The organism is Streptomyces sp. NPDC033270, assembly GCF_055576575.1.
This window is the reverse complement of record NZ_JBVIRA010000001.1, coordinates 565,889-678,705: the sequence shown is the minus strand read 5'-3', so window position 1 is coordinate 678,705 and position 112,817 is coordinate 565,889. Positions and strand designations below refer to the sequence as shown.

100 protein-coding genes, 1 pseudogene and 1 riboswitch (1 of these 102 cut by a window edge) are annotated in these 112,817 nt (G+C 70.5%); of the genes and pseudogenes, 60 read left to right on the top strand and 41 right to left on the bottom strand.

The features are described from left to right. Positions 1-307: 307 nt before the first annotated feature. Both ACZ5XZ_RS03140 and ACZ5XZ_RS03135 read left to right on the top strand, forming a co-directional pair. Positions 308-700, top strand: coding sequence for a CBS domain-containing protein (locus tag ACZ5XZ_RS03140; protein ID WP_468974023.1), 393 nt, complete (start codon positions 308-310; stop codon positions 698-700). 60 nt (positions 701-760) lie between these two features. Next, the gene (locus ACZ5XZ_RS03135) at positions 761-1,132 is read left to right on the top strand and encodes an SCO5918 family protein (RefSeq protein ID WP_468974021.1); all 372 of its coding nucleotides are present in this window, start codon (positions 761-763) and stop codon (positions 1,130-1,132) included. A gap of 55 nt (positions 1,133-1,187) precedes the next feature. Here ACZ5XZ_RS03135 and ACZ5XZ_RS03130 read toward each other — a convergent pair whose 3' ends face one another. Beyond that, positions 1,188-1,340: a hypothetical protein gene (locus ACZ5XZ_RS03130; RefSeq protein WP_468974019.1), complete on the bottom strand. Its 153-nt coding sequence runs from the start codon at positions 1,338-1,340 to the stop codon at positions 1,188-1,190. After that, positions 1,334-1,774, bottom strand: a complete 441-nt coding sequence (locus tag ACZ5XZ_RS03125) for a hypothetical protein (RefSeq protein WP_468974017.1) — start codon at positions 1,772-1,774, stop codon at positions 1,334-1,336. The genes ACZ5XZ_RS03130 and ACZ5XZ_RS03125 overlap by 7 nt, the downstream gene beginning before the upstream one ends. Positions 1,775-1,880: 106 nt before the next feature. On the opposite strand from ACZ5XZ_RS03125, the gene ACZ5XZ_RS03120 reads away from it, so the two are divergent. Continuing rightward, positions 1,881-2,381: a ribonuclease FAU-1 family protein gene (locus tag ACZ5XZ_RS03120; protein WP_468974015.1), complete on the top strand. Its 501-nt coding sequence runs from the start codon at positions 1,881-1,883 to the stop codon at positions 2,379-2,381. A gap of 55 nt (positions 2,382-2,436) precedes the next feature. On the opposite strand, the gene ACZ5XZ_RS03115 is transcribed toward ACZ5XZ_RS03120, so the two are convergent. Next, on the bottom strand, positions 2,437-2,850 hold the full coding sequence (locus ACZ5XZ_RS03115; protein WP_468974013.1) for an ATP-binding protein: 414 nt from the start codon (positions 2,848-2,850) through the stop codon (positions 2,437-2,439). 169 nt (positions 2,851-3,019) lie between these two features. Here ACZ5XZ_RS03115 and ACZ5XZ_RS03110 point away from each other — a divergent pair, with 169 nt between their 5' ends. The 15 genes from ACZ5XZ_RS03110 (at position 3,020) to ACZ5XZ_RS03040 (ending at position 25,066) form a co-directional block, all read left to right on the top strand. Next, entirely contained in the window at positions 3,020-3,787 is a 768-nt protein-coding gene (locus tag ACZ5XZ_RS03110) for an IclR family transcriptional regulator (RefSeq protein WP_468974011.1), read from the top strand. 39 nt (positions 3,788-3,826) lie between these two features. Then, complete coding sequence (gene glpK, locus ACZ5XZ_RS03105) at positions 3,827-5,341, top strand: glycerol kinase GlpK (protein WP_468974009.1); 1,515 nt, start codon at positions 3,827-3,829, stop codon at positions 5,339-5,341. Between the two features lie 350 nt (positions 5,342-5,691). Next, a complete protein-coding gene (locus ACZ5XZ_RS03100; RefSeq protein ID WP_468974007.1) occupies positions 5,692-11,781 on the top strand; it encodes an SDR family NAD(P)-dependent oxidoreductase in 6,090 nt (2,029 codons plus the stop codon). A gap of 40 nt (positions 11,782-11,821) precedes the next feature. Beyond that, entirely contained in the window at positions 11,822-14,158 is a 2,337-nt protein-coding gene (locus tag ACZ5XZ_RS03095) for a hotdog family protein (protein ID WP_468974005.1), read from the top strand. Next, on the top strand, positions 14,155-15,777 hold the full coding sequence (locus ACZ5XZ_RS03090) for a PfaD family polyunsaturated fatty acid/polyketide biosynthesis protein (RefSeq protein WP_468974003.1): 1,623 nt from the start codon (positions 14,155-14,157) through the stop codon (positions 15,775-15,777). The genes ACZ5XZ_RS03095 and ACZ5XZ_RS03090 overlap by 4 nt, the downstream gene beginning before the upstream one ends. Further along, a complete protein-coding gene (locus tag ACZ5XZ_RS03085) occupies positions 15,777-16,682 on the top strand; it encodes a hypothetical protein (RefSeq protein WP_468974001.1) in 906 nt (301 codons plus the stop codon). The genes ACZ5XZ_RS03090 and ACZ5XZ_RS03085 overlap by 1 nt, the downstream gene beginning before the upstream one ends. A 71-nt stretch (positions 16,683-16,753) precedes the next feature. Then, positions 16,754-18,076 carry an aldehyde dehydrogenase family protein gene (locus ACZ5XZ_RS03080; protein WP_468973999.1) on the top strand — a complete coding sequence of 441 codons (1,323 nt, stop codon included), beginning with the start codon at positions 16,754-16,756 and terminating at the stop codon, positions 18,074-18,076. 48 nt (positions 18,077-18,124) lie between these two features. Then, positions 18,125-18,769 (top strand): DUF6230 family protein, encoded by a 645-nt coding sequence (locus ACZ5XZ_RS03075; RefSeq protein WP_468973996.1) that lies wholly within the window; start codon positions 18,125-18,127, stop codon positions 18,767-18,769. After that, positions 18,760-19,119, top strand: coding sequence for a DUF6114 domain-containing protein (locus ACZ5XZ_RS03070; RefSeq protein WP_468973994.1), 360 nt, complete (start codon positions 18,760-18,762; stop codon positions 19,117-19,119). Before ACZ5XZ_RS03075 ends, ACZ5XZ_RS03070 begins: the two co-directional genes overlap by 10 nt. A 29-nt stretch (positions 19,120-19,148) precedes the next feature. Beyond that, positions 19,149-19,730, top strand: a complete 582-nt coding sequence (locus tag ACZ5XZ_RS03065) for a hypothetical protein (RefSeq protein ID WP_468973992.1) — start codon at positions 19,149-19,151, stop codon at positions 19,728-19,730. Positions 19,731-19,999: 269 nt separating this feature from the next. Further along, entirely contained in the window at positions 20,000-20,638 is a 639-nt protein-coding gene (locus tag ACZ5XZ_RS03060; RefSeq protein WP_468973990.1) for a metal ABC transporter ATP-binding protein, read from the top strand. After that, on the top strand, positions 20,635-21,501 hold the full coding sequence (locus ACZ5XZ_RS03055) for a metal ABC transporter permease (RefSeq protein ID WP_468973987.1): 867 nt from the start codon (positions 20,635-20,637) through the stop codon (positions 21,499-21,501). The genes ACZ5XZ_RS03060 and ACZ5XZ_RS03055 overlap by 4 nt, the downstream gene beginning before the upstream one ends. Next, positions 21,459-22,262, top strand: coding sequence for a metal ABC transporter solute-binding protein, Zn/Mn family (locus tag ACZ5XZ_RS03050; protein ID WP_468973985.1), 804 nt, complete (start codon positions 21,459-21,461; stop codon positions 22,260-22,262). Before ACZ5XZ_RS03055 ends, ACZ5XZ_RS03050 begins: the two co-directional genes overlap by 43 nt. Before the next feature lie 597 nt (positions 22,263-22,859). Beyond that, positions 22,860-23,387 carry a hypothetical protein gene (locus ACZ5XZ_RS03045; protein WP_468973983.1) on the top strand — a complete coding sequence of 176 codons (528 nt, stop codon included), beginning with the start codon at positions 22,860-22,862 and terminating at the stop codon, positions 23,385-23,387. 176 nt (positions 23,388-23,563) lie between these two features. Next, the gene (locus ACZ5XZ_RS03040; RefSeq protein ID WP_468973981.1) at positions 23,564-25,066 is read left to right on the top strand and encodes a PepSY-associated TM helix domain-containing protein; all 1,503 of its coding nucleotides are present in this window, start codon (positions 23,564-23,566) and stop codon (positions 25,064-25,066) included. A gap of 88 nt (positions 25,067-25,154) precedes the next feature. Here the strand turns inward: ACZ5XZ_RS03040 and ACZ5XZ_RS03035 are convergent, their stop codons facing one another. Next, the gene (locus ACZ5XZ_RS03035) at positions 25,155-26,873 is read right to left on the bottom strand and encodes a class I adenylate-forming enzyme family protein (RefSeq protein WP_468973979.1); all 1,719 of its coding nucleotides are present in this window, start codon (positions 26,871-26,873) and stop codon (positions 25,155-25,157) included. After that, positions 26,870-28,654, bottom strand: a complete 1,785-nt coding sequence (locus ACZ5XZ_RS03030) for a CoA transferase (protein WP_468973977.1) — start codon at positions 28,652-28,654, stop codon at positions 26,870-26,872. Before ACZ5XZ_RS03030 ends, ACZ5XZ_RS03035 begins: the two co-directional genes overlap by 4 nt. Positions 28,655-28,897: 243 nt before the next feature. Here ACZ5XZ_RS03030 and ACZ5XZ_RS03025 point away from each other — a divergent pair, with 243 nt between their 5' ends. Beyond that, entirely contained in the window at positions 28,898-29,989 is a 1,092-nt protein-coding gene (locus tag ACZ5XZ_RS03025; protein WP_468974173.1) for an acyl-CoA dehydrogenase family protein, read from the top strand. A gap of 53 nt (positions 29,990-30,042) precedes the next feature. Here ACZ5XZ_RS03025 and ACZ5XZ_RS03020 read toward each other — a convergent pair whose 3' ends face one another. The 3 genes from ACZ5XZ_RS03020 to ACZ5XZ_RS03010 all read right to left on the bottom strand — a co-directional run bounded on the left by ACZ5XZ_RS03020 (position 30,043) and on the right by ACZ5XZ_RS03010 (position 33,107). After that, the gene (locus ACZ5XZ_RS03020; protein ID WP_468973975.1) at positions 30,043-31,122 is read right to left on the bottom strand and encodes a sugar ABC transporter permease; all 1,080 of its coding nucleotides are present in this window, start codon (positions 31,120-31,122) and stop codon (positions 30,043-30,045) included. Beyond that, on the bottom strand, positions 31,119-32,249 hold the full coding sequence (locus tag ACZ5XZ_RS03015) for an MFS transporter (protein WP_468973973.1): 1,131 nt from the start codon (positions 32,247-32,249) through the stop codon (positions 31,119-31,121). Before ACZ5XZ_RS03015 ends, ACZ5XZ_RS03020 begins: the two co-directional genes overlap by 4 nt. A gap of 633 nt (positions 32,250-32,882) precedes the next feature. Further along, a complete protein-coding gene (locus ACZ5XZ_RS03010) occupies positions 32,883-33,107 on the bottom strand; it encodes a winged helix-turn-helix transcriptional regulator (protein WP_468973971.1) in 225 nt (74 codons plus the stop codon). Between the two features lie 19 nt (positions 33,108-33,126). Here ACZ5XZ_RS03010 and ACZ5XZ_RS03005 point away from each other — a divergent pair, with 19 nt between their 5' ends. Continuing rightward, the gene (locus ACZ5XZ_RS03005) at positions 33,127-33,714 is read left to right on the top strand and encodes an SRPBCC domain-containing protein (protein WP_468973969.1); all 588 of its coding nucleotides are present in this window, start codon (positions 33,127-33,129) and stop codon (positions 33,712-33,714) included. A gap of 190 nt (positions 33,715-33,904) precedes the next feature. After that, a complete protein-coding gene (locus ACZ5XZ_RS03000) occupies positions 33,905-34,693 on the top strand; it encodes an ATP nucleotide 3'-pyrophosphokinase (RefSeq protein ID WP_468973967.1) in 789 nt (262 codons plus the stop codon). Between the two features lie 103 nt (positions 34,694-34,796). Here ACZ5XZ_RS03000 and ACZ5XZ_RS02995 read toward each other — a convergent pair whose 3' ends face one another. Further along, on the bottom strand, positions 34,797-35,369 hold the full coding sequence (locus ACZ5XZ_RS02995; RefSeq protein ID WP_468973965.1) for a TetR/AcrR family transcriptional regulator: 573 nt from the start codon (positions 35,367-35,369) through the stop codon (positions 34,797-34,799). A gap of 99 nt (positions 35,370-35,468) precedes the next feature. Between ACZ5XZ_RS02995 and ACZ5XZ_RS02990 the strand changes: the two genes are divergently transcribed. Both ACZ5XZ_RS02990 and ACZ5XZ_RS02985 read left to right on the top strand, forming a co-directional pair. Then, a complete protein-coding gene (locus ACZ5XZ_RS02990) occupies positions 35,469-35,756 on the top strand; it encodes an antibiotic biosynthesis monooxygenase family protein (protein ID WP_468973963.1) in 288 nt (95 codons plus the stop codon). A gap of 143 nt (positions 35,757-35,899) precedes the next feature. After that, complete coding sequence (locus ACZ5XZ_RS02985; protein WP_468973961.1) at positions 35,900-36,295, top strand: TOBE domain-containing protein; 396 nt, start codon at positions 35,900-35,902, stop codon at positions 36,293-36,295. Between the two features lie 13 nt (positions 36,296-36,308). Here ACZ5XZ_RS02985 and ACZ5XZ_RS02980 read toward each other — a convergent pair whose 3' ends face one another. After that, a complete protein-coding gene (locus tag ACZ5XZ_RS02980; protein ID WP_468973959.1) occupies positions 36,309-37,829 on the bottom strand; it encodes a PucR family transcriptional regulator in 1,521 nt (506 codons plus the stop codon). A gap of 228 nt (positions 37,830-38,057) precedes the next feature. Between ACZ5XZ_RS02980 and ACZ5XZ_RS02975 the strand changes: the two genes are divergently transcribed. The 4 genes from ACZ5XZ_RS02975 (at position 38,058) to ACZ5XZ_RS02960 (ending at position 43,564) form a co-directional block, all read left to right on the top strand. Then, positions 38,058-38,891: an FAD binding domain-containing protein gene (locus ACZ5XZ_RS02975; protein ID WP_468973957.1), complete on the top strand. Its 834-nt coding sequence runs from the start codon at positions 38,058-38,060 to the stop codon at positions 38,889-38,891. Continuing rightward, complete coding sequence (locus tag ACZ5XZ_RS02970) at positions 38,888-41,692, top strand: molybdopterin-dependent oxidoreductase (protein ID WP_468973955.1); 2,805 nt, start codon at positions 38,888-38,890, stop codon at positions 41,690-41,692. Before ACZ5XZ_RS02975 ends, ACZ5XZ_RS02970 begins: the two co-directional genes overlap by 4 nt. A gap of 367 nt (positions 41,693-42,059) precedes the next feature. Next, positions 42,060-42,836: a class I SAM-dependent methyltransferase gene (locus ACZ5XZ_RS02965; RefSeq protein ID WP_468973953.1), complete on the top strand. Its 777-nt coding sequence runs from the start codon at positions 42,060-42,062 to the stop codon at positions 42,834-42,836. A gap of 20 nt (positions 42,837-42,856) precedes the next feature. After that, positions 42,857-43,564, top strand: a complete 708-nt coding sequence (locus tag ACZ5XZ_RS02960) for a M24 family metallopeptidase (RefSeq protein ID WP_468973951.1) — start codon at positions 42,857-42,859, stop codon at positions 43,562-43,564. Positions 43,565-43,703: 139 nt separating this feature from the next. Here the strand turns inward: ACZ5XZ_RS02960 and ACZ5XZ_RS02955 are convergent, their stop codons facing one another. The 7 genes from ACZ5XZ_RS02955 to ACZ5XZ_RS02925 all read right to left on the bottom strand — a co-directional run bounded on the left by ACZ5XZ_RS02955 (position 43,704) and on the right by ACZ5XZ_RS02925 (position 52,415). Next, positions 43,704-44,123, bottom strand: a complete 420-nt coding sequence (locus tag ACZ5XZ_RS02955) for a TOBE domain-containing protein (protein ID WP_468974172.1) — start codon at positions 44,121-44,123, stop codon at positions 43,704-43,706. A 323-nt stretch (positions 44,124-44,446) separates the two neighbouring features. Then, positions 44,447-45,265 carry a tyrosinase MelC2 gene (melC2, locus tag ACZ5XZ_RS02950; protein WP_468973949.1) on the bottom strand — a complete coding sequence of 273 codons (819 nt, stop codon included), beginning with the start codon at positions 45,263-45,265 and terminating at the stop codon, positions 44,447-44,449. Positions 45,266-45,305: 40 nt separating this feature from the next. Beyond that, entirely contained in the window at positions 45,306-45,782 is a 477-nt protein-coding gene (melC1, locus tag ACZ5XZ_RS02945) for an apotyrosinase chaperone MelC1 (protein WP_468973947.1), read from the bottom strand. Positions 45,783-46,217: 435 nt separating this feature from the next. Next, on the bottom strand, positions 46,218-48,116 hold the full coding sequence (locus ACZ5XZ_RS02940) for an ArnT family glycosyltransferase (RefSeq protein WP_468973945.1): 1,899 nt from the start codon (positions 48,114-48,116) through the stop codon (positions 46,218-46,220). Between the two features lie 111 nt (positions 48,117-48,227). Next, positions 48,228-48,710, bottom strand: coding sequence for a poly-gamma-glutamate biosynthesis protein PgsC/CapC (locus ACZ5XZ_RS02935; protein WP_042158699.1), 483 nt, complete (start codon positions 48,708-48,710; stop codon positions 48,228-48,230). Continuing rightward, positions 48,707-50,041: a poly-gamma-glutamate synthase PgsB gene (pgsB, locus tag ACZ5XZ_RS02930; protein ID WP_468973943.1), complete on the bottom strand. Its 1,335-nt coding sequence runs from the start codon at positions 50,039-50,041 to the stop codon at positions 48,707-48,709. Before pgsB ends, ACZ5XZ_RS02935 begins: the two co-directional genes overlap by 4 nt. A 13-nt stretch (positions 50,042-50,054) precedes the next feature. Next, a complete protein-coding gene (locus ACZ5XZ_RS02925) occupies positions 50,055-52,415 on the bottom strand; it encodes a cache domain-containing protein (protein ID WP_468973941.1) in 2,361 nt (786 codons plus the stop codon). Positions 52,416-53,406: 991 nt separating this feature from the next. Here ACZ5XZ_RS02925 and ACZ5XZ_RS02920 point away from each other — a divergent pair. Beyond that, positions 53,407-54,714 (top strand): alpha/beta hydrolase family protein, encoded by a 1,308-nt coding sequence (locus ACZ5XZ_RS02920; RefSeq protein ID WP_468973939.1) that lies wholly within the window; start codon positions 53,407-53,409, stop codon positions 54,712-54,714. Positions 54,715-55,907: 1,193 nt separating this feature from the next. Here ACZ5XZ_RS02920 and ACZ5XZ_RS02915 read toward each other — a convergent pair. Further along, positions 55,908-56,360 carry a hypothetical protein gene (locus tag ACZ5XZ_RS02915; RefSeq protein WP_468973938.1) on the bottom strand — a complete coding sequence of 151 codons (453 nt, stop codon included), beginning with the start codon at positions 56,358-56,360 and terminating at the stop codon, positions 55,908-55,910. 89 nt (positions 56,361-56,449) lie between these two features. Between ACZ5XZ_RS02915 and ACZ5XZ_RS02910 the strand changes: the two genes are divergently transcribed. The 5 genes from ACZ5XZ_RS02910 to ACZ5XZ_RS02890 all read left to right on the top strand — a co-directional run bounded on the left by ACZ5XZ_RS02910 (position 56,450) and on the right by ACZ5XZ_RS02890 (position 59,973). Beyond that, on the top strand, positions 56,450-56,920 hold the full coding sequence (locus ACZ5XZ_RS02910) for a nucleoside deaminase (protein ID WP_468973936.1): 471 nt from the start codon (positions 56,450-56,452) through the stop codon (positions 56,918-56,920). 160 nt (positions 56,921-57,080) lie between these two features. Beyond that, positions 57,081-57,377, top strand: coding sequence for a hypothetical protein (locus ACZ5XZ_RS02905; RefSeq protein ID WP_468973934.1), 297 nt, complete (start codon positions 57,081-57,083; stop codon positions 57,375-57,377). Beyond that, positions 57,374-58,501, top strand: a complete 1,128-nt coding sequence (locus tag ACZ5XZ_RS02900) for a PP2C family protein-serine/threonine phosphatase (protein WP_468973932.1) — start codon at positions 57,374-57,376, stop codon at positions 58,499-58,501. The genes ACZ5XZ_RS02905 and ACZ5XZ_RS02900 overlap by 4 nt, the downstream gene beginning before the upstream one ends. Before the next feature lie 167 nt (positions 58,502-58,668). Beyond that, positions 58,669-59,166, top strand: a complete 498-nt coding sequence (locus ACZ5XZ_RS02895) for an EF-hand domain-containing protein (protein ID WP_468973930.1) — start codon at positions 58,669-58,671, stop codon at positions 59,164-59,166. 264 nt (positions 59,167-59,430) lie between these two features. Then, positions 59,431-59,973 carry a DM13 domain-containing protein gene (locus ACZ5XZ_RS02890; protein ID WP_468973928.1) on the top strand — a complete coding sequence of 181 codons (543 nt, stop codon included), beginning with the start codon at positions 59,431-59,433 and terminating at the stop codon, positions 59,971-59,973. A 92-nt stretch (positions 59,974-60,065) separates the two neighbouring features. On the opposite strand, the gene ACZ5XZ_RS02885 is transcribed toward ACZ5XZ_RS02890, so the two are convergent. After that, positions 60,066-60,479, bottom strand: a complete 414-nt coding sequence (locus ACZ5XZ_RS02885) for a VOC family protein (protein WP_468973926.1) — start codon at positions 60,477-60,479, stop codon at positions 60,066-60,068. Between the two features lie 335 nt (positions 60,480-60,814). Further along, positions 60,815-62,290 (bottom strand): MFS transporter, encoded by a 1,476-nt coding sequence (locus ACZ5XZ_RS02880; RefSeq protein WP_468973924.1) that lies wholly within the window; start codon positions 62,288-62,290, stop codon positions 60,815-60,817. An 85-nt stretch (positions 62,291-62,375) separates the two neighbouring features. Between ACZ5XZ_RS02880 and ACZ5XZ_RS02875 the strand changes: the two genes are divergently transcribed. After that, positions 62,376-62,762 (top strand): MarR family winged helix-turn-helix transcriptional regulator, encoded by a 387-nt coding sequence (locus ACZ5XZ_RS02875; protein ID WP_468973922.1) that lies wholly within the window; start codon positions 62,376-62,378, stop codon positions 62,760-62,762. A 93-nt stretch (positions 62,763-62,855) separates the two neighbouring features. On the opposite strand, the gene ACZ5XZ_RS02870 is transcribed toward ACZ5XZ_RS02875, so the two are convergent. Beyond that, a complete protein-coding gene (locus tag ACZ5XZ_RS02870; RefSeq protein WP_468973920.1) occupies positions 62,856-64,148 on the bottom strand; it encodes a SufS family cysteine desulfurase in 1,293 nt (430 codons plus the stop codon). Positions 64,149-64,955: 807 nt separating this feature from the next. Here ACZ5XZ_RS02870 and ACZ5XZ_RS02865 point away from each other — a divergent pair. The 19 genes from ACZ5XZ_RS02865 (at position 64,956) to ACZ5XZ_RS02775 (ending at position 84,392) form a co-directional block, all read left to right on the top strand. Further along, positions 64,956-65,786, top strand: coding sequence for an ROK family protein (locus ACZ5XZ_RS02865; protein WP_468973918.1), 831 nt, complete (start codon positions 64,956-64,958; stop codon positions 65,784-65,786). Between the two features lie 34 nt (positions 65,787-65,820). Further along, on the top strand, positions 65,821-66,414 hold the full coding sequence (locus tag ACZ5XZ_RS02860; RefSeq protein ID WP_468973916.1) for an HAD family hydrolase: 594 nt from the start codon (positions 65,821-65,823) through the stop codon (positions 66,412-66,414). Positions 66,415-66,475: 61 nt separating this feature from the next. Next, positions 66,476-67,537 (top strand): Gfo/Idh/MocA family protein, encoded by a 1,062-nt coding sequence (locus ACZ5XZ_RS02855; RefSeq protein ID WP_468973913.1) that lies wholly within the window; start codon positions 66,476-66,478, stop codon positions 67,535-67,537. Continuing rightward, entirely contained in the window at positions 67,534-68,736 is a 1,203-nt protein-coding gene (locus tag ACZ5XZ_RS02850; protein ID WP_468973911.1) for a DegT/DnrJ/EryC1/StrS family aminotransferase, read from the top strand. The genes ACZ5XZ_RS02855 and ACZ5XZ_RS02850 overlap by 4 nt, the downstream gene beginning before the upstream one ends. Positions 68,737-68,755: 19 nt before the next feature. Continuing rightward, positions 68,756-70,456 carry a carbamoyltransferase C-terminal domain-containing protein gene (locus tag ACZ5XZ_RS02845; protein WP_468973908.1) on the top strand — a complete coding sequence of 567 codons (1,701 nt, stop codon included), beginning with the start codon at positions 68,756-68,758 and terminating at the stop codon, positions 70,454-70,456. Further along, positions 70,453-71,475, top strand: coding sequence for a TIGR03560 family F420-dependent LLM class oxidoreductase (locus ACZ5XZ_RS02840; RefSeq protein WP_468973906.1), 1,023 nt, complete (start codon positions 70,453-70,455; stop codon positions 71,473-71,475). Before ACZ5XZ_RS02845 ends, ACZ5XZ_RS02840 begins: the two co-directional genes overlap by 4 nt. A 14-nt stretch (positions 71,476-71,489) precedes the next feature. Continuing rightward, positions 71,490-71,882, top strand: a complete 393-nt coding sequence (locus ACZ5XZ_RS02835; protein ID WP_468973904.1) for a cupin domain-containing protein — start codon at positions 71,490-71,492, stop codon at positions 71,880-71,882. 25 nt (positions 71,883-71,907) lie between these two features. Further along, positions 71,908-72,801, top strand: a complete 894-nt coding sequence (locus tag ACZ5XZ_RS02830; RefSeq protein ID WP_468973901.1) for a TauD/TfdA dioxygenase family protein — start codon at positions 71,908-71,910, stop codon at positions 72,799-72,801. Continuing rightward, positions 72,798-73,826, top strand: coding sequence for a 3-dehydroquinate synthase (locus ACZ5XZ_RS02825; protein WP_468973899.1), 1,029 nt, complete (start codon positions 72,798-72,800; stop codon positions 73,824-73,826). The genes ACZ5XZ_RS02830 and ACZ5XZ_RS02825 overlap by 4 nt, the downstream gene beginning before the upstream one ends. Positions 73,827-73,838: 12 nt before the next feature. Continuing rightward, entirely contained in the window at positions 73,839-74,975 is a 1,137-nt protein-coding gene (locus tag ACZ5XZ_RS02820; RefSeq protein WP_468973898.1) for a peptidogalycan biosysnthesis protein, read from the top strand. Further along, a complete protein-coding gene (locus ACZ5XZ_RS02815; RefSeq protein WP_468973896.1) occupies positions 74,968-75,723 on the top strand; it encodes an SDR family NAD(P)-dependent oxidoreductase in 756 nt (251 codons plus the stop codon). The genes ACZ5XZ_RS02820 and ACZ5XZ_RS02815 overlap by 8 nt, the downstream gene beginning before the upstream one ends. Next, on the top strand, positions 75,723-76,733 hold the full coding sequence (locus ACZ5XZ_RS02810) for a phosphotransferase enzyme family protein (RefSeq protein ID WP_468973894.1): 1,011 nt from the start codon (positions 75,723-75,725) through the stop codon (positions 76,731-76,733). Before ACZ5XZ_RS02815 ends, ACZ5XZ_RS02810 begins: the two co-directional genes overlap by 1 nt. 34 nt (positions 76,734-76,767) lie before the next feature. Further along, positions 76,768-78,039 (top strand): ATP-grasp domain-containing protein, encoded by a 1,272-nt coding sequence (locus tag ACZ5XZ_RS02805; RefSeq protein ID WP_468973892.1) that lies wholly within the window; start codon positions 76,768-76,770, stop codon positions 78,037-78,039. Continuing rightward, on the top strand, positions 78,036-79,283 hold the full coding sequence (locus ACZ5XZ_RS02800) for an MFS transporter (RefSeq protein WP_468973890.1): 1,248 nt from the start codon (positions 78,036-78,038) through the stop codon (positions 79,281-79,283). Before ACZ5XZ_RS02805 ends, ACZ5XZ_RS02800 begins: the two co-directional genes overlap by 4 nt. A 212-nt stretch (positions 79,284-79,495) precedes the next feature. Next, positions 79,496-80,206, top strand: a complete 711-nt coding sequence (locus tag ACZ5XZ_RS02795) for a hypothetical protein (RefSeq protein WP_468973888.1) — start codon at positions 79,496-79,498, stop codon at positions 80,204-80,206. Between the two features lie 375 nt (positions 80,207-80,581). Beyond that, positions 80,582-81,202, top strand: coding sequence for a sigma-70 family RNA polymerase sigma factor (locus ACZ5XZ_RS02790; protein WP_468973886.1), 621 nt, complete (start codon positions 80,582-80,584; stop codon positions 81,200-81,202). 137 nt (positions 81,203-81,339) lie between these two features. Continuing rightward, positions 81,340-82,596: an SLC13 family permease gene (locus ACZ5XZ_RS02785; RefSeq protein WP_468974170.1), complete on the top strand. Its 1,257-nt coding sequence runs from the start codon at positions 81,340-81,342 to the stop codon at positions 82,594-82,596. A 5-nt stretch (positions 82,597-82,601) separates the two neighbouring features. Then, entirely contained in the window at positions 82,602-83,102 is a 501-nt protein-coding gene (locus tag ACZ5XZ_RS02780; RefSeq protein WP_468973884.1) for a universal stress protein, read from the top strand. Between the two features lie 87 nt (positions 83,103-83,189). Beyond that, positions 83,190-84,392 (top strand): PP2C family protein-serine/threonine phosphatase, encoded by a 1,203-nt coding sequence (locus ACZ5XZ_RS02775; protein ID WP_468973882.1) that lies wholly within the window; start codon positions 83,190-83,192, stop codon positions 84,390-84,392. A 77-nt stretch (positions 84,393-84,469) separates the two neighbouring features. Here the strand turns inward: ACZ5XZ_RS02775 and ACZ5XZ_RS02770 are convergent, their stop codons facing one another. Then, positions 84,470-84,994 carry a MarR family winged helix-turn-helix transcriptional regulator gene (locus tag ACZ5XZ_RS02770; RefSeq protein ID WP_468973880.1) on the bottom strand — a complete coding sequence of 175 codons (525 nt, stop codon included), beginning with the start codon at positions 84,992-84,994 and terminating at the stop codon, positions 84,470-84,472. 105 nt (positions 84,995-85,099) lie between these two features. Between ACZ5XZ_RS02770 and ACZ5XZ_RS02765 the strand changes: the two genes are divergently transcribed. From ACZ5XZ_RS02765 to ACZ5XZ_RS02750, 4 genes and pseudogenes are all read left to right on the top strand, one after another. Continuing rightward, positions 85,100-85,942 (top strand): NAD(P)H-binding protein, encoded by an 843-nt coding sequence (locus ACZ5XZ_RS02765; protein WP_468973879.1) that lies wholly within the window; start codon positions 85,100-85,102, stop codon positions 85,940-85,942. A gap of 49 nt (positions 85,943-85,991) precedes the next feature. Further along, positions 85,992-87,395 (top strand): MFS transporter, encoded by a 1,404-nt coding sequence (locus tag ACZ5XZ_RS02760; RefSeq protein WP_468973877.1) that lies wholly within the window; start codon positions 85,992-85,994, stop codon positions 87,393-87,395. Between the two features lie 18 nt (positions 87,396-87,413). Then, entirely contained in the window at positions 87,414-87,824 is a 411-nt protein-coding gene (locus tag ACZ5XZ_RS02755; protein WP_468973875.1) for a MarR family winged helix-turn-helix transcriptional regulator, read from the top strand. Between the two features lie 139 nt (positions 87,825-87,963). Further along, positions 87,964-88,185: pseudogene (locus ACZ5XZ_RS02750) on the top strand (FAD-dependent oxidoreductase); the annotation flags it as partial. 86 nt (positions 88,186-88,271) lie between these two features. Here ACZ5XZ_RS02750 and ACZ5XZ_RS02745 read toward each other — a convergent pair. The 12 genes from ACZ5XZ_RS02745 to ACZ5XZ_RS02690 all read right to left on the bottom strand — a co-directional run bounded on the left by ACZ5XZ_RS02745 (position 88,272) and on the right by ACZ5XZ_RS02690 (position 100,904). Beyond that, complete coding sequence (locus tag ACZ5XZ_RS02745; RefSeq protein ID WP_468974169.1) at positions 88,272-89,171, bottom strand: TauD/TfdA dioxygenase family protein; 900 nt, start codon at positions 89,169-89,171, stop codon at positions 88,272-88,274. Positions 89,172-89,413: 242 nt separating this feature from the next. Next, positions 89,414-90,376: an ABC transporter permease gene (locus tag ACZ5XZ_RS02740; protein WP_468973873.1), complete on the bottom strand. Its 963-nt coding sequence runs from the start codon at positions 90,374-90,376 to the stop codon at positions 89,414-89,416. Beyond that, entirely contained in the window at positions 90,373-91,224 is an 852-nt protein-coding gene (locus ACZ5XZ_RS02735; protein WP_468973871.1) for an ABC transporter ATP-binding protein, read from the bottom strand. Before ACZ5XZ_RS02735 ends, ACZ5XZ_RS02740 begins: the two co-directional genes overlap by 4 nt. Before the next feature lie 3 nt (positions 91,225-91,227). Continuing rightward, positions 91,228-92,325, bottom strand: a complete 1,098-nt coding sequence (locus tag ACZ5XZ_RS02730) for an ABC transporter substrate-binding protein (protein WP_468973869.1) — start codon at positions 92,323-92,325, stop codon at positions 91,228-91,230. Between the two features lie 361 nt (positions 92,326-92,686). Continuing rightward, positions 92,687-92,764, bottom strand: a complete 78-nt coding sequence (locus tag ACZ5XZ_RS02725) for a putative leader peptide (protein ID WP_468974167.1) — start codon at positions 92,762-92,764, stop codon at positions 92,687-92,689. Between the two features lie 246 nt (positions 92,765-93,010). Further along, positions 93,011-94,135 (bottom strand): LLM class flavin-dependent oxidoreductase, encoded by a 1,125-nt coding sequence (locus ACZ5XZ_RS02720; protein WP_468973867.1) that lies wholly within the window; start codon positions 94,133-94,135, stop codon positions 93,011-93,013. Further along, positions 94,132-95,532, bottom strand: coding sequence for an NtaA/DmoA family FMN-dependent monooxygenase (locus tag ACZ5XZ_RS02715; protein WP_468973865.1), 1,401 nt, complete (start codon positions 95,530-95,532; stop codon positions 94,132-94,134). Before ACZ5XZ_RS02715 ends, ACZ5XZ_RS02720 begins: the two co-directional genes overlap by 4 nt. Before the next feature lie 18 nt (positions 95,533-95,550). Continuing rightward, positions 95,551-96,798, bottom strand: coding sequence for an LLM class flavin-dependent oxidoreductase (locus ACZ5XZ_RS02710; RefSeq protein ID WP_468973863.1), 1,248 nt, complete (start codon positions 96,796-96,798; stop codon positions 95,551-95,553). A gap of 63 nt (positions 96,799-96,861) precedes the next feature. Next, positions 96,862-97,632 carry a GNAT family N-acetyltransferase gene (locus tag ACZ5XZ_RS02705; RefSeq protein ID WP_468973861.1) on the bottom strand — a complete coding sequence of 257 codons (771 nt, stop codon included), beginning with the start codon at positions 97,630-97,632 and terminating at the stop codon, positions 96,862-96,864. A 154-nt stretch (positions 97,633-97,786) separates the two neighbouring features. Continuing rightward, positions 97,787-98,812 carry a transporter substrate-binding domain-containing protein gene (locus ACZ5XZ_RS02700; RefSeq protein WP_468973859.1) on the bottom strand — a complete coding sequence of 342 codons (1,026 nt, stop codon included), beginning with the start codon at positions 98,810-98,812 and terminating at the stop codon, positions 97,787-97,789. Between the two features lie 101 nt (positions 98,813-98,913). After that, a complete protein-coding gene (locus tag ACZ5XZ_RS02695) occupies positions 98,914-99,765 on the bottom strand; it encodes an amino acid ABC transporter ATP-binding protein (protein WP_468973857.1) in 852 nt (283 codons plus the stop codon). Then, on the bottom strand, positions 99,762-100,904 hold the full coding sequence (locus ACZ5XZ_RS02690; protein WP_468973855.1) for an amino acid ABC transporter permease: 1,143 nt from the start codon (positions 100,902-100,904) through the stop codon (positions 99,762-99,764). Before ACZ5XZ_RS02690 ends, ACZ5XZ_RS02695 begins: the two co-directional genes overlap by 4 nt. A gap of 351 nt (positions 100,905-101,255) precedes the next feature. Beyond that, positions 101,256-101,364, bottom strand: a riboswitch (SAM riboswitch). Between the two features lie 318 nt (positions 101,365-101,682). Between ACZ5XZ_RS02690 and ACZ5XZ_RS02685 the strand changes: the two genes are divergently transcribed. After that, entirely contained in the window at positions 101,683-103,530 is a 1,848-nt protein-coding gene (locus tag ACZ5XZ_RS02685) for a PIG-L family deacetylase (RefSeq protein ID WP_468973853.1), read from the top strand. 272 nt (positions 103,531-103,802) lie between these two features. On the opposite strand, the gene ACZ5XZ_RS02680 is transcribed toward ACZ5XZ_RS02685, so the two are convergent. Continuing rightward, complete coding sequence (locus tag ACZ5XZ_RS02680; protein WP_468973851.1) at positions 103,803-104,162, bottom strand: hypothetical protein; 360 nt, start codon at positions 104,160-104,162, stop codon at positions 103,803-103,805. A gap of 516 nt (positions 104,163-104,678) precedes the next feature. Between ACZ5XZ_RS02680 and ACZ5XZ_RS02675 the strand changes: the two genes are divergently transcribed. Continuing rightward, positions 104,679-106,235 (top strand): alpha/beta hydrolase, encoded by a 1,557-nt coding sequence (locus ACZ5XZ_RS02675; protein ID WP_468973849.1) that lies wholly within the window; start codon positions 104,679-104,681, stop codon positions 106,233-106,235. 71 nt (positions 106,236-106,306) lie between these two features. On the opposite strand, the gene ACZ5XZ_RS02670 is transcribed toward ACZ5XZ_RS02675, so the two are convergent. The 3 genes from ACZ5XZ_RS02670 to ACZ5XZ_RS02660 form a co-directional block, all read right to left on the bottom strand. After that, entirely contained in the window at positions 106,307-108,973 is a 2,667-nt protein-coding gene (locus tag ACZ5XZ_RS02670; RefSeq protein WP_468973847.1) for an NACHT domain-containing protein, read from the bottom strand. Between the two features lie 114 nt (positions 108,974-109,087). Further along, positions 109,088-109,480, bottom strand: a complete 393-nt coding sequence (locus ACZ5XZ_RS02665) for a PP2C family protein-serine/threonine phosphatase (protein ID WP_468973845.1) — start codon at positions 109,478-109,480, stop codon at positions 109,088-109,090. Positions 109,481-109,878: 398 nt separating this feature from the next. Then, complete coding sequence (locus ACZ5XZ_RS02660) at positions 109,879-110,778, bottom strand: NmrA family NAD(P)-binding protein (RefSeq protein WP_468973843.1); 900 nt, start codon at positions 110,776-110,778, stop codon at positions 109,879-109,881. A gap of 48 nt (positions 110,779-110,826) precedes the next feature. On the opposite strand from ACZ5XZ_RS02660, the gene ACZ5XZ_RS02655 reads away from it, so the two are divergent. Beyond that, a complete protein-coding gene (locus ACZ5XZ_RS02655) occupies positions 110,827-111,198 on the top strand; it encodes a MerR family transcriptional regulator (RefSeq protein ID WP_468973841.1) in 372 nt (123 codons plus the stop codon). Positions 111,199-111,349: 151 nt separating this feature from the next. Here ACZ5XZ_RS02655 and ACZ5XZ_RS02650 read toward each other — a convergent pair whose 3' ends face one another. The 3 genes from ACZ5XZ_RS02650 to ACZ5XZ_RS02640 form a co-directional block, all read right to left on the bottom strand. Next, complete coding sequence (locus ACZ5XZ_RS02650) at positions 111,350-111,961, bottom strand: Fic family protein (protein ID WP_468973839.1); 612 nt, start codon at positions 111,959-111,961, stop codon at positions 111,350-111,352. After that, positions 111,948-112,646: a hypothetical protein gene (locus ACZ5XZ_RS02645; RefSeq protein WP_468973837.1), complete on the bottom strand. Its 699-nt coding sequence runs from the start codon at positions 112,644-112,646 to the stop codon at positions 111,948-111,950. The genes ACZ5XZ_RS02650 and ACZ5XZ_RS02645 overlap by 14 nt, the downstream gene beginning before the upstream one ends. Positions 112,647-112,811: 165 nt before the next feature. Then, on the bottom strand, positions 112,812-112,817 hold the final stretch of the coding sequence (locus ACZ5XZ_RS02640; protein WP_468974165.1) for a hypothetical protein. Its footprint extends 516 nt past the window's final position; 6 of the gene's 522 nt are visible here — the last part of the coding sequence; its start codon lies off the right edge, out of view — the gene reads right to left on this strand; the stop codon is at positions 112,812-112,814.

Here is a 112,817-nt window from a genome sequence, read left to right as displayed (position 1 = left end):
GGTCAGCTCGTGCGATCGCCGATCCATATGGCGCGGCGGGGCGGGGCAGGGCGGGGCAGAAAACCGCCAGACGCCCGTGTCGAAAACTCCCTCGCCCTTCGATGTGGCCTCGTCGACTTCACGTCGGTAGATGGGGAACGCATTCCTCACCCGCTCCACCTCACCTTCCATTGGTTCGTACTTGCGATTCCTTGTTTTGCGGCTCGGTGTCGCCGGGAATTCCTCGACGTACCGCATCGAGGAAGAGGTTCTCAATGGACCTCCCACCTCGTTGGCCCCAGACCGACCGCACCGGAAGGACTCATTGATGCTGCGTCAGACCCGTCTCCAGAGGGGCTGCTCCGGATGGGCCGCCGCCGATGTGATGACGTCGCCGGGACCACAGGTCGGCGATGACATGGTCGTCGACCTGGCCCTGGCCGTCCTCACCGGCGCACGGGCCGACCATCTCCTCGTCCGCGACGAAGACGGGCGGTGCGCGGGCCTGATCACCCGTTCCCAGATGACAGCCCACCGGCATGACGCCTGGTACGCCGAGGAGACCCGGTTGCGGGACATCGTCTACGACCGCGGGCCCTTCACCTCACCAGCGATGTCGGTACGTGACGCGGAACGTGCCATGCGCCAACGCGCGCTGTGCGCCTCACCCGTGATCGATGAGGACGGACACGCACTGGGAGTCCTCGTCCTCACCCGTTGACCCCTCTCCCGCCCGGCCGGCGATCGGTTTCCGGCGTCTCCTCAACCCTGTAGAGGCACTATGCGCTGCATCATCGCCCGATTCCCCTTCGAGCTGGTCAAGACCGAGGTACAGGACACGATGAAGGGCGTCACGCCCGAACCCCTCACGGGTGAATCCGTGCTCATCGGTCGCCGCCACTACCCCGTCAAGCAGGTCGGGGAGATCATCACCGGACAGGATCGCCGAGACTTCACCACCGGCGAAGTGACCCGAGCCCTGACCCGCCTCGGCTTCGAGTGCCGCCCGGCTGCCGCTCTCGTGCCCCCGACGCCGGTAACCCCCCTGGAGGCAGCGTCGGCCCTACTGGGAATTCCGCCCCGACCGCACCGCACCGCCCCGGCCCCGGGACGGTGCGGCTTCACCGCGAGCGGTCAGTCCGCGACGCCGTAGTACTGCGCGAGGAAGCCGCAGCCGGAGAACGCGTACGAGCCGGAGGTCGTCTCGCTCACGACGTCCGTGGTCTGCGTGGTCTCGGCCGCGCCCAGAACTCGACGGTGACGTCACGGCCGGCGAGCTCCGGCCCGTCGGCGACCCGGACATGGGCGGCTCCCTCGCCGAAGGAGAGCGCGGTCTCGGCGTGGCCCTCGGTGCTCACCACGGGGACCAGGGGCCGCCCGGTGAACGGGCAGGTGCCCGGGGCGCGTTCGTAGAGAGACCGCGGACGAACGACAGGTTCTGCGTCGGCTCACGGACGGGGCGCCCCTCCATGTCCGTGGTCCCCAGGCTGTCCTTGGCCGAATCCGGGCGGTCCTTGTGCCGGCTCCGCCGGTAGCGGGCCTCCAGAACCGGCTTCAACTCGCCGCCGACCAGCAGGAACCGGTCGGACAGCAGGGTGTCGGCGGCCAGCGGGACCTTCGCGCCGTCGCGGTCCCTGACGTAGTCCGCACGCTCCGGGTCGCCGGACGACGATCTCGGACGGAAAGGGGAGCGGAAGGGGGTTCTCCGACCGGTACGCGGCACCAGTTCGCCCTTGGCCTCGTCATGGCGCGTCAGGTCGAGAACCGTGTAGACCAGGCGCCGTTGGTCGTCCATCTGGCCACGCCACCGGTGGGCCCTGAACAAATCACTGGCCCGATGCGCCTTCTCCGGGAGACGGTGTCGATGTTCGCCGGACGAAGCAGCGGAGTGGGGAGACAGCATGAGCAGGGGCACTTTCACCGTGGGCCAGGAAGTGACCATCCAGCTGGTGAAAGGCGGCAGCACCAAGCTGCGCTATCCGGCGGTCGTCGCGAGCGATGACGGTACCCATGCCGTCGTGCGCGCCCCGTGGGGAAGGACGACGGTCCGTGACTTCGGGTTCGTACGATTCGAGCCCGGTGATGTGTTCACCGAGCACTACTGGCGCGACCGCTGGTATGCCGTCAAGGAGGTACGGGCCGCCGACGGTACGCTCAAAGGCTGGTACTGCGACGTCGCCCGCCCGGCAGCTATCAGGTCGGACGGCATCGTCATCGAGGACCTCGAACTCGACCTGTGGCTCTCTGCCGAGGGAACGACCATCCTGCGTCTGGACGAGGAGGAGTTCGCGGCAAGCGGCATCGAGAGCCACGACCCGGTTGCGGCGTCCATGGCCCGGCGAGCCATGGACGAGCTGGAGACCCTTGCCCGGGCAGGAGGCTTTGCAGAGCTGCTCGGCTGATCACGCGCGAAACGACCGAACCTGCCCAGGCCCACCGGCTCACCGGCTCACCGGCTCACGCTGAGAGAAGTTCCGCCCACCGTGTGATACCGCCCGCGTGGACCTCCGTGCCGCACGCCGTCGCCAGGGCGGCGACGATGCCGAGCCCGCGGCCGTGCTCGCCCGCGCAGGGCTCGACGACCGGCCGCCCGTCCGCCGCCGCGGGCCCCGCGTCGGTGACCTCGACCCGCAGGGCGTCGGCGACCCGTGACAGCCGCAGCACCGCCGGCGGCAGGGCGTGGACGACCGCGTTGGTGATCATCTCCGAGATCACCAGGAGCGCGTCCTCAGCGAGGTCCGGGGCCAGGTTCCAGTCGGCCAGGACCGTACGCGCCCGCCGGCGTACGACCGAGACGGCCTCGGGGATGTGCGGCAGCGGAAAGACATGTTCGACCGCCTCCCCCACCACCGCTTCAAGCTGTGCCGCCATGCTGCCTCCTCCGAGGCCCCTACCGGCTGAACGCTGAACGCCGGGCTTGAGAGGGACGCTATGGGGAACGGTGGAGGCGGTCAATGAACATCGGTCGGCATTACCGAACGCCAGCCTGCGGAGAGCCGTAACTTCTGGCAGATGCCGACCGCGGGACTACGATTGCCTCATGGCCGGCCCGGTCCAGTCGATCGAACGGGCAGCGGCGATCCTGCGTCTGCTCGCCAGCGGGCCCCGTCGGCTCGGGCTGGGTGAGGTGGCCGCGTCGCTCGGACTGGCCAAGGGCACCACCCACGGCATTCTGCGCACCCTGCAGAACATCGACTTCGTCGAGCAGGACCCGACGACCGGAAAGTACCAGCTCGGGGCTGCGCTGCTGCATCTGGGCACCAGCTACCTCGACGTGAACGAGCTGCGCTCCCGCTCCATCAACTGGGCCGACGCCCTGGCTGCCCGCAGCGGCGAGGCGGTCCGTCTGGGCGCGCCCCTGGAGGGCAAGGTACTCATCGTCCACCACGTCTTCCGCCCCGACGACACCCTCCAGACCCTGGACGTGGGCACGCTGCTGCCCCTGCACGCATCCTCGCTCGGCAAGGTGCTGCTGGCCTTCGGCAGCGTCCCCATGGAGCCGGCCGTGGAGGCGGGGTTGGAGGCGTACACCCGGCACACCCTGGTCACCCCGGAGCATCTCACCCGGGCGCTCACCGAGGTCCGGGAGCTCGGATGGGCTGCCGAAGTACAAGAGATGATCACGGGCGAGGCCGGCGTCGCCGCGCCGATCCGGGGCCACGGCGGCCTCGTGGTGGGCGCCATCGGCATCTCCGGCACGGTCGAGCGGATCTGCGACTCCAAAGGGGTCCCGCAGCCGGCCCTGGTCACCCAGGTCCGCCACGCCGCCCGGGCGATCTCCAGAGATCTGGGGGCCGCCCGCTGGTGAGCCCCGGCCGCCCTTGCGCACCACAACGGAAGGCTGATCATGGTTGAGCGGTATGTGATGTCCATCGACCAGGGCACCACCTCCACCCGATGCATCCTGTTCGACCACCAGGGGCGGCTGGTGTCGGTCGCCCAGCGGGAGCACCAGCAGCACTTCCCTCAGCCGGGGTGGGTCGAGCACGACGCCGTCGAGATCTGGCACACCCTGCAGCGCGTGGTGCCGCAGGCACTCTCCGACGCCGATGTCGGCCCCGACGAGGTCGCCGCCGTCGGGATCGCCAACCAGCGCGAGACGACCGTGCTGTGGGACCGGCGTACGGGCACCCCGCTGGGCAGGGCGATCGTCTGGCAGGACACCCGTACGGCTCCGCTGGTCGAGGACCTCAGAAGCCGGCCCGGGGACGATTTCTTCCTCCGGCGCTGCTGCCTGCCCCCTTCCACGTACTTCTCCGCCCCCCGGATCCGCTGGCTGTTCGACCACGTCGACGGGCTGCGGCAGCGTGCCGAGGACGGCGAGGTGCTGTTCGGCACGATGGAGAGCTGGCTGATCTGGAACCTCACCGGCGGGCCAGCCGGCGGCCTGCACATCACCGACGTCACCAACGCCAGCCGCACCATGCTCATGAACATCAGCACCCTCGACTGGGACGAGGAGCTGCTGGAGTTCTTCGGGGTGCCCCGCCCGATGCTCCCGGAGATCCACTCCTCGGCCGAGAACTACGGAACCGCACGTTCCGTCCTCCCGGGCGTCCGTATCACCGCGGCACTCGGTGACCAGCAGGCGGCGCTGTTCGGACAGACCTGCTTCGCACCCGGCGAGGCGAAGTGCACCTACGGCACCGGCAGCTTCCTGTTGCTCAACACCGGTACCGAGCTCATACCGTCCCGGCACGGACTGCTCACCACCGTCGCCTACAAGATCGAGGACCAGCCCGCGGTCTACGCACTCGAAGGCCCCATCGCCGTCACCGGCGCGCTGGTCCAGTGGTTCCGCGACCGGCTGGGGCTGATCAGCACCGCCCCCGAGATCGAGACGCTGGCACGCACCGTCGAGGACAACGGCGGCTGCTACATCGTCCCGGCGTTCTCCGGTCTGTACGCGCCGCACTGGCGCAGCGACGCCCGCGGTGTCATCGTCGGCCTCACCTCTTACATCACCAAGGGGCACCTGGCCCGCGCCGTGCTGGAGGCCACCGGCTGGCAGACCCGGGAGGTGGTCGACGCCATGAACGCCGACTCCCCTCTCGCCCTGAAGGTGCTCAAGGTGGACGGCGGGATGACGTCCGACAACCTGCTCATGCAGTTCCTGGCCGATGTGCTCGACGTGCCCGTGGTGCGCCCCATGGCCGTCGAGACGGTCTCCCTCGGCGCCGCCTACGCCGCCGGGCTCGCCGCCGGCTACTGGCCCGACCTGGAGGTCCTGCGCCGCAACTGGCACCGGGCCGCCCAGTGGCTGCCGGACATGGACCCCCGGCGGCGGCAGTCGGAGTACGAGAACTGGAAGCGGGCAGTCGAGCGCTCGCTCAGCTGGATCGCGCCGCCGAACCCACACTGACGGCTCGTCTCCGGGCTCGGGGCGCGCCCGGTGCTGCCACAACCTGGGAAGAACCAGTTACAGGAAACGATTTCTGACAGGACTACCAAGCCGAACCTCGCACCCACATTGCGTGCTCGCGGCAGTTCCGGCAGGCCAACAAGCTGCCGAATTATAATCTCCCTATTGAATTGGGAAAGACATCGCGGACTCACACAATTGGTTCCACCGGGGCATTTGCGCCTCCCTTGTACGTGGCGAATGTCGTGTCGCACTCACGTACCGGTGAAACTAATTCCCGTGGAGTTCCGTCCACGCGTTTGCCGCTTGATGCCATTCCCGTCCAGTCCCCGCGCCATAAGGTCCACACGATGGCTTCTCCCGCTCTTCATCCGGCCAAAAACCCGATTGCCATCATCGGCATCGCAGGAACGTTCCCTCAAGCACATGACGCGAGGGAGTTCTGGTGCAACGTGGTGTCGGGCCGTGACTGCATCACCGAAGTGCCGGAGAGTTCATGGCGGATCGCCGATCATTATGATCCCGACCCGCTGTCCGAAGACAAGACCTACGCCCGGCGGGGCGGGTTCCTGCCGCCAGACGTTTTCGACCCCGCAGAATTCGCGATGCCGCCGGCGACCCTCGATTCGATCGGTCTGGTCCAGCTGCTGAGTCTGCGTGTGGCGGGACAGGTGCTGCGAGATGCGCGGTGTGAGGGAGCGGAGTGGTACGACCCGTCGCGCACCGGGGTGATCCTCGGAGTATGTGGCCAGAACACCACCTTCTTCCCGCTGGGCGCACGTCTCGTCACGCCGCATGTGAAGAGGGCGGCCCTCAGCTGCGGCCTTTCGGAGCAGGACGCCGAGGAGGTGGCCCGCCGGTCGGTCTCCTGGGCGCCCGGCTGGACCGAGGACAGCTTCCCGGGCATTCTCGCCAACGTCGTCGCCGGGCGCATCGCCAACCGGTACGGCCTGGGCGCGGCCAACTGCACCGTCGATGCGGCGTGTGCCAGTTCACTGGCCGCCCTGCGCATGGCAGTGAGCGAACTGGTCGAGCACCGTGCCGACCTGATGATCAGTGGCGGCTGCGACGCGGACAACTCGATCACCACGTTCCTGTGCTTCAGCAAGACACCCGCACTCTCCCCCAGCGGGCGTATCCGGCCCTTCGACGAGTCGGCCGACGGCACCCTGCTCGGTGAGGGAATCGGGATGCTGGCCCTCAAACGGCTGGCTGACGCCGAACGGGACGGCGACCGGATCTACGCCGTGCTACGCGGTCTCGGCGGCTCCAGCGACGGGCGCACCAGCAGCATCTACGCACCGTGCGGGAACGGCCAGATGACGGCGCTGCGCCGAGCCTACGAGGATGCCGGCGTACCTCCACAGTCGGTGGAGCTGATCGAGGCGCACGGGACGGGTACCCCCGTCGGCGACAACGTCGAGATCGGAACGCTGCGCGCCCTGATGGACTCCGGCGATCGCCGACACCGGGCCGCCGTTGGCACGGTGAAGTCGCAGATCGGCCATACCAAGGCCGCTGCCGGTGCGGCGGGGCTCATCAAGACCGCGCTGGCGCTGCACCACAAGGTGCTGCCTCCGACCATCAACATCGACACGCCCGGCGAAGCGGCGCGGGAGGGAAGCCTGTACCTCAACACCCGGGCACGGCCGTGGGTGCGCGACCCGGGGCACCCGCTCCGGCGTGGTGCGGTCTCCGCCTTCGGCTTCGGCGGAGTGAACTTCCACGCAGTCCTGGAGGAGCACCGGCCCTCCGACCACCACGCCCGGACCCTGCATGACGCACCTCAGGCCCTGCTGTGGCACGCTCCGGACCCCGCCGCACTGCTCTCCTTGCTGCGGGCGGGGGCACCGCCCGCAGAGGACGGACCGGTTCCCGTCGGCCACGCCCGGCTGGGCGTCCTGGCCCGCACCGCGGCGGAGCGCGAGGCCGCGGTGGCCGAGGCCGTCGCCCAGCTGGGTGACCGGCCCGACGACAGCGTCTGGAGCCTCGGCGACCGGGTCCACTTCCGGCGGGAAGGCCTGCCGCCGGAAGCCAAGGCCGCGGCGCTTTTCGCTGGTCAGGGCAGCCAGTACGTCGAGATGGGGCTGCACACACTGCTGGCGTTCCCCCCGGTGCGGCGGACCTTCGACGAGGCGAACGCCCTCTGGACGGAGGGAGAGGACACCCTGGCCCGGGTCGTCTACCCCGAACCGGGGCGGTACGGACCGCAGGAGGCGGCGGCCCGGCTGCGACGGACCAGCTGTGCACAGCCGGCCATCGGCGCGCTGGCCATGGGCCAGTACCGCTACCTCACCGAGCTCGGCCTCGCTCCGCACGGGCTGCTGGGACACAGTTCCGGTGAGATCACCGCGCTGTGGGCGGCCGGCAGTCTCTCCGACGCCGACTGCCTGCGGCTTGCGCTGCAACGTGGGCAGGCCATGGAGCGAGCCGACGACGAAGATCCCGGCGCCATGGTCGCGCTGCGACTGTCGGCCGACGAGTGGCTGGAACGGGCCGCCGCCTACCCGGAGTTGGCGCTGAGCAACATCAATGCGCCGGACGAGGTGGTGCTCGGCGGGCCGACGCCCGCCATCGAGGCACTGACCGCGGACTGCGCGCGGGAAGGCACGGCTCTGCACCGGCTCCCGGTCGCGGCGGCGTTCCACACCCCGCTGGTCGGTCACGCCGTGGACACGTTCGCCGGGGCCTTGGCGAGCGTCGACCTGCCCTCCCCCGCCACACCGGTACTGGCCAATACCCCCGGCGCGCGCTACGGCGACGATCCGGAGGCCAACCGGCGGGTGCTGGCCGAGCAGATCGTCCGGCCGGTGGACTTCGCGGCCCGCGTACGGCAGTTGTACACGGAGGGCTGCCGGGTCTTCGTCGAGTGCGGGCCCAGGCAGGTGCTCAGCCGGCTGGTGCCCCGCATCCTCGGTGCGGGTGTCGTCGAGGTGATCCCCACCGACCACGGACCGGGAAGCGACGGCGCGGCCGCACTGAAGTGCGCCGCGCTGCGGCTGGCCGTGCTCGGCTTCGACATCCGCGGCATCAACCGCTACGACGCCCCGGAGCCGGCGCCCCGCGCAGAGCCGTCCGCGGTGGCCCGGCTGTTGGATGGCTCGTCGTTCGCGGTCGAGGCTCGCCGGGCGGAGCATGAGGCGCTGCTGGCCGCCCCCTACCAGTGCGGGGACGCCCTGGCCGTCACAGCGGCCGAGGCCACACCGGCACGCCGTACCGGCGGGGCACGGACGGATGCGGAAGTTCTGGGGCAGCTGGCTGCCCGGCAGCTGGAACTGCACAACGAGTACTTGGCCGGACAGTTGGAGACCTCCAAGAGCCTCGCGCAGATGGTTTCCAGCGCCGGCACCGGCCCCGATGCCTCGGTTCTCGCCTGCGCCGAAGCCGTCCGCGACCACAGTGCGGCACTCGGCCGTGCCCACATCCGCAGCCAGGAAGTCCTGCTCGAACTCGCCCGCACCGGTCTGGCATGTGACGACGCCGACGGCGCCGCAACCGGCCAGGCGCAGTCCGGTGCGGACGGGGTCCCGCCTCGCGGGGAGAGCGAGACGCCCGTCGTCGCCCCGCCATCCATCGAGACCGTCGCTTCCCTCGCGACCGGAGCGGTCCCCACACCCCGGAACGCGACCGGGACCGCGTCCGCCTCCGCACGCGAACCCGCGGCGGACCGAGCGCCGGACGGCCCGGGTGCCGTCACAGATGTGGCGGATGTCGAGCGGATCCTGCGGGAACTGGTGGCGGAGAAGACCGGGTACACCGTCGAGATGGTCGACCCCGACCTCGACATCCAGACCGACCTGGGCATCGACTCGCTCAAGCAGGTCGAGATCGCGTCCGAGGCATGGCGGCGCTACCCGTTCCTGCCACAAGAGGACATCTACCGCTTCGCGCAGGCACGCACCGTCGGTGAACTGGCCCGGCTCGTGCACACCTTGATCGGGCGCGCCGACGGATCCCCGGGCGGCAGGGCACCGATGGCCGCCGGGCGAGCCCGTGTGGGTCTGCGTACGCTGCCCGCGGTCGATGCCATCGCGGTCCCCTACGGCCCGCAGCCGACGGCGCTCATCGCCCACGACGGCAGCGCGCTGGCAGATGCGCTGCGTGACGCGCTGGCCGCCGACGGCTGGGGGGTCCGGGTGCTGGCCCTGCCGGACGTGGACGTTCCCGGGGCAGTGGGGCAGCTCGCCGACTGGCGGGAGGAGACGCTGCGCACCCAGATCGAGCGGGTGCTGCCGCCCGGCGGGCGGCTCGGGCTGTGCGTGCTGCCCGCCGACCGCGAGCCACATACGGATCCGGCCGTCACCGTCCAACGGCTGCGGCACGCCGTACTCCTCGCCAAGCACACGGTGCCGGCCTTGAAGGCCTCCGTCGCAGCCGGGCACCGTGCCGGGTTCGCCGCCGTCACCCGGCTCGACGGCTCCCTGGGCCTGATGGGGACGGCGGGCGATACGACCCAGGCGTTGTACGGAGGGCTGGGCGGTCTGGTGAAGGCTCTCGGTGTGGAGGAGCCGGACCTGTTCTGCCGGGCCTTCGACAGCGCACCGGACAGCCCCGTCACCGGGGCGGCCGCGCAGTTCCTGCGCGAGATCGCCGACTCCGCCCCGGTACGGGAGGTCGGCTGGGACGGGGAGACCCGTCGCACCCTGACGCTCTGGCCCGAGGCCTCTGACCGCCTCCCCGTCGGCGGCGGGGCGGCCGACGGGGACGCCCCGTCCCCGGACGATCTGCTGGTGGTGACCGGCGGGGCCCGGGGCATCACCGCTTGGTGCCTGACCGCGCTGGCGGCGCGACGCCCCTGCCGGCTGGTCCTCCTGGGCCGTACGCCATTGGAGGATCCGCCCGCCTGGGCCGCCGGCCTCGACGACCCGTCCGCGCTGCGCGAGGCCTGCACAGAACAGGCCCACGCGCGCGGCGAGGACCCCGACGATCCGGCCGTCGGGACTGCGCTGGACAGGCAGGTCGAGCGGCTGCTCGCCCAGCGGGAGATGCACTCGACGCTGGCGGAGCTACGCGGCCTGGGAGCCGACACCACCTACGTCAGCGCCGACATCACCGATGCCGCTTCGGTGAGCGCGGCGCTGGCACCGTGGGCGGAGCAGGTGACCGGGGTCCTGCACGGCGCCGGTGTGCTGGCCGACCAGCCGCTGGCCGTCAAGGACACCCGGGGGATCGAGAGGGTGGTGGACACCAAGCTCTCCGGACTGCAGCACGTGCTCGCCGCGCTTCCCGCCGAACGGGTACGCCATCTGATCGTCTTCACCTCGGTGTCCGGGATCTACGGCAACGGCCGACAGACCGACTACGCGATGGCCAACGAGGCGCTCAACCGGTTCGCCTGTGCATGGAAGGCGGCCCACCCCGGAACCCGGGTCGCTGCGCTCGCTTGGGGTCCCTGGCGCGGTGGGATGGCGTCGGAACGAGCCCAGGAGCTGTTCCAGCAGCTGGGGGTGCCGTTGCTGAGCCGGGAGGAGGGCTGCAGGTACTTCGTCGACCAGCTCACTGCGGCCCACGCCGATGACCTGGTCACCGTCCTGGGCCCGTTGGAGTCGGCGTTCCCGCCCGGGCCGCTGCCGGCCGACGGGGTGGAGCTGTTGCGGGACCTGACGGGGCTGGCCGCGGAATCGGTGCTGGAGGATCACAGTATCGACGGGCAGCCTGTGCTGCCGATGACCGCCGCGATCGGATGGGGTATCAACGCGGTCGAGCGTACAGGTTCGGGGAATCCGGTCACCGAGGTCCGCGACTTCTCCGTACGCCGCGGACTCGTCCTCAACGGCTCCCACCCACCGCGCGCCCGTGTGGTGCTCCGTCCCCGGCCCGGCGCTGAGCAGGCCGTGGCGGTGACGATCCACGACGACGGCACGACCGCCGGACCGCCCCGCTACGAGGGGGTGTTCGGCTCGGCACCGGACGGCATCGCACCCGATCCGCACCCCCTCCCCTCGCTGCCGGAACCGCCGTACCGTCACCACTCGGCCTATGACGATGGGTTCCTCTTCCACGGCCCACTGCTCCGCGGCCTGGGGCCCGTCCTGGTCGACAACGACCGGCAGCTGGTGCTGTGCGCCAAGCTGGCCGACCCTCCGCTGGCTCAGGGGGCCTACGGTGGTGCCCGCCACAGCCCCGCCCTGGCCGACCTGCTGCTGCAGGCCGCGGCCCTCCTGGGTCGGCGTGTCTGTGGCCATCGCTGCCTGCCGGTCTCCGTGAAACACGTCGAACTTCTGGCTCCCCTGCCGGACGACGCCCCGTTCGTGATCCAGGTCGACCTCGACAACCATGGTCCGCTGGAGCTGGGCTGCACGGTGACAGCCTGCACTCCCGAAGGAGCGGTGTTGCAGCGCTGGAGCGGACTCAAGGGCATCGTGGCCGCGCCCCAGCTCGGCAGCCGTGCGGCCTGGCCGCCGGCCTCCCCCGACACCGCCGCTGTCACCGCGACCTGATGCACGCCCTACCCCTCCTGCTCCCGGACGGACCACGACCATGGACGAACTCGGCTTCGACGGCCCGTCCCCTCGCCACCGCTGGTGGCCCGAGGAGGGCATCGGTACCCGTGTCACCACCGCGACCTCACCGCATGCCCTGCCGACGCGGCCCGACACCGAGGACCTGACCGGGTTGGTCGACCTGATCTGCTCCGGACACCGGATGACCCTCCAGGCGCACCAGACCCTGCAGACTTGGCTGCTGAGGCGCACCGCCCGGGCGGGCGGGCCGGCTGACGGACCTGCCACGGACACCGGTGGGAACCGTTGGGCCCGCCCGGCTGGCGCTGGGCACCGGACCGTTTCCGCGGGCGGCGCCACGGACGTGGGCCCAGCAGATGCCGACCCCGCAACCGCGGTCCTGCGGGCCGGTGTGCGTGCCCTGCAGCAGGCCCACGGGGCCCCGCCACCAGGTCCTCAGCGGGCTTCCTTGACGTGGCATCAGGAGTTGCCCTTCGGTGGCACCGGCCCTGACGCACTGACCGCCACCTGTACCGGCGCAGACTCCTTCGCCGTACGGTCCCGCGGCCGCCTGATCGTCGAGGCGCACGGCACGACCGGACCGGCGCCTGCCCCCCTGGAGACGGTGCGACCGACCCGCAGTTGGCGCCCGCTGGCCCGCGCCGTCCGGCACCGGGTCGACCGTGTCGGGCTGGACCTGCTTGCCGCAGGACGGCTCTCCGACGTCTTCGGACCGGAGCACGGGGACGGAAGCTCGGGTGAGACCACCGGCCAGGTCGGGGCGGGCGGCTACCGCCTTCTGGCGGAGGTCGCCGTCTCCGGTCCGGGATCGGGCCGGTTCGGCCTGGGACACCTCGTCGCCACGGCTGCCCCCGGCGCCGTCAAAGGCCCGGTCGGCTGGGCCGAGCTACTGCCGCTCGTGTGGCAAGCGCTTCGGGTGCACGCGCTGCACGAGGGGCTGCACCTCTGCCTCCCCCGGCCGTTCTTCCACCCGGTAACCGACGCACCCACCCGGCTCTCCGTCGCCCACACCGGGCGAGCGGACGTCAGGCCACTGAGACTGGAGGCCGACGTCACACGGATCGGCCTCGTCCCGCGCCCACATGTCGTGGCGGAGGTCCGGATCAGCGACGAGGAGGGGACGGTGGCCCACGTCCACGAGGCGGGGGTGGCGCTCCGGGAGGCGCCGGGCACCGACATCGTGCCGGGGAAGGCAGCCGGTACGGTCCGCCGATCCCCCGGGGGCGAGCCGGCATTCGCACATGAACTGCACATGGCGCATGCCGCCGACGGCGACCTCACGATCGCCTACGGCCCCGCCGCGCTCGCATCCGCTGCGCGGGTTCGCCCCCGGCTGCCCCGTGGCGGGATGCTGATGCTCGACCGCTTGCTGAGCGCCCCCGACGGGCGGGGCGGGTATCCGGTCGGCTCGACCCACCTCACCGAGTACGACGTCCCCGACGACCCCTGGTACCTGCGCGACAACGGCGGCACGTTGCCCTGGCTCTTCTACTTGGAGAGTGCCCTGCAGGCATCGGCGTTCGTCGGGGCGGCGCTGGGGGCCAGCCTGGAGCACCCGGGCGAGGACTTCACCGTCCGTAACCTCGAAGGCCACGCCCGCCTGGTGCATCCGGTGGACCTGCGCCGCCGTACGGTACGCCAGCACACGACGTTGCTCTCCCACACCCCGATGCCCGGCGCCGTCCTCCAACGGTACGGCTATGAACTGGCCGTGGACGGCGAGGTGTTCCACCGGGGTGAGACCGTGCACGGCTTCTTCACCAGGCCCGTCCTCGACCAACAGCGGGGGCTGGACGGCGGGCGGCGGGTCCCCCCGTGGCTGGAGAGCGGAGCGACTCCGCCATCGGGTGCCCGGCAGCTCGACGCCGGCTCCGGTGCACCGGTGGGGCACGGCCGCCTCGCCCTGCTGGCGGGCGCCACCTGCACCCTGGTGCCGGAGGGCGGCCGGCACGGCCTGGGCTACCTCCTCGCCACCCGCCCCGTGGAATCCGACGACTGGTACTTCAGCCAGCATTTCCTCCACGATCCGGTCATGCCCGGTTCTTGCGGGATCGAGATGTTGTGTCAGGCCGTCAAGTTCCTTCTGTTGCACACTGGTTCGGTCAGTGAGGAATCCCTGAGGACGCTCGTTCCGCTGCCTGGTGCGCCCCTGCGGTGGACCTACCGGGGCCAGATCCTGCCGCACCACGCACAGATGCAAGCCGAGGTCCATCTCCGCGAGGTACAGCGCGACGGCACCGGGCTCACAGTGGTCGCCGACGGCAGTGTCTGGTGTGACGGTCTGCGCATCTACGAGGTGGACACCATCGCGTTCCGAACGTCCCCCCGCCGCGCTACGAAGGAGGCAGCATGACAGTCTCCTTCGACCGGGCCGGCATCCGCGGCGCGCTCGCGGCACTGGACCGGCCCTGCTGTGTGGTCCGGGTCGACGGTCGGATCGGGGCGGCCAACGAGCTTCCACGTCCCGGGTCGGAGATCGAGGTACTCGCCGCCTCGGGCCCGATCGCCACCCACCAGCTCGGCTCGGCAGCCTTCCTGCGCCGCCACGGACTGCGGCAGCCGTACATGGCCGGTTCCATGGCAGGCGGGATCTCCTCGGAGGACCTCGTCGTGGCCCTGGCGAGGGCGGGCGCGCTCGCCTCCTTCGGGGCGGCGGGCCTGGGCACCGCCCGCGTCGAACAGGCCGTCTCCACGCTCCGCAGACGACTTCCGGACCTGGCGTGGGCGTGCAACATCATCCACAACCCCGCCGCGCCTCGGGCCGAACGCGAGATCGTGGACCTCTACCTGCGCCACGACGTGCGCTGCGTCGAGGCATCCGCCTTCATGGGCCCGGACCCCGAACTGGTCCGCTACCGGGTGGCGGGACTGCGACGTGGTCCCGACGGTGCGGCCCTGGCGGACAACCGTGTCATCGCCAAGGTCTCTCAGCCGGCGACCGCCGCGTTCTTCCTCCGGCCGGCACCGCCGGAGATGGTCGACGAACTGGTACGGCAGGGACGGCTGACGGACGAACAAGCCCGCCTGGCCGCACAGGTACCGATGGCCGACGACATCACCGTCGAGGCGGACTCCGCCGGGCACACCGACCGCCGTCCCCTGGTGACCCAACTGCCCCTGCTCCTCGCGCTGCGCGACCGGGAGGCAGCGGCCGGGCGGCCCGGGGGCGCGGTGGGCATCGGGGCGGCGGGCGGGATCGGGACTCCGCAGGCCGCGTTCGCCGCCTTCGCCCTGGGCGCCGCATACATCGTGACCGGGTCGGTCAATCAGGCGTGTGTGGAGGCCGGCACGTCGGCCCGAGCCAAGGAACTGCTGGCGCAGGCCGGTGCGCAGGACTGCACCACCGCCCCCTCGGCCGACATGTTCGAAATGGGCGTGCACGTCCAGGTGCTCAAGCGCGGAACGCTCTTCCCCGGCCGGGCCGCCTGGCTCCACCAGCTCTACCGCGACCACTGCAGCGTGGAAGAGCTTCCCGATGCGGCCCTCGCGCGCCTGGAACGGGAGATCTTCCACCGTCCGCCGGCCGAGGTGTGGCCCGACGTGGCTGCCTACTTGCGGTGCCACCACCCCGAGCAGCTGGAGCGCGCCGAGCAGGACCCCCGACACCGCATGGCCCTGCTCTTCCGCTGGTATCTGGGGCTCTCCTCCCGCTGGGCCACGGACGGCGTCCCGGAGCGGGTGGGCGATTACCAGATCTGGTGCGGACCGTCGATGGGCGCCTTCAACGACTGGGTCCGGGGCACCCCGTGGGCAGCGCCGGAGAACCGGCGTGCCGCGGACGTCGCCGCCGCGTTGCTGGACGGAGCGGCCTACCAGAACCGACTCGCCCAGCTGCGCTTCGCGGGCGTCCGCCTCCCGTCCTGGTGCACCACGACTCCCCCGTATCAGGCGACACCGGACCCGGGCACCCCCGGGCTCCCTCCGCTGTCCCCCTGTCCGGTGGGCGCGGCGGCGCCGCAGGAGGGGCCGTAGTGTTCCAGGTCGATGCGTTCTGGTCGTACGGGATCGGTGCCGGGTATGCGCTCGCTGCCACCCACCAGCTCGCCGTGGCTGGCGGGGACACCGGCCGCCGAGCCGCTGTACGGGACCGTCAGCTCGCACTCACCGTCCTCTTCCTCGGCGTGTTCTTCCTCCCGATGGGGCTGCTGCTGGCGGCCCGGTTCCCCCGCTGGGAAACCATGTACGCCCTCACCGAGATCCCCCCGTGGGCCATGGCCTGCTTCGGCGCAGGGGTGTTCGTGAGCGGTGCGCTCGGCTGTCTCCTCACCGTGCGGCTGCTGGCGCGCGGGGCGTTGTGGGCGGCATGCCTCCAGGTGATCGGCGCGTACGCCGGGGTGTTCTTCGTCCTGGTCCACGGCTGGGACGGCACAGGGCTGCACCGGCTTCTCGCCGCCGCGCCGTCGGCCTTTCCAGCGGGGCCGCCGACGGCCGCGGAACTGCTGCGGTTCTGCCGCTCCCCGGTCGCCGCGACGCTGTGCTGGATGGGGGCCGTGATCCTTCCGGTCCTGCTGTCCTCATACGTGTGGTGCCACGCCTACCGGCCGCAGGAGGGACGCCCCACCGCCCGGCCACCGGGCGCGCGGGATGCCCACGGATGGCGGCCGTCTGCACGGGCGGTCCTGGACGTAGTGGTGGTGGTCCTGGGGACGTGCCCGCTGCTGGCCGTGGCAGCCTCGCTGTCGGTGCGGGCGCTGGGCTGGCCGGCCGGTGGCGCACTCGTGATGGCACTCGGCACGGCCGTACTGCGTCCCCGCGGCCCGCTGGCCCGTCACTGCCGTTCCCTGGTCCGACCGAAGGCCCCGCACGAAAGTTCGCCGGCCACCGCGGAGTATGCCGTCCCGGAACCTGCCGGACCCGGTCGGCCCAGCGCCACCTGACCGGGCCGGGGCCACCGCCCCCATCAGCAGCCCTCCGCCCCACCGGCGAACCCGTTGGAGAGCCCACCGACATGCCGTCACCCCCCACCGACGTACTCGTGCGCGACCTGCTCGACGCTCCCTTGCCGCAGGCGCTGGCCGCGAGCGGACTGACCGGACCGCCGGACACCCACCTCCCGGTGATCGGGATCTTCTCCCGCCGTCCGCTGCTGTCCCTACCGCTCTCCTCCCCGGACGAGGCCCGGGTCGCGGTGGCAGACGCGCGGGAGGCCGAGCAGACGTGGGGGGCCTTGTCCCACACGCAGCGCGCTCGTTGGAGCTTCCGGCTACAGCGAGCGCTGGCAGTGCGCCATGCGGCCCTGCTCACCGTCCTCCAGGACGTCTCCGGCCTCGGTCCCGCCGACGCCGAAGCCGAACTCCGCAGCGCCCGGTCGACGTTGCTGCGGCATGCCGTTGCCGCGGGCCCACACCGCGCACCCTGGCGGCGCCCCCGCTCCGGCACGCCGTCATCCCACACCCCGCAGCGTCCGGCCGTGGTCATGTCGCACGTCGACGGCGCCCGCCCCCTCGTGTCGCTGTTGGAGGGGGCGCTGCCTGCTCTACTGAAGGGGGTGACCGTGGTCTCGGAGACCGACCACCGCACCGCGGTCCCCGTCCTGGCCATGCTTGCGGCGGCCCGGGAAGCCGGGCTGCCGCACGGGGGCTGGGCGGTGGCGGTGGACAGGCGGGCGGCCGACCTCCGGTGCGTACTGGCCGAGCACGCAGACGAGGTCTCACCACGGTGCTGCGCGTGGGATCCTTGGCGCCCGCCGCCACCCGGACTCCTGGTGCTCCGACACGACGGAGATGCACGGGCCGCCGCCCGGGCCACCGTACGGTCCTGCTTCGCCCGCGCCGGTCGCGGTTGCGCGACCACGCCACTGGTCGCGGTGCACGAGACCCGTCTCACTGCGTTCCTGGACCATCTCGCACGGGAGGCTGCGCGCTTCCGCCCGGCCACCGCCCTACCGCACCGGCAGTGGCATGCGCGTCTGTCCGAGTGGACCGAGGCCGCGCTCGGCGCCGGGGCACGGCCGGTCCGGACGGGGACACCCCCTGGCCGAGCCGTCCGGCCGGTGCCGGACCCGATCGTTCTGGTGGCACCGCCATCCGGTGCGCAGGCTCTGCCGAGGCCACCCGTCGGACCGGTCGCACTGCTCATCCGCTTCTCCGCCTGGGCGGAAGTCCTCCACCTCGCCCGGCGCACCGGACCGCACCTGGGGGTCTTCACCCGCACCCGGCTCGCGCAGCTGAGCCCGCAACTCGCCGGGCTGGCCTCCCCTCATATCCAGCTCAACGCGGCGCCCGACGCCGGCTTGCCACCAGGTCTGGCCCACGCCGGCCTCGGCATGTGACGCCCCACCCTCGGCGACGCGCAGCTCCACTCCATAGGAGAAAGAACCGTGACAGTCCCCTCCCCCTCCCCGCCCGATACCGCCGGCCGCCCCACCGTGCCTGCCCGTCGCAGCGGGACGAACTGGCGGCGCCTGGCCATCGTCATGGCACTTTCCGGTCTGGCGGCCGCCCTCATGATCGGTGGCATGCAGGCGGCGGCGATGCCTGTCTCTTTCGCCGTCACGGGCAGCACGTTCCAGGTGTCCGCCCAGCAGATGCACGGCGTCGGCGCCGTGCAGTTCGCCAGCCTCACCTCCGACGCCGCGGGCCATGAACGCCCGGCTGCGGTCGCGGGCATCGGCCGGGCGCGCCTGACCGGCTTGTGCCAGTCATCGGTGGCACACACGCCTCTCGGTGCGGTCACCCTGCGGATCGAAGCGGACCAGGACCGAACGGTGGAGGCCCGTCGACTGGTACTGGGCCTCTCGGAGTTGAAGGGCGACATGCGGTTCGGCGAGGTGGAGATGGGGCGGGACGCCGCGACACTGGACGCCGTCGCCGGGGTGCACGGCGCTTCGGGCCAATACGGCCAACAGGCCCGAACGCTGGACGTCGACGGGATGCGGCTCACCTCCCAGTCCATCACGGCCGGCTCGTTCGATCTGAGCGGCGCACGGATGCACGTACAGCTCGGAGACCACCCATGCTTCTGATCCACCGTGTCCTGCGTGACCGGCCCAACGTCGCAGCCGTCCTGGTGCTCGCTTCCGCCCTCGAACTCGGCTGTCTGCCGCTCGCCCGGCCCTCCTACCTGACCGTGGAGGGATTCCAGGGGGCCACCTCCGTGACGATCGCCCTCGCACTCGCGGTGTGCGCGGGGCACGTGTGGCTGTGGCCGCAACGGGCCCGTCGCGGCGGCTGGACGGCCATCGCGGCGGGGCTGCTGTCCTTTCCGTTCGCCAACCTGGGAGGCTTCCTCATCGGCATACTGCTGGCACTGGTGGGCGGCGCCTTCGCAGTGGCGTGGGACCCCGCGGAGAACCCGCCGGGAACAGATCGGTGACGGCGGCCGGGCCACCGCGTGCTCCCTCGGTGGCCCGCCGCAGGAGGCGCCGCCGGGCCACCGGTGTGCTCACCGTGCTCGCGGTGACCCTGTGCTGTGCGCCGCCCCCCGGAGCAGGGGCTGCCAAGCCGCCCAGGGTCTCCCACCAGGGTCCTTCGCCCTCCGCGGACCGTCCACTCGACATCGCGCTCGGCGGCCTGGACGAAGGCGAGGGCGAGGGCGAGGGCACCACCTTGCGAGCCGACTCGGTCACGTTGCAAGGACTGTGGTGCCCCTTGCTGTCGCCCGAGCCGGGCAGGCCAAAGCTCTGCTCGGCCCAGTTCGCCGAGGTCGAACGCCCCCGCCTGGCTCAGGACCACGGTGCAGGCGGAGCCCTGTGCCTGCGCAGCACACGAATCACCCTGACCGGCATCCGCTTCCGCGCTGACTCGCTCACCGCCACGCTCCCCGGCGGCCTGCCACTCGTGCTCTCCACCGACGCTGTCCCTCCTCTGCCGGTCCCGCAGATCACGCTGCTCGGGGTACATGCGACCGGGGTCCGGATCGCTGCGTCTCGGGTCACCACGGGACGCGCCGATCTGCAACTGACCGGCGAGCAGCACTGCAACTGATCCGACCGGGAGGTCGAAGGCCGGGCTGTTGACGACGAGTACGGCTTGCGGTGAACAGCAGGTCGCCGGGAACCCGGCCGCGACTCCGTACGACTACGTGAGAGAGGTCGCGCCGCCGGCCAGCTGTGTAGCTCGGTCGAACGGCACTGCGGGCGCACGGAGTTGTGGAAGTACGGGAACCCGACGGGCCAGTCATCCGACTACTGGCCCGTGGGGAGGCGGACAGGGCCGCCGCACCCGTTCGGTGACGGATGGCTGAAGGGCGTGTGATGGGCGGGCTGGATATACGGATGCGGGAGGTCACCTGTCGCCACGGCCGAGTTGAGGCGGTCACCGATGTGGATCTGGAGATCGCCGCCGGTGAACGCGTCGCCCTGACGGGTACCAATGGCTCGGGCAAGACGACCCTGCTCCGGGCCGCACTGGGTCTGCATCGCCAGGTCGTCGGGGAGATCCTGGTCGGCGGCCGGGGCAGCCGTACTCCGGCGGAGCGGGCCTGGCGGCGGCGGGCCTGCGCCTGGATTCCGCAGAAGCCGGCCGCCGGCCGATTCCCTCTCCTGGGGGAGGAGTTGCTCGCCAGCAGTCACGCGCCTTCGGAGGCGGGTGAGGCTGCGGTCCGGCTCGGCGTCGGAGGACTGGTCGCGCGTCCTTTGCACACCCTCTCCGGGGGGCAGTTGCAGCGGATGTACCTCGCCCGTGCGATCGGCTGCGTGGCCGCCGGGGCCCAGGTGCTGCTGGCCGACGAGCCCACCGCCGCCCTGGACTTCTCCGGTCAGGAGGAGGCGGCGGAGGTTCTTGCCGGGCTTCCGGTGACACTGGTCGTGGTCACTCATGACCGGGCGCTGGCCGAGCGCTGCGACCGGGTGCTGGAGATGGCCGCCGGGCACCTGCGGGAGGTGGCCCGGTGACCCTCGCCGCCGCCGATCTCGGCGCGCTCCTCCAGCTCGTGCCGGTGCAGCGGGCCGGAATCGCCCTGCTGCTGGCCGCGATCGGGCTGCCGGTGATCGGCGTGGTGATCGTCGGGCTCGACATCATGCCGGTGCGGTTCGCGATGATGCACGTAGCGCTGCTGGGCATCGCGATCGGCCTGCTGTCCGGCCTCGATCCGATGCTGTGTGCGCTGGTGGCGTGCGCCCTGGCCGGCGCCGGCGTGGCACCGCTCGCCCGGACCCCGGACGGCCTGTCAGGGGCGATGGGCCTACTGATGAGTTTGGCCATCGCGGCCGCGCTGCTGGTCCTCGCGGTCTCGGGCGTCAACGCCTCGGGCGCGTTCGCGCTGCTGTGGGGGTCGATCCTGTCCGTGGGTACGGCGGATCTGGTGGTACTCGGGGTTCTGGCGCTCGTCGTCCCCGGCCTGTTCTGGTGGCGGCGCCGGAACGTGGCGCTGCTGCTGTACGACCGGGAACTCGCGCTGTGCTCAGGCGTCCCGGTCCGCGTCCTCACCCTGGTGCTGCTCGTACTGGTCGCGGTATCGGTCGCCGGAGCGATCAAGCTCACCGGTGCCCTGTTGGTCGACGCCCTGACGCTGCTGCCCGCCCTCGCGGCCCGCCGCCTGGGCACCTCGCTGAGCTCGATCACCTTCTGGGCGATCGGCGTCGGGATCACCGTGAACCTGACCGGATTCCTCATCGCTCTCTGGCTGGACTGGCCGCCGGGGCCGGTCCTCGTCCTGACTGCGGGGGCGCTCGTCCTCGCGGTTCACCTCATACCCGAACGGAGAATCAGCTCATGGCGCGCACCCGCGTCCGTATCGCTTCCCTCCTCGCACTGAGCGCGGCACCGGCCCTGGTCGCGGGCTGCGGCAGCGGCGCCGACAAGTCGGCCGACAGCGGCTCCGAAGGTACGAAGGGGAAGCCTGTCGTCGTCGTGACCACTACTTGGGAAGGTGCCTTCGCGAAGGCCGCGGGCGCCAAGGACGTCACGGTCATCGTGCCCCAGTCCGTGCACCACGCCCCCGACTACGATCCCAAGCCCTCCGACCTCGCGGCCGTCGCCAAGGCCGACTTCGTGCTGTACGCGCCCTTCGAGCCGTACGCCGAGAAGATCAAGGAAGCCGCGGGGTCCACGGCGAAGCCGGTCGAGGTGCATCTCGACAACGACGCCAACAAGGTCAAGGCCGAAGTCGCACGGCTGGGCAAGCTGTTCGGTACCCAGAAGGCCGCAGCGAAGTGGACGACCGCCTTTGATGCCGAATACGGGAAGCTGACCAAGGACCTGAGGGCCGCCTGGCCCGGCGGCAAGAGCCCGAACGTGGTCAGCCAGGTCTTCACCACCTGGTCGGCGAAGCTGGCGGGTGCCACCACCGTCGGCACCTACGGGCCCGAGGCCGTCACCCCGGCGCAGCTGGCCGAGCTGTCGAAGAAGAAGCCGCTCCTGGTCCTGGACAACGCACATATGTCGACCGGAACGGTCCTGCCCGGCTCCGGCGCCAAGCAAGTGAAGATCGTCAACTACCCGGGCAAGGACCTGGACCTGCTGCCCGTGTACCGCAATGCGGCGGCGGAGCTGAAGAAGGCCATGTCCGGGTCCTAGGGCCTGTCCGATGGGTCAGGGTCGGAGAGGCCGCGGCGTCTGGTGCACTGCGTTCGCTGCGCGAACTCCGTCTCGGCTCCTCATGTGCTCCTTGGATGCCGAGCTGCATCGCAAGGCGCCGGAGCGTCTCGATAGCGGAGCTATCGGGACGTTTCGGCAACGCCGCGAGGTGCCGTGCCAGACGCCGCGGACCCGGCCATGACCCATCGGACAGGCCCTAAGGGTGTCTTCCCGGGTGACCGGCACCGTATGGGAACTCTGACCGGTTTGGCCCGCCGGCGCCCCGTGTGATTCCCCTCACGGGGACCGACGGCCCCACCCCTGTACGTGGCCGCCGGCGTACGTGCTGCGCGCGCAACGGCCGCTACGGAGCGCCGAGATGACTTCCCGCCATGGATGGTCGCCTCCGCTCGTTCGACTCGCTGCGCTGTACATGCACCTGATCGTCCGCGTGTACATGCTGGATAGGTTGTGCCGGTGCGCAGACCGGGACGAGGGGCCAGGCGGACCGGAAGGGGTCTGCTCTGCGCTTTCGCGTGCCTGTTGCTGGGCGCTGCGAGCCATGTCGCAGCCGGTGGCCGGTTGCCCGGCGGGGGTGTGCTGGGTGTTCTTTTCGCCGTTCTGACCGTGCAGGGCACGGTGCTCTTCGGTGGGCGGCGGCGCCGCTTCGATGTGACGACGCTGACGCTGGGCGGGACGCAGTTCGCCCTCCACCTCGCGCTCCATCACCTGTCGATGCGCGAGGGTGGCCCCACCATGTCCGTCGGGCACGCGGCGCACCGCATGTCCGGGAGCATGGACGAGAGCATGTCCGGCCCGCGCATGGGCGGCATGGTGCCGGCGGACATGGCGGGAGGCGGTGGCGGACATTCTCTGTCCCCGGCCATGCCCCTGGCCCACGCGGTCGCCACGCTCGGGACCGCGCTGTGCGTCGTCTACGGAGAGCGGGTACTGCGACGTCTGGCGGCCCTGGTGGTGCCGGACGTCTGCTTCCGCGCTCCCCCGGTCCTCCCCTTCACCCCACGCCTTCGGCCGGCGCTCCCGCCGTCGGAGCATCCCCGGTTCGGCGTACTGCTCGCACGTTCCCGGCCCCGGCGGGGCCCGCCCTCAGCGGTCCCGGTCTGACGGGCCCCTCCCGCCGTTCTCTCGCGCCGCCCGTGCAGCGGCGCCGATGAGGCATGCGCTGGGGCGGAGTCGGACCGGGGCACTCGTGTCGTCCACACCGCCCCCGGCGGATTCCCCTTCACGGTTTCGCGGCGCCTCCGGCCCGTCCGGCGGATGCCGCCCTCTGAGGAACGTGCATGTCTTCCAGAATCGAAGAACCACCACAAAGCGACCACGGTCGGATCGACGCCCAGTCGCCCGAGGTCGCGGTCACCGTCGCCGTCGCCGAACCCGAGGCCACCCCCACGCCGGAGGAGTGCCGGCCCGGCCGCTCCTGGCAGGGCGTGCGGGCTCTGCTCGTCCGGCTGCACTTCTACGCCGGCGTGTTCGTCGCCCCCTTCCTGCTGGTGGCCGCCCTGACCGGGCTGGCCTACACCTTCACTCCGCAGCTCGACCAGCTGGTCTACGGCGACCGGCTGCGCGTCGAGCAGGTGGGCGACAAGCCGCGTCTGCTCGCCGACCAGATAGCCGCCGCGCGGGACGCCCACCCGGAGGGCAGCCTGGCCTCCGTCGTCACCCCGCCCGGCCCGGAGGACACCACGCGGGTGGTGCTGTCGGTGCCGGAGCTCGGTGAGAAGCAGCGGACCGTGTTCGTCGACCCGTACACCGCCGGGGTGCAGGGTGAGCTGACCACGTCATGGGGCGCGACCCCGCTCACCACCTGGCTCGACGAACTCCACCGCGATCTGCACCTGGGCGAAGCCGGCCGCCTCTACGCGGAGGTCGCCGCGAGCTGGCTGTGGGTGATCGTCGTGGGCGGCCTGGTGCTCTGGCTAGGACGCAGCCGGGGACAGCGCGCCAAGTCCGTACGCGGTGTGCTGCTGCCGGACCGTTCTGCCCGGGGCGTGCGCCGCACCCGCAGCTGGCACGCGGCCACCGGTGTGTGGCTGGCTCTGGGGCTTCTTTTCCTCAGCGCCACTGGTCTGACCTGGTCGAAGTATGCGGGTGAGCGGTTCGGGCAGCTGCTGGACGCGGTCAAGGGCCATGCTCCGGAGCTGGACACCGCGCTTCCCGGCGCGACGCCGTCCGCGGGAGACGGGGGCGGGGAGCACGCGGGGCACGGCGCCGGCCATGGCACGGCCTCGGCGGATCCGGCCGGCTTCGACGCCGCGCTGGCGGTCGCCCGGGACGCCGGGCTGGGCGGCAAGGTGGAAGTGACGCCTCCCGCCGACGGCGCTGGCGCGTGGACCGTGGCGCAGAAGGACAACGAGTGGCCGGTGCACTACGACCAGGTCGCCGTGGACGCGGAGAAGGGCGAGGTCACCTCCCGCAGCCGGTGGGCGGACTATCCGTTCCTGGCCAAGCTCAGCAAGCTCGGTGTGCAGGGACACATGGGGGTGCTGTTCGGGATCGCCAACCAGATCGTGCTGGCCCTGGTCGCGCTCGGACTGGCCGCCGTGACCATCTGGGGCTACCGCATGTGGTGGCAGCGCCGCCCGACCCGCGACGACCGCAGGGCGGTACTCGGCAGGGCCCCGGCCCGCGGGGTGTGGCGCAGGCTGCCGCTGCCCGTGCTCGTCCTGGGCGTACCGGCGGTCGTCGCGCTCGGCTGGGCGCTGCCCGTCCTGGGCGTCACCCTGGCCGGGTTCCTCGTCCTGGACGTGGCGACCGGTCTCGTCCGGCGGAGCCGGGCAGCCTGACGCGCGGGGGCAGGCACGCCTCGCACGTGCCTGCCCCCCCGCTGCTCGTCGGCGGTCGGGCGAGACGGCCCGCCCTACGGGCCGAGCGTCAGCCCGTAGGAGCGAGCGGAGACGCGGGGGCCGGGTGCACAGCGGTCGGCAGGTCCGGCGGCAGGCTTCCGGCCAGTCGCCGGCGCAGCCCCGCCCGGTCGGGTTTGCCCGCCGGGGTCAGCGGAATCTCCGCGACGACCAGGAGACGCTCGGGGTGCTTGCGCTGCTCCAGTCCCCGTTGCGTGAGGTGCGCGCACAGGGAGTCGAGAGTCAGGGGGTCGCCGGGACCCGCGGCATCGGTGGTACGGGACACAACGCAGGCCGCGAGCCGCTCGCCCATCACCGCGTCCGGCACTCCGACGCACACCACGTCGCGGACGAGGGGGTGGGCGGCCAGTTCCCGCTCGACCTCCGCGGGGCTGATGTTGGCGCCGCCGCGGATGACGATGTCCTTGAGGCGTCCCACGATGTGCAAAGTGCCCTCGCCGTCGAGGAATCCGAGGTCACCGGTTCGCACCCAGCCGTCGGGGGTGCGGTAGCGGGCGTCGAGCTCCGGGGAGGCGACGTAGCACATGGGGGTCATCGGGCCACGCGCGATGATCTCTCCGATCGCTCCGTCCGGCAGCGGCGCGTGGGTCTCGGGATCGGCGATACGGATGTCGGCGACGCGGGGGTCGGGGCGGCCGGCGACCACGCCCTGGCCGTCCGCGGTGGGCGTGTCGTCGTCCAGCGCCGTGTGGCAGTTGACCCCGTCGGCCGATCCGTAGAGGTTGACGACCGGACAGCCGAATGCGCGGGCGGCGTGCGCGGCAGTGGTCGCGTCCAGGGCCGCGCCGCCGAGGACGAGTGCCGTGGGGGCGGGCAGTTTCTCGCCCGAGGTGTCGAGCCGGTCGAGCATCATGCGCACCATCGTGGGCACGCCCAGGACGTGCGTGGGTTCGTGCTCCCGTATGGCGGCGAGTGCGGCCTCGGGGGTGAAGTGGTCGAGCAGGATGAGCGTTCCGCCGTGCCGGGCGAGGGTGACGGCGGTTCCGCTGGAGCCGAAGGCCGAGGCGAGCGGCACCAGGAACAGGCAGCGCGGCGGGGTCTGGTCGGGCATGAGCGAGGCCAGGAAGTTGCCGCGGCCGCCGGCCATCGCGTTGTGGGAGTAGGCGACCATCTTCGGCTCGGCTTCGGAACCGGAGGAGACGAGGATGCGGGCCGCGCTGTCCGGGTGCGGTCTGGCGGGGACGAACGCGGTCGGGTCGGAGCGCAGCAGCTCCGAGAGGGCAGTCGTCCCCTGTGGGGCGCCGCCGGGTCGTCCAGCCGCGATGACATGGCGGAGTGCGGGCAGGACCGGGGCCAGGGCCTGCAGGTCGGCGGCGTGGTGGTTGCCGCGGTGCTCGACGGCCGCGATGACGGCGACGGCCTCGGCACGGCGGAGCAGGTGCTCGGCTTCCAGGCTTCCGCGGCCGACCGGGAAGGGCAGCGCGACGGCGCCGAGCGCGGCGAGGGCGAGATCGGCGATGACGGCGGTGCGGCCATTGGGCAGTTGGACACCGACCACGTCTCCCGGGCGTATGCCGAGGCTGCTGAGTCCGGTGGCCAGACATCGCACTTTCCGGTCGAGCGCGGTGTAGCAGAGCTTTCCCTTGGCGTCCAGGACGGCGGTGCGGTGCAGGTCCGCGATCTGGCGGGCCCGGAAGAGGCTGTAGAGGTCGAGGTCGGGGCAGGTGCCGTCGATCACCCAGGAGCGGCGGAGATCGACGGGCAGCAGGTCGTGCAGGGCGACGGTCATGCGAAGCTCCAAGGGTCGGGAACGGCGAAGGCACCGTGTGTGTCCCGGCTGATCGCACAGCCGGCGAAGCGCGGATCGCGGTGAAGGTCGGCCAGGTCCGTGGTGACGGCCGTCGCGGTCAGGCCGTGCTCGCCCAGCCGCGTCAGAGCCTCGTCGGTGGGCAGCTCGCTCAGGTCGTGGGCACGGACGGCAGCCGCGCAGGCGTCGGCGGGGGCGATCCAGCCGTCCGCGGTGCGCATGGGGCGGCGGAATCCGCCCGGCCGTCGTGCGTTGCCTCCCTCGGCGGCCCGACGCAGCGCGGGGGCGGTGAGGAGATCGGCGGCACCCAGCAGGGAGGAGTCCACACGCACGCCCCGGCCGGTGCGTTCGCGCAGCAGCAGTCCGGCGAGCAGGGCCTCGGTGCCGAGGAGTCCGCCCAGGACGTCGAGCAGCGTCATCAGCGAGGGGGCGGGCGACTCGTCCGCCGGGCGGGCGGCTTCGCCGACTCCGGTGCGGGCCTGCACCATGAAGTCCGTCCCCATCGGGGCGTGCGGGAGACGGCCGGCCCAGCCGCTGGTGTAGGCGTAGACGAGTCCGGGGTTGACCGCGGCCAGGTCGTCCGCGTCGAGGCCGAGCTGGGCGGCCTTGCCCGGCGCCCAGTTGTGCAGGAAGACATCGGCCTGGGCCGCCATCTCCCGCAGCCGGCGGCGGTCGGACTCCGCCTTGATGTCCACCTCCTCGGCCTTCTTGCCCCGGTTCAGCGCGAGCCAGCGGGCGGAGACGCCCGAAGAGGTGGGCGGCATCCCACGCAACGGATCACCGCCCGGCGGCTCGATGCGGATCACCTCCGCACCGAGCAGTCCCAGCAGGTGGGCGGCGAGCGGGGCCTGGATCCGGCGGCCTGCCTCCAGCACGGTCAGCCCCGCCAGCGGCCGTGCCACGGCTGCCGGAGGTCCCGTGACCCGATGTCCCGATCCGTGGGACACGACGGTCCACGGGGCGGCGCCGTCATGTTCGGTTGTGCGTTCGGCGAGGGTGCGCAGCCGGCAGACCTCGGCGCCGGACATCGACGCCGCCTGGCGGATGCGCTGCCAGCTGTGGGCGAGCGTGGTCGCGTGCAGCGCCGGCGGGAGCGGGGCGCAGGCGGTGGCGTACCGGAACTGGAACGGCCGCCAACCGGCGCGGATGGCTTCGGGCGGTGCGTCCAGGACCCGCCAGAAGGCGGCCCAGGCACCCGGGTCCAGCGTCTCCAGCTCGAAGAGCGTTCCCCCGGCCGCGGTGAACGGCGGGCCGCCCGCGGCGAGTTCGGACACCTCGCCCTCGTCGGCTCCGGCCGCGGCAAGGTACTGGGAGACCGCCAGCAGTCCGGCTCGGTCGGCGCTCGTGGACACCTGCGCCGTCGCCCCGCCACGTGCCTGCCACAGCAGCCCGGCGAGGAGTCCCTGCACGGTGAGTACGGCGGTCGCGGTGGCGGCGTAGTCGACGGCCAGGCCACGTGGTTCGCCGTCGCGTCGGCCGTGCACGGACATCATGCCCGTGGCTGCCTGCACGGTGGCCTCGTCGATGATCCCGCTTCCGGGAGCCGCCCACCTCATCTGGGCTTCTTGGGGGGAGAAGCCGCAGCCGCCGACGGTGATCCGTGCGGTCCCGGCGTCTGCCCGCGCCGCGGGCTCCCGCTCCGCACGAGTTCCCAGAAGACGCAGATGCCGGGTGACGAGGCCGGTCGGTTCCGGCGGCCCCGAGGTGGCGAGCTGCAGCCCGTCGAGTGGTCGGACCGTCTGCGTGCTGGCTGGTGACGTCATGCCTCTCCTCTCCTGGCACGGCGGCGGCCGGCGCATGGGAATGTGCGGAACGCGGGAACCCGAGAGCGCGCGCATCCGACCAGTTCCACGAACAGACAGTCGGACTGTCATCCGCACGGGTTCCCGGCAGACTGGAGAAAAGTGGTGGAGAGGCGTGGTCACGTCGTGGCCGGTCCTGGTGAAGAGGGGCTCGGCACCGCCGAGTTGACGGAGCGGGTGACGGATTTCGTACGTCGGAGGGTGATGCCGTGCGAGCCCGTACTGGACGGCGGGGGCCCCGCGGCCGCGGCTGCCCTGCGCGAGCTGCGCAGCCAGGCCAAGGAGAGCGGTCTGTGGGCCATGCCGTTGCCCGTCGAGCTGGGTGGCCAGGGCCTTCCCCTGCGGCGGTACGCACGGCTGGCCGAGGCCGAGGGAGCGAGCGACCACGGCCCGGCCGCACTGGGCTCCGCTCCCCTGCTCGACGTCACGATGCTGCAACGCCACGGCAGCACACGGATACGTGACCACTACCTCAGGCGGCTGGTCTCCGGGGAGCTCCGCACCTGCTACGCGATGACCGAACCCGATGTCCCGGGCACCGACCCCTTCATGACCGGCACCCGCGCCGTCCGGGAGAAGGACGGAAGTTGGACCCTCATCGGCCGCAAATGGTTCACCTCCAGTGCCGCCGAAGCCGATCTCGTCACCGTCCTCGCCCGCACCGACGGAGACACCTCCGATCGCGACGGGCTCTCCCTCCTCCTTGTCCCCACCGACTCCCCCGGCTTCCGCCTCGTCCGCGAACTTCCCGTGCTCGGCGCCGGCGGGCAGTGGGAGATCGCACTGGACCAGGTCACCGTCCCGGACGACCACCTGCTCGGCGAGCGTGGCCAAGCCCTCACCATCGCCCGCGAACGGCTCCAACTGGGCCGCACCCTGCGCTGTCTGCGCTGGCTCGGGCAGGCGCAGCGGGCCTTCGACCTGATGTGCGCACGGGCCAACTCCCGTACGGGCAGCCGCGGTCCGCTCGCGAGCCACCAACTGGTGCAGCAGCACGTCTTCGAGTCGCTGCTCGCCCTGCGCACCACCCGACCGTTGGTCCACGAAGCGGTGGGCCGCATCGCCTCCGGTGTCGACGCACACACCGAAGTGGGCCTGGCCAAAGTGGCCGCTGCCCGCATGCTCCAACAGGTCGCGGACGCGGCCATTCAGGTCCACGGTGCGGCCGGCCTCGGTCCCGACACCCCGCTGCCCGCGCTCTTCCGTACCGGCCGCACCGCCCGGATCCTCGACGGCCCGGACGAGCTGCACATCACGTCCGTCGCACGCCGGGTCCTGCGCGACTACCCGGCGTAGCTCTCCAGAACGCTCCCTCGGCCCGGGGCGGCGCGCTCGGCACAAGGCCGGGGCTATACATGCCGAATGTCGACCAGTCCGGTGTGCGCGGCAAGCCCGAGCGCGAGGAAGAAATCGCCCCACACCAGTTCGTGTCGTGGGGCGGTTCCCCGTACGGCGTCGTAGCAGCCGTCCAGCAGCATGCCGGCCGGACGGGTCTGCCCGGGCGCGGTGACGTGCGAGGTGACGAGACGATGCAGGGTCGCGACGGCGCGGGCGGAGTACTCGGCCACCCGCGGGCCCGGGAGGCATGCGAGCTTCAGCAGCGCGACCGCTGTGATGGCGGCGGCCGAGGTGTCCGACGGACCGTCGGGCCGTGTGGCATCGGCCGGCGGGACCAGGCGCCCGGAGGCCTCCGCCTGTGGGTCGGCCAGCTGCGCCGTCACGGCCTCCCAGCGGGCCGGTGCCCACGCCGCGGCGACGTCGCCGCGATGCAGCGCATCAGCCACGGCGAGCAGCAGCCACGCACGTCCACGGGTCCAGCCGGACGGCGGATCCTCGCACGGCCGCCAGCCACCGCCCGCGTCGAAGTGCCAAGCAGGGACGAACACCCCTTCACCCACGCAGAGTTCGAGATTTCGACACAGGTGGGAGGCGGCCGCCTCGACACCTTCCGATCCCGCTTCGGCGAGCAGCGGCACCATGCCGGGCACACCGTCCGCTCTGGTCAGCAGCCGCGGCCCGCCGAACGCCGATCCCCAGGGCACCAGGCCGAGTTCGGGGTCCAGCGAGGTCAGGCAGGCCCGTGCGGCACGGCTACGCAAGGCGGCGGCATCGGTGTCACCGTCGGCCAAGGCGGTCCCGTACCAGAGCATCAGCCCACGAGTTGCGGTGTCGGCAGTCACCCACTCCGCCAGTCGCCCGGTACACGCGGCGGCCGCGGCCCGGTCGGCTCGCCTGCCGGTGCGCCTGGCCCGCAGCCACAGCAGTCCGGCCCAGAACCCACCGGTCCACGCACCGCGCCGGGTCGTCGTCCACCGACCGCTCTCCGGATCGGCGAACAGCGGGAAACGGTCGCCGACTTCGGCCGCGGTTCCGGCGACCCGGTCGAGCACATCCGACAGCGCGCGTTCGGCCCAGTCTCCGGACGTCATGCCGCACTCGCCGCCGTACGCTGCCGACGCTCACGCCGCGCCCACACGAACCCCACCGTGCCGGCCGCCGCGAACTCCCCTGCGACCAGCAGCCAGCCGGGCCCGTAGTGGCCGGCTTCCGCGAGCACGCCGAAGACCGGCGGGCCCACGGCGAAGCCGGCGAAGAACCCGGCCGAGACGAGCGCCGAGTCCTGACCGGCCCGGCCCGGGGCGGCGCGCTGCATGACCAGCACCATGGAGACGGCGTTCCCGGACACGGCGAACACCCCCACCGCCACGGCCGCCGGCCAGGCCAGCGGATGCACGAGCAGCGCGCCCGCCAGCAACAATGCTGCTCCGACAGCTCCAACCGCGAGCCATCCCGGAAGCCGTTCGGCGCGGCCCGGAGTGGCCGCCTTCGACCAGCCCACGCGGCCGACGATGCCCGCCACACCCAGCACCGCCACGAGAGCCCCGGCGGCAGTGGGCCCCATTCCGAGCTCCCGAGCCCCGAACAGCGCCAAGTAGGTGTTGACGGAGGCGATTCCGCAGCCCAGCAGCAGGGAGAACGCCGCCAGCCAGGCGATGGCTCCGCGCGGCACCAGTGACGAGCGCGCCCCCGCCCCCTTCGCCGGAGGATCGGCAGGCAGCGTACGCAGAGCACAGAGGGCGGCCACCACGGCCGCGGCCGCTGCCGTCCACACGGCCCACCGCCAGCCGACACCTGCGGCCAGCGCCGCCAGTGGCAGCCCGGCCGCGAACGCACCCAGCTGCACACCCGACTGCTTCATCCCGGTCACCGAGCCCCGTGCGGCGGGCGGCACAGCGGCCAGAATCGTCTTGTTGGTCGCCGGATTGGCCAGCGCCTGGGGCAGTCCGCCCACGGCGACCGCCGCGAGCAGAAACCCGGCACCGGGCGCCGCACCGATCAGCCCGAGCGCCACGGCCGATACGAGCAACAGCGCAACGAGCGCACGCCGCGGCCCGATCCGATCCACGATCCGACCACTCGACGGGGACAGCGCAGCCGCCGTGCCGAAACCGATCGTCGTCGTCAGGCCCAACACCGTGGCGGATATACCCAGTTCGTCCACCAGACGCGGGCCGAGCGCACCAAGTAGGAAGAGCTGCAGCATCGAGAAGGACATGGCACACGTGAGCAGCGCCGTCAGCCCTGCCTTCGTTCCCGCTGCCGGCACCCCCGCAACCACCCGTTCTCCACTCAACGGCGTCTCCGTTCCCCGCGGTCGGATGCCCTTCGCCGGATGCTCTTCGCCGAAGGTTCTTCGCGTCACGTCAGCAGTCGGCCGAGGCGGCACGGGAGTTCCCCACAGGCCATATGGCGTGCGTCACACCAACTCGCCAAGCCCAAGTTCGAGTTCGAGTTCGAGTTCGATGGTGCCGTGCGGTACGGGCTGCGGCGTCGTCTGGCCGGTCATGGCCTTCTTGTCGTACCCGCTGACGGGTCTGTCCTAGCCGCGCAGGTCGAGCACTGCGGCGACTGGACGCTGCTGAATCTGGCGGAGCATGTGGACAGTTCGAATCTCTCGGCGGCCGTCGCAGGCACCCAGAGGCGCGGTGGCTACCAACCCCCCGCGGCGCCGCGCGAGCGAGCCGCTCTTACCCCCTAGTCCCCTGATCCCTGTTCAACCTGCAGGGGGTCTCCACCCCCTGATTCTTGCTCAAGGGGGATACACGACGCCTGGCCTGGCGGGAGTGCGAGCCGCCGCGCCGAGGCGTGCCACCGCGAGCGGACGGCGCGGCGGTGTTGTTCCGTCGCTTCACGGCGCCGCGGAACCGGTTCCGTCGAACACCTCACGATTGCGGACGATCTCGATCTGGTGGTCCTGCACCCAACGCACCACGTGCGTGACGGTGTCGCTGAGCGAGCGTCCCAGTGGGGTGAGCGCGTATTCGACGCGAGGCGGTACTTCGGCGTAGGCCGTCCGCGTGATCAGTCCGTCGCGGGTCAGCGAGCGGAGCGTCTGGCTCGCCCGCTCCCCCACGATGCCAAGTGAGGAAAAGATGGCCACCAACGCCGCCGTCGGAACCAGTACCGCAGACGCATCCGAATCCGCAGCCGCTGACAAGCAGGCCGGCCGCGCGGCCCCAGGGGTCCGGCACGACACCTTCACGGTCGAAGTCCACCTGACCGCGCCTCAGAGCGCGGTGTTCGAGGCCTTTGCCGACACTCCGGGCCGGCGCCGGTGGTTCAAACTGCCGGGCCGCCAGGTGTCGTACCGCCACGACTTCGCCGTGACCGGCGGCGAGACGGCGTCCAGTGTCTTCATGGTTCCAGACGCACCGCCGGAACGGCTCGCGTATGCCTCTCGCTACCTCGACATCACGTCGGGATCGAGGATCGTGTACGCGTACACGTCCCGCGTGGACGACGTGCCGCGCTGGACCTCACTGGTGACCATTGAGCTGCACCCGGAGGGCGACGGTACGCACCTGAGGTGGACCGAGCAGGCGGCCTTCCTCACCCCTTCCGCGGAGCCCGACCACGACTTCCCCCACCTGCGGGGCGCCACCCGCCTGCGGTTGAACGGACTCGCGGCGGCTCTGACGACCACGGGGCAAGCCGGTGCCCGTCCGCACAGGAGAGGTTGACGCCTGAGACGCAAGCCGGGGACAGAGCGTCGCGCCGGGCCAAGCTCCTCCACCAGCTGGGGTGAATAACGGCGCAATCAGGACACTCTGCGTCGGGCGAGGCATAACTCCGCCCCGGAAAAGCCAGGATCCCTTCCGGATCACGTGGCAGTCGTATGGGTGCCGTGTCTAGGAAGGAACGCCGCAGACGATGAGGATCACAGCCAAGGTGTCCCGGGCCGTCACCGCGCTGGCCCTGAGCGCCATTGTGGGACTGGGCCTGGCCAACGGGGCGCAGGCCACGTCAGCGCGGGACGACACGGTCCACCCCAGCGCCCGGTCGGCCACCGAGGACGGAGGTTGGCAGGGTGAGGGCGGGCTGTCGCTGAGCCCGGCGGACAACGCGCGTGTGGACGCCTATCTGGAGCAGGCCAAGAAGGCGGAGCGGTCCATCAGCCCGCAGGTGCGGGCGGCCGCCGCACTCAGCGACGCCGAGGTCATCGGCTTCGACCGCCGCCTGAAGTCCCCGGATTCGCTCAAGCGCAAGGTCGCCACCTCGATGAAGGAGAACCCGGACCAGAACGTCGGCGAGGCCCTGGCGAGGATCAGCGACTCGGTGCGCTACACCCTGCAGTGGCCCGACCACCGCTACAGCGTCGGGGTCACCATCGCCTCACACACCCTCGCGGCCTGGGGGAACGACAGCTCCAAGTGGACGAACCGCTGGACCAGCGCGAAGGGCTACAAGGGGCTCAACACCGGCTGGCGCGCACCGCGTTCCGGACATCCGTTCGAGGTCCAGTTCCACACGCCGACGAGCAAGTGGGCACAGGAGGAGACGCACAAGCTGTACGAGGAGCAGCGGCTGCCCACCACCACACCCGAGCGCGCCAAGGAACTCCAGGAACAGCAGGACGCGATCTTCGCAATGGTCCCCGTCCCGCCCGGCGCCGACCGTCTGACCGCGCCCCGCGTACCTGCCACCGTCGCTCGTCGTTGATCCGCACGCCCGGCCCAGGGCCTCGCAGAAGGACGGCCTCCACTTAGCCGGCACGTCATGAGCACCCCAGCGACTTCGGCGGTTGCCAGGGGCCGGGAAGGGATCACGCGCCAGGGTTGCCCTGTGGGACGTCGAGGATGATGTCGGCGGCGCGGGCGATGACCGGGGTGCGGGTGCGGCCGGGGTGGTCGGCGGCGAGGAAGTGGCTGCCGATGGCCGTGCAGAAGGCGAGCAGGGCACGGGCCTCGACCTCGTCGGGGTCGGTGCAGAAGGTGCCGATGGCGTCGCGGGCCAGCTGCATACGCCTGTTGTCCACGCGGCGCAGGCGGTCGGCGACGGCGTGGTCGCGGCGGGCCCACTCGCGGATGGCCAGGTCGATGGGGAGCAGGCGGTCGCTGGAGAAGGTGAGCTGTCCGGCCAGGCGGACCTTGTCCCGTGCGTCGCCACCTTCCCGCTCGACCCGGTCCACCACGTCGTCCACGCTCTCGCGCTCCCAGGCGTCCAGCATCTCGGTCAGCAGTGCGTCGCGGTCGGCGAAGTAGCCGTAGAAGCCCCCCTTGGTGACCCCCAGCGCCTTGGCGAGCGCCTCGACCCGCACCGCGTCCACTCCGCCTGCGGCCAGCGCCCGCAGCCCCTCCTCGACCCACTTCTCGCGCGGTGTGCGCAATGCGCCCATGTGTGGCCCACCTCACCCGGTCCGACCCGTTGTACGGCCTCGTATAACAGGTCTAGTCTCGCCTTGTACGGCATCGTATAACCCGAGAAGGGACACGTCATGTCATTCGGTTTCGTTGCCTTCCACTACCCGGCCGCCGAGCACGTCGAGGAGTTCGTCGGCGAGTGCCACAAGGTCGCCGAGGCGGCGCGGCGGCAGCCGGGCTTTCTGTCCGTCGGAGTCTGGGTCACGCCGGACGGCGAGGCCGTCGTCACCACCGGCACGTTCGAGTCCGAGGAGGCGTTCCGGGCGGCGGCCGACGTCGGCCGCGAGATGGGCGCGACACCCGACGGCTTGAGCGACCTGGAGGTCAGGCCCCGCGAGGTCCACTTCCTCATGTCGCGCTGACGATCTCGGCGGGGTCAACTCCCCGTTGGGATAGGGACTTTGGCGCAAGTGGCTGTGACGCCGAAGATTCTGGCGGGAGTTGCCGCCGGAGCAGGCTAGTGCCTGTCCGATGAGTCAGGGTCGGAAAGCCCTAGAGTGCGAGGGTGCCGTCGTACAGCATCGGGCAGGCAGCAGGGCTGCTGGGCGTGAGTTCGGAGACCGTCCGTCGGTGGGCGGACGGCGGACGGCTGCGCATGGACCGGGACGGGTCGGGGAACCGGGCGATCGACGGGGTGAGCCTGTCCGCCTTCGCCAAGAAGCGGGCCGCGGGAATGCATCCGGTACCGGACGCGGTATCCACCTCCGTGCGCAACTCGTTCGCCGGGGTCGTCACCGCCGTGCACGTCGACGATGTGGCCGCACAGGTGGAAGTGCAGTCCGGTCCGCATCGGCTGGTCTCGTTGGTCACCCGGGAGGCCGTCGAGGAACTCGGCATCGCGGTCGGCGTCACCGTAACGGCCAGGGTGAAGTCGACCAACGTCCACATCGACCGCCACTGACCGGCCGGACGGTTCAGCGGCAGAGCAGCGCGGCGCGCAGGTCGAGCTTGTCGTCGAGGCGGGAGAGGTTGCGGCCGGTGAGGGCCTCGATGCGCTGGATGCGGTAGTGGACGGTGTTCACGTGCAGATGGAGAGCCTCGGCGGTCCTGGTCCAGGAACAGTTGTGCGCCAGGAAGACTTCGAGCGTCTCCAGCAGCATGGTGTGCGAGGCCGGTGAGCCGAGCAGCAGCGGACCCAGGGTCCTGGTGCGGTAGGCCTCTCTGACACGGTCGGGGACACCCGCCAGCAGCGACTCCAGGGTCGACAGGTCCTCGACGGCCGTGACGTGGGCGGACTGCGGTGCCGTGGTCCGGGCCGCGGCCAGTGCGTAGCGCGCCTCGGCGAGTGCCGTTCCCAGCTCTGCCGGGGTCGGTACGAGCGCGCTGACGCCGGCGTGCAGAGCGGTGTCCGGCCGGCAGGCGTGCAGCAGCGACCACGCCTCGCTCAGCCGAGTCTGGAGGTCGTCGTCGCAGGCGGCGTCGACGACGGCGATCGCTTCGCCGTCCACGCCCTGTCCGACGGCGAAGCCCACGGAGGGGAGGTGGTTCAGCGCCTCCGCGAGCGCGGCGCCGGCCCCGGGGTGCCCGTCGGCCTCCATGGTGGCGACGACCGCCCGGTAGGGCCCTTGGGTGGTGAGGCCGCAGGCGCGCAACGCGTTGTCCACGGCGTTCGTGTCCGGCGCAGCGGCGCCTGTCAGGGCTATCAGCTCTTCGTGCGCCTGCCGACGCGCCGCCTGCCGACGGTCGAGATGGTGGCGGAGATGAGCCATGATCTCGGCGATCTCGTGCAGGACCCGCGGCGGGGCCGCGACCGCCTGCGGTAGGTGGAGGTGCCAGGCGTCGTACGGGGTGCCGTCGGCCTGGATGCGCAGCGTGGTGCCGGAAGTGCCGTGCAGGCTCTTCGCGGCCTGTTGCGCGGGGAGGGGGGAAGCGGACGTGGTGCGCGCGACGGTGCGTCCGCTGCTGGTGAGGAGGTAGCAGGGCGGCGTGCCGAGATGGGCGAAGGCCCGGTCCAGCAGTTCGGCCGGGGGCGCGCCGCGCTCGAGCAGCCGGCTGAGTTCGACGCGTACGTTCTCCGGCAGCGCGTAGTGGGGCGCGGGGCGGCGGCTGAGGTCTCCCCACTGGCGGAGATAGACCGCTTCGGTGATGGCCCGGAAGCTGGTCCGCGCGGGGACGGCGAGCAGTGCGATCCGGTGTTCACGGCAGGAGTCGAGGAGATCCTCGGGCACCGTGCCGTGCGTTTCCTCACCGGCGAGGAGGGCGGCGACGCCGACGGCGCGCAGCGCGGAGACAAAGCGATCGGTCTTGGCGCGGCCATCGTGCGGGGTCCACCACACGAGTCCGCTCAGCACGATCTCGCCCGGCTGCAGAAATCTGGTCGGGTCCTCCAGATCGGTGGCGGTGACGCCGCTGATCTCTTGGCCGAGAAGGGGCCCATCGCCCCAGACGAGACCGAGGTCGAGACTGTCGAGCTGGAGGAGGTCTTCGACGTGCATACGGTGGCTCCTTGCGCGGCTGCGGGACGACCCCAGATCTCACATTCACTAGGCAGTTGCGAGTTATCCCATCGTAAATGCCAAGGATTTTCCACGGAAATCCTCTTGGTTGATCATCCAGTTCACAGGTGTCAACGATGGAGGTTTTCCGTGTGCGCAACCAGTCGTCTTCCGTCCTCGCGAGGGCTTCACTGAGGGGGAAGCAGTGGCCGAAAGGCGTGGGGAGACATGGATCTGAACACGGTGCTGGACGTGCTCGACGCGCGTCGTCGTGAGCCCTGGCGGCCGGGTGACGCATGGCTGGGCGGGGGGACGTATCTGTTCTCCGAGCCGCAGCCGCAGCTGCGCCGCCTGCGGGATCTGAGCCGGATGGGCTGGGACCCGGTGACGTACCAGGAGGACGGGGCGCTGGAGATCGCGGCGACCTGCACGATCGCCCGGCTCTCTCGCTGCGGACGGACGCTCCGTGCGGAGGCGGCGCCGCTGTTCGAGCAGTGCTGCAGGGCCTTCCTGGCCTCCTTCAAGATCTGGAACATGGCGACGGTCGGGGGGAATCTCTGCAACGGCCTGCCGGCCGGGCCGATGATCTCGCTGACCGCCGCGCTCGACGGGGAGTGCCTGCTCCAGTCGCAGACCGGTGCGCTGCGTCGCGTCGACGTCGCCGACTTCATCACCGGCGCGGGCCGCAAGGACCTCCGCGAGGGCGAGCTGCTCCGCTCCGTCACCCTGCCGGCCCGGGCGCTGGGCTGCCGTACGGCCTTCCGCCAGGCGTCGCTGTACGGGCTCGGCCGCTCCGGCGCGCTGGTCATCGGCGCCCTCGACCCCGTGGACGGCTCGCTCGCGGTGACCCTCACCGCGGCGACCGTACGGCCCTTCCGCCTCTGGTTCCCGCTGCCTCCGGGCGAGGCGGAACTGCGGGACGCGATCGAGGCGGCCGTCGGCGACGACGACTGGTTCGACGACCTCCACGGCCTACCCGAATGGCGTCGACACATGGGATTCCGCCTCGCCGAGGAGATCCGGCGCGAACTCACCCAGCTCCCCCAGGACGGTAGGCGATGAGCTTCCACATCGAGGTCAACGACCGGCCCTTCGCCGACGAACCGCGCGCCGGCCAGTGCCTGCGCACCTACCTGCGCGAGCGCGGCTGGTTCGGAGTGAAGAAGGGCTGCGACGCCGGGGACTGCGGAGCCTGCACCGTCCACGTGGACGGCGAGCCCGTGCACAGCTGTCTGTATCCGGCGGTACGGGCCGAGGGCCGCAGCGTCACCACCGTCGAGGGCCTGGCCTCTCCGGAGGGGGAACTCCACCCCGTCCAGCAGAAGTTCCTCGACGCCCAGGGCTTCCAGTGCGGCTTCTGCACCGCCGGCTTCCTGATGACCACCGCGGCCCTCGAAGCCGAGCAGGGCACCGACCACGACGACGGCAAACTCGACGACCTTCCCCGGGCCTTCAAGGGGAACATCTGCCGCTGTACGGGGTACCGGGCGATCGAGGACGCGGTCCGCGGCGTCAAGCACACCGACCGGCCGTGCGCGGGCAAGGCGGTCGGGAAGAGCCTCGGCGCCCCGGCCGGCCCGCAGGTCGTCACCGGCACCGCCCGCTACACGTTCGACATCGCGGTCCCGGGCCTGCTGCACATGAAGCTGCTGCGCTCCCCGCGCCCACACGCCCGGATCACCGCCATCGACACCTCCGCGGCCCTGCGGGTGCCGGGCGTGCACGCCGTCCTCACCCACGAGGACGCCCCCGAGCGCCTGTACTCCTCCGCCCGCCACGAACACCCCACCGAGGACCCCGACGACACACGGGTCCTCGACCGCACCGTCCGCTACGTCGGCCAGCGCGTCGCCGCCGTCGTCGCCGACAGCGAACAGGCGGCCGAGGAAGGCTGCCGGCGCATCGAGGTCACGTACGAGGAGCTCCCGTACGTCACCGACCCCGAAGCCGCGATGCTGCCGGGCGCGCCGGCACTGCACGGCGACAAGGGCCCCAAGGCCCGCATCGCCCGCGCCGAGAACAACGTCGCGGGCGAGGTACACGATGAGATCGGTGACGTCGAAGAGGGCTTCGGCCTGGCCGACGTCGTCTACGAGGAGACCTTCCGCACCCAGCGCGTCCAGCACGCCAGCCTCGAAACCCACGGCTGCGTCGCCTACTTCGAGCCCAAGGAGGACGGCACGGGTGAGCGCCTGACGGTCCGCTCCTCCACCCAGACCCCGTTCCTGACCCGGCGTGCGCTCTGCGCGCTGTACGACCTGCCCGAGGACGAGGTCCGCGTCGTCGCGGGCCGGGTCGGCGGCGGCTTCGGCGGTAAGCAGGAGATGCTGACCGAGGACATCGTGGCCCTGGCGGCCCTGAAACTGCGCCGCCCGGTGAAGCTGGAGTACACCCGCGCCGAGCAGTTCTACGGGGCCACCACCCGCCACCCGTTCACGATCACCATCAAGATGGGCGCCCGCAAGGACGGCACCTTGACCGCCTTCCACTTCCGGGTGGTGTCCAACACCGGTGCATACGGCAACCACGGCCCGGCGGTGATGTTCCACAGCGTGGGCGAATCGATGGCCGTCTACCGGGCCCCGCACAAGAAGGTCGACGCCTTCTCCGTGTACACCAACTGCGTGCCGGCGGGCGCCTTCCGCGGCTACGGCCTCGGCCAGGTCACCTTCGCGGTCGAGTCGGTGCTGGACGAACTGGCCCGCCGTCTGGACATGGACCCCCTGGTCCTCCGCGAGAAGAACATCATCGGCCCCGGCGAGCACATGCTCAGCCCGATCGGCGAGGAGGAGGACCTCCACATCGCCTCCTACGGCCTCGACCAGTGCCTGTCGGTCGTCCGCAAGGCCATCACCGAGGACACCAGCGCCGAACAGGCCCCGGCAGGCTGGCTGGTCGGACAGGGCACGGGCCTGGCGATGATCGCGACGGGCCCACCCGGCGGCCACTACGCCGACGCCCGGGTCTCCCTCCTCTCCGATGGCACGTACGACATCGCAGTCGGCACCGCGGAGTTCGGCAACGGCACCACCACGGTGCACCAACAGATCACCGCCGGCGCCCTGAACACCACGGAGGACCGCATCGCGATCCGGCAGTCCGACACCGACGTCGTACGCCACGACACGGGCGCCTTCGGCTCGGCCGGCACCGTGGTCGCGGGCAAGGCGGTCCTCCTGGCGGCGACCGCCCTGGCCGAGCGGCTGCAGACCTTCGCGGCCCGGCACACGGGCGTGGCCCGGCACCTGTGCAAACTGGGCGCCGAGGCCTTCGACTGCGCAGGCAGGGTCGTACCCCTGAAGGAACTCGTCGAGGCCGCCCACGCGAAGGGCGCCGCGGAAGAGCTGGCCGCGGACGGCCACTGGGGCGGCTCACCGCGCTCGGTCGCCTTCAACGCCCAGTGGTTCCGCATAGCCGTCGACCCCGGCACCGGGGAGATCCGCATCCTGCGCAGCGTCCACGCCGCAGACGCGGGCAAGGTCATGAACCCGATGCAGTGCCGCGGCCAGGTCGAGGGCGGCGTCGCCCAGGCACTGGGCGCCACCCTCTTCGAAAACGTCCGCATCGACGAGCGCGGCGAGGTCACCACCGCCGCGTTCCGCCGCTACCGCCTCCCCCAGTACGCCGACATCCCGCGCACCGAGGTCCACTTCATGGAGACCACGGACGCCATCGGGCCGCTCGGTGCCAAGTCGATGAGCGAGAGCCCCTTCAACCCTGTCGCCCCGGCCTTCGCCAACGCGCTGCGCGACGCCACCGGCATCCGGTTCACGGAAATGCCCGTCACCCGGGACCGTGTCTGGCTCGCGCTCGACCGCCACAGTCGTGCCTCAGCCGCCGAGGGTCCGGCGTTGGGTGGCTGAACCTGGAAGATGCTCCCGACCATCCACGCCACCAACGGAAATCAGGCGAGGCCCAGGAGTTGCTCATAGAAGCCCCTCCCCCGGTGGCGGGCGAACGGCCCGGTCCGGCTCGGCGGCCCCGACCTGCGGATGTTCATCGTCGCTACCTCCAACATCTTCTTCACGAATGCGGCGGCTTTTGGGGAAACACCCAAGCAATTGCCAGGAGATTGTCGAATCCCAGCCGCAGATGCAGGATGGATCGTGTCGTGCCGCGGAGGAGTCCGGTCGTAGCACCCTCATCCATTCCCCGCGCTCCTACCGGCACAACCGACGGCGTGCGGGGATCCGTTCCCCTGTTTCTGCTCACGAGGCGAGGTAGGCCCCCATGACCACACGCACCCAGGACGGCAGCGCCGGCGACGTCGACTACGGCACCCTCGGCTGCGGATACTCCTCCTACCGCCGGCCGGACGAGCGGATCGCCCGGTTCATCGCCGAGGCCCTGGGCGACGCCCGGACCGTCCTCAACGTCGGCGCCGGCGCCGGCTCGTACGAGAGCGCGGCGCGTACGGTGACGGCCGTCGAGCCCTCGGAGTCTATGCGCGCCCGGCGGCCTGCGCAGCTCGCCCGGGCCATCGACGCCGTCGCCGAGGAGCTGCCCTTCGCCGACGGCGAGTTCGACGCGGCCATGACGCTGTTCAGCGTCCACCAGTGGTCCGACGTACAGGCCGGTCTGCGCGAGATGCGGCGCGTGACCCGCGGACCCGTGGTCATGCTGACCTGCGACCCCACCGTGGTCCGGGACTTCTGGCTGTACCGGTACGCACCCGAGGTACTCGACACCGAGGCCCGCCGCTACCCGAGCGTCGAGGAACTGGCCGCCGCGCTCGGGGGCACCAGCACCGTCCGGACCGTGCCCATCCCGCTGGACTGCACCGACGGATTCAACGAGGCGTACTACGGGCGCCCCGAGCTGCTGCTCGACCCGGCCGCCCGCCAGGCGTGTTCGGCCTGGAGCTTCGTCGACGACCGCGTCCGCGAACACTTCGACCAGACCCTGCGCCACGACCTGGACTCCGGTGCCTGGGACGAAGCATTCGGCCATCTGCGCATACGGCCGACGTACGAAGGATCGCTCGTCTTCGTGCGCGCGACCCCGTAATCAGGAAGAGGGAGAGCGCGATGGCGGTACCCGACCGGATGGACGAACGGCTCCGTGCCCTGGGGCTGGTGGAGACGCAGCGGATGGCGCAGACCCTGTTCGCCGAAGTCACCGCCCGCAGCCTGATCGCACCAGGTCGTGGGGAGCGCGAGGCGGGCGACCGGATCGGGGAGCTGGCGCGGGAGGTGTTCGGTTCGGCCGCGTGCCGGCCCTGGCGGGTCGTCCGTTCGGGCCCGAACTCCGTGCTGCCCTACGGGCAGGAGCCGCCGGTGGACCGGGAAATCGGTGCGGACGACATCGTGGTCGTCGATCTCGGCCCGGTGCTCCCCGGGTACGAGACGGGCTTCGCCCGTACGATCGTCCTCGGCGAGGACCCGGACAAGCGCCGGCTCCGCGCGGACCTGCCGAAGATGTTCGCCATGGCCCGCGAGGCGTTCCACTCGGACCGGGCCGTGACCGGTCGACAGCTGCACGCCGAGGTCCAGGCCCTGGCCGCCAAGGCGGGCTGGACGCCGGCCGGATGGCATGTCGGGCACCTGGCCGGAGCGGCACCGGCCGCGCACGCCCATGACGCCCGGGCCGATGCGTACATCGGTCCGGACAGCGACCTGCCCCTCCGCCGCATCGACGAGGGCGGGTGGCAGGCCCACTGGGTCCTGGAGATCCACTTGGTCGACGAACACCAGGGCTTCGGCGGCTCGTACAAGGAACTCCTCGACCTGGCGTGAGGCTTGGCTGCCGCCAGTGGGGCGTCAGGACCAGCGGCACCGGGCCGCCGTCGGTCCAACCACCCCAAGGTGAAGGTCCTTCCACACCGAGGGCCGCGCCCCGGTGCGGTGCGCGGCCCTCGGCGTGGTGCGGGGAGGATCAGGCGGCGGCGAGGGAGACCTCGGTCGACTTCATCAGCGCGACGACGGAGGTCCCGGCGGCCAGGCCCAGTGCCTCGACGGCGTCCTTGGTGATCGCCGCGGTCAACTCGCCCCCCTCCACGGAGACCTTGACCGAGCCCATGGCGCCACCGGTCGAGACGTCGGTGACCGTGCCCGCCAGCTGGTTGCGGATGGAGATGCCCTCGACGGGGCCGGTCGCAAGGGCGACCTCGGTGGACTTCACCAGCACCTTGACGGCGGATCCCTCGGCCAGCCCCAGGTCCTTGACGGCGTCGGTGGTGATCGCGGCCGTGATGTCCTGCCCGCCGGCCAAGCGCACCTTCACCGACGCCATGGCCTCACCAGCAGTGACCGCGGTGACGGTGCCGGGGATCTGGTTACGGATGGACAGGCTCATCGAAGACACGCCTCACAAAGTCGGAATCGAAACAGCAAGCACGTCAGCACGTGGAAACAACAAGCACGTCAGCACGTCTGTGATGTGACCTGCGTCATAGCCGACAGTACCGGTGAAAAATCACCTTCGGAGCGCTCCTCTCGCGTTCACCGGCCAAATGGCTGATCAATCGGGCCTCGTCGGCAGTGGCGGCGACGCCTCTCGCAGCAGCATCGCCACCTCCACCGACGAGTCCGACACCGAGGTCAGCAGGAACGCGACCGGCGAGTGCGAGAACGCGTCGAGCGCCGGTGCGAGGTCAACGCGGGATGGTCATGCACCTGTCATCCATAGGTGTAGAACCTGGTGTGGTCCAGCATGTCCGCCGGGGTGACGTCGTTCCATGGCTTCATCGTGTCGTGGAGGTCGACGACGTCGGGGGTGTCGCCGGTCGGCAGATAGCCCGACTTGGGGTGCTTCCGCTGCCAGTCGGCCCAGAGCTTGTCGATGAAACAGTGGTGCAGCCAGAAGACCGGGTCGTTGGGCGAGGCTCCGGTCGTCATCTGGCCACCGACCCAGACGTGCACGCGATTGTGCAGGTTGGGACCGCGCCAGCCCTCGATGTTGTTGCGGAAGCCGTCGGAGGAGCTGTTCCAGGGGGCGGTGTCGTAGATGTTCAGGGCGAGCACCCGGTCGACTTCGGCGCGGGTCGGCAGTTCGCGGACCCCGGTGCCCAGGGAGCGGCGCAGGAACGTCCGGCCGTCGACCCGTATGTTCATCGGCCAGTTGCCGCTGCCGAAGGCGAACGGGCCCGACGTCACCCGGCCGTCGCCGCTGCGTCCGTCACCGCCGAGGAAGTCGTCGGCCCACAGCGAGCTGCGGGGCGAGCGGTCCACGGTCCAGTCCCAGTAGGGCAGCATGACCGACGGCGTGACGCTCTGGAGGGCTGCTTCGAACTGGAGCAGGAACCTGCGGTGCCAGGGAAGGAATGACGGTGACCGGTGGCCGGTCCGCTCTCCGTTGTCGGTGTCACCGATGATGAAGGCGTTGTGGGTGCTGATGAACTCGTCGTAGCGGCCGGTGCGCTTCAGCTCCAGCACCGCGTCGACGAAGTCCCGCTTCTCGGTGGCGGTGAGGTCCGCCTGGTTCTTCCGGACTGCCATGTCGAGGACTCCTCGGTGGGGGGATGGTCAGGGTCGGGCCTCAGCTGGTGACGACGGGGACCAGGTCGGCGCCCTGGAGTGCACGGACGGCGGCGCGCGCCAAGGCGCGTGGCGTGGTGAACGTCTCGTAGTGGTTCACCAGGCTGATCCAGGTACCGTCCGCGTTGCGCATCACATGCAGGTCGTCGTTGTCGATGCGGACGACGAAGTCCATGCCCTCGTGCGGGTCGGCCTGGCCGGAGTGGTGCTCGGCCTGGCCTCCATCGCTCTGGTGGCCTCCGTGGCGTGCGCCTTCTGCGTCCGCCGGCCAGCCCTCTATGTGGCGGCCCTGGTACATCTCGTCGAAGGGTTCCGGCATCTCGTGGCCAGCGGAGCGCACGGCTCCCGCCGCGTGTCCTTGGCCGTCGGCGGGGACGGCGGCAGGGCTGTCGGCGAAGGCTGCCGGTGCGGTGAGCGCCGCTCCGGCCAGGGCCGCGGCGCTGCCGTGCAGCACCTGGCGTCGGGTGGGACGCGACATGTTCCACTCCTCTGTTCGTTCGGCTTCCCCTCCGGGACAGGGCGCGGAGGGTTGTGGAAGCCGGCGCGCCGAAGGTCGGCCCGCGCCGCCACATGCTGGCAGGGACGAACGGATCATCAAGTTGCACCGTCTGAACGAGACAACACCTGGGCGGAGGTGCAGGATTCAACGGCGGAGATCGTGCTCCTGGCCCCGCCACACGTCTCCGCGGAACGGGATATTCCGCGATGTGGGCCACTCTTCGCCGTAGATCCTTCACTGTCGCGGTCAAGACCGTGGGCCCCTGTGCGGCCGGAACTCGGCGTGAATGCACGGGGCTTGGGGGAGCAACTCCGGCAGCCGGGGGCTCGGAGCCGGGAGGTCCGGCGAGGTGGGTGAGTGCACCGCAGAACTAGGTCGTGTCCGATGGGTCAGGCCCTAGTGATGTACCGCTTGTCAGTCGGCTCGTCGAGCGCAGTCGTAGAGGGTGAAGCTTCCGTCCGAGGTGCGGCCGTAGGCGCTTGGGGAGACGGTGGTGCAGTTTCTCTTCACCCAGGCGGATGCCGGTGTGGGCGGGCGGCGCGTGGTCAGCAGGGCGTAGCGCAGTCGGTGGGTGGAGACCAGGTCGCTGAGCTGTCGCGCGGCCGGGTAGGGGGTCAGGCCGGTGAAGCCGCCCATGACCAGCGTGGGTTGGGGGGTGGCGCGCAGCAGGGGCTCGGCGCCGTAGGCGGCTTGGGTGGCGAGCAGGTACTTCTCCCCGGAACGGTGCGCGGAAAGGTAGTTCAGCAGCGCGGCGTCCCGAGCGGACGGCTTGCTCAAGGGGTATCGCCGGAATGTGGGCCGATGGTGGTGGCTGTCGCGGTAGTCGGGTCCCACCGGTCCGGCGAGCGGCGACAGCGGTGAGCCGGCATAGCGCGGGTCCAGGCAGGAGGTGGCCCAGACCGCCGGGGCGAGCAGTATGGACGCCAAGGAAGCTGCCAGGGCACTGTGCACCGCCCTTCGCGTCGTGCGTGGTCCGCGGGTGCACAGGCCGACGACCCCGCAGAGAGCGAGCATCAGCACCGCCGGCAGCAGCCAGGGGGCGAATGCGCTGTGCCGGCCTTCGATTGCCACAGCCCACAGAGCCGTGACCCCGATTGCGAGGGGCAGCGCCGCTCGACGTCGTCCACCGGTGCGGTACCCGGCCCAGAAGAAGGCGACTCCGCCACCGGTCAGCGCGGCCAGGGCCGGGGCCAGTACGGCGGTGTAGTAGCCGTGGTTGCCGTTGGAGTTGCTGAAGACCACGACGTGCACCGCCAGCCAGCCTCCCCAGAGCAGGAACCCCGCCCGCGGCCCGTCGGTGCGCGGCTGGCCGGTGCGCCACCACACCCCCAGCGCCAAGGCCAGTACGGCGAGCGGCAGGAGCCAGGCGATCTGCGGGCCCACGTCCTCGTTGACCAGCATGGTCCAACCGGTGTTGTCGGTGGTGCGACTGGCCGCGGTGCCGGCGACGGCGCCCAGCGCGTTCGGGTCGTGGCCGAAGCGGCTCAGCCCGTTGTAGCCGAAGACCAGGGTGAAGGGGTTGTTGTTGGTGGTGGCATCGATGTAGGGACGGTTCGGTGCGGGGGTCGCCCACACCACAAGCAGCCAGGAGCAGGAGACGACGAGTGCGGTGGTTCCGGCGAGCAGCAGCCGCCAGGCCCGGTGCCACCGGGAGCCGGGCGCCGCCATCTGGTACACCGCGGCGAAGACCGGCAGGACGAGCCACGCCTGGAGCATCTTGGCCTGGAAGGCCAGTCCCACCCATGTCCCGCAGAGGAGCAGCGGCAGCAGCCTCCCGGTGGCGACGGCCTTCTGCAGTGATCCCGCTGCGAGGACCAGCAGCAGGACGAGCAGGGTGTCGGGGATGGTGTGCCGGTCGAGTGCGACGGTGACCGGCGTGAGCGTGAGTACCAGCGCGGCGAGCAGCCCTGCCCGTGGGCCGGCCCAGGCACGGACGATCCGGTGCAGGACCCAGACGGCCAGTACGCCCTCCAGCACCTGCGGCAGCACCGCCGCCCAGTTGTACGGTCCGAGGAGCTTGACGGAGAGGGCCTGTGGCCACAGCGCGCCGGGGATCTTGTCCACGGTGATCGAGCCGCTCGGGTCGAGCCCACCGAAGACGAAGGCGTGCCAGTTCGCCGCCATCGACCGCACTGCCGCGCTGTAGTACGGGTGCACCCCGGCACGGTCGATGCCCCAGGCGTAGAGCACCGCGGCAGTGGCCAGGATGAGCAGAAGGGCGGGCAACTCCCAGTCGGTGATGAGGCGTCGACGGAACCCGGTGGTGCGCCGGCGGTGGCCGGCGTGGTCCCGGGCGAGGGCGGTCGTGGCCATGGCGGGGCCTCTCATGGGACGTCGGGCGGGGGCAGGGGATCGTTCGTGGGCTTCACGGGCAGCGGTCCCCGCGCGCCCTCGGGCGCGGCGGACGCGGGCGGTACGGCGAGATCAGCCGATGGGCAGCGCACCCAGCAGCAACCCGGCGACGAGGACCACGTACGTGCCGAGGGTCACGGCCGTGGTGGAGATCACGGTGGCGGCCAACGGTTGGCGGACCAACTGATAGGCGATGAGGCCGGGCACGATGAAGCCCAGGGTCTGGGCGGTGTAGAGGAGCGGGAACTCGTGCTGGAGCGCGAGCAGCACCGTGGTCTGGAGCAGCACCGCGGACAGCACCACGGCGGCGAACAGCCGCTTCCCGTAAAGGATCACATGACGCTGCAGGACCTTGGTCGCGAGGAAGGTGAGCGCGGTGACGCCGATCACCATGGCGGCTCGGACCACATCGGTGACGAGGGTCAGCGCCAGCCAGCCGGGGGTGATCATGCCGCCGGGAGAGAGGTTGGTGGTCAGATAGCAGACCAGCGAGAAGACCAGTCCGAGGGCTATCCCCAGCGCGATGGTCTGCGGAGTGACGTTGACGGGGATCACAGCGGGTTCCTTGTCGGCTGGTGCAGGGCGTCGGCATGGACAGACGCGGGGCTCGGGTGAGGCGGGCGGGGCACGGGGCGGTTCAGCGACGCCACCCAGCTGTACGGCTGCGGCTCGGGCGGGTGCGCGACCGGAAGCGGCTCGTCGGTGTCGTCGGCGGGGAGCTTGCCGAGGTGTTCCAGGAACAGCTCGCCCTGGCCGTGGATGTTGCCGACGGCCACCAGCGAGGAGTCCGGGCCCAGTTCGGCGAGAACGGCGTGGGTCAGCACCTGTGCGTCGCGCCGGTCGCCGCCCAGGTCCACCACCCGGCCCGACCAGCCCGGCGGGATACCGTCGCGGGCACTCTTGGTCGGATGCCCGATGAGCAGGACCTTCTCCGGGGCCAGATCGGGGATGATCGCTCCCATCTGCCCATTGCGTTCGACCCGGTCCGGGCGGCAGTTGACGACCACGTTCAGCGGGCGGCGGATCGCACCGAGTTCCTCCAGCTGACGGACGTTCATCAACGTCGACTCGGGGTCGTTGGCGGCAAAGACATTGGCGAAGCGCAGCCGCTTGCCGTCCGGTGTGCGGTAGCGCTCGACGGAGAGCACTCCGGGGTCCGGCGGTGCGTCCCACATGCCGCGCAGTGCGGTGGCCCGGTCCACACCGAGCAGTTCGGCCACGACCAGCGCGATGGCGACGTTCTCCTTGAAGGTGAACCAACTGAAGCCGCGCAGCTCCTCATCCGTGACCGACTCCGGGGCCACCGCGATCAGACGGCACCTCCGTTTGTCCGCCTCTTCCTGGAGAATGTGCAGCCGTTCCTGCTCGGCGGTGACACAGACCCCTCCGACCGGCATCGACCGGGACAGCGAGCGGGCCACATCGTCCAACGTCGGCCCCATTTCGGCGAGATGGTCCTCGCGAACGTTGCACAGCACGCCGATGGTGGAGCGGATCAGCTTCTCCTGGTTGATCTCCTGAAGCGCCGGCATCACCGCCATGCACTCGATCACGATGGCGTCCGGCCGGTAGGCCGCCGCGCGCCGGACGATGCCGATCTGCTCGACGACGTTGGCGATGCCCAACTTCCGGTAGACCGGTTCCTCGGTGGCATCCGGGTGGATGAACCGGGCCGCGGTGCCGGTGGTCTTGGCCACGGTGACCAGGTCGCCGCCGCGCAGCGCCCCCGCGCACAGCCGTGTGATCGAGCTCTTGCCGCGAATGCCGTTGACCAGCACCCGAGTGGGGATCTGCGCCAGCGCGGCGTAGTGGCGCCGCTGCTCCAGCACGCCGGCGACCAGCAGCACGGCACAGCTCGACAGCAGCACAACGTAGAGGAAAAGCACGTCAATTGGTCCTTCAGTGCTGCGGCGGGACGCCGGTTCGGAACGAGGGGGAAGGGACAGCGGCCGCGCCGGGTCCCCCGCCGCCGCGGTCCCGGTCCACCAGCGCCTGCCGGAGCAGTTCCAGGCTGCGCGTGACCGAGCCGCACTCGTCGTGGTGGACGGGGTACAGCACGGTGCGACGGTCACCGCCGGCCAGCCGCTCCGCGCACCTGGTGACGGCGCGCAGCGGCCTGACCACCACGATGTGCAGCCAGCCCAGGCAGGCCACACCCACGGACAGGGCGAGCAGACCGGCCAGCATGGTGCGTGCCTGCACCTGATACACCGCCAGTTTGAGCGCTGCGGCAGGCTCGGCGGAGACCACTCGCCAGCCGAGTCCGGCGACCGGCCCCTTCTGTGCCAGTGGCGCTGCGGCCGCGACCGATGGGCCCTCGCCGGGGGCCGTCCCCACCTGCAGTACGGCCGAGGCCGGGCGGCCCGCGCTGCCAGGTGCTGCCTCGGTCCTGGCCGCCAGACGGGTGAGGCCTCGGTGGGGAAGAGACTGGAAGGCTTGAAAGCCGACGCTCGCCGCGAGCACCCTGTGGCGCTCGTCGGTCAGCCACACACGGCCGAGTCCCTCCCGCGCGACCAGGGAGTTCAGCGCGTTCGTGCCGATCTCGGCGACGACGACGGCCGGGACGGCGCCCGTGGCGTTCCCGGCCTTCCTTGCCGCTGGGATCTGGGCGTGGGCGGCGATCGTGGGGATCGTGCCCGACGTGTTGACCTGGGTGATTCCGTCACCGGTGGGCGCATGGACGAGGGCGCGCACCGGCTCCTCACCCACCCGCAGCACGATGGCTCCGGTACGGTCCAGCACATACAGCGACCGGTACGTGGGATGGGCCGCGCGTTCGCGCCGCAGAACCTCCGTCGCCCGCTCGCGTGGCACACCGGAGAGGGCCGACGCCGCCGCCGCGAGGTCGGTGCAGCTCCGGGCGAGGGACCGCCGCACCCGGTCAGCGGCGGCCTCGGTGCGTGCCTGCTGGTCGGCGACGGCGGCCGCCGGTACGGCCTTGGCTGCCGGCACGCGGTTGAGCAGGAACAGCAGCGGCACCCCCCATGCGGCGATCACGAGTACGCAGACGAGGACCAGGGCCCGGACACCGGGGCGGCGCCGCGCCGGCCGCACGGGCTTCGGTCCCGTCTCGCCGAGCAGTTGGCCGCGTATCGACTCCAGCGCCCGGCCGACCCTGCCAAGCTCACCGAACGCGATGACCGGCACCGGCCGTGCCCACTCCTCGCGGTCGCCGGGCGTTTCGCCGACACCCCTGGCCAGCCGGGCAGCGGACAGGTGCAGCCGCAACAGCGGACGCTGCACGCTGCCCCACAGCAACAGGGTGAGCAGCATGGCGATCACCACCAACGCCCCCGCGACCACGAGGGCGAACCAGGTGTGGTCGGCTCCCTCCTTCGCCGGGGGTACCTCCCTGACCGTGAGGACGGTCAGCCCCAGGCCGAAGGCGTCGTCCTTGCCGTCCTCGTCGCCCTCGTCGCCCTTGCCGTCCTTGCCGTCCGTCGCGGAGACCGCTGCCCACCCCGTGACCCTGCGCAGCCCGTCGTGACCGTCACCGAGCACGCTGCCCGAGACGTCGCCGGCGCGGACACCGGCGTTCGCGGCGTTCGCCGCAGCGGCGGGCAGAGCGCGGTGATCGGTGTGGGGCGCCACGGCCATGCCGGCGGCGGTGGCGGCCAGCACCTTTCCGTTCCGGTCCACCAGTTGACCGGTGCGCCCGTCCCCGTACACCACTGGAGCAGCGACCTTTTCCGAGACGACAAGCAGGAGTTCGCGTTCCCCCGCATCTTGACGGTCTGTCAGGTCACCGGCCTGGTCGTGGTTCTCGTCCTGCTTGCCGCCCGGAGCGGCGACGGCCACCCGGGCGAAGAGCAACACCCGCGGCTCACCACTGCCCGAAACGGCCAACCGGGGCGCGATGTTCGCGGTACCGGGCCGCGCCACCGCCGCCACATCCACCCCGGTCAGCGGCACCTTTTCCCCACTGGCGGCCAGCGGTCTGCCGGTGTGCGGGTCGAGCAGCACACCGCCGCCCGCAGGGTGTCCGGCCGGAAGAAGGGACCGCAGCAGCGCAGCCGGAGTGCTGCTGCCGGAAGGCGGGGCCGAAGCCGCGGAGCGGCGCACTGCCGTGGCCCTCGCGTGGAGGGAGGTCCCGACCGAATCGGCGGCATCCACGGCGATCTGGCGTTCCGCATCGCGTAAGGCCTGGGGCACATCCTCTTCGTGAACGGTACCGAGACCGAGTGCGGTGAACGCGGCAACTGCCAGCAGGGCGCAGAGCAGTGCGGCGATCGGTGGGCGGACGCCTCCGAGCAGAGGCATGTCGGCGCGGCGTCGAGTGCGGTGCGGACGGGGAGCGCGGGCAACGGCGTGCAGGACAACGTCCTCTCGGCATGGGGGGAATGGCCGTGCGGCAACTCGACCAGAGTGAATACGGGGGAGCACAGGATAATCACAAGCCTGTTCGTGCTGGGCCCCTGTATACCGGCTCGCGGTAACCGCGCTCAACTCCCCCTTGGGAGAACTTGCTTTTAAGACGCCGGCCTCATGCCGGGCGTGTCGAAATTCCCAAGTGCGCTACCCACCAGGGTGATTGCCCGCACGTTTCCAGTGTGCATTCACCGTGTCACGCACAGTCGCAGACCCACTGAAGAGCACCCCTGCAGCCCCCCTTCTCAAGGGAGCCACAAACCCACCGAGGATGACCGACGCGACCTGGACGATCACGAACTGACGCGTAACAAAAACACTCAGTGAAAACGGTGAGCAACGACGACTGAATTCTGGATCCCATGGCCGCCAACCGGCGATGGCGTGAATCAGTCATCTCTCGCAGAGGTCTTCTGACCGGGTCATGTACCCCGACAACCGCCGCGCCGAGACAACGAAACAGCCGCTCACCCAGGCCCTCTGCCGGCTTGGCCCTTTGCTGCTGCGACCGCTTCACCGAGGCTGCCGAGCCACTGGTAACCGACAACTACAACCGGCCACATCAGGCCATTTCCCCGGCACCTGTCCCGCATTGGCACTGGACACCGCTCGACTCGATGACATACTCCACGAGCGCCGACAGGACGTTCTCGGCGCATCCGAGTCCCGGGAAAAGGCCGGTCGCAGACGCCCGGAAACTGACCGGGCACGAAGCCGCACCGTGCATTTCCGTACGCGTCGGCAGCGCTCGTCTCACCAAGTGTCGTGGGTGGAACTCCCCGCGAAATCAGGTGGGTTGGCGCGACCATGGCAATCTGCCTATACGATGCTCGCCAGCCGATCGCCGGTTCCGTGGCGATCACCACCATGGAGGGGGCCGCCCATGAAGCATGCACGAAGGCGCCAGAGCCGGTTGCGCGCCCGGGTCGCCGGCACCACAGGATTACTGACCCTCGCCCTGGGCGCCGGGATCGCGCCGGCCACCGCCGCGGAGAAGGCCACCAGTACGCCCATGACCACGGCAGCGGCCCTGGATGCAGCGGAGCCCTCGGACACGGCGGCGCCCTCGGACACAGCGGCGCCCTTCAACACGGCGCCGGCCCCGGGCGAGCTGACGCTTCCCGCCCCGTCCGGCCGCCATCGCGTCGGAATGGTCGACCTCCACCTGCGCGACTCGACACGGACGGATCCATGGGTGCCGGGAAACCAGCCGCGCGAGCTGATGGTCTCGGTGTGGTACCCGGCCACGGACACCGACCGCTATCCGGCCGCACCCTGGCTGCAACCCACCGCCGCCGCACACTTCTTGGCCCGCTCCCAGGTGCCGCCGGGCTCGGTGACCCTGCCCACCACTGCCGGTCACATCGGCGCACCGGTCGACCGCACGGCCGGCAAACTACCGGTGCTGCTGTACTCGACCGGGCTCCACTCGCCCCGCGCGATGGGCACCGCACTCGCTCAGGACCTGGCCAGTCGCGGCTACATGGTCGTCACCATCGACCACACCCACGATGCAAGCGAGGTGGAGTTCCCCGGGGGACGGCTTGAGGTGAACACCATGCCGCCGGGTTCCCACTCGTCCGACACGATCGCCGTCCGGGCGGCGGACACCCACTTCGTCATCAACCAGCTGGAGTCGCTCGCCCGCGGCCACAACCCGGACGTGGACCACCAGCCGCTCCCTCACGGGCTGTCCAAGGCCGTGAACACGAACCGTATCGGGATGTTCGGCGCTTCCCTTGGCGGAGGAGCGGTGCCCGCGGCCATGCATGCGGACTCCAGGATCGACGCCGGCGCGAACCTGGACGGCCAGTTCTTCGGGCCGTCGACCACCCAGCCGCTCAAACGCCCCTTCCTGCTGTTCAGTTCCCAGAACCACAACCGCAATACCGACCGGAGCTGGGCGAAGTTCTGGGACCACCTGCACGGAGAGCGCCTCGACCTCAAACTTCGCGGCTCCGGCCACAACTCCTTCGTCGACAACCAGGTCCTCTTCCCTCAGGCACCAGCCGCGTTCCGGCTGACCCCCGAGCAACTGACGCAGATTCTGGGCACGATCGACCCCAACCGCTCCATCGAGGTCCAACGCACCTACCTCGCGGCCTTCTTCGACAAGCATCTACGCCACCAGCACAGCCGCCTGCTCGACGGTCCCTCGCGCCACTACCCGGAGATCGACTTCGTGCGCTGAACGCCGTTCCGAGGCACCGCGGCAGGTCTGCTGGTTAGCCGGCTCTGTGCTGCTCTGGGGCTAGGGGTGTCCGCAAAGTCCCGTCGTCCGCCCGTAGGGCAGGGCCTGCGGCGTCTGGTGCACTGCGTTCTCCCCCACGCCTTAAGAGCGCGGGAGGCCCCCCGCGAACTCCGTCTCGGCTCCTCATGCGCTCCTTGGATGCCAAGCTGCATCGCAAGGCGGAGGGTCGTCCTCATAGTGGGCTACGTGGACGATCCGACAACGGTGGGGTCCCCCCGCGCCGTTCAGGCGGGGGGGGAGAGGCGCCGTGCCAGGCGTCGCGGGCCAGGCGGGACTTTGCGGACACCCCTAGGTGTATTGATCACGAGCGTGGTTAACAGCCGGCTCGGTTTGATCTATGGCGAAGACCTCCGGTGTGGTGGAGGTGTCTACGCTTCACCGCACGGAGGTCTTCGTGTCCCACCGTAATGCCTGGCGGACCGCGGCCCGTGCGGCTCAGTGGACCCGTCGGACAACCCCTATGCGCGTATCCGATGAGTCCCGCCGTTCCGGCCTCTCAGGACGCCCGTTGCGCGTCAAAGAACGCCAGTCGCCATTTCTGTCCGTGGTCTGTGCTTCGCCACGGCTGATCCCCGCCAAGGCCGGCGGCGGGGATCAGCGTTCAGGTGGTTCGTCAGCCGAGGGTGCGGGGCCTCCCGCCTCCGGCTGGACACGCAAGCGAGGCGCGGTTCGTGTGGTCGTGACCTCACTCGCGGATCATCGTTCGTAGGGCCCTGATGCGAGCCCGCGCCGAGGAGCGCCGCTCAGGAGTCAGCCCAACGGCCCGGCGTCGCGCATCGTGTCAAGGCGAACCTGGGCGCCGTAGAACTGGGAAAGATCGTCAATAATCCCGCTGGTCACGTGGTGGCCAGTACCAGTGTCAGTGACGCGGCGGAATGCCCCGGACGGGTGACGAGCCGACGGACCTCATGCTCGGCCAGGTTCTTCCACCCGGTCAACGCGTCAATCCGTACAGGTGGCTCCGCCCTCGCCCGAGGTGCCCAAAACACACGTCACTCGGCGCCTCTACCCCACCCTGTTAGATCGGCTTCAACACGCCAAGCTAATAGGCAAGGACAGACAGACCGCCACATCTCGGCCGCGACGAGCCGACCGGTGATTCTGCCAAGAGAACACGAACCATCGGAAAGGCCCTAGTGAAGCGGGGTGCCCACGATAAGGAGCACGGCGGCGAGGTGAGCTATCACCCAGGCCATCCGGTAACTGATCGTGCGCCGATTTCTGATCACGAGCAGACGCTCGAAGGAGTCCTCCGCTCGTTCGAACTCGTCCGTGTCCGTCCACTGGACCCAGACGACCGGTAAGCAGAGCACGGAGGACGCGCCACTCGTCGCGAGCGCTGCGACGATCAACGCCTTGCCGGCGGAAGTGCCGTCCGGGACGACGGAGAGCACGATGGAAGCGGCGGCCATGAGGAGCGCGTCATAGCCGAGGAGGACCTGAGCCTTCGCGTCGAGGACGCTCAGGCATGAGTACAGGTACTCGTGCTCGTAGACCTCTTCCCTGTGTGGCTCGAGCCGTCGGATGGCGGCAAGGTGCAGTGGCAGATCGCGCCCCCGGTAAGTGCCTTGGAAGAGCCAGGACATCAGACGTCCGCCCGCGTTCCGCACAGCGCTGTCCCCCTTCAGCCGCTGGCTCCATTGAGCACGAATCCGTCGAAGAGCACAATGGGGGCATGAATCTCATCCCGGAACGGGCCCTGCTCGACGTCGCGCTGGAGGAGGCCCGTACCGGGCTGAAGGAGGGCGGCATCCCGATCGGAGCCGCGCTGTACGGCGCGGACGGTGCACTGCTCGGGAGTGGGCGAAACCGGCGTGTGCAGGACGGCGATCCGTCCATGCACGCCGAGACCGCCGCTTTCCGGGCAGCCGGACGGCAGCGTACCTACAGCGGGACGACCATGGTCACGACGCTCTCCCCCTGCTGGTACTGCTGCGGACTCGTACGTCAGTTCGGCATCTCGCGAGTGGTGATCGGGGAGGCCCGGTCCTTCGACGGTGGCCAGGCATGGCTCGCGGAGCACGGGGTGCAGATCGTGGTGCTTGACGACGCAGAGTGCGTGGCACTGATGCGCAACTTCGTCACGGCCAGCCCGGAGCTCTGGCGGGAGGACATCGGGGAGCCGGAGCTGGAGATGGAGCCGTAGCCGACGCGGCGTCTCAGGCTGGGCCTGACCGTGGCGGGCACGGCTGCGCGGGCACGGTGCGCGAGGGCGGCCTGCCTGATCATCCTGGGCGCCCCCCCCCCGGTCCGCCACGCCCGAACGGGACCCTCCCCGCGCAGGCACCAGGTGTGCCGGGCGGGCCGTGCCGGCGCTACGGGCACAGGTCGGGCCCGCCGGCCCAGTACTCGGCATCGACGCCACGGCCAGGTACTCGGCGTCGAGTCACAGCCAGGTGCTCGGCATCGACGTCACCCCGGCCGCGCTGACGGCCGCCGCCCGGCACGGCCGCACTCGCCACGGCTACCTGCTGGTGGTCGGCTGCACCCGGCCCGGCCTCAGCGCCATCGCCCAGCAGGGTGCACCGTCCGGACGCGGGCGGCCGACTCCGACTCAGCGGTCACACCATGTCTGCTGTGCGCATATATCCTTCGAAGTGTGATCAAACCTGGACAGCTGCGCCTCCGCCGTCGCCACGGCCGGGGGCCACTCACTCTGCTGTCTCCGGTCATCCTGACTGTTGTCATCGCCAGCCTGGCGTACGCCACTCCCCCAGAACTGGCTTTCAGCCGGCTCCTGCCCGCAGCGCCGACCCTCGCCGCCGCCATGTGGCCCGTGCTCCCCACCATCCTGCTGGGGACGGTCTGCCTTCTCCTCATGATCGGCCTCAGCCTCGTGTTCCCCGGCCTGGGGACATGGTGGACGGCGGCGGGCATCGTCGCCGTCACCGTGGCGGCCGCGTACGGAAGCCACGTCCGGCTCCGGCGGGAACGGACCCTGTTCCAGGTCCGGCTCGTCGCCGACGCGGCGCAGCAGGTGGTCCTGAGCCCGATGCCGCGCCGCTTCGGGGCCATCGAGATCGAGGCGCTGTATCTCGCTGCCGCGGCGGAGGCCAGTATCGGCGGCGACTTCTACGAGGTGGTCGACACGAAGTACGGGGTCCGGCTGCTGATCGGCGATGTGCGGGGAAAGGGGCTGCCGGCGGTGGGCTCGGCCGCGGCGATGGTCAACTCCTTCCGGGAGGCGGCCTACGACGAGGCCGACCTGGTCAATATCGCCCGTCGCCTGGAGGCCAGCAGTACCCGTTACAACGCCGCCTTTCCCCCCGAGGGCATGATGGAGCGCTTCGCCACCGCCCTTATCGCCGAGATCCCACGCGGGGGCGGCAGTATCGGAATCCTCAACTGCGGGCATCCCCCGCCGCTGCTCCTGAGCCGCGGGGAGGTCCGCGCCCTGGAGCCCACCGATCCCTCGCCGCTTCTCAACCTCGCCGAGCTGATCGGTGATCACTACAGCATCGACACCTTCGACTTCACCCCTGGTGACCTGCTGCTCCTCTATACCGACGGGGTCGCCGAGGCCCGCGACCGCGAGGGCGAGTTCTTCCAGGTGGCGGCCTGGTTGCGCCAGCAGGCCGCAGGGCGACCCGCCGAACTGCTCAACGCTCTTCACCATGACCTCCTCCACTACAGCAGAGGGCGCCACGACGACGACATCGCCGCCCTCGCCGTGCACTGGTGCGCCTCTCCGGAGCCGCTCGACGGTCAGAGGGATCAGCCCGTTTAGCCTGGATCCGCCGGTCGCGATGCGGAGGGCCACAGAACGGACAGCTCCAGCCGCCGCCCTCCCCCTCCCCCTCCCAGGCGTACGGCTACTTCTCCGTTCACTCGTGAGGCGTAACCGGGCGTGGGGTCGCCCGCTTCCGGGGCCCGCGCCTGGCACGCTGCGGCGGCATGACCACTACCAGCAACAACGCGCTCGTCGAGGAGTTCCGGCGGATGGACGCCGACGGCGACGGGGTCGTCGACCTCACCGACTTCCTGCGTGCCCCACGTAAGCTCCTCACCGCCCTCGGCATCCCGGAGGACACCCCCAAGGCCCAGGCCCTGATGCGGGCCAACGAGACCCAGTGGGGCTCCCTCCTCTCTTTGGGCGACGCCGACGGCGACGAGGCCCTGACCGCTGACGAGTACGTGACCATCCGCACCTCGCCCGAGTTCCGTTCCCCGAACCGTCCGGGCAAGGGGGAGGTCTGCCAGACCCTCTTCGCCGTCCTCGACAGTGATGACGACGGCACCATCAGCAAGGACGAGTTTCTCCGCGCGGCCGACTTCCTGTGTATGCCGCCGGACGAGGCGTCGGGCTACTTCGCGACGCTCGACAGCGACAACGACGGACAGCTGAGCGACAAGGAGTTCCTCAAGGCGGTCAAGCGCTTCTACACCAGCTGAACCAGACGTCAGCAGTCCATGGAGGCCCCCTCACAGGGGGCCTCCATCCTGTGAGGCCCCTTTGGGGATGGCTCCGTGCCCGGCACCTGAGGCACAGGAACGAGCGGGATCAGGAGCCTTACCCTGGTCCACGCCACGGGACGCGATTACCGGAGTCTTACGAGGGGCTCCGCAGCGGCCCCCGGCAGAGCCGAGCCTGATTTCCTGGGCGCACGATGACGGGGTGGCCGCCGGGCCGCCCCGCCCGCACCTCAGGAGGTCCTTGTGCCGCGCCGTGTTCGGCTGTCCCGCCGTACCCTCGTGCCCACCCTCGTCGTGCTGCTGCTCGCCGCCGGCTTCGGGCTCTACCTCTTCCAGCCGTGGAAGGCGTTCACCAGCACCACCGTGGACGAGGCGCTGCCGAGCGCCTCCGCACGCTCGATGAAGAAGCCGGGAACCTCCGCCACCCCATCAGCAGGGCCCCGGGACCTCGCCGAGGGTCGTTTCGTCACGCATGAGCACGCCACAAGCGGTACCGCCCGCACCGTGCAGCTGACGGACGGCGGCCAGGTGCTGCGCCTGGAGAACCTGAAGACCTCGGAAGGGCCCGACGTACGGGTTTATCTCTCGCCCCGGGACGCGGGCGCCGTAAAGACGGGGCTCGGCGACGGGGCCATCGAGCTGGGGAAGCTCAAGGGCAACCTCGGCAACCAGAACTATGCCGTCCCGAACGGCACGGACCTGTCGAAGTTCCGCTCCGCCGTGATCTGGTGCGCGAGGTTCTCGGTCCCCTTCGGCGCCGCCGATCTCGCTCCGGCTGCGAGCTGACGCCGCGTAGAGGGTGTTCTTGACGGCGTCGCCGGCTGTGGTTCGGGGAGGGTTGGGCGATTCAGGGCGTGCGGGGTCTGCCGGCCGTTCGTTCAGGCCGGCTCGCTGATGTTGACCAGCCAGGTGATGCCGAAGCGGTCCGTGCACATGCCGAAGACGTCGCCCCACATCTGCTTCTCCAGCGGAACCGCGACCGTGCCGTCTGCGGAGAGCTTGTCCCAATAGCCGCGCAGTTCGCCGACGTCGTCCCCGCTCAGGCTTACGGAGATGTTGTTGCCGGGCTTGTACTCCATCCCCGGCGGAGTGTCGGCGCACATGAGCGTAAAGCCGCTGTCGGTCTCGAGCATGCTGTGCATGATCTTGTCGGCGGCGGCTCCGGCCTCCTTCCCGCCGAAGTCACCGAAGGTGTTCATCGCCAGGGTGCCACCGAAGACCTTCTTGTAGAACTCCATGGCCTGCCGGGCGTCGCCGTCGAAGCTGATGTACGGGTTGAGTCGAGAAGGCACAAGATCTTCCTTTCATGATGGGGTGTCACTTCTGGCACATTAAGGGCTGTGCTGCCGGCAGTCGGGGCGACTCCCCGGGCGTCGAACGCCGGTCACGGGGAGTCGACGGCGGCGGCGTGCGCTCGGCGTCGGCCACACGCACGCCCCGATGATGTCCGCGCGGCGGGCATCACCGTCGCTGGGGCGCTGCAGCAGCGCCTCGCCGAGGGCGCAAGCGTCGGCAAGCGTCCTGCGCGTCGCCTGACAGCACACGGAAGGCGCCGACGAGGACGGCGCACCCCGGCTTCGGCTGGTGCCTCATACCGGGATGCGCCGCGAAGGGACGGTGGGACGGGTTAGTCGACGAGGGCGAATTCCGGCTCACGCGATGAGTTCTCCGTCGACTCGTCCGCAGGCTTGTCGGTCGTGCGCCGTCCGAGCACTCCGGACAGTCCGATGGCAAGGCCGATGGCCGAGAGGACGGTGACCGTGAGCAGCGCCGGGGTGAAGCCGGCGAGCAGGGCGTCGGGGCCGGTCTTGCCTTCGCCGCCGGCGGTGAGGACCGCGGTGACGATGGCGAGTCCGATCGCGCCGCCGACCTGCGTGGAGGTGTTCAGCAGGCCGCCGGCCAGACCCTGCTCATGGTCCGGGATGCCGGCGGTGGCCTGGATGTTGAAGGACGCGAAGGCCAGGGTGAAGCCGATGCCGAGCAGGATCATGCTGGGCAGCACACCGACGACGTAGGGGGCGTCCCGGTCGATGACGAGGAAGAGCACGTAGGCGACGAGGTGGGCGAGGACGCCGCCCGCGATGGTGCGCGAGGTGCCGATCCGTGCGATCAGGGGCTCCATCTGCGGCGAGCCGAAGGCGACGATCAGCGCGGCCGGAAGGAAGCCGAGCGCGGTCTGGATCGCCGACCAGTGCAGCACCGACTGGAAGTAGAGCATGACCACGAACTGGAAGCCGATGTAGCCGCCGAAGAACACCGATATGCCGAGGTTGGCCCGGGCCAGTGAGGACGAGCGGAGGATTCCGAGACGGACCAGCGGATGTGCACTGCGGCGTTCGATCAGGACGAAGGCGAGCAGCAGCACCGCGGCGACCGCGAACTGGATCAGCGTGTTCGGTGCGGCCCAGCCGGCCTCCGGCGCCTCCACGACGGTGTAGACGAGCAGCAGCATCGCGCCGACCGAGGTGATCGCGCCGGGGATGTCGTAGCCGCCGGAGGAGCGGGGGCCGTCCTTGGGTAGCAGGCGGTTGGCCGCGATCCACGCGATCACCGCGACCGGCACCGGCAGGAAGAACGTCCACCGCCAGCCGACCTGGGTCAGCAGGCCGGAGAGCACCAAGCCGGCAGAGTAGCCACTGGCTCCGAAGACGGAGAAGATGCCCAGCGCCCTGTTGCGCGCGGGCCCTTCGGCGAACGTGGTGGTGACGATGGACAGCGCGGCGGGCGCGGTGAACGCCGCCGCCATGCCCTTGAGTATGCGGGTGGCGATCAGCAGGGCTCCGTCGTCGACCAGGCCGCCGAGGACGGAGGCGGCGGCGAACACGGCCACCGCGGTCAGGAACACCCGGCGGCGTCCGAGCAGGTCGGCGGCGCGTCCGCCAAGCAGCAGCAGCCCGCCGTAGCTGAGGACATAGCCGCTGACGATCCACTGCAGCGCGCTGGTGGACAGGCCCAGGTCGGCCTGGATGGAGGGGAGCGCGACACCCACCATCGACACGTCGAGCGCGTCGAGGCCGATGACGAGGGAGACCGTGAGCAGAACTCCCCAGAGCTTTGCGTTCCACGTGGATGTGGAGGCGGACAGAGGTGCGGACGAAGTCATGCCGTGACTCTCACATGCATACGCATCGAATGCAAGCGCATTTAATCTTCGCGCATCAAATGCTGGCGCATGCTAAACTGACCGCATGATCGGTGGCACGGAACAGGAATTGGTCGAGGAGTGGCACGGGCTTCTCGCCCGTCATGCCGCCGTGCACAACGCTCTTGAGCACGATCTGCAGGCACAGCACGGCATCAGCGTCAGCGAGTTCGAGGCACTCGAACTCCTCGCCTCCTCCGACCACGGCAAGTGCCGGGGCCAGGACCTCACCCACGTGGTGCACCTGAGCCAGAGCGCCGCATCCCGTCTGGTCGCCAGGCTGGAACGAGGCGGCCTCGTCGAGCGCGTCATGTGCGATCTCGACCGCCGCGGCATCTTCGTCGTCCTCACCGACGCAGGCCACAAGCGTTACAGCGACGCGAAACCGACCCACCGCTCCGTACTCGCACGGAAGCTCCGCGGCGACGGCTGACCGGCCCCCGGCCCCGACAAGTCAGTGACGGGCCAGAGGCCTTGGATCCATCGGGTGGCCCGGGAGCGCGGCCGGCGGCCCGGCCCCCGGTACTCAGCGGCCCGGCCTCGCTCCCAGGAAGAAGCGCTGCGCCTCGCGGATGCCCTCGGCCAGGGCGTCCACCTCCTCCAGAGTGTTGTAGAGGTAGAAGCTCGCCCGGGTCGTCGCCGGAATGCCGTAGCGGACGCAGATGGGGCGCGCGCAATGATGGCCGACGCGCACAGCGACCCCCAGACTGTCCAGGACCTGCCCGACGTCGTGCGGGTGGATGTCGCGCACGACGAAGGAAACCGTCGCTCCGCGGTCGTCCGTCCCTGGCGGACCGATGAGCGCAACCCCCGGGATGTCCGCGAGCAGTTCGAGCGCGCGGCTCGTCAGGGTGTGCTCGTGCGCCGTGATCCGGTCCAGGCCGATGCCCTGGAGGTAGTCGACGGCGGCGGCCAATCCCACCGCCTGAGGGGCCATCGGGACACCCGGTTCGAAGCGGTGGGGCGGGGGCAGGAAGGTCGCGCCCTCCATGCTCACCGTCTCGATCATGGAACCGCCCGTGAGGAACGGGGGCATGGCGTCGAGCAGTTCACGCCGGGCCCAGAGTACGCCGATGCCGGTGGGCCCCAGCATCTTGTGCCCCGAGAAGGCGAGGAAGTCCGCTCCGAGGCTGCGCACGTCCACTGACCGGTGGGGGACCGACTGGGCGCCGTCCACCAGCAGCAGTGCGCCCACCTCGTGGGCACGCCGGGCGATGACGTCGACGGGGTTCACCGTGCCCAGCACGTTGGACTGGTGGGCAACGGCGACGATCTTGGTGTTCTCGGTGATGAGCTTGTCGAGGTCGTCGAGGTCCAGCCGGCCGTCGTCCGTCAGGCGGAACCACTCCAGGGAGGCTCCCGTCCTGCGGGCGAGCTGCTGCCACGGCAGGAGGTTTGCGTGGTGCTCCATCTCCGTCACGACGATCTTGTCGCCGGAGCCGATCGCGAGGCCGGAGAACTCGGGATCGGCGGTCACGGCGTTGCTCATGGCGTAGGCCACGAGGTTGATCGCCTCCGTGGTGTTCCTGGTGAAGACGACCTCGTCCTCCGGCGCGCCGAGGAACGCGGCAATCGTGCGGCGGGCCTCTTCGTAGAGGTCCGTCGCCTCCTCGGTGAGCTGATGGGCGCCGCGGTGCACCGCGGCATGGTGGTTCACCACGAAGTCCCGCTCGGCATCCAGGGACTGTAGGGGCCTGTGGGTGGTTGCCCCTGAGTCGAGGTAGACGAGGCGTTTCCCGCCGCGCATCACGCGCTCCAGGATGGGGAAGTCACGCCGGATCTCGTCGATGTTCAAGGCCTGCGTTCCCTGCGGTGACATCGTTCGCAAACTCCCATTTTCTGACGGCAGCAGAGCCGCCTTGCTGATCCAGGGGTGGGTTTGGGGGTAAGGGGCAAGCCTAGCTCCTCTCAGGGGTGACGATCAGTCAACTCTGTGTGCTGACAGCCGATATGGGCGGACGTGACGGGCGATCAGGGGCGGTAGTCAGCCACGCCGCGATGCATCGGTCTCAGCCAGGCGGCGCCCTGGCTCGAAGTGGTGCCGCACGTCCCCCGTCGCGCCACGGACGCGCGGTCGGCGGCCCTTGTCGCGCCGCCGACCGGGAGGTCTCCGGAGGCGTGGCGGCATCCCGTCCTCGGGGTACCGGCCGACGTGTCAGCGGCGGACACCCACGGCGAGGGCGTTGCCGCCTCGCCGGCTCGCCGTGCGTCGCGCCTGCTCGGACGCGATCCCCCGCCCTCACTCCGGATGGCCTCGCGCACGGCGCCCCGCCGGTCCGGAGCCGCGTCGGGACCACGCCGTCAACAGCCGACCGGACGAGACCGCGGGCAGGCTTGCCGCCACCTGCAACATCCTTTGACGAGGAAAGTCAAAATTGAATATGCCTTATGGGCTCACACGCCCTTAAACCTGCACAAGTTGACACTTGCGCACTCAACTCCGAAATACTGAATGATCCCTCGAAAACGTCTGCGGCTCAAAAATGCCACCCGCCACCCCACCGGATAAACAAATCGTTGCGTCGCTGTCCCGAGCCGCCTAAGATCCAAAAAATCTTGCAACTGCTCCACGGGGAAAGTCCTTGCTGATGTTTCACGGGCGAAAGCCCTAGAAAAAGGGGGGGATGTGGGTAGGGTCATCGGACTGGACATCGGCGCCAGCAAGTGGGTCGTCAGCGACAGCAGGAACCCGAATACACGCATCTCCGGCCGGACCACTGACGACTACGCGAGGTGTCTCGGTGAAATAAGCGAGGCTCTCGCGCCCGCGACCGGTGAGACCCTCCGGCTCGGCATCTCGTTCCCCGGCTCGCTGGACCGGCTCGGCGCGGTGCAGTCATGGCCGAGACGTCCGTCCTGGATCGGCTGCCATCTCCTTTCCCTCCTTCCGTGGGCCGACCCCGCGACGACCACGATCCTTGACGACGGAATCGCCGCCGCCCTCGGCGAAAAGGACCGGGCGGCCGCCGGGCTGGAAAGCTATCTCTGCCTCAGCTTCGGCACCGGGCTGGGCGGCGTGACGGTCGTCGACGGCATTCCACGGCCGTCCCGATCCGGCGACGCGCGCACCTTCGGGCACTTTCGCGTGCCCGGCTCGACGACGCCGTGCGGTTGCCGTCGGCAGGGTTGCCTCCAGGCCGTCGTGCTCGGCGAGCGGCGCGAGGTGTCGACGTACCCGGAGCTGGTGGCCGGAGCCAGGCGGGGCCACCTGTCCACCGTTGTCGCGGACTTCGTCATGTACTCAGGACTGGACGGAGTCGTACTGACCGGAGGGCTGCTCGGCCACGTCCCGGAATTCGCGGATTTCCTCCACCGCGAACTGACCGAGCATCTCGCCGACGGCAGCTGTCAAGCCCGCCTCTCGTCGACGCCTCATGAATCCGCCCTTTTCGGCGCCTTGCACACAGCTACCCCCACCACTGGCAGGGAATTGCATGCCATCGCTAGTAGTATTTGATCTCGACGGGACGCTCATTGACTCCAGGCGCGTCATGGAGCACGCGTTCAGGGAAGCCTACGCGGCAGTGCACGGAGCGGGCGAACCGCCGCTCGACGAGTTCTACGACCTCTTGGGCGACTCTTTTCCGAACATTCTCAGGCGATTAGACCTCCACCAGGACATGGCGGAGATGTTCAAGGCCGCGTCACAGCGCAGGATCTCCGACGTGGACGCCATTCCAGAGGCCCTGCAATCCTGTGTGGAACTGCACCACCGTGGGATACCACTGGCCATCCTCACGGGCAAGGACCGAGAACGCACCATGGAGATACTGGAGCACTTCTCGGTCGCCCCTCTCTTCGCCGCCGTGGCGGCCGGCTCCGACGGTTTTGCACCGAAGCCCGCACCCGACGGTGTTCTCCTGCTGTGCGAAAAGCTGGGCCACCGCGCCGCCGACACCATCGTGGTCGGCGACTCGGCCTTCGACATGAGGTCGGGCCGTCTGGCCGGCGCACTCACCATCGCCTGCACCTGGGGGATGGGACGGGTGGAGGAGCTCAAGCGCGAAGAGCCGGACCACTTCCTCCAGCATCCGGACGAACTGCTGCCTCAGCTGCTGGTGACGATCGAGCACCCAGGCCGTTGACGCCGACACGGTACCGAGCTGCCAGCAAGCACGACTTTACGGGGAGAGGCATCACAGACACATGGCCGAGCACTTACTCAGGGTCGGCGTCGTAGGTGTCGGCTGGATCGCGCAACGCGCCCACCTGCCCTATTTCGCCGGACAGCCCGACATCGATCTGGTCGGTGTGACGGACCACGATCCGCGGACTGCCGATGTGGCACGTGACCACGGCACCAGGGCCTACACCTCACTCGCCCGGCTTCTCCCGGACGTGGACGTCCTGTCCGTCTGCACTCCCGGGCCCACGCACTACGCCGTCGTTCGGCAGTGCCTGGAAGCCGGCAAGCACGTCATCTGCGAGAAGCCGCTGGCCATGAGGGCCGCACAGGCCGAGGAGCTGCTGCAGCTGGCGCGCGGGAAGGGCCTGGGCCTGTACTGCTGCATGACCAACCGGTACCGCGCGGACACCCGGCGGATGGCGGAGCACATCCGCCGGGGCGACATCGGCACGCCGCGCGCGCTGACGTTCTCCTGGCTCAGAACCCGCGGGATACCCGCCCGCCCCGGACCGCTGTCCCAGGGCGTGCTGTGGGACCTCGGATCGCACCTCGTGGACCTCGCCCTCTGGATGACCGGCTGGGAGGCGGAGAAGGAGGAAGTGCACGCGCGCGCCGTCAGGGTGTCGACCGGCGACGGCTCGTCCGTCGCCTCGTGGTACGAGGGCGACCGGGCCGCCACGCCCACCGTCCCGTACGACACCGTCTCCCTCGATTTCCCCGGCGCCCCGAACGCGCTCTGCCGCATCGAGGCGTCGTGGCACTCCGGACTCCCCCGGGACTCGTGCCGGCTGCTCGCCGTCGGCGAGGAGGGGGCGCTCCTGCTGCGCACGGTCTTCGGCTGGAGTCCGCATCGGCAGACGGTCGACGGACCGGCGCTGAGCATCAGCCGTGCAGGCGGCCCCTGGCAGGCCGCGCACGCTCCTCAGGACCGAGAACACACCGAATACTCCGCACAGTTCACCCATCTGACCAGTTCCGTAGCTGAAGGTCCGTCATGGATCACCGACATGGAGCCGACATTGCAGTCGATACACGTGCTGGAGAGAGCACAGGAGATCCTGGACCGAAGGGCGGCACGATGACCAGTGCCATTACGGCCCGACCGGCGAGCCTGGGCGGAACCCCCGTCCGCACCCGGGCCTTCCCCGTATGGCCGCCGACGAGCCCGCAGACCGAAGAGGCCGTGCTGTCCGTATTGCGCAGCGGCCACTGGTGGCAGTCGGGCAACGGCTGTGCCGAGCGCCTGGAGGAGTGGCTGGCGGCCCAGCACGGTGTGTCCGAGTGCGTCGCGGTGACGAACGGGACACAGGCGCTGGAGGTCTCCTTCCGCGCGCTGGGCATCGGGGAGGGCGACGAGGTCCTCGTGCCCGCGCTGACCTTCTTCTCGACCGCATCGGCTGTGGCCCTGGTGGGCGCCGTGCCCGTTCCGGTGGACGTACTGCCCGACACCCTCTGCATCGACGTCGCGGACGCCCGGCGCAAGCTCACCTCCCGCACCAAGGCGATCGTCCCCGTCCACCTCGCCGGACAGCCCGCCGACCTGGATGCCGTGACGGCGCTCGCGTCCGAGGCGGGACTGCGGGTCGTCGAGGACGCGGCGCAGTCCATCGGCGCCCGGTGGCGCCAGTCCCCCGCCGGGTCCTTCGGCGAGCTCGCCACCATCAGTTTCCAAGCGGCCAAGCTCCTCCCGGGCGGGGAGGGCGGCGCCGTTCTCGTCCGGGACGGCGGCGAACTGGCCGAGCGCGTACGCCTCTTGGCGAACTGCGGGCGCCCTCGCGGAAGTTCGCAGTACACACACATCGCGGGCGCGACCAACGCCCGCATATCCGAGATGCACGCCGCGGTGCTGCTGTCCCAGACGGAGGACCTGGACGCACTGCAGGCGCGCCGGGAAGTGGCCGGTATCGCCCTCTCCGAGGCGCTTCAGGCCTCGGGCAGCGCGACGACGATGCGGATCGACAGCAGGGTCTCCCGTATGCCCTGGTACATGGTGGTCCTCCGGCCGTCCGAAGCCGTGTTGTCGCAGCTGACCGTGGAGGAGTACGCGGCGGCGCTGACCGCGGAGGGGATTCCGGCGACCCGCATGTACCGCCCCTTCCACCGGACCGGGGCATTCGACGCATCGGAGATCTCCCGGTCGCGCTGCCCCGTCGCGGAGGAGGCCGCGGAGAGCACGGTATGGCTGCACCACCGACTGCTGCTGGACGGCAGTTCGGGCGTGCGCGACATCGTCGACGCCGTGGAAAAGCTCGAGCACTACCACCGTTCGCAGATCAACTGAGACATCTGGAGTGTCATCGATGAGCCAGAATTCCGAGTGGGTACTCGGCCTCGGAGGGTCCTCCCACGAGTTCTCCGCGGCCCTCATGCTGGGCGACGACATCAAGGTCGCCGTCGAGGGCGAGCGCATCAGCAGGGTGAAGCACGGCCGCGCGCTGTGGTTCCAGAACCCGCTTGCCGGAGCGGTGGACTACTGCCTCGACGCAGCCGGCATCACCCTCGCCGACGTCTCGCGCATCGCCTCCCACGACCTGCTGCCGTACAAGGTGCGGGACATCTATGCCGACACTCCGATGACCCTGTACTCGCACCATGTCTCGCACGCCGCGTCGGTGCACATGATGCTCGACCCCGGAGTGCGGGCCGCGGTACTGGTCTACGACGGCATGGGGTCCGTCACCACCTCGCACCAGGACCAGGGATCGCCGATACCCCGGGTGACCAGGGAGACGTTCTCCTTCTTCATGGCCGAGGGCGCGGAGCTGCGCTATTTGGGCGGCACGAACGGCCATGGGCTGCTGGAGCACGTCGACTACGGCAACGGCGTCACCAACTCCATCGGCATGCTGTACGAACTCGTCACCGTCGTCCTCGGGTTCGGGCCCGACGACGTCGGCAAGACGATGGGGCTCGCCGGGCACGGCACGCCGACGGCTCTGCCGTTGCTGAAGAAGCATGTCACCCTCGGCTCCGGCTTCTCGGACGTGTTCCAGGTCGACTTCTTCGCCGGGGACCTGGAGACCGCGCTGCGGGACTTCCTCACGCAGGAGTCGCACTCGTTCCAGGCCAAGGCCGATCTGGCGGCCAGCGTCCAGGAGCTGCTCAACGAGACCCTGCTCCACTGCTTCGCGCTCTTCGAGCAGGAGGAGTTCGACGTCTTCGCCATCGCCGGCGGCTGCGGCCTGAACACCGTGGCCAACGGGGTACTCGCCGAGCGGCTGCCCGAGGGGAAGAGCCTGCTGGTGGCGCCCCACTCCACCGACGTGGGGCACGCCTTCGGTGCCCTGTGGCTGGACCGGCAGGAGCGGACGGAGGGGCCCTTCACCCTCACCCTCAACCAGGCACCCCTGACCCCGGCCATCAGCCGCCCCGGGCGCCTCTACGACGAGGCCGAGATCACCGCCGCGGTCAACGCGGTCTACCCCCGGCTGGCACTCGACCCGGCGCTCTCCTCGCCCGAGCAGTTGGCGCACTACCTGGCGCAGGGGCAGGTGGTCGGGGTGTTCAACGGCCGCTCGGAGATGGGCCCGCGGGCCCTGGGCGGCCGCAGCATCCTCGGCGATCCCCGGTCCGTGGAGATGAAGGAGCGGATCAACCGCGGCATCAAACTGCGGGAGCCCTTCCGCCCGCTGGCTCCCATGGTCCTCGCCGAGGACTTCTCCGACTGGTTCTACCCCGAGGCCACACGCGACTACTTCATGCTCAAGATCGCACACGGGACGGAGCGCTGTCTGCGGGAAGCCCCCGCGGTGGTGCACGTCGACGGCGGCGCACGCGTCCAGGTCGTCGACGAGAGCAGCGATCCCTTCCTGGTCCGCCTGCTGCGCGAGTTCAAGCGCCTTACGGGTGTACCGATCCTGCTCAACACCTCGTTCAACAGGAGGGGCGAACCCGTCGTCGAGACACCGGCCGACGCCATCGATGCCTTCCTGGGACTGGGACTGGACGGGCTGTACCTCGACGGCCGGTTCTTCCTCGCACAGGAGCCGGCGAAGGGATGACCACGGGACTTTCCCTCTGCGCCTTCGTCGAACCGCAACAGGGAGCCGACCACGAGCAGATCCTGCAGTTCGCGCAAGCAGCGGAGGCGGCTGGTTTCGACGGGCTGTTCCTCTCCGACCACTACCTGGCGGAGGGGGACGTGCCCTGCGGAGCGGGCCCCTCCGACGCCTGGCTGACGCTGAGCGCCCTGAGCCGCGAGACATCGCGGCTGCGGCTGGGCACACTCATGACCGCGGCGACCTTCCGCCTCCCCGGCCCGCTCGCCGTGTCCGCCTCCCAGCTGGACCGGATGAGCGGCGGGCGCCTCGAAGTGGGGATCGGCGCGGGATGGTACGAGGCCGAGCACCGCTCCCACGGCATCCCCTTCCCCCCGACGAACGAACGGTTCGAGCGGCTCACCGAGCAGTTGGAGATCCTGCGCGGGTTCTGGCGGACCTCCCCGGGCGAGCGGTTCTCGTACCACGGTGTCCACTACCGCCTTGAGGACTGCCCCGCGCTGCCCGCCCCGGTGCAGCAGGGCGGCCCGCCGCTGATCGTCGGCGGGCGCGGCCCGCGTCGCTCACCCGCGGTCGCGGCCCGGCACGCGGACGAGTTCAATGTGCCGTTCGCCGAGCGCGAGTTGGTGGCCGCCCAGTGGGAACGGGCCGAACGGGCCTGCGCGGCCATCGGCAGGGACCCGCGCACCCTGCGCGCGTCCACGCTGCTGACCGTCTGCTGCGGTGCCACCGAGGCGAGCGTGGCCCGTCGGGAGAGCCGCATGGCTCCCTACGCGGGCGCGGGCAGGCAGGTGGTCGCGAAGGGCTCCCCGGAGGCCGTACGGGCCCGGCTCGAGGCGTACGCGGCACTCGGACTGCACCGGATCTACCTCCAGTTCCTCGACCTCACCGACCTCGACCAGCTGCACCTCATCGGTACAGAGGTGATTCCGGCCCTGCGCGCGGCCTGCGCGCCGCACCGGCAGAGCCCCGGGCCACACCGGTTCGAACCGGCACCGTCGCACCAGACCACGACGCGTTGAAAGGACAGCACACCATGCCCATCGTCACGCCCGCAGACCGTCCCGGCACCCCGGGGCGCTTCCCGCACACCTGGAGGCGCATGCTCCTCGACGACGGCACGACACCGAGCCCGGTCTCCATGGGCGAGCTGGTCCTCCACCCTGGCGCCTATGTGCCGCCCCACCGCCACGAGGTGGAGGAGGCGTTCTACGTCGTAGCGGGCCGGCCCACCTGCACGACCGGCGACGAGGTGTGCCACGCGGCCCCGGGGGACGCCGTGCTCGCCCCGGCCGGCGCGCTGCACTCCCTGCGCAACGAGACCGACGACGACGTCAAGCTCGTGTACTTCTACCCTCGCGCGGCGAAGGCGCAGGCCCACGGCATCGCAGCCGAGTACCCCGACCAGGACCCCACCGCCAACGGCTGAACCCGCCGCGTCAGGAGCCTTCGCCATGCACACCTCGACCGACACCCTCCAGGACCCGGCGCCGCAGACACCGCCGGGCCCCGCGGTGCAGCTCCTGGGCACGACCATGGGCGCCCGCATCACCGGGGTGGACCTCACGGCCCCGCTCTCCGCATCCGACACCGGGACGATCCTCGACGCCTTCCACGAGCACCGGGTCCTGCTCTTCCGTGGCCAGCAGCTGACACTGGATCAGCAGGTGGGATTCAGCCGTGCCTTCGGTAGGCTGGAGGAGCATGTGCTCAAGCAGTACCTCGCGCCCGGCACCCCCGAGATCCTGGTCATCAGCAACATCTTCCGGGACGGCAAACCCATCGGCCTCTTCGACGGCGACGTCGAGGAGTGGCACACCGACTACTCGTGGAACTCCCGGATGAGCCTCGGCTCCCTGCTGTATGCGGCCGAAGCGCCCGACGAGGGCGGCGACACGCTGTTCGCCGACACGACCGCCGCCTACGACGACCTGCCCCCCGAGACCAAGGAGCGCATCGCGGGCCTGGAGGCCGTCCACTCCCTGGCCCACCTCACGGAGCGGCAGCGGGAGTACAACCCGGAGAAGCCGCCGCTCACCGAGGAGCAGCGGCGGCGCACTCCCGATGTACGCCATCCCCTGGTGCGCACCCACCCGGTGACGGGGCGCAAGTCCCTGCTTCTGGGCAGCATGGTCATCCGCGACGTCGTGGGACTGCCACACGACGAGGGGCAGCGGTTGATCGAGGACCTGGTGGCGCACGCCACCCAGCCCAGGTACCTGTACCGGCACCACTGGCAGGTCGGCGACCTGGTGGCCTGGGACAACCGGGCGACGATGCACACCGTCACCCCGTGCGACCGGCAGCGGCACCGCCGACTGCTCTACCGGACGACGGTGGTCGAGTGAGCGACGCCGTCCGCGTGCCCGTCGCGCTGAGGGACCACGCCTACGACGTGCTCATCGGCGCCGGGGTACGCCACAGGCTGCCCGACGTGGTGGCGCGGCTGGCGCCGCGCCGGGTCGTGCTCGTCACCGCTCGGCCGCCGGGGCTGCTGCCGCCGCTGGGTGTTTCGACGACGGTGGTCGAGGCGGGCGAGGGCGAGGACTACAAGACCCTCTCCACGGTGGAGGACCTGTGCCGGACGTTCGCCCGACACGGGCTCCACCGCGGGGACCTGGTGGTGTCGTGCGGCGGCGGGAGCGTCTCCGACACCGTCGGTCTCGCCGCGTCCCTGTACCACCGCGGCCTGCCGGTGGTCCATCTGCCCACCTCGCTCCTGGCGCAGGTCGACGCGAGCGTGGGGGGCAAGACCGCGGTGAACCTCCCCGAGGGCAAGAACCTGATCGGTGCCTACTGGCAGCCCGCGGCGGTCCTCTGCGACACGGACTTCCTCCGCACGCTGCCCGAGCGGGAGCGGCTCAGCGGCTACGGGGAGATCGCCCGGTGCCACTTCATCGGGGCGGGGGATCTGCGTGGACTGCCGGTGGAGTCCCAGATCGCGGCCAGTGTCCGCCTCAAGGCCGGCGTCGTGGCCCAGGACGAGCGCGACAGCGGGCCACGGCACCTGCTCAACTACGGCCACACCCTGGGGCACGCCCTGGAGGTCGCCAGTGACTTCTCGCTGCGCCACGGTGAGGCCGTGGCCATCGGCACGGTGTTCGTCGGCGAGCTGGCCGGGCGCCTGGGGCGGATCTCTTCGGACCGGGCGGCCGAGCACCGTCAGGTGGTCGGCTCCTACGGGCTGCCGTGCGATCTTCCCGACGGCATGGACCCCGACCGTCTGGTCCTCCTCATGGGCCGGGACAAGAAAGCGTCGGGCCGGGGACTCACCTTCGTCCTGGACGGTCCAAGAGGCCCCGAGCTGGTGTCCGGCCTCCCCCCGGACGAGGTGCGGGGCGCGCTGCACGCCATGACCCCTCCACCCCGGTGAAAGGTGCGACACGTGACGGACGAAGTGCGGATTGTCGGCTCGGCGGCCGATCTCGCCGAGGCGGGCTGGGACGACCTGCTGCTCCCCGGCGACTACTACCTCTCCGCGGAGTGGCTGAGGGCCATCGAGGAGGGCGAGGGGGCCACCGCCTCGTACCTCACGGTGTGGCGCGACGGAGAGCTGGCCGGGGGGCTCACCGCCCACCCGCTGGACGCGGGCTCCTCGCCGTTCTTCCGCGTCGACGTGCTGCTGGCGGAGCACTCGCCCGGCTCGTCGCTGGTCGGGGGCGACGACCCGCTGCTCCCGGTCCTGACGTGCGGAGGCCGGCATCTGGGCACCTCCAAGGTGCCGCTGCGCGCCGACCTGTCCGCCGGTGCACGCCGCGAGGTGCTCGACGCGCTCCTGGGCGGCCTCACGGAGCACGCGCGCGCGTCGGGCGCCGCCGCCACCGCCTTCCTCGCCGTCGACAGCGCGGACGTACCCCTGCTCGACGCCCTCGAAGCCCAGGGGTACCTGGGCTTTCCCAGTGCGGTGCAGTCCGTGCTCCATCTGCCGCCCGAGGGCTTCGAGACGTATGTGCGGGGGCTGGACCGGCGCGGGCGCAGATACGTCAGGACCGACATGCGGAAGGTGGCGGCCGCGGGCTACACCTTCGAGGTCCGGGAGCTGGATGCGGAACTGGCCCATACGATCGCCCCGTTGGAGGCCAGCCTCAACGAGAAGTACGACGGAGTCACCGACCCCAAGGAACTCGCGCACCGCCATCTCCGCTACCTGGACTGGCTGCCGCGCGGCATGAAGGTCCTGCTCGCCCGCGCCCCGGACGGAGCGGTGCACGGCTCGATCACCTTCCTCGACTGGCGGGGCCGCCTCTTCGTCCGCAACTGGGGCAAGCACCCCGATGTCCCCAAGAACTTCCCGCTCTACTTCAGCAGCGTCTACTACGAACTCATCAACTGGGCCTACGCGAACGGATTCGACTCCATCGACTACGTGACCCACCAGGAACAGGTCAAACGGTCGCGCGGATGCACCCAGACCCGGAAGTTCGCCGCGCTGCGCGGGGTGTCGGCGGGCGTCCGGCAGCGGACGGCCCGGGAACTTCCACACCTCGTCAGCGCGGTTCGACAGGAGAGCACACATGACTGAGCAGACTGAGCAGACAGCACTGATCACGGGGTTCAGCAGCGCGATAGGCCTGGAGACGGCGAGGTCGCTGGCGCGGCAGGGCTTTGTGATCGCGGCCACGGGGCGGCAGCCCGCCGACCATCCGACGGTCCAGAAGGCGCTGGCCGACCTGCCCGCGACGACGCGGTACGTCCCGGCGGACCTGACCCGCGAGGACGACGTCGCCGCCTTGGTGTCCACCGTGACGCACCACTTCGGCCGTCTCGACGCGGTGTTCAACAACCACGGCGGAACCCTCGGGGTGAGCGGGCCGCTCGCCGGCCTGGAGGCGCGGGACTGGCACCGGGTGGTCGAGCTGAACCTCACCAGCACGATGCTGTGTCTCAAGCACCAGATGCGCTGGATGGGCGAGCACGGCGGAGGCTCCGTCGTCTGCACGTCCGGGGTGCTGGGGCACGACGCCACCGCCGGCATGAGCGCGTACGTCGCCGCGAAGCACGCGGTCATCGGTCTGGTGAAGTCCGCCGCGCTGGAGGGAGCCCCCTTGGGGATCAGGGTGAACGGGCTCTCCCCGGGGATGAGCGTACGCAACGAACCCGACGACGTCCGGGACGGCCGCGAGCGGGCGGCGGCGCAGAAGGTGCCGCTGGCGCGCCTGGGCACCGCGGCGGAGATCGCCCAGGCCGCGGCCTGGCTCCTGTCCGAGCAGGCGTCCTTCGTCACCGGTCAGTGCCTGGTGGCCGACGGCGGCTGGCTGGCGCAGATCTGATGACCGTGCACCAGGAGGAGGCGGCCGTCGCGGAGTTGGGCGAACTGGCCGCCGGTGTGGCGGCCGACTTCGGCATCGACGCGCCGGCGGTCACCTGCCTCGCCCACGCGCACAACACCACCTTCCGCATCGACGGCACGTTCGAGGGCGATCGCCGCTCCTTCAGCCTGCGCCTGTACCGGTCGGGCATAGGCACCCGGGAGCGGGTGGCGTCGGAGACCCGTGTCCTGGCCCACCTCCAGGCCCGCGGGGTCCGGGCCCCGGTGCCCGTCGCGGACCGGGGCGGCCGGACGGTGCACCGCACCCGGAACGGGACGCGCACCGGCAGCCGCACCGCGCTGCTGTGCGAGTGGATCGACGGCGAAGTACCCGACCAGGCGGCCTTCCTCGCCATGCCGCGCCCCTTGGGGCAGGAGATCGCCCGGGTCCACGCGGCCCTCTCCGGACCGGGGTCGAGCGGACTGCGCAGCGCCGGCCTCGTCCGGCCGCACTGGGACGCGCAGGGCCTGCTCGGCGGCGCGGTGGGAGCCGACCCCGCCGTGGCCGACACCCTGGCCACGGCGGGCGAACGCGAACTGCTGCGCCGGGCACGCTCCCTGGCACGGGCCGCCCTGACCCGCCTGCGCCGTGGCGACACCGGCGCAGCGCTGGTCCACAGCGATCCGCGCCGGGAGAACGTCCTGGTCACGGCGGACGGCATCACCCTCATCGACTACGAGGGGTGCGGCTGGGGAGAGCCCGCGTACGACCTCGCGGTGCTGCTCGCCGACATCCGCCGCGACCGGCCGGGGCAGGACGGCCAGGAGTTCCTGGACGCGGTGGTCGCGGGCTACCGTGAGGTCGGCGATCTCACCACCGCCCAGTACGAGGCGATCGAGGACCTCGTCGCGGGCCGGCTGGCGATCCACCTGACCTGGTACCTGTGCAGCACCGCGGACCCCCACTTCCCGCAAGACTCCGACTTCCGGCAGTCGCAGACCGAGTTGCTGTCCCATGCCGTTCGACGCTGACCGGCAGGGCTCTTCCACCCAGGAGAACGTACGCATGAACAGCAGTCAGCAGCGGCGCGTCGCCGTGGTCGTCGACGGGTACGCGATGGGCGGCAACCTCCCGCCCGCCTTCGCCGACCACGACACCGACGTGGTGCATGTGCAGTCCACGCCGGAGTGGCTGCAGCGCCTGACGCCGCCGGACCTGTCGCCCTATCTCGCCAACATTCCGTGGTCGAGCGAGGAGGAGGTCGTCGCCCGCCTCCAGGAGTACCGTCCCTACGCGGTGGTGCCGGGAGTGGAACCGGGCGTACCCGTCGCCGACCGGCTCAGCGAACTCCTCGGGCTCCCCACCAACGGAAGCCGGCTGTCCGCCGCGCGCAGGGACAAGTACCTGATGATCGAGCGGCTGCGTGAGGCGGGTCTGCGCTGCGCCGACCAGTTCCTGTCTCAGTCCGCGGACGAGATCGTCGCCTGGGCCGAGGCCCTGGGCCGGTACCCCGTCGTGGTGAAGCCGCTGACCTCGGCGTCCACGGACGGCGTCTACATCTGCAACGACGCCGCGACCGTCGCCCGCGCCGCGCGCCAGGTCCTCTCCAGCAGCACCATCTTCGACGCGCGCAACACCCACGCCCTCGCCCAGTCCTATCTGGACGGCGAGGAGTACATCGTCGACACGGTGAGCCGGGACGGCCGCCACTACCTCTGCGGCGTGTGGCGGATGGACAAGATCTTTCTGGGCGACGACAAGAAGATCTACGCTCGGGACGTGCTCATGGACTCCCACAGCGAACTGGTCGACAGCCTCGCCGACTACACCTACGGCGTCCTGGAAGCCCTCGGCATCCAACACGGGCCGGGGCACGCCGAGGTGATGATGACGGCCGACGGACCGGCCCTGGTGGAAATCGGCGCGCGGATGGACGGCCACCTGCAGGTCGGCTTCCACCAGCGATGCCTCGGCCACGACCAGGCAGAGCTGACCGCGCTCGGCTACGCGGACCCCGACTCCTTCCTGGGCAGGTACGCGGGCGGCCGCTACCAGCGGCGCGAGCAGGCCATCCTCTTCAGCGCCCACACGGCCCGGACCGGGGTGGTCGAAGGGCTCGACACTGACGTGGTCGCGGAGGTCGAGGCCCTGCCCTCCCTGCATCTGCTGACCCCCCTCCTGAAGACAGGCGCCGTCGTCGAGCCGACCGTGGACCAGTTGCGCATCCCCTTCCGGGCCTATCTGGCCGGTGAGGACTGGGGCCAGGTGGAGAAGGACTACCTGCGGATCACCGAACTCCAGGACCGGCTGTACCGGATTGCGGAGCTCGCGTCTTGACGGATCCGTTGAAGAGCGCGCTGCTCAGGGTCCAGACGGGGAACTCCCTGAGCGCCTTCGGCCACGGCTTCACGATCATCTTCCTCTTCGTCTACGTCGCCGACGTGCGGGGCCTCGGCCCGCGGACAGCGGGTGCGATCATGGCGACCCTCGCGGTGGCCGCCGTCGTCGTACTGCCCGTCATCGGCCGGGTGATCGACACCAGGGGCGCGGTCCCCACGGCGGTGGGCGGCGCGGCGGGCGCGGCGGCCGGCGCCGCCGGGCTCGGCCTGTCCGGTACGGCCGTACCGCTGTTCGCGTCGGCCGCGCTGCTCGGTGCGTCCATGGCGGTCATCCAGCCGGCGCTGGCCACCCTGATTGCCCAGTGCACGACGCGACACACGCGTTCGCGTGCCTTCGCGACCCAGTTCTTCCTGAACAACCTCGGCATGGGCGTCGGCGGTCTGATCGGCGGTTTCGTCGCCGACCCGGACCGCCCGACGACGTTCCTGCTGCTGTTCTTCGGCCAGACGGCCATGTTCCTCGTGCTCGGTGCGGTGACGGCATCCGTCCGCCTGCCGGCCGCGGTCGCGACGGCCGCCCGCCCCGAGGACGGCGAGCGGTCCGCGTCAGCCGACTACGGCAGGCTGCTGCGCGATCCGTCCATGCTGGTGACCTGCGCCTTGGGGCTCGTGCTGTTCTTCGTCTGCTACGGCCAGTTCGATTCGGGGCTGCCCGCGTACGCCGTTGCCGCCGTCGGCCTCTCCACCAAGGTCCTGGGCCTGGCGCTCACCGCCAACACCCTGCTCATCGTCGGGTGTCAGTTCGTCGTGCTCAGACTCACCCAGGGGCACCGACGCAGCAGCGTGATCGCTCTCGTGGGGCTGCTCTGGTTCGTGGCGTGGGTGCTCGCCGGGCTCTCCGGGGCGATGCCCGGGAAGGCGCCTGCCGCCGCGCTCATCCTCACGACGTACGCGCTCTTCGGTATCGGCGAGGCCATGCTGGCCCCGACGCTCGGACCGCTGCTGGCCGACATCGCGCCGACCGGTCAGATCGGCCTCTACAACGCGATGTTCACCTTCATACGGCACACGGCCCAGGTGCTCGGACCGCTCGTGGGCGGCCTCATGGTGGGGGCGGGGTACTTCACCCCGTACATCGTGCTGCTGGCCGCCGGAGCGCTGGCCGTCTCAGCCTGTGCCCTGATGCTCAGACGTACCCTCTCCCGTGGTCAGGACAGGCCCCTGGAGGCGGCGGGGGTGTAGCGGTCGAGCCCGCGTCGGCGGTGCGGGCGCGCGCCGGGCGCCGCAGAGGAGACCCGACGGGCGGAGGCGCAAGGCCGACCTTCCGCCTCAGTCTCAGGCGGTCTGCCACTCAACTGACCGTCCACGAGGCGCTTTAGCCGATCTTGACAACAACTGGGCCGAGGCACCACGCCCTCTCCCGCGCGGGCGAACCGACTGGCACGATGTCGAACATGACTGCCGGGTCGGTTTCACGCGCCGTGCGCGCCGCGATCTTCGCGGCCGTGTGCGTGACGACCGCGGCCCTTGGGCACACGCTGATGTCCACTCAGTCCCTGCCCTGGTGGGCTCTGGTCGCCGCACTCGGCGTGACGGGCTCGGCGGCGTGGCGGCTGGCAGGGCGGGAACGCGGTGCGTTGGTCGTGACCGGTTCCACCGTCGTGGCCCAACTCGGCCTGCACTCCCTGTTCGGCCTGGCGCAGTCGTGCCGGGGCGGCCCCGACTTGGGAACCGTCCGTGCGCCGCTGCCGACGCCACTGGGTGACGTCCCGGGGATGAGCGGTTTGGCGGGCATGACCCACGCGGCCGCGGCCTCCGTCGCCCACGCCGGCGATACGGGTGCCATGCACCGCCATATGAGCCAGCTGCCGATGATGCACTCCGGCCACGGCACCCTCGGCATGTTCTTCGCCCATGCGCTGGCCGCCCTGGTCTGCGGCTTGTGGATGTGGCGCGGCGAGGCGGCCGCGTTCCGGCTCGCCCGCAGCGTGGCCGCGGTCTGGTTCGCGCCCCTGCTGCTGGTCCTGGCGACGCTGGGCTGGACCGGTCGGAAACCGGCCACTCGCCCGGTGGCCGCTGCCGGTCATGTCCCGCGCCTGCGTGGGGTGCTCCTGCACCATGTCCTCTCCCGCAGGGGCCCGCCGAAGATCTCCCTCTGCTGCTGACCGCCCGTCCTGGGACCTTCCCGGCACCGTCCGGGATTCCACATTGCGGTCGTTGACGCCGATGCCGTCGATGCCGCGATGTTGCCAATGACGTCCGGGATCCCCCATTCCCCTGTTCCGCAAGGCGCATTGAATCGGTGGCGGGCGGAGTACCGGCGTGTCCGCACGGCTGCCTTCCTCATACCTCCGTGAGCACTGCTGTGCCCGGCACGCCGGCCCTGGCCCCGCGGCCCTCCGGCCTGCCCGTAGACGCACCCCGTCGACCGTCTCCCTGGACGCCGACACCGACCCTCCTACGGGCACTCGGAGCGCCGCTCAGCGACGGGGACGTGCCATGCCCTGGTACGGCCCGCATTCTCCGAAGGACATGTGGCGATGATTCCTGCCCTTGTTGGTCCGGCCCGTGGCAAGCGGACCACCGTGGACGATGAGCGGCTGACCAGCCTCGCGCTGGCCGCGCGGGACGGTGACCACGACGCCGTCGAGAGCCTCATACGCGGCTCCCACCACCATGTGTGGAGATTCGTGGCGCACCTGAGCGGCGACACCAACAGCGCCGACGACCTGGCCCAGGAGACCTTTCTGCGCGCCCTCACCAGCCTGCCGAACTTCGCCGGCCGCTCCTGCGCCCGCACCTGGCTGCTGTCCATCGCCCGCCGGGTGGTGATCGACCGCTACCGGTCCGCCGCCGCCCGGCCGCGTATCGCCGACGTCGACGATTGGCAGGCGCTCGCGGAACACCGCCAGCCCAGCGGCCTTCCGGGCTTCGACGACGGCCTGGCACTGCGCGAACTGCTCGACGCGCTGGACGGCGAGCGGCGCCAGGCATTCGTTCTCACCCAGTTGGTCGGGATGCCCTACGCGGATGCCGCGGCGGTCGTGGGCTGCCCGATCGGCACGGTGCGCTCCCGGGTGGCGCGCGCCCGGGCCGACCTCACCAAATGGCTCAGGTCCGCGGAGAGCTGCGCGCGGGTTTCCCAGGTGGCCGCGGCGTGACCGACCCCGGTTCCGGGTGATCATGGTGTTTCGCCGGTGCGCCGTCCGTACGTGCCAAGAGCGTCCGTCCAGGTCGGCGTACCGGCGATGCTGGGAGTCACTGCTTTGGCGCCGCTCACCCTGGAAGGGCCTGAATCCTGAACGTCTCCTGGGCGGAAGCCCTGTCTGCTGTGTTGCTTGTGGTGGTGCTGGGGTGTGCGGTGGTGCGCCCGTTCGGCTGGCCGGAGGCGGTGGTCGCCGTTCCGGCAGCGGGTGTGGTCGTCGCCACCGGTGCGATCTCGCTGGAACACGCCCGTGCGGAGGCCGAGCGGCTCGGACCGGTGATCGGCTTCCTTGCCGCTGTACTTGTCCTTGCCCAGTTGTGCGATGACGAGGGGCTGTTCCATGCCTGCGGGGCCTGGATGGCACGCACCGCCCAGGGGCGGCCGCGCCGGCTGCTGTTCCACGTGTTCGCCGCCGCGTCGCTGATCACCGCGGTGCTCAGTCTGGACGCCACGATCGTGCTGCTCACCCCGGTGGTCTTTGCCACCGCCGCCCGCCTCGGTGTCCGGCCCAAACCGCATGTCTACGCCTGCACGCATCTGTCGAACACCGCGTCGTTGCTGCTGCCGGTCTCCAACCTGACCAATCTGCTCGCGTTCACGGCCAGCGGGCTGAGCTTCACCCGCTTCGCCGCGCTGATGGCCCTGCCCTGGGTCGTCGCCATCGCCGTGGAATTCGCGGTGTTCCGCTGGTTCTTCGCCGCCGACCTGGACGCCGGCGCCTCGGCACCGGCCACCACCGGGCGCCGCGAGGTGCCGGTGTTCGCGCTGGCAACGGTGGCCGGCACGCTGGCCGGGTTCGTCCTCACCTCCGCGATCGGCCTCGACCCGGCCTGGGCGGCGCTGGCCGGTGCGCTGGTGCTGGCCGTGCGTGCCCTGGCCCGGCGGCGCACCACCCCCGCGGCGATCGCCCGGGCCGCGGCGGTGCCGTTCCTCGCCTTCGTCCTGGCGCTGGGCATCGTGGTCCGCGCAGTCGTCGACAACGGCCTCGCCGAGGCCTTGGGCAACGTGATCCCGTCCGGCACCACGCTCCCCGCTCTGCTGGGCGTCGCCGCGGTGGCCGCTGTCCTGGCGAATGTGATCAACAATCTGCCCGCCGTGCTGGTGCTGCTGCCGCTGACCGTGCCGAGCGGGGCCGGCGCCGTCCTGGCGGTGCTGCTCGGGGTGAACATCGGACCCAACCTCACCTACGCCGGTTCGCTGGCCACCTTGCTGTGGCGGCGCATCGTGCACCGCCACGAGCAGGAGGTGAACCTCAGCGAGTTCACCCGCCTGGGGCTGCTCACCGTGCCTGCCGCCCTGGTGGGTGCGGTGGTGGCACTGTGGGCCTCGTTGACCGCCATCGGAGGCTGATATTCGTGACCGTCATCGCCTGGATCACCGAGGGCACCTGGCCCGCCTGCGTGGACGCCGCCCGCGCCTACGCACCCGAGGACGCCGAGATCGTGCTGCTGTACGTCACCGGTCCCGAGGTGTCCGGTGCCGCGCACGGCGCCTACGCCGGCCTGCTCGGCCGCGCACGCCCCGAACGCGACCCCGGCACGGCGCTGGAACACCTGGCCGCCGCCTCCGCCGAACAACTCCTGACCGACGCGGCGGCACGCCTCGGACGCCCCTGCACGCGCCGTGAACGATCCGGCCGCGCCGAACGCGAGGTCGTGGCGGCTGCCGACGGCGCCGACCTGCTCGTTCTCGCCCGCGACGGCGACCACAGCCACCTCGGCCCCCACAGTCTCAGCCCGGCCGGCCGCTTCATCGTCGACCACGCCCCCTGCCCTGTCCTGCTGGTCTGGCCGGAACCCGCGCCGGGCATCGCCACCCTCCCGCCGCCGCCTTCACGCCCGCCCCATGACCACTAGGGCCTTTCCGACCCTGGCCCATCGGACAGGCCCTAGGGAGGGATGGCGGGCCAGTGGTCCCGAAGCACGCTCGTCAGTCGCGCCCGGATGGTGCAGGGTAGAGGGGTGGCCGCCCGGCAGCGTTTCGCCGGACTGTGGCAGCCATGGCAGTCGAGCCACGCGCTGTTGTTGATCCCGCTCGTGCTCATCGTGGTGATCACGGTCGTCGACCTGCTGGTTCCGGCCGATGTCCACCTCGGCCCGCTGCTGGTCATCGCACCCGCGATCACCGCGTCGTTCGCCGGTCCCCGCCTGACCGGGGTGGTCGGGGGCCTCGCGGTGGCAGCCCAGGCGTTCATCGGGTGGCACTTCGGCGTGCTGTTCTCCCGGAACGTGATGGTGCAGATCCTCGCCCTGGCGGTGCTGTCCTTCCTGATCGTGTGCTTCTGCGTGGTGCGCGAGCGGCGGCGCAAGGAGCTGGACCAGGTGCGGTCGGTCGCCGAGGCCGCCCAGCATGTCCTGCTGTGGCCGCTGCCCGAACAGCTCGGCCCGCTACAGGTCGCCTGCCTGTACCTGGCGGCGGAGGACGAGGCGCAGATCGGCGGGGACCTGTACGCGGCCACCCGTATCGACGGCGGGGCCCGCGTGATGATCGGTGATGTGCGGGGCAAGGGCCTGGACGCCATCGGAGAGGCCGCCCTTCTGCTCGGTGCCTTCCGCGAGGCCGCCCACAAGCACCTCACCCTTCCCGAACTGGCCGCCGGCCTGGAACAGAGCGTGACCCACTACCTGCCCGACTTCGAGCGCGAGGAGGAGGCCGGTGAGCGCTTCGTGACGACCCTGCTGCTGGAGATCCCCGATGCCGACCCCCTGACCCGGATGACCAGCTGCGGCCACCCTCCGCCCCTGCTGCTCCACCCCGGCGACGCCGACCCCGTTCCCGTCCACCCCGCACCACCACTGGGCGTCGGCTCCACCAGACCGGAGGACTACACGCTGGACGTGTTCTCCTTCGAGCCCGGCGACACCCTCCTGCTCTACACCGACGGCGTCATCGAGGCGCGCGACGCCCACGGCGCGTTCTACCCGTTCACCCAACGCGCCGCCCAGTGGACCGACAACAGCCCCGAGAATCTCCTGCACCACCTCCGGCGCGACCTCCTCGCCCACGTCGGCGGCCGCCTCGCCGACGACGCCGCCCTGATCGCGATCCGCCGCACACTGCCCGGGCACCCGGGCCGCCGGCACCGGAGGACCCCCCACTCCGACGGGATCCGGCACCGCTCCCAGGCCGAACCGCCAGCGCGCTGATCAGCTGCGACAGGCCACCCGGCCCGCGCTCGGCGGGCAGGGTGGCCGCACGCCGTCCGGGGCAGGGCCGGGACGGCTCAGTGCGGAGCGTTCCTGCCCGGGCTTCGGTGGCGGAGGGCGTCCTGGGAGTCGACGTACTTGAGCATGAGGCGGGCGAAGTCCAGGCGCTCCTGCTCGGGCCAGTCGGCGGTGATGGACTCGAAGGCGGAGCGCTGGTGGCGGGCGAAGCGGGCCATCAGCTCACGGCCCTCGGCGCTGAGGTGCAGGACGGTGCGGCGACCGTCCTGCTGGGAGGCCGCGCGGACCAGATAGCCGGCCGAGATGCAGTCGGAGACCATGCGGCTGGCCACCGACGGGTCCACGCCCAGGTGCTGGGCGACGGCGCCGACGGTGATCTCACCGGCGTCGGACCGCCCGTCCGACTCGCCCTCCGTGGCGTCCTGTTCGGCCTCCAGGACGACTCTGAGCACCAGCGTACGGCTGAGGTCCTTCTGGGAAATCGGGTCCTCGACCTCCAGGAGCGAGGAGCGCCGCAGCCTCCCGAAGGCCGGACCGACGGCGTCCAGCAGCTCGTCCGCGGTCTTCGACTCGCGCTTCGTCATGCCCCCATCGTACAGACATGAATGTCTCCACGAAGGCATGTGTTGACTTGCAATTGTGTGCGTGTCAGCATGCATATGCCTTCAAGCATCGAATGGAGCATCTTCATGTCCCTCCTCATCACCGGCGCCCGCGGCAAGGTCGGTCAGGCCGTCATCAGCCGCCTGCACTCCGCCGGTCTCACCGTGCGCGCCGCCAGCGCCAACCCGTCCGAACTGACCACCCCGGACGGCGTCGAGGTCGCCGAGCTCGCCCTCGACCGACCCGAGACCTTCGACTCCGCGCTCCGCGGCGTCCGCCAGGTCTTCCTCTACCCCCAGCCGGCCGGCATCCGAGAGCTGGTCAAGGCCTCCGAGGCGGCCGGCGTCGAGCACGTCGTCCTGCTCTCGTCCTCCTCGGTCCTGGGCCCGGACGCCGAGCACGACCCGCTCGCCGGCCACAGCCTCCACGTCGAGCGCGCCCTCGCCGACTCCGACCTCACCCGCACCTTCCTGCGCCCGGACGCCTTCGCCAGCAACTCCCTCGGCTGGGCCCACTTCATCGGCCGGTCGATGCCGATCCCACTCGCCTATCCGGACGCGCACATCGCGCCCATCCACCCCGACGACATCGCCGACATCGCCGTCGAGGCGCTGACCGGCACCTCCCTCACCGGCCGCTCGGTCACCCTGACCGGCCCCGACTCGCTCACCTTCCGCGAGCAGATCGCCGTGCTGGCCGAAGCCCTCGGCCACCGGATCGCGATCGAACACCTCACCCGCGCCGAGGCCGAGCAGCAGATGGGCCGTCACATGCCCGCGCCGATGGTCGCCTCGCTGCTCGACCTGTGGGAGGCCGCCAACCACGGTCCGGCGGCCATCGCCGACACCACCCAGACCCTCCTGGGCCGCCCTGCCCGCACCTTCCGGCAGTGGGCCCAGGAGAACGCCGCCGCCTTCACCCGGCACTGACCCGGACGGGCCGGCACCACACCGGTCCGTCCCTCACCCAAGGGATTCCATGTCCACGGCCTTGCACCAGGCCCCCGCCACCCCGCAGAACAAGACCGACCGCCGACGATGGGCCGTCCTCGCCGTCGTCCTCTTCGCCGCGGTCCTCGACCTCCTCGACGCCACGATCACCAACGTCGCCGCCCCGACCATCGCCCACGACCTGCACGGCGGGGACGCCCTCGTCCAGTGGCTGGGCGCCGGCTACGCCCTGGCCATGGGCGTCCTGCTGGTGGTCGGCGGCAGGCTCGGCGACAAGTTCGGCCGCCGCCGCCTGTTCCTGATCGGCCTGACCGGCTTCACGCTCGCGTCCGTCGCCTGCGGCCTGGCCGCGGGCCCCGCCTCCGTCATCGGGTTCCGCCTCCTCCAAGGAGCCTTCGGCGCCCTCGTGATCCCCCAGGGCTTCGGCATCCTCAGCGCGGTCTTTCCCCCGAACGAGATCGGCAAGGCGTTCGGTGTCTTCGCCCCCTGCCTCGGCCTGTCGGCGATCGGCGGCCCGGTCCTCGCCGGGGTCCTCATCGACAGCTTCGGCTGGCGCTCCATGTTCCTGATCAACATCGCCCTCGGCGGCCTCGCGATCGTCCTGGCCGCGCGGCTGCTGCCCCGCGACGCAGGCGACCGGACGGTCACCGTCGACGTTCCGGGCTCCGGGCTGCTCGCCGCCACGATGCTCGGCCTGCTCTACGGGCTGATCGACGGCTCCAGCCACGGCTGGACACTCCTCCCGGTCCTCTCCCTCACCGCCGGCGCCCTGCTCTTCGCGCTGTTCTGCCGGCGCCAACGAAGCGCCGCCGGCCCGCTCATCGAACCCTCGCTGCTCAAGAACCGCGGCTTCACCTCCGGCCTGATCCTCGGCCTCGTCTTCAACGCGGCGGTCACCGGTCTGCTCCTCGTGCTCTCCCTCTTCCTCCAGGGCGGACTGCACCGCACCCCGACCCAGACGTCCCTCGGCCTCGCCCCGGTCGCCGCCGGCATCATCGTCGCCTCGATCGCCGCACACCGTCTGATGGCCCGCCTCGGCCGTACGCTCATCCCCATCGGCCTGCTGCTCACGCTGGCCGGCACGCTGTCGCTACTCGCCCTGCTCCACGCCACCAGCCCGACGGCGTGGACGCTCCTCGCCCCGGTCTTCGTCACCGGCCTGGGTCTCGGCACCTGCTTCGGCACCGTCTACGAGATCACCCTCGGCGATGTCGGCCCGAAGGAGTCGGGCAGCGCCAGCGGTGCCCTCTCCGCCGTCGCACAACTCGCCAACAGCCTCGGCGCCGCGGCCATCACCACCGTCTACTTCCACACCGCCGGCGCCCCCGCGACCGCGGCCGTCCGCAGCCTCGCCGTGGTCGCCGCAGCCACCCTTGCCTGCTGCGCCCTCGTGCGGCTACTGCCCCGCCGGGCCCGGTCCCGGCACCACTGACCCGCTCAGGAGCACGACATGAAGCCCATCGGTTACTGGCTCAACCGCACCGACCACGCTCTCACCTCCCATATGAACGCCATGCTGGCCGAGTTCGGCCTCACCCGGATCGCCTGGCAGGTCCTCAACGTCGTCGAGGACGATCCGACGGCCACCGACACCGAAGTGCTGACCGTTCTGGCCGCCAACGCCGACGCCGCCTGCCTGACCGCCGCCGTCGAGACGGTCGTCACCGACGGCTGGGTCGCCCGCCCGGAGCCGGGCCGCCTCACCCTGACCGAAGACGGCCGCGCCCGCCTCGCCCGCGTCGCCGAACGCGTCCACGCCTTCCGCGAGTTGTCGACGGCCGGTATCCCCCGTGACGCGTACCGGATCGCCGTCACCGTCCTGGAACGGATGACCCACAACCTGGAGGGCGCGGCTCGGTAGACGTCGGGACCGATGTGCGGTGTCGGTCGTCTATCGGGGGCTGTCCCCGCGATGTCGGCGGCTCGTCGGCAGGGCCTGCCACCTTTTCGGAGACGGCCGGCCGGAGCTCACCGGGCGGCCCGGATCCCGAGGAGCCACCATGCGCACCCCCGTCACGATCATCGGCGCAGGACTCGGCGGACTCACGCTCGCCCGCGTCCTGCACGTCCACGGAACACCCGTGACGGTCTACGAGGCGGAGCCCTCCCCGGCTGCGCGTTCGCAGGGCGGGATGCTCGACATCCACGACTACAACGGGCAACTCGCCCTCCAGGCGGCCGGCCTGATGGACGAGTTCCACGCCATCGTCCTGGAGGGCCGTCACAGGGCCTGATCAACCTGTTCGCCGAGAAGGGCCAACGAGCCGACCAGGCCCCGAACTGATGCCGTCCTTCCGGACCGCGGGGCTCAGGCCGCGGCTGGTGTGTAGTGGTCCGCGTCGCCGCCTTCAAGGGCGCGGCTGGAGGTGCCGTCGATGCCCACCGGGGCGTCCCCGGCGACGGTCACCCGGTGCAGCAGGCGCGGCAGGTCGCCGTAGTCGTCGGGGGCGTAGTGCTGGGTGCTGCGGTTGTCGAAGAGGACGAGGTCACCGGGTGTCCAGGCCACCCGGAGGATGTTCTCCGGCCGCGTTACGTAGGACTGGAAGATGCGCAGCAGATCCCGGGACTCGGAGGGGCCGAGGCCCTCGATGGTCTGCGCGAAGCCTCCGATGAACAGGCCGCGCTCCCCCGTCTCGGGGTGCACGCGTACCACCGGGTGCGCGGTGCGGTACGTGCGCGAGACGAACTGCTTGCGGTGCTCGGCCGCCTTGTCGTTCTTCGGGGCGGCGTAGTCGTAGTCGTTGGTGTGCACCGCCCACAGCCTGTCCGCCAGCTCGCGCAGCGGCTCGGGCAGGTCCTGGTAGGCCGCAGCCGAGTTGGCGATCAGCGTGTTGCCGCCGTAGGGCGGGACGACGATGCTGCGCAGCGTCGATGCCTTCGGGGGTGTGCGGACGAAGGTGACGTCGGTGTGCCAGTGGTTGGCGCGGATTCCCTCGTCCCCGTCGACGGGCAGGATGTTGGGCTGCCCTTCGACGGACGGGACGGTGGGATGGGCGGTGGTGAGTTGGCCGAAGAGGGAGGCGAAGCGCAGCTGCCCGGCGTCGTCCAGCTGCTGGCCGCGGAAGACCAGCGCCTTGTGTTCCAGCAGCGCCGCGTTGATCTCGGCGACGATCGCCGGGTCGAGGTCGGCGGAGAGGTCGACGCCGACGATCTCGGCGCCGATGCGTCCGCCGATCCGGCGGATGTCGAAGCCTGTACTGGTGCTCATGTGTGGGTTCCTTTCAGGAGTTCGGGCAGGTCGGGAGTTCGGGCAGGTCGGGAGTTCGGCGGTCTGCGCGTGGTGCTGGAAGTAGCGCCGGTCGGTGACGTGTTCGGGCTGGGTACGCGGACGCCGCCAGGCGGCGTCGTGGTGGCCGGCTTTCATCAGGAAGGCGTTGAGGTGGAGGCGGCGGGGTCTGGCTTCGGTCTGGCGAACTCCGCCGGGTTCCTTGCGCGGGGTGGTGACGGGCGTCAGCTCGTCGTGGGGACGCGCCACGAGCTGAGCCGCTTCTCCACGGCCACCAGCAGCTGGTGGAAGGCCACGCCGATGACGGAGATCGTGACGATGCCCGCGTACATCTGCGGAATGGCGAAGTTGTACTGGGACGCGTTGATCAGATAGCCGAGGCCTGCCTTGGCACCGATCATCTCGGCGGCGACCAGGACGACGATGGACACCGCCCCTGCCAGCCGGATCCCGGTGAAGATCGTCGGCACCGAGGCCGGCAGGATCACCTTCTGGAACAGCCGCGGGGCGGACAGGTCCATGGACTTGGCCAGCCTCAGCAGGGTGGGGTCGACGGTGCGTACCGCGCTGATGGTGTTGAACAGGATCGGCCAGGCGCACGCGTACACCACGATGGAGATCTTCGACGTCTCCCCGATGCCGAGGAGCAGGACGAACACCGGCAGCAGGGCCAGGGCGGCGGTGTTGAGGAAGACCTGCAGCAAGGGGTTGAGGAGATCGGCGACGGGCCGGTACCAGCCGATGAGCAGGCCCAGCGGTACGGACACCGCGACGGCTATGCCGAATCCGCTGAACGAACGCACCAGGCTCGCCTGGGCGTTGTCGGCGAGCTGGCCGTTGGCCGCGAGTGCCCCCCATGCCTGGGCGACCTCGCTGAAGGGCGGCAGGAAGGTCCGGTCCACCAGGCCGAGGCGGGGCGCCAGCTCCCAGGCCAGCAGCAGGGCGACGATCGCCGCCGATTTGGTGGCGCCGGTCAGTGCCGCGCGCAGGATGCGCGGCACCACGGGAGCGCGGTGGAGCCGCGGCCCGCTCGGCGCGATCGGCAGGGCGGCCGCGGGCTTCTCGGTGGGCTCCGCCAGGGTGCCGGCGGTCGGCTCGGCGAGTTCCTCCGGAACCGTGCGCTCCTCCAGGGCCGTGCGCTCCTCCGGTGCCTTGCGTCGGGTGCTCGAAGCACTTGCGAGACTCATACGGAGACCTCTTCCTTCTCCAGCAGTTGGGTCCTGGTCACCTCGTCGTGCAGCAGCGTCCAGATCTCGTGTCGGTACCGTGCGAACTCGGGACTGGACCGCAGGTCGTCCGTCGCCGTGCGGGAGTCGAAGCCGATCGGCACGACCTGTTTGATGCGGCCGGGCCTGGAGGTCATGACTGCCACCCGTTGCCCCAGGTAGACGGCCTCCTCTATGCCGTGGGTGATGAAGACGACGGTCTTGCCGGTGCGCTGCCAGATGCGCAGCAGCTCGTCCTGGAGCGACTCCCTGGTCTGGGCGTCCAGCGCGGCGAACGGCTCGTCCATCAGCAGGACGTCGGGGTCGTAGGCGAGGGAGCGGGCGATGGCCACGCGCTGGCGCATGCCGCCGGACAGCTCGTGCGGGTGACGGTGCTCGAATCCGGAGAGCCCGACCAGGTCCAGGTACTCGCGGGCACGCGCGGCGCGCTCGCGTCGTGGCACGCCGGTCGCCTCCAGGCCGAACTCCACGTTGCCCAGGGCGGTGCGCCAGGGCAGCAGGGCGTACTGCTGGAAGACGATGCCGCGGTCCAGGCCGGGCCCGGTCACGGGTTCCCCGTCCAGGAGGATCCGTCCGTCGGTCGGCCGGGCGAGCCCGCCCAGCAGGTCCAGGAGCGTGGACTTGCCGCATCCGCTGGGGCCGACCACGACGACGAACTCCCCGGCGTCGATCCGCAGGTCGACGCCGTCCAGAGCGGTGAACTCACCTTCCCCGTGCGCCGAGCCGCGGCGCTGGGCCCTCCCCCTCTTGGCGGGAAAGGTCTTGCGTACCTGTTCGAACTCGATCTTCGGTGTGGCGGATCCGGGCATGGGTCAGCTCCCGCTCTTGGAGGTCGGCTCGGCCGCGGACGGCGTGTCCTTCGGATGGTTCTTCCGGTTGTCCTTCCGGCTGTACGCGTTGAACTCGTTGGTGTAGAGGTCCGACGCCTTGACCTGGCCCTTGTCGATGTCACCGCGTTCGGCGAGCCAGTCGATCCACAGTTGGAGGACCTTGTCGGTGATGCGCCCGCCGGTCTCGGCGACGCCGAAGGACTTCCAGTACTTCAGCGGTGCGGTGTCCTCGTTGCGGCCACGCTTCTTGACGATCTCGATCTGCCGCTCGATGACCTTTTCGCGTGGTGTGGCGCGGGCCCATTCGATGGCGCGCGCGATGCCCGTCACGAAGGTGCGCGCGGTGTCGGGGTTCTGCTTCAGGAAGCGGTCGTTCACCACATACGTGCCGGCGGAGAAGTCGCCGAGCAGCTGATGGTCGGTGAACAGCGGCCTGATGCCGCCGGACTGCAGGGCCTTGTCCCGCAGGATGTCGCCGAGGACGCCCACCTGGATCTGCCGCTGCCGCAGCGACTGCTCGATGTTGACCGGGGGCACCACCAACGGCTCGACCTTCTTGATGTCCGCCTGCGACAGGCCGTGGCGTTGCAGGTAGATGTCGAGCATCGCCTCGGAGTGCGCGCCGAGGGTGTTCATCCCGACCTTCTTGCCGATCAGGTCACGGGCCGACTGGATCGGGCTGTCCCTGAGGACGTAGAAGCCGTTGTAGGCGGCCTTGTCGACGCCGTAGTAGCTGATGACCGCCGTGATGGGCGCCTTTCTCGCGGCGAGTTTGACGACGGCTCCGTTGAATGCGCCGCCGAAGTCGACCTGTCCGGTGGCCGCCGACTGGATGTCCTGCGGCCCGCTGATCGTGTTGCCGACCCACTTCAGCTTCACGTCCTCCAGGAAGCCGAGGTCCTCGGCCAGTTCGGGCAGGATGACGGACCCCGCCCAGCCCTGGTACCGCAGGGTCTTGGTCTGATCCTTGGCCGAGCCGCCACCTCCGGCGCCGCAGCTGACCGCGACCGCCGAGAGGCCCAGCAGGGTGAGGAACTGTCGTCGGTTCGATGGGGTCGTCAGCGTGCTGATGGAGCTCATGGAAGGGTCCTGTTCACGTCGGTGGGTGGAGCGCGGCGGTACACGTACGGCGTTCTGTCGCGGACGCGGGGAGAAGGTGTGCGGCGGCCGGAGCCGCCGTCCCGATTTCCGGCGGGCACAAAGCCGGCCCGCGGCACGAAACCGAAAAGGGAAATGCGAAGGGCGGGGTGAACAAAGCAGCTCGCGCACCGAATTCCGCGGATTCCGGGTGGGGACGCGGCGAGAATCACCAGGCGACGGGGAAATCCCGGACGAGCGGGTGCACCGGGATCAAGGGTCGCTCAGGAGCTGACGCAGAGCGGCAGCTCCAGCGGCCAGCGGCCAGCGGCCAGCGGCCAGCGGCCAGCGGCAGCTCTAGCGGTCAAGCGGCACAGATGGCACTGGCCTGGCGTCGCAGATCGACGTGCAGGCGTGCGGTGAAGTTCTTCAAAAGACTCACACTCGGAGGCTGGCAGCGAAATTCAGCCACGTCAATGACGCAACAGCCCTCGTCTCATTATCTGATTCGCCTGCCACACACGCGCAGCATTTCGTTCACAATCGCAGTCGCACTCGCACTCGCACTCACAGAAAGCCTCTGTGGACACAGGTCGGCGCACCGGCTGGAATCCGGCAGCCCCGTGCGCGGTGGGACGGCCTCCGGGTGACCTCCGGGTGACCTCCCCACCGCGCACGGGCGCCCCGCTCATCTGCGCTGCCACTCCTCGGCCAGCAGCTCGTAGGACCGCACCCGGTCGGCATGGCCGTGGGTGATGGTGGTGATGAGCAGTTCGTCGGCCCCGGTGGCCTCCTGGAGTCGCTCCAGTTGGTCGGCCACCCGCCCGGGGGAGCCGACGAACTGGGTCTCGACACGGTCGGCGACCAGTCCCCGGTCGGCGTCGGTCCACACATGGGAGCGAGCCTGCTCGGGCGTGGGGAACTCGATCGCGCCCTCGGCGGTGCGGACGCTGCGGACCCACAGGCCGTAGCCGGTGGCGAGTGCGCGGGCGGTCTCGTCGTCCTCGGCGACGACGACATCGGCCGAGACGCTCAGGTACGGCTTGTCGAGCACGTCGGAGGGCTGGAACGCGGCCCGGTAGCCCTCCGCCGCCTCCAGCACGGTGGCCGGGCTGACGTGGTAGTTCGCCGTGAACCGCAGACCGTTGCGGCCGGCGACCTCGGCGCTCTGTCCACCGCTGCTTCCCAGGATCCACACCTCCACGTCGGCGCCCTCCCCCGGTACGACGTGTGCCTCGATGCCGTCCGGGGACCGGTAGGTGCCGGCCAGCAGCGCGAGGATGTCGTCGACCTGCTCGCCGTAGTCCTGGGACTCGGCGCCCGGCTGCTGGAGCAGCCTGCGCTGGAGCGCGACCCTGGGCGAGCCCAGCAGGTGCGCGAAGGAGAAGCGCTCCGGGATCCGCAGCCCGTTGGGGGCGCGGCCGTCGACGACGGGCGTCGCGGTCGGCAGCGGGGTGGCGGGCGGTCCGGACGGGCGGCCACCGGAGCGGCCGAGGCCCAGGTCGAGACGCCCGGGGTGCAAAGCGTCGATCAGGCCGAACTCCTCGACCGTGGACAGTGCGGTGCGGTGACCGAGCTGTACGGCGCCGGAGCCGAGCCGGATCGTCGACGTCGCGGACGCGGTCAGGGCGAGGACGACGGCGGGTGAGGTGCCCGCCACGCCCGGATTGAGGTGGTGTTCGGCGAACCAGTAACGGGCGTAGCCGAAGCGCTCGGCCTGCCGGGCCAGGTCGACGGAGTTGCGGAGCGCTTCGGTGGCCGTGGAGCCGGACGAGATCGGGACCAGGTCGAGGACGCCGAGGGGGGCGCTCATGACGCCGCCCGCCGGGCCGGCACCTCGGCATCGGGATGGTCCAGGCCGAGATGGTCGCGCAGGGTGGTGCCCTCGTACTCCGTGCGGAACACTCCGCGCTCCTGGAGCAGCGGAACCACGGTGTCGGCGAAGACATCGAGGCCGCCGGGGGTGAGGTGCGGGACGAGGATGAAGCCGTCGGAGGCGTCCGCCTGGACGAGTTCGTTGATGCTCTCGGCGACGGTGGCCGGGGAGCCGATGAAGGACTGGCGGGTGGTGGTCTCGATGACCAGCTCGCGGATGGAGAGGTTCTTCGCCTCGGCCCGCTCGCGCCACTCCTTGGCGACGGCGAACGGGTCACGGAACTGCCTGACGCTGGCCCGGCCGAGGGCGATGGTGTTCTCGCCGGGGACCGGGTCGACATCGGGCAACGGGCCCTCCGGGTCGTACGCGGACAGGTCCCGGTTCCAGATGTGCTCCAGGTACTTGATCGCGGTCGCGCCGCTGACCTGCTGGCTCCGGACCTCGTGGGCGAGTTCCCGGGCCTCGGCGTCGGTGTCGCCGAGCACGAACGTCGCGGCGGGCAGGATCAGCAGCTGGTCGGGCCTACGGCCGTAGCGGGCGAGGCGGCCCTTGACGTCCTGGTAGAAGGCCTGCCCCTCCGCCAGCTTGCTGTACCGGCTGAAGATCGCGTCGGCGCTGGAGGCCGCGAACTCACGTCCCTCGTCGGACTCCCCGGCCTGGAAGATCACCGGGCGTCCCTGGGGGCCGCGCGGGACGTTGAACTGTCCGCTGATGTCGAACTGCTCGCCCCGGTGGACGAAGGCTCCTGCCTTGGCGTCGCGCAGGAAGGTGCCGGTCGCCTGGTCGGCGATGATCTCGTCGCCGTGCCAGGAGTCGAACAGCTCGTGGGCCGTGGTCAGGAACTCCTTGGCCCGGGTGTAGCGCTCCTCCTGTGGCAGGAAGCCACCGCGGCGGAAGTTCTCGCCGGTGAAGGCGTCCCAGGAGGTGACCACGTTCCAGGCGGCGCGCCCGCCCGACAGATGGTCGAGGCTGGCGAACTGGCGGGCGACCTCGTAGGGCTCGTTGAAGGTGGAGTTGATGGTGCCGGTCAGACCGAGGTGTTCGGTGACGGCGGCGAGGGCGGTGAGGACGGTGAAGGTGTCGGGCCGTCCCACCACGTCGAGGTCGTAGAGCTTTCCGCCCTGCTCGCGCAGCCGCAGCCCCTCGGCGAGGAACAGGAAGTCGAACTTGGCTCGTTCGGCGGTCCGCGCGAAGTGCGCGAAGGAGCTGAACTCTATGTGGCTGCCGGCCTCGGGGGCGCTCCACACCGTGGTGTTGTTGACGCCCGGGAAGTGTGCCGCGAGGTGGATCTGCTTGCGCGGCCTGTCCGTTGACGACGTTGACGACGTATTCATTCGTTCAGTCCTTCCGACTCAGGCAGTGGCGGCGTAGCGGCTGGCGGGGCGGGCGAGCCCGAGCAGCCCGCGCAGGGTGTCGGCCTCGTAGGCGCGCCGGAAGGCGCCTCGGCGCTGGAGTTCGGGGACCAGGCCCCTGGTGATCGCGGGAAGGTCGTGTCCCAGGACGGCGGGGCGCAGCCGGAAGCCGGACAGCCCGGCCTTGCTCATCTCCAGCAGCAGATCGGCGAGTTGGGCGGGCGTGCCGGTGAAGATCCGGGCGTCGCTGGTGTAGGCGGGTCCCGCGAGGGCGTCGAGGCGCTCCTGGCGGGCCTCCGCAGCGGCCGGGGTGTCGTCCAGGAACACCACCAGATCGCCGAACAGGTGCAGCGGCTCGTCCGCACGCCCTGCCGCGTCCTGTTCGGCCCGCACCGCGGCGACGACGGCGCGCGCCTGTTCCGTGTCGTGCGGCGTGACGTACCCGACGTCGGCGGAGCGGGCCACCAGCCGGAACGGGGCGCCGGTCGCGTTCTCGTGCGCCAGCGCGCTCACCAGGGGCTGGCCCTGCGGCGGCCGGGGTGTGATCGAGGGGCCCTTGACGCTGAAGTGCCTGCCCTCGAAGTCGATGTAGTGCAGCTTGTCGCGGTCGATGAAGCGGCCGGTGGCGACGTCCCGGATCTCCGCGTCGTCCTCCCAGCTGTCCCACAGCCGGCGCACCGCTTCGACGTAGTCGGCCGCCTCGTCGAGGAGGTCGGTCGTCAGGTCCCGTACGGTCGGGGTGTCGAGGTCTCCGAGCTCGAACCGGGGGAACGTACGGCGCCCGAAGTGCACGGCCTCGTTCGGGCGCGCCGTCACCTGCACGCGCAGGCCCGCGCGACCGGTGCTCACGTAGTCGAGGGTGGCGATCGCCTTGGAGAGGTGGAACGGCTCGGTGTGGGTGGCCACCACGGTCGGCACGAGTCCTATGTGCCGGGTCAGCGGGGCGACGCGGGCGGCGATGAGGACGGCGTCCAGCCGTCCGCGCACCTGGTCGGTACGCCCGTCCGGTTCCAGAAAGTGCGAGGACTGCAATCCGAGCGAGTCCTCGATCGTCACGAAGTCGAGCAGACCGCGTTCGGCCTCGGCAACGAGGTCGGCCCAGTAGCCGGCGGTGAACAGGTCCCGGGGCCGGGCCACCGGCTCGCGCCAGGCGGCAGGGTGCCAGCCCGCGCCGTCGAGCGCGACGGCCAGGTGCAGCGGTGCGGAGGAACGGGCCGAAGAGGGCGGGGAGGACGGTGATGAGGACACGATGGGGCGCCTTCCTGAGGGGTCGTAGGTACCGGGAGTGGGCTCGTTGTACCGGGAGCGGGCTCATCTCGTCGTGAGCGTCGGGGGCGTCGGGGCGTGGCGAGTCGGTGCCGGACGGCCGCCCGGGGTGCGCACCAGCAGGAAATTCGTGCGACGGCGCAGGGTGAAGCCGATCGACTCGTAGAGGCGGATGGCGGTGGTGTTGCTGGCGAGGGTGTGGAGGAAGGGGGTGTCCCCGCGCTCCCGGATCCCGGCCGCCACCGCCCGGACCAGTCGCGTGGCCAGGCCCTGCCCACGGTGTGCCGGGTGGGTGCAGACCGCGCTGATCTCGGTCCAGCCGGGCGGCCGCACGCGTTCCCCCGCCATGGCGATGAGCGCTCCCCGGTGCCGGATGCCGAGGTAGGTGCCGAGTCCGACGGTGCGGGGCAGGAAGGGGCCCGGCCTGGTGAGGGCGATCAGGTCCAGGATCTCGGGGAGGTCGTCCGGCCCGAGGCGCACCGCTTCGGGGGCGGGTTCGGCGCCCAGCCCCGTGTCGACCAGTTGAACGCCCTGCCCGCTCTCCACGGTCTCCCATCCGTCGGGGGCGGCCCGCGCGCCCGTGACGGCGGTGACGGTGTCCGAGCCGACCAACGCGGCCAGGTCCTCCCAGGCCCCCGGGTCGGTCGGGTCGGCGAGGGCGGTGAAGGGGCACACGTCCAGGGGGTAGCGGGCAGCGCGGCCGCGACGCTCGGCGAACCGAGCATGCGGGCCGGTCAGCGCGGCCCAGACGGCGTTGTCCAGGACGTGCGGTTCTGCCGGGCTCTGCGCGGGGAAAGGAGAGACGCTGGTGGACATGGTGGTGAGAGGGCTCCGTGGCATCCGTGGCATCGGTGGTGTTCGTGGCATCGGTGTCATCCGTGGCGGACATGGCGGACCTGGCGGTTCGGTGCGCCCGGGACCCCGCGGCGGCGCCGGAGTCCCGGGCGGCAGACGCCCGTGCGAGCGTTGATCAGGAGTTTTCGAGCGGCAGGCCGGGCGGGTTGACCTGGGAGGTCTTGACGGCCTCGTTGGAGAGGTTCCAGGCGGCCAGCCACTTGGCGTACTGGCCGTGCTCGATCAGGTAGTTGATCGCCTCGGAGACCGGCTCGGCCAGCCCGCTGCCCTTCTTCGAGGTCGCCGCGATCAACCCCTGGAGCTTTGCGCCGGCGCCGGAGAACTTGCCCGCACTACGCGTCGCGTTGGGGGTCTTCGCCGTCCGGGTGATGTGGTACGCGATGCCGGGGTTGGGGCCGAAGTGGGCGTCGATCTTCCCGCTGTTCAGCGCCAGGTAGACGCTGTTGGCGTCCGGGTAGTACTTGACGGTGAGGTCCTTGCCCTGCTTCTTCAGCTTCGCCTTCCACTCCAGCAGGATCTTCTCCTGGTTGGTGCCCCGGCTCACCGAGAACGTCCTGCCGGCCAGGTTCCGGTAGTCGCCGTCGAAGTTCCAGGTGCTCTTCTTGGGCACCTCGAACCCCAGGTTGTCCTGCCGGTAGGTGGCGAACTCGTACTTCTTCTTGCGCTCCTCGGTGTCGGTGACGTTGGAGAAGGCCGCGTCGACCCGGCCGCTGTCGATGCCGACGAACAGGTTCTCCCAGGTCGAGTTCTTCAGCTCGGGCCTCAGCCCGAGGACCGCGGCCACCAGCCGGCCGAAGTCGGGTTCGGCTCCGGTGAGGGTCTTCTGGTCGTCGCCCACGAAGGCCAGCGGCGGGAAGCCGGCGGGCAGAGCGCCGACGCCGATGACCAGCTTGCCCTTCTTCGCGACCGGGTCAGGCAGCTTGGCACTGATGGACTTGACCTCGGAGACCTTGAGGTCGGTCTCCTTACCGGCTCCGTTGGAAAGGGCGCCCACGGCGACCGTCCCGGACGGCTTGCCGGCTGCCCTGCCGGCCGCGTCGCTGTTGCCCCCGCAGGCGGCGATGCCGGTGGCGAGGGTGGCGACGGCGGTGCCCGTGGTGAGGCCGCGGAGGAGTCGGCTGCGGAGGCTGCGGATGCGCATGGCTGTCCTTGGTTGGGTGAGCGGTTGTGGTGGCGTGGTGCTGGTTCTTCGGTGGCGTGGTGCTGGTTCGTCGGTGGTGTGGTGCGGGGCGAGCGGCGGGGTCAGAGCACCTTGCTCAAGAAGTCCCGGGTCCGCTCGTGCTTCGGGTGGTCCAGCACCTCGGTGGGCGGGCCCTGTTCGACGATCCGGCCCTCGTCGAGGAAGACGACCTGGTCGGCGACCTCACGGGCGAAACCGATCTCGTGGGTGACGATGATCAGGGTGGTGCCGCTGGTGGCCAGGTCCTTGATGACGGCCAGCACCTCGCCGACCAGTTCGGGGTCGAGCGCGGAGGTGGGTTCGTCGAAGAGGATGACCCCTGGCCGCAGGGCGAGGGCGCGTGCGATGGCGACCCGCTGCTGCTGGCCGCCGGACAACTGCCGTGGATAGGCACCGACCTTGTCGGCCAGGCCCACCCGGCCGAGCAGTTCACGGGCCAGCTCCTGGGCCTCGGGCCTGGTCAGCTTCCCGGTGGCCACGGGGGCGGCAGCCACGTTGTCCAGCGCGGTCAGGTGCGGGAAGAGGTTGAAGTTCTGGAAGACGAAGCCGATCCGGCTGCGCTGGCCCAGGATGGCCCGCTCGCTCAGCTCCTTGAGCCTCCCCCGGCCTTCCGTCGGGGGCACCCCCGTCTTGCCGCGCTCGCCGAGCCGGCGCACGCCGATCGGCTCACCGTTCACGCTGACGTACCCGACCTCGGGCTTCTCCAGGTGGTTGATCACCCGCAGCAGCGTGGACTTGCCGGACCCCGACGGCCCGAGGATCACGGTGACCTCGCCGGGCCGCACGGTCAACTCGACGCCGTCCAGGACCCGGTGGGCCCCGTACCACTTGTGCACGTCGTGGACCTCGACGGCGGCCGGTCGTATCTCGGCGGTCTCGGTGGTCTCGGCGATCTCCGTGGTCTGGGTGGTCATATCGCTATCTCCCTCCGAGCTCGGGCCCGCAGATCGCGCAGACCGCTCCGCAACTTCTGCAACGGCGTCGGCGGCAGGATGCGCGTCGCACCCCGGGAGAAGTACCGCTCGACGTAGAACTGGACGACGGAGACGGCACTCGTGAGGACCAGGTACCAGACGGTGGCGATCAGCAGCAGCGGGACGATGTCACCGGGGTAGGTGCTGCCCATGCTCTGCACCGAGCCGAACAGATCGAGCAGCGAGACGTAGAAGACGAGCGAGGTGCTCTTGATCAGGTTGATCAGCAGATTGACGTAGTTCGGGGTGATGGACCGCAGGGCCTGCGGAAAGACGATCCTCGTGAACTGGTAGCCCTTCGGCAGGCCGAGTGCCGATGCCGCCTCGTGCTGGCCCTGGTCGACCGCGAGGATGCCACTGCGCACCACTTCGGACGCGTACGCCGCCTCGTTCAGGCTGAGTCCGACCACCGCGACGACGATGTCGGTGGCGAGCCGGGACTCGTCGAACGTGAAGAAGGCGGGACCGAACGGAACCCCGAGGCTCAGCGTCTTGTACAGCGCGCTGAAGTTGTAGAGGAACAGCAGCACCACGATCAGCGGAACCGAACGGAACAGCCATGTGTAGGTCCAGCTGACCGCCCGCAGCACCGGGCTCCGGGAGAGCCTGCCGAGGGCGAGCAGGGTGCCGCCGAGCAGACCGAGCACGGCGCTGTACGCCGTCACCTCGAGGGTGATGAGCAGACCGTCGAGGATCGTCGGGCGCAGGAACCAGTACTGGAAGCGGTCCCACTGGTAGAAGGGGTTGGTCACCAGTCCGTGGACTGTCTGGGCGACCAGCACCAGCACGATCGCCGTGGCGATCCAGCGGCCTGGTCTGCGCAGCGGCAGCACCCGCTGTGCCGCCGGTGGCCGCGGTGCGGTGTCGTCGCCACCCGGCCGTTCGACTTCGGAAGGTCCGGCCTGGGAAGGTCCGGCCTGGGAAGGTCCGGCCTGGGAAGGTCCGGCCTGGGAAGGTCCGGCCTGGGAAGGTCCGGCCTGGGAAGGGCGTACGGGACGAGGCGCGGAGGAGGGTTCGGGGGTCTCCTCGACAGGAGGCGCTGAGGCAAGGGATACCGCAGCGCCCGGAGTTTCACTCATGAAGGGCTCCAGCGAATTCGGACACCCCGGACCACGGATGCGGCAACGCCACGGCGGCCCCGGAGGGGCTCTCGTGACGATGCGCAGGAAGGCGCGGAACGGGGGCTGGGGAGGGAGAAGGCGCACACCGCGACAGCGGCGGTGGGCATCAGAGACGCAGAGAACCGTCAGCCGTCAGTTGTGGCAGAAGGCACGGCAGGTGCAGCTCAGCTGCCGGTACACAGCGCGCTGTTGACGCGGAGCAGATCGACCGACCGGTTCGCGCACAGCAGCAGGCAGCCACGGCGCCGCCATGCGGCCGTCCCGAAAGCTGCGTACATTCCGTCACCATCGCTGTTCCGGCCCGTGCGGGCCTCGCGCTTACCGAAGGTCTTCCGGTCCGGTCGTCACCTGGGGCACCCCACCGCGGTGCGAGGGTTGCCGGTCAGCAAGCCAGGGCTTGTCGCTGACGCTCATGACCGATCTACGGCGTAAGTAGACAGACCTCGGACATGATTGTCAAAGCCTGCCCGACTCGTGGGACGACAAAACGACAAAACCGAGTCGGGAGAGACCCTGGCGGGGTGCAGCGGCATGCGGCATGCCCACATGTCATGTCACACCCCGTCAAGCAGGTTCGCTCTCCCTCCCCTTGCCGAAGCAGCGGCTCGGCTCGCCCCTGTTTGGGTGACGGGAGGAAGCCGTTCCTGCTGTTCGGGGCAGGCTGCCCCTGTCACTGATCCTCACTGCGCACGTCACACGTCTGTCATCGTGCGTCTCCAAAGAGAAGGACGGGCTCTTGACGGGATCGCAGCCTCGACGTGCCCTGCCGGCCGCGTTCTGTGCACTCGGCCTGGTCGGTAGCGCGCTCACCGTGGCTGCGTGTGCGACAGGGAGCGGGCCGGAGACACGGGCCTCTTCTTCCACGAAGGCGGATCCGGCGCACACCGATGTGCTGTTCATCGGAGCCCATCCGGATGACGAGTTCCAGTCCCTGGCCACGTTCGGGCAGTGGGGGGAGAACCCGGGGCTGAGCACCGGCGTGGTGACCATCACCCGCGGCGAGGGCGGCGGGAACGCCTCCGGCGACCAGGAGGGCGCCGATCTCGGCATGATCCGTGAGGACGAGGAACGCAAGGCCGTCGGGCGGGCCGGTATCCGCAATGTCTTCTACCTCGACAAGCCGGACTTCTGGTACACACTGTCCGCCCCGCTGACGACGACCATCTGGAACCGAGCACCGCAGCCGCCGAGGGACACCCTCTCGCGGCTGGTCCGGCTGATCCGGGCGACCACCCCGCACAAAGTGGTGACCATGGACCCGCGCCCGTTCAACCAGCACGGCAGCCACCAGGAGGCCGGTCGCCTCGCCGTCGAGGCGTTCCGTCTCGCCGGCGATCGGCAGGCGTTCCCCGAGCAGATCGACCAGGAGAAGTACGCGGTGTGGAAGCCTTCCCAACTGCTGGCCCAGAGCTGGGGCTTCAAGGGGCCCGTGGGTGCCACGTGCGCCACGGCGAAGTCCAGGGATCCGCACACCGGACTGCCCGTCGTGGGCGTGTGGACCGGCACGCAGTCCACCAGGAACCCGGGCACGACATGGGCCCAGATCGAACGGGACGCGGCCCGTGACTACGTCACCCAGGGATTCGGCACACTGCCGCACACGGTCGAGACCAAGCCGGACCGGCTGCCCTGCGAATGGTTCACCGTCCTTGCCGACAGAAGCCATCCGCCGACACCCGCGGTGCGCGAGCAGTCCGGGCTGCGCCCGCTGTACGCGGGTTTCCGTGACTGGGCGCGGCGGATGCGGATGCCGTGGCTGGCCAATGACGCCCAGCCCTCCTACCCCGCCCAGTCCGCCACCGACGTTCCCGAAGTCGCAAAGGCGCCCGTCGTGGACGGGGTGGCCGGCCCGGACGAATACCCGGGTCCGAAACTGGAGTTGAAGCAGTGGGAGGGAAAGGAGTGCGAGGGCGAAAGGGACTGCGCGGCCGCCGTCGAATTCTCCCGCCACGGTGACGACCTCTACGCCATCGTCCACGTCACGGACGACATCAAGGGCTACGCGCTGGACGCCGCCGGCGACTGCAAACGCCACTGGCGCACCGACGCCGTCGAGATCGACCTCGACCCCCAGGGCCGCTCCGACGGCACCTCGACCACTTTCAAGGCCGGCGTCCTCCCCTTCACCAAGGACGGCAAGGGCCCCTGCGCCGAGCGCGACGGAGACAACCGCCAGGGGCCGGCGAACCGCAACGCCCCTGGCATGGCCGTGGCCTCCGTCGACACCGACCCGTACAAGGGCTACTCGGTCGAAGCGAAGATCCCGCTCGCCGATCTGCCCGCTCCGGTCGATCCTGACCGCCTCGCCGCCAATGTGCTCCTGTACGACTCCGACACCCAGGACAAGACCGGCAAGACCCGCCTGGCCTGGTCCCCCTACGGCAGCGCCCAGGCCGACCCCTACGTGTGGCGCACCCTGCGCCTGCCCGGATACGTCCCGCCGCCCGGGCGCCCGACACGGCCCGCCGAGATCCCCCAGGACGCGGCACAGAGCGCGAAGTCCCGGGCCTCCGTCGAGCAGGCCCGCCGCACGGGTGTCCCCCGCGCGGGCGGTCCCCGCACCCCGCCGAGCCCGACCCCCTGAGGCCTCCTCCGGCAGCGGCGCGTTGAGCTGCCAGGGTGACTTCGCCGGAGGCGCCGTTTCCCGGTGGTACGGCACGGATACCCGACCAAGGCGGACACCGACAACGCGGCCCAGTTGTTCTTCCTCGACCTCCCGAAGTATCTCGGCAAGGTTCCGGCGGTGGCGGACGGCGGCGCGTGGTTGCCGGTGTTCCCGGAGATCGACGACCGGGAGGAGAGACTGCGTGCGTACTGGAGGAGGAGGCGCCGGGGACCGCGGTGCCGGCGCCGGGCTCAGCAGGTGACGACCTTGCCGTAGGAGCCCCTCCCCCAGTGCCAGGTCCAGGCCTCGCCGTGCTGGTAGGTCAGACACCGCGAGTCGGGCCCCCAGTCGATGACCACCTTCAGGTGCATGGCCCGGCCGCAGTCGTTGCCCACCGTCACCTTCTTCTCGTGCTTGATGACGTCCCGCCGGACGCAGGCCGGGGCGGTGCCCAGGATGCCCGCGCCCTCCGTGGCCTCGGTGGTGGCGCGGTCGCCGGGGCCCGGCTGTGCGGGCGCGGCCACCGCGGGCCCGGCCGGCAGGGCGAGCCCACCGCCGAGCGCCGCCACGGCGGCGGCCAGTGCGAGACGCTTACGGAGCGCGTTCCTCATGACGCGGAGTCCTTTCCTCTGGTGCTCTGGCGTTCCCTGACGTCAGGGAGGGCGGCGGGCCACGCCACCCGAGCTACGCCGTCGAGCCTGCGAGTCGGACCGCCGCGAGGGCCATCCCCACCGCAGAACTGCCGCAGCCCTGGGACGTCCCACCCGCCGACCAGCGCGAACAGCCCCAGCCGAGACGCCGCCGTGGGACGCCGCGCGGGACCAGCCGCTCACCACCGGGCCGCCGTTCCCCACCCCACGGCGCCCGCTCGTCACCAAAGGCTCTGCCACGGCAACTCACCGTGACCCCGCCGACGGCCACCGCGACACCGCCACCCAGCCCCCTCGCCGCTGCCGGACACCGCCCGCCCCGGCGATTGCGATGCGCGATTGTCCAACAGCGCTGCGTATACCCATCACCACGACTGTGACGGAGCCGATAGCGGGCTGGTCTCGCCTGTGCGCATGCTTCCTAACTGGAGCGAGAGAGCGAGAACGGTGATGCGCATTCCCCGCAGGTCCATACCCTTGACCGCCGGTGCGGCACTGGCAGCCGCCACGCTGGTGGTGACGGTCTGCGGTGCCAGCGGCGTCGCCGCGTCCCAGCCCGCCGACGTCAGGGGCATGAACACCTCCGTCCCGGCGCTGCCCGCGCACTTCACGCAGCAGAAAGTCCACTGGGCGGCCTGTGGCGCGGACGTCACCCCCGACGCGGTGCCCGGCGCGCAGTGCGGCTGGGTGAAGGTACCTGTCGACTATGCCGCCCCGAACGGGGAGACCGTCAAGCTGCGGGTCTCGCGGGTTCCGGCCAAGGACCACAGTCGTCGGCTGGGGTCACTGCTCTTCAACCCCGGCGGGCCCGGCGCGGGCGGTGCGTCCGACGTGGCCAACGGGAACTGGCAGGCCGGCGGACAGGCTCGCGCCCGCTACGACCTGGTCGGCTTCGACCCACGAGGCATAGCCGGCTCCGGGCAGATCAAGTGTCCCGACGGTGTGGCGCAGGGGCCCGAGAACCCGCCGCGCACCGTACCGGAGGCAGAGAAGACGTTCGCCGACGCGACCAGGCGTGCCCAGGCCTGCCGGAAGGCGAGCGGCGCTGTTTTCGCGCACATGGACAGCGTGAGCGTCGCACGCGACCTGGATGTGCTGCGTACGGTCCTGGGGGACGCCAAGTTGAACTACACCGGCGTCTCCTACGGCACCTTCATCGGCCAGCAGTACATGAAGCTGTTCCCCGGCAAGGTGGGCCGGATGGTGCTCGACGGTGTCGTCAACCCCGCCGCCGACATGCGGCAGGTCGCCCGGCTTGACGTCAAGACCGCCGATGACGCGACGCGGCGATACGCCCAGGACCTCGTCGCCCGCGGGGACGACCGGCTGGGAGCCACGACCGGGGAGATTCTGCGCAGGCTCACCGAGCTCGGCAGGAAACTGGAGCGGGAGCCGCTGCGAGGGGCCGACGGCGAGGAGTTCACCGACGCCACCTTGTCCGCGTATCTGGCGACGGCCGTGACGACCGAAAAGAGCTGGAAGGGCCTGACCAAGGCGCTGGTGGCCGCTCTGAACGGGGACGGAACCGCCTTCGAGCGCCTCGACGCCGAGATGTCCGGCGAGAGCGGTGGTCAGAAGCTGACACCGCAGGAGGAGCAGGCCGAGGAGAACGAGTCCTCAAGCATGCCGGCGGTGCTGTGCCTGGACTCCCCGTCCGCGCCGAAGTCCCCGAAGGAGATGCTCGCCACCGCGGACGCGTTCGCCAGGCAGTCGCCGCTCTTCGGGCGCTACTACGCCTGGCAGATGATCGACTGCGCGACGTGGCCGATCGCCCCCACCGGAGCGGTCGAACCGATCAAGGCATCCGGGGCGGCACCGGTGCTGCTGGTGTCGTACACCGACGATCCACTGACTCCGCTGGCGAACGCGCGGGCGGTGCACCGGCAGTTGGACAACAGCTCGCTGCTCGTACGCAAGGGCCAGGGGCACAGCGCGTACGCCTCGGAGGATCCGTCCACGTGCACCGACCGTGCCGTCGACACCTATCTCGTCGAGGGAAGGCTGCCGGACAGGGCCGCTGACTGCCCGCGCTGACGTAGGGATTCCATCCGTTGGATGGACAGCCCCCTCGGCCCGCGTCCTACGGCGACCACGCCGCCTCGGGTCTACCACCCCAAGGTCTGGGATTCGCCTTTCTCCGCGATGACGATTTCTATGGGGTCCGGGATGGTGCGGGCGTCGAGCGGGTGAGGGGGCTTCGGGAGCACCAGTGTGTGGAGGAGGGGGAAGCGGGCGAGCCAGTTCATACCGTGAAATACGGAGGTGTAGCCCTCGCGCAGCCACAGGTGCGTCAGCCGCTCCGCGGGGATCTGCGACGCGAGGTCGCTCGGATGGTGTGTCCCGAGAATCTGGATTCGGGCCCGGCCCCCCATCGCCCGCAGGGCACAGAGATGTTCGATGCTCGCGGCGGTGAAGTAGAGCCCGCCGTCCTCCGGAAGGTGGGAGATGATCTCCTCGGCATAGGTCGAGCAGTCGAACCGGTGCCATGACCAGGCCAGTTGGCGGCGAACCGCCAACGACGGGTGCGTCCGGAAACGGGCCAGATAGGCGATGGCGGCGTTGGAGGCCAGCCGGGTGGCGGTGATGACGCATGCCTCGGCCTGGTCCTCGTCGAGGTGCTCCGGATCGGGCAACATCGATACCACGTTGGGCCCACCGTACTCGGCCAGGCGGCGGGCCGCCGTGAGGTTGCTCGGCGGCAGAAAGTCACGGGTCAGCGACATGATGGACTCCTTGAGTACGGAATCCACCTCGGGGGCGTGATCCAGGCACGATCGCGCGAGGAGGACGCGGCGCAGGGGCAGCCTGCGCCGCCCGTCTTTGTCCGAGGGAGGGGACATCCGTGCCCGGTGGAACCTGAGCTGCGGCCGGCCCGGACTTGTTGCGTCGTGAGGCTGCTCGTCGGTGAGTACGGGGACGAGACCGCGCAGAATGCGAGCCCGTTCATCTGGTCGGCCGTGGGCCACAGCCATGCGGATGACGTCTTCCCACTGGGAGTTCTCAGCGTTGTCCTGAAGCCACGGGAAGTCGCGGGCCTCGACGATGGCCTTGGCAGCCAGGTAGTCCTGGAAGGTGCGGTGAACGAAGTCCACCGTGTCGGTCGTGGGCTGCCGCAGCACTCCGCTGCGGTCCAGCAGATAGCGCAGGACCGTCTCCGCGTCGGCCTCGATGTGCGTCATCGACGGAAGTTGCTCGGCGAGGACGGCGTGCGCATCGTCCCGGTCCATCTCCGACCGGTCGTTGCGGACCATCCAGTGTGCGATGCGTTGCAGCAGCGCGATCTGAGGTTCCTTCCCGATCCGCAGGTCGCCCTTCTGGTGCATGCCACGCTCGAGGTCGCGACGCTCCAACAACATGGCCAGTGCGGCGTCGTAGAGTTCCTTGCGGTCCTCGGGCAGGAATCCACGACGTTCGCGGTGCAGGGCGCACAGCAGTCCGCACATCAGTGGGTTGACGGCAAGGTGGCCGAGATCGGGCTTGGTACGGATGGCCGTCAGCAGGGCTTCGGCGGGCTCCTCCCCGGCCCTCGCTGCGGCGTGCCATCGGCGGATGAAGGCAGCGATGTCCCCCTCCGACATGGGCATGAGGGACAGCTCTGCGAAGGTGTCGGCCTGAAGCCAGTCGTCCTGGACCGCGGAGGGCCGCGTCGTCACCAGCCATAGGTTCTTGGGGAAGGCGGCGATGAGCCGGTGCAGCCATTGCCGCGCGTTTTCCCGCATGTCGTGGGGGACTTCGTCCACCCCGTCGACGAGCAGGAGTCCGCGGCCGGCCGTGAGCACGCGTTCGGCCCAGCCCTCGGGCTCGGTAAGGGGAAATCCGACCGAGGACAGGAACTCCGACGGTCGCGGAAGCGTCTGGCGGGCGATGGTCCTCAGCGGCAGCACGAACGGCACGCGTCCGCGCAGTGCCCCCAGCTCGTCCGGTAGGTCCTCACGGGCAGTGGTCACGGCCAGCCATTGAAGGAGCGTCGTTTTGCCGGATCCCGCCAGGCCGCGCAGCAGCGCCCGGTCCCGCCCGGCCAGGATGCGCTCGGTGGGAATGGGGACCGCCGGGCCTTGTCTGGTCTCGGCCTCCAAGGAGATGTACGCGGCGTCGAGCTGCCATTCGCGTGCGTGGCCCAGGTCCAGCCCATAGATCGTCAACTCGCTGTGCCGACGGATGAGTTGCTCCGCGTAACGCGCCTCGAAGGCCACGTCCTGGGCGTTGACGCTGGGGACGCGATCCAGCAGTGCCGACATGTCGGCCTGCATACGCCCCTGCCGCCGGGTCTGTTCCACGAGCGTGCGTGCCACGAACGTGGAGCGTTGGGTGAAGAAGTGCAGAATGTGTCGGCATGCCACACGCAGGACGGCGTCGTGCAGGGCTACGGCACTCTCCGACAGGAACAGAAACGTATTCGCCGGCACGACCTCCGTCAGCCGCTGCGCGAGCCTCTCCTCTCCCAGCTCGACGGCCTGTACGTCGTCCATGTCGAGATCGCCGAGCGCGTGAAGGGTGAGGGCCAGTGCGTGAGCGGTGGCGGCCTCCTCGTGTGCGGCCAGCCGATCGCTTGCGGGCAGCGGCTCGACTACCCGCCGTACCAGTTCCGCCGCCAGCTTGTGCAGTTCCTGCTCACTGAGGCTCTTCTTCTCGCCACGGAACGACAGCCATCCCGAAATCCGTACGGGGCGCTCCACGAGCCCCGCTCCGGCCCCCTCCGCGACGAGCAGCTTCCGCACCAGCGGCTTAAGTGCAGCCGAGCCCAGCCGAGTTCCGATGACCGACAGATCCATCCTGGCCTTCCCCTCCCGCGCGCCGCCATGGCGTGCCAGCCGTGCGGATCGAGTATGTCGGATCTCTCCTCAGCAGGTTTCCTTGTCAGCAATGCGGCTCTCACGGAGGCGGTGTCAGCGATCGGACGGGAGGCGTTCGACGGCGACCATGGCCGCGTCGTCGCCCAGGCAGCCGCCGGAGTGAGCCATCAGATCCCGGCAGAGGAATCGGAGGAGATCCTGGGGCCTGTCGCCGTCGTCCTTGCCCGACCAGGCGGTGCTCCGTTCGGCCAGGGGGTAGAACCCGCCGGACGTGTCGCGCGCTTCGATGACACCGTCGGTGTACAGCAGGACGACGTCACCGTCCTCGAAGGGGAAGCACTCGACGGCGAATTCAGACCGGACGAATCCGGTGAGCCCCAGGGGAAGCGCGCGCTGGCTCACCTCCAGCGGCGTGACCCGGCCGTCCCTCAGCAGCGGCGGCGGGGGGGTGTCCGCGGTTGACCAGATGCAGGACTGACTCGGCATCAGGAACGTCCAGGACTGCCGTGGTGATGAACGCCTCCCCCTGGTCGGCGCGCTCGTCCTGGGGAGCGCCGGGGTCCGTCAGGTCGGAGGAGGCCGCTCCGTCGAGGTGCTCGACCAGGGCCGGTAGCTCCGCCTGCCGGTCGGCCGTCGCGACCTGGTCCCACAGGTCGGGGGGGGTGGCCCCGCCAACCCGGATCCGGCCATATCCGGGATCTCTGGTCCCGTCCATCGGGTCCTGCGGCACCTCAGGGTCGTGCCGTCCAGCGCCAGTTCGTCACCGCGCGAGGCGGGCACCCGCACAAGCGGAGTCGGCGGAGTCGTCATGCCGTCGACTATGACAGGGCCCACTGACAACGGCTGGATGGACGGACGGCAGGGTAGACGGTCACGATCTTCCGTCAGCTGAACTCGGCCGCGTGGTCAATGGCCCACTTCGCGAAGGTGCCGGCCGGTCGGCCGGTGAGGCGCTCAACATGATCGGTGGTGCGGTGTGACTCCGGTCGATACACCGAGGCCGCGATCAGCGCTTCCACCAGTCGTTCGGGGCGACCGTCCGCGAGCATGCGAGAGCGCGCGAGGTCAGCGGGGAGCGCTTGGAAGCGCAGACGACGCCGGAGTGCGGCACCGAGGAGAGCGACCTGGTCGGCGCGACCGAGCACCTCAGGCCCTGTCAACACATATGGGCCGTCATCCAGTTGGTCGTGCGGTGCGAGCAGTACGGCCGCGGCCGCATCAGCCACATCGCGCTCGTCGACGACGGCGGTGCGCGCGACGTCAGGGCCTGACACCACGTCGCCCGCCCGCAATTGCGGAGCCCAGCCGCGGACGTTGGAGGCCAAGGTGTCGCTGCGCAACACCTTGGGTCGCAGACCGGCCTCGTGGAGCAGTGCCTCCATGTCCGCGTGTACCTGAACGATGGGATCACTCTGCCGATCGGCTTCGTCGTCGATGGCTGTCGAGGACAGGTAGACGACGCGGGGCGCCGCTGCGGCGAGTTCCGCAACCAGGTCGTGGGCCGGGGCGGAATCGAGCAGTGGCCAGATCAGAAAGACGGAGTCGATGCCCACGAGCGCCGCGCGGACGACCGTGGGGTCGGTGAGGTCGCCGACCACCGACTCGACTCCGGGGCGCGAACCAGTCTGATGGCGCACAAGGCTTCGCACCCGCGCGCCGTGTGCCTGGAGGCGGTCGACGACCTCACGGCCGAGGTTGCCGGCCGCGCCGGTGACCAGGATCGATGAACTGTGACGGGCGCCCGCGGGGCGAGTGGTATCAGGCGTGCGAGGGGTATCAGGCATGATCGAGACGCTAAGGGTTCAGGTCGACATGAAGGCAAGGAGCGGGTGGTGAAGACGATCGGAGAAGTAGCCGCGGAACTCGGAGTCGAACCCCACGTGCTGCGGCACTGGGAACAGGTCGGGGCACTCACCGTGCGCCGCGACGGCAACGGCTACCGCATCTACGACGACAACGCTCTGGAGCAGGCACGCACCGTACTGAAACTGCGACGCGTCGGGCTCTCGTTGCCCGAGGTCACCGCCGCCATGTCGCCGAAGAAGTCGGCAGCACAGGAGGTTGTGAGGGCGAAGATCGCCGCACTCGAAAGTGAAGTCGTCCACAGACGGCAGGCAATTACCTTCCTTCAACACACCGTTGAGTGTCGTCATCGATATCTCGACGACTGTCCGGACTGCGCGACGTTCGTCCGTGAGGACTGAACCGCCCCTCCCGCCGGGGAACGCGAGCGGCTCACCCGTCGAGCGCACGAAGGCCGGGCCGGCACGGCGAACCGGGGCACGGGAGTACGGGAGTACTCCGATCCGGCTGCGCGCCGGCGCACGCCACGACCCGCTCTTCGGCGGGAAGACCTCAATATCGGCGGCCGCGGTTGAGCACGCCGATGAGAGCGGCCAGGTCGGCGGCGCCCGCCGGGTCGTCCGCATAGCGGGTGGTCTGGAGGGGGCCGACCTCCGGAAGGACGATGTCCTCGCGGGCCAGGATGTGGACCAAGGTCAGCAGGGCCGCACGGGCGTTGCCGTCGGTGAAAGGGTGGAAGAACGCCACGTCGAGGTACCCACGGGCCGCGCGGGCCGCCAGCGGGACCCCCGGGTCGGTCGCCTCGCGCAGGCAGGCGGCGAAGTCAGCCTGGGTGCGCGGGGTCAGGCCGTAGCGCTCGCGGCCGGCCTTCGCATAGGCGTCCCCCGTACGGAACGACGCCTCCGCCCCGCCGAGGACCTCGCGCTGCCAGCCGGCCAGCAGGGCGAAGTCCAGCGGGGCGCGGCGGGCGGCATCGGCGCGGGCCAGGGTGTGGGCGGAGAGCAGCCGCTCGGCGCGGACGGGATCGCGCCGGCGGACCGGCCCTTCGCACCAGGCTCGGAACCCGTCGTTCGCAGGCGGCCCCGGCCGCAAGCCGGGTGCTCGGTGCCAGTCGGTCTCGCGGCGCACGCGCAGCCAGGTCGTGAGGCTGTCAGCAGCGGTCATGGAACTCCTCCAGGGCGGCCCGCTCGCGGTGGTCCTGGTAGGGGACATGGCCGGTGAGGGCGACGGCGAGGTCCTCACCGACCGATTCGATCAGCGACCGCCCGGGGGTGACCCAGCTCTCGAACCGGCCGCCGATCGCGGTCTCCACCGCCTGTTCGGCGTCGGCCCGGCTCATACCGGTGGTGGCGAGGAACCAGCCCAGGACCAGTCTGGCCTGCCCGTGCCAGCCGCCCTCCGCGCCCGAGTCCAGTGCGTGTGTCACGAGCCGGACGGTGGCCCGCTCCAGGTGCCAACTGCGATCCTCGGGGGAGGCCTCTGGCGGCGGCGCCAGTTCCGCAAATCGCTGGGCCAGCCTCTCCAGCCACTCCCGCCATTCCAGGAGCGCGGCGACCACACGAGCAGCGGTCTCCTCGGGGGTCGTTACCGAAGTTGCTCCATTAACCCAGCTGCCGATCATCCCGCCGTACCGGTAGCACCAGTTCCACCCCTGAGCCCAGCTCCCGTAGCGCTCCCGGATGATCGCGTCCACCTGGCGTTCGCACCAGCGTTCGCCCTCCCACCAGCCCGCCATACCGGAGAGCACGGGCGGAACCCATTCGCGGACCAGCGCGCACAAGCGGGCTTCTTCGTTCTCGTCCCATGTGAAGGGGTGCCGTTCCGGGTCGAGATCTTCCCAGTTCAGCATGGCCCTGTAGGAGGGGGAGGGCACGCGGTTCTCCGGGAAGGGCAAGGTGTCTCGGTTGTACGTCAGCGCCAGACCCGCTCTTCTGTCTGCTCCAATGGGCCCATCAGTCTCGGCCCGCAGAGCCCGGAGTGGCGAGTGATTTTCCGCGCGGCGTTCAGCGCGCGGTCAGGA

Excerpts from the sequence above, each read along its gene's own strand:
- ACZ5XZ_RS02830 (WP_468973901.1), top strand. The coding sequence starts at position 71,908 with ATGCACACCTCGACCGACACCCTCCAGGACCCGGCGCCGCAGACACCG.
- ACZ5XZ_RS03025 (WP_468974173.1), top strand. The coding sequence starts at position 28,898 with ATGCCGTGCGAGCCCGTACTGGACGGCGGGGGCCCCGCGGCCGCGGCT.
- ACZ5XZ_RS02965 (WP_468973953.1), top strand. The coding sequence starts at position 42,060 with ATGACCACACGCACCCAGGACGGCAGCGCCGGCGACGTCGACTACGGC.
- ACZ5XZ_RS02880 (WP_468973924.1), bottom strand. The coding sequence starts at position 62,290 with ATGACTTCGTCCGCACCTCTGTCCGCCTCCACATCCACGTGGAACGCA.
- ACZ5XZ_RS03140 (WP_468974023.1), top strand. The coding sequence starts at position 308 with ATGCTGCGTCAGACCCGTCTCCAGAGGGGCTGCTCCGGATGGGCCGCC.
- ACZ5XZ_RS02745 (WP_468974169.1), bottom strand. The coding sequence starts at position 89,171 with ATGAGCACCAGTACAGGCTTCGACATCCGCCGGATCGGCGGACGCATC.
- ACZ5XZ_RS02695 (WP_468973857.1), bottom strand. The coding sequence starts at position 99,765 with ATGACCACCCAGACCACGGAGATCGCCGAGACCACCGAGACCGCCGAG.
- ACZ5XZ_RS03040 (WP_468973981.1), top strand. The coding sequence starts at position 23,564 with ATGTCTTCCAGAATCGAAGAACCACCACAAAGCGACCACGGTCGGATC.
- ACZ5XZ_RS02735 (WP_468973871.1), bottom strand. The coding sequence starts at position 91,224 with ATGCCCGGATCCGCCACACCGAAGATCGAGTTCGAACAGGTACGCAAG.
- ACZ5XZ_RS02990 (WP_468973963.1), top strand. The coding sequence starts at position 35,469 with ATGTCATTCGGTTTCGTTGCCTTCCACTACCCGGCCGCCGAGCACGTC.
- ACZ5XZ_RS02715 (WP_468973865.1), bottom strand. The coding sequence starts at position 95,532 with ATGAATACGTCGTCAACGTCGTCAACGGACAGGCCGCGCAAGCAGATC.
- ACZ5XZ_RS02920 (WP_468973939.1), top strand. The coding sequence starts at position 53,407 with ATGAAGCATGCACGAAGGCGCCAGAGCCGGTTGCGCGCCCGGGTCGCC.
- ACZ5XZ_RS02720 (WP_468973867.1), bottom strand. The coding sequence starts at position 94,135 with ATGAGCGCCCCCCTCGGCGTCCTCGACCTGGTCCCGATCTCGTCCGGC.
- ACZ5XZ_RS02845 (WP_468973908.1), top strand. The coding sequence starts at position 68,756 with ATGAGCCAGAATTCCGAGTGGGTACTCGGCCTCGGAGGGTCCTCCCAC.
- ACZ5XZ_RS02700 (WP_468973859.1), bottom strand. The coding sequence starts at position 98,812 with ATGCGCATCCGCAGCCTCCGCAGCCGACTCCTCCGCGGCCTCACCACG.
- ACZ5XZ_RS02835 (WP_468973904.1), top strand. The coding sequence starts at position 71,490 with ATGCCCATCGTCACGCCCGCAGACCGTCCCGGCACCCCGGGGCGCTTC.
- ACZ5XZ_RS02855 (WP_468973913.1), top strand. The coding sequence starts at position 66,476 with ATGGCCGAGCACTTACTCAGGGTCGGCGTCGTAGGTGTCGGCTGGATC.
- ACZ5XZ_RS02690 (WP_468973855.1), bottom strand. The coding sequence starts at position 100,904 with ATGAGTGAAACTCCGGGCGCTGCGGTATCCCTTGCCTCAGCGCCTCCT.
- ACZ5XZ_RS02925 (WP_468973941.1), bottom strand. The coding sequence starts at position 52,415 with ATGCCTCTGCTCGGAGGCGTCCGCCCACCGATCGCCGCACTGCTCTGC.
- ACZ5XZ_RS02790 (WP_468973886.1), top strand. The coding sequence starts at position 80,582 with ATGATTCCTGCCCTTGTTGGTCCGGCCCGTGGCAAGCGGACCACCGTG.
- ACZ5XZ_RS03070 (WP_468973994.1), top strand. The coding sequence starts at position 18,760 with ATGCTTCTGATCCACCGTGTCCTGCGTGACCGGCCCAACGTCGCAGCC.
- melC2 (WP_468973949.1), bottom strand. The coding sequence starts at position 45,265 with ATGGCAGTCCGGAAGAACCAGGCGGACCTCACCGCCACCGAGAAGCGG.
- ACZ5XZ_RS02875 (WP_468973922.1), top strand. The coding sequence starts at position 62,376 with ATGATCGGTGGCACGGAACAGGAATTGGTCGAGGAGTGGCACGGGCTT.
- melC1 (WP_468973947.1), bottom strand. The coding sequence starts at position 45,782 with ATGTCGCGTCCCACCCGACGCCAGGTGCTGCACGGCAGCGCCGCGGCC.
- ACZ5XZ_RS02755 (WP_468973875.1), top strand. The coding sequence starts at position 87,414 with ATGAAGCCCATCGGTTACTGGCTCAACCGCACCGACCACGCTCTCACC.
- ACZ5XZ_RS03120 (WP_468974015.1), top strand. The coding sequence starts at position 1,881 with ATGAGCAGGGGCACTTTCACCGTGGGCCAGGAAGTGACCATCCAGCTG.
- ACZ5XZ_RS03000 (WP_468973967.1), top strand. The coding sequence starts at position 33,905 with ATGAGGATCACAGCCAAGGTGTCCCGGGCCGTCACCGCGCTGGCCCTG.
- ACZ5XZ_RS03135 (WP_468974021.1), top strand. The coding sequence starts at position 761 with ATGCGCTGCATCATCGCCCGATTCCCCTTCGAGCTGGTCAAGACCGAG.
- ACZ5XZ_RS02705 (WP_468973861.1), bottom strand. The coding sequence starts at position 97,632 with ATGTCCACCAGCGTCTCTCCTTTCCCCGCGCAGAGCCCGGCAGAACCG.
- ACZ5XZ_RS03050 (WP_468973985.1), top strand. The coding sequence starts at position 21,459 with ATGGCGCGCACCCGCGTCCGTATCGCTTCCCTCCTCGCACTGAGCGCG.
- ACZ5XZ_RS02980 (WP_468973959.1), bottom strand. The coding sequence starts at position 37,829 with ATGCACGTCGAAGACCTCCTCCAGCTCGACAGTCTCGACCTCGGTCTC.
- ACZ5XZ_RS02805 (WP_468973892.1), top strand. The coding sequence starts at position 76,768 with ATGAACAGCAGTCAGCAGCGGCGCGTCGCCGTGGTCGTCGACGGGTAC.
- ACZ5XZ_RS02810 (WP_468973894.1), top strand. The coding sequence starts at position 75,723 with ATGACCGTGCACCAGGAGGAGGCGGCCGTCGCGGAGTTGGGCGAACTG.
- ACZ5XZ_RS02815 (WP_468973896.1), top strand. The coding sequence starts at position 74,968 with ATGACTGAGCAGACTGAGCAGACAGCACTGATCACGGGGTTCAGCAGC.
- ACZ5XZ_RS03030 (WP_468973977.1), bottom strand. The coding sequence starts at position 28,654 with ATGACGTCACCAGCCAGCACGCAGACGGTCCGACCACTCGACGGGCTG.
- ACZ5XZ_RS02975 (WP_468973957.1), top strand. The coding sequence starts at position 38,058 with ATGGATCTGAACACGGTGCTGGACGTGCTCGACGCGCGTCGTCGTGAG.
- ACZ5XZ_RS02995 (WP_468973965.1), bottom strand. The coding sequence starts at position 35,369 with ATGGGCGCATTGCGCACACCGCGCGAGAAGTGGGTCGAGGAGGGGCTG.
- ACZ5XZ_RS02670 (WP_468973847.1), bottom strand. The coding sequence starts at position 108,973 with ATGGATCTGTCGGTCATCGGAACTCGGCTGGGCTCGGCTGCACTTAAG.
- ACZ5XZ_RS02770 (WP_468973880.1), bottom strand. The coding sequence starts at position 84,994 with ATGACGAAGCGCGAGTCGAAGACCGCGGACGAGCTGCTGGACGCCGTC.
- ACZ5XZ_RS03115 (WP_468974013.1), bottom strand. The coding sequence starts at position 2,850 with ATGGCGGCACAGCTTGAAGCGGTGGTGGGGGAGGCGGTCGAACATGTC.
- ACZ5XZ_RS02660 (WP_468973843.1), bottom strand. The coding sequence starts at position 110,778 with ATGCCTGATACCCCTCGCACGCCTGATACCACTCGCCCCGCGGGCGCC.
- ACZ5XZ_RS02730 (WP_468973869.1), bottom strand. The coding sequence starts at position 92,325 with ATGAGCTCCATCAGCACGCTGACGACCCCATCGAACCGACGACAGTTC.
- ACZ5XZ_RS02970 (WP_468973955.1), top strand. The coding sequence starts at position 38,888 with ATGAGCTTCCACATCGAGGTCAACGACCGGCCCTTCGCCGACGAACCG.
- ACZ5XZ_RS02895 (WP_468973930.1), top strand. The coding sequence starts at position 58,669 with ATGACCACTACCAGCAACAACGCGCTCGTCGAGGAGTTCCGGCGGATG.
- ACZ5XZ_RS02955 (WP_468974172.1), bottom strand. The coding sequence starts at position 44,123 with ATGAGCCTGTCCATCCGTAACCAGATCCCCGGCACCGTCACCGCGGTC.
- ACZ5XZ_RS02760 (WP_468973877.1), top strand. The coding sequence starts at position 85,992 with ATGTCCACGGCCTTGCACCAGGCCCCCGCCACCCCGCAGAACAAGACC.
- ACZ5XZ_RS02910 (WP_468973936.1), top strand. The coding sequence starts at position 56,450 with ATGAATCTCATCCCGGAACGGGCCCTGCTCGACGTCGCGCTGGAGGAG.
- ACZ5XZ_RS02680 (WP_468973851.1), bottom strand. The coding sequence starts at position 104,162 with ATGAGGAACGCGCTCCGTAAGCGTCTCGCACTGGCCGCCGCCGTGGCG.
- ACZ5XZ_RS03020 (WP_468973975.1), bottom strand. The coding sequence starts at position 31,122 with ATGACGTCCGGAGACTGGGCCGAACGCGCGCTGTCGGATGTGCTCGAC.
- ACZ5XZ_RS02860 (WP_468973916.1), top strand. The coding sequence starts at position 65,821 with ATGGAGCACGCGTTCAGGGAAGCCTACGCGGCAGTGCACGGAGCGGGC.
- glpK (WP_468974009.1), top strand. The coding sequence starts at position 3,827 with ATGGTTGAGCGGTATGTGATGTCCATCGACCAGGGCACCACCTCCACC.
- ACZ5XZ_RS03060 (WP_468973990.1), top strand. The coding sequence starts at position 20,000 with ATGGGCGGGCTGGATATACGGATGCGGGAGGTCACCTGTCGCCACGGC.
- ACZ5XZ_RS02765 (WP_468973879.1), top strand. The coding sequence starts at position 85,100 with ATGTCCCTCCTCATCACCGGCGCCCGCGGCAAGGTCGGTCAGGCCGTC.
- ACZ5XZ_RS02850 (WP_468973911.1), top strand. The coding sequence starts at position 67,534 with ATGACCAGTGCCATTACGGCCCGACCGGCGAGCCTGGGCGGAACCCCC.
- ACZ5XZ_RS03095 (WP_468974005.1), top strand. The coding sequence starts at position 11,822 with ATGGACGAACTCGGCTTCGACGGCCCGTCCCCTCGCCACCGCTGGTGG.
- ACZ5XZ_RS03100 (WP_468974007.1), top strand. The coding sequence starts at position 5,692 with ATGGCTTCTCCCGCTCTTCATCCGGCCAAAAACCCGATTGCCATCATC.
- ACZ5XZ_RS03005 (WP_468973969.1), top strand. The coding sequence starts at position 33,127 with ATGGCCACCAACGCCGCCGTCGGAACCAGTACCGCAGACGCATCCGAA.
- ACZ5XZ_RS02870 (WP_468973920.1), bottom strand. The coding sequence starts at position 64,148 with ATGTCACCGCAGGGAACGCAGGCCTTGAACATCGACGAGATCCGGCGT.
- ACZ5XZ_RS03035 (WP_468973979.1), bottom strand. The coding sequence starts at position 26,873 with ATGACCGTCGCCCTGCACGACCTGCTGCCCGTCGATCTCCGCCGCTCC.
- ACZ5XZ_RS02840 (WP_468973906.1), top strand. The coding sequence starts at position 70,453 with ATGACCACGGGACTTTCCCTCTGCGCCTTCGTCGAACCGCAACAGGGA.
- ACZ5XZ_RS02915 (WP_468973938.1), bottom strand. The coding sequence starts at position 56,360 with ATGTCCTGGCTCTTCCAAGGCACTTACCGGGGGCGCGATCTGCCACTG.
- ACZ5XZ_RS02795 (WP_468973888.1), top strand. The coding sequence starts at position 79,496 with ATGACTGCCGGGTCGGTTTCACGCGCCGTGCGCGCCGCGATCTTCGCG.
- ACZ5XZ_RS03080 (WP_468973999.1), top strand. The coding sequence starts at position 16,754 with ATGCCGTCACCCCCCACCGACGTACTCGTGCGCGACCTGCTCGACGCT.
- ACZ5XZ_RS02650 (WP_468973839.1), bottom strand. The coding sequence starts at position 111,961 with ATGACCGCTGCTGACAGCCTCACGACCTGGCTGCGCGTGCGCCGCGAG.
- ACZ5XZ_RS03090 (WP_468974003.1), top strand. The coding sequence starts at position 14,155 with ATGACAGTCTCCTTCGACCGGGCCGGCATCCGCGGCGCGCTCGCGGCA.
- ACZ5XZ_RS02960 (WP_468973951.1), top strand. The coding sequence starts at position 42,857 with ATGGCGGTACCCGACCGGATGGACGAACGGCTCCGTGCCCTGGGGCTG.
- ACZ5XZ_RS03110 (WP_468974011.1), top strand. The coding sequence starts at position 3,020 with ATGGCCGGCCCGGTCCAGTCGATCGAACGGGCAGCGGCGATCCTGCGT.
- ACZ5XZ_RS02940 (WP_468973945.1), bottom strand. The coding sequence starts at position 48,116 with ATGGCCACGACCGCCCTCGCCCGGGACCACGCCGGCCACCGCCGGCGC.
- ACZ5XZ_RS02775 (WP_468973882.1), top strand. The coding sequence starts at position 83,190 with ATGGTGCAGGGTAGAGGGGTGGCCGCCCGGCAGCGTTTCGCCGGACTG.
- ACZ5XZ_RS03015 (WP_468973973.1), bottom strand. The coding sequence starts at position 32,249 with ATGTCCTTCTCGATGCTGCAGCTCTTCCTACTTGGTGCGCTCGGCCCG.
- ACZ5XZ_RS03125 (WP_468974017.1), bottom strand. The coding sequence starts at position 1,774 with ATGGACGACCAACGGCGCCTGGTCTACACGGTTCTCGACCTGACGCGC.
- ACZ5XZ_RS02645 (WP_468973837.1), bottom strand. The coding sequence starts at position 112,646 with ATGCTGAACTGGGAAGATCTCGACCCGGAACGGCACCCCTTCACATGG.
- ACZ5XZ_RS02740 (WP_468973873.1), bottom strand. The coding sequence starts at position 90,376 with ATGAGTCTCGCAAGTGCTTCGAGCACCCGACGCAAGGCACCGGAGGAG.
- ACZ5XZ_RS02665 (WP_468973845.1), bottom strand. The coding sequence starts at position 109,480 with ATGCCGAGTCAGTCCTGCATCTGGTCAACCGCGGACACCCCCCCGCCG.